This window comes from Stenotrophomonas sp. GD03794, from assembly GCF_029842145.1.
Lineage (GTDB): Bacteria > Pseudomonadota > Gammaproteobacteria > Xanthomonadales > Xanthomonadaceae > Stenotrophomonas > Stenotrophomonas riyadhensis.
On record NZ_JAOCFV010000013.1, the window covers coordinates 1 to 108,389 of the forward strand.

Annotated in this window: 113 protein-coding genes and 8 tRNA genes; 53 read left to right on the forward strand and 68 right to left on the reverse strand. The window is 66.7% G+C overall.

Going from position 1 to position 108,389, the window contains the following annotated elements; translation table 11 throughout:
* The 7 genes from N5D91_RS09205 to N5D91_RS09235 all read right to left on the reverse strand — a co-directional run.
* On the reverse strand, positions 1–881 hold an 881-nt coding region (locus N5D91_RS09205), incomplete at its 3' end, for a hypothetical protein (protein ID WP_180854589.1).
* 162 nt (positions 882–1,043) lie between these two features.
* On the reverse strand, positions 1,044–2,750 hold the full coding sequence (dld, locus tag N5D91_RS09210; RefSeq protein WP_180854590.1) for a D-lactate dehydrogenase: 1,707 nt from the start codon (positions 2,748–2,750) through the stop codon (positions 1,044–1,046).
* Positions 2,747–3,886 carry an FMN-dependent L-lactate dehydrogenase LldD gene (lldD, locus tag N5D91_RS09215; protein WP_180854591.1) on the reverse strand — a complete coding sequence of 380 codons (1,140 nt, stop codon included), beginning with the start codon at positions 3,884–3,886 and terminating at the stop codon, positions 2,747–2,749. The genes dld and lldD overlap by 4 nt, the downstream gene beginning before the upstream one ends.
* A 4-nt stretch (positions 3,887–3,890) precedes the next feature.
* Positions 3,891–4,655 (reverse strand): transcriptional regulator LldR, encoded by a 765-nt coding sequence (gene lldR / locus N5D91_RS09220; RefSeq protein WP_153856113.1) that lies wholly within the window; start codon positions 4,653–4,655, stop codon positions 3,891–3,893.
* A 53-nt stretch (positions 4,656–4,708) separates the two neighbouring features.
* Positions 4,709–6,367 (reverse strand): L-lactate permease, encoded by a 1,659-nt coding sequence (gene lldP, locus N5D91_RS09225; protein ID WP_110712679.1) that lies wholly within the window; start codon positions 6,365–6,367, stop codon positions 4,709–4,711.
* Between the two features lie 582 nt (positions 6,368–6,949).
* A complete protein-coding gene (locus N5D91_RS09230; RefSeq protein ID WP_153856111.1) occupies positions 6,950–7,708 on the reverse strand; it encodes an SDR family NAD(P)-dependent oxidoreductase in 759 nt (252 codons plus the stop codon).
* A 95-nt stretch (positions 7,709–7,803) separates the two neighbouring features.
* Entirely contained in the window at positions 7,804–8,097 is a 294-nt protein-coding gene (locus N5D91_RS09235; RefSeq protein WP_125894599.1) for a hypothetical protein, read from the reverse strand.
* Positions 8,098–8,154: 57 nt separating this feature from the next.
* Here N5D91_RS09235 and N5D91_RS09240 point away from each other — a divergent pair, with 57 nt between their 5' ends.
* Both N5D91_RS09240 and N5D91_RS09245 read left to right on the forward strand, forming a co-directional pair.
* Complete coding sequence (locus N5D91_RS09240; protein ID WP_180854592.1) at positions 8,155–9,108, forward strand: AraC family transcriptional regulator; 954 nt, start codon at positions 8,155–8,157, stop codon at positions 9,106–9,108.
* Between the two features lie 220 nt (positions 9,109–9,328).
* Positions 9,329–9,793: an SMI1/KNR4 family protein gene (locus N5D91_RS09245; RefSeq protein ID WP_180854593.1), complete on the forward strand. Its 465-nt coding sequence runs from the start codon at positions 9,329–9,331 to the stop codon at positions 9,791–9,793.
* A gap of 98 nt (positions 9,794–9,891) precedes the next feature.
* Here the strand turns inward: N5D91_RS09245 and N5D91_RS09250 are convergent, their stop codons facing one another.
* The 3 genes from N5D91_RS09250 to N5D91_RS09260 all read right to left on the reverse strand — a co-directional run bounded on the left by N5D91_RS09250 (position 9,892) and on the right by N5D91_RS09260 (position 13,765).
* Positions 9,892–11,802, reverse strand: a complete 1,911-nt coding sequence (locus N5D91_RS09250; RefSeq protein WP_180854594.1) for a CocE/NonD family hydrolase — start codon at positions 11,800–11,802, stop codon at positions 9,892–9,894.
* 218 nt (positions 11,803–12,020) lie between these two features.
* On the reverse strand, positions 12,021–12,407 hold the full coding sequence (locus N5D91_RS09255; RefSeq protein ID WP_180854595.1) for a DUF4440 domain-containing protein: 387 nt from the start codon (positions 12,405–12,407) through the stop codon (positions 12,021–12,023).
* A complete protein-coding gene (locus N5D91_RS09260; RefSeq protein ID WP_180854596.1) occupies positions 12,404–13,765 on the reverse strand; it encodes an MFS transporter in 1,362 nt (453 codons plus the stop codon). Before N5D91_RS09260 ends, N5D91_RS09255 begins: the two co-directional genes overlap by 4 nt.
* A 105-nt stretch (positions 13,766–13,870) precedes the next feature.
* Between N5D91_RS09260 and N5D91_RS09265 the strand changes: the two genes are divergently transcribed.
* Positions 13,871–14,776 carry a LysR family transcriptional regulator gene (locus N5D91_RS09265; RefSeq protein ID WP_180854597.1) on the forward strand — a complete coding sequence of 302 codons (906 nt, stop codon included), beginning with the start codon at positions 13,871–13,873 and terminating at the stop codon, positions 14,774–14,776.
* A 123-nt stretch (positions 14,777–14,899) separates the two neighbouring features.
* Here the strand turns inward: N5D91_RS09265 and N5D91_RS09270 are convergent, their stop codons facing one another.
* On the reverse strand, positions 14,900–17,695 hold the full coding sequence (locus N5D91_RS09270) for a glycoside hydrolase family 3 C-terminal domain-containing protein (protein ID WP_180854598.1): 2,796 nt from the start codon (positions 17,693–17,695) through the stop codon (positions 14,900–14,902).
* Between the two features lie 337 nt (positions 17,696–18,032).
* On the opposite strand from N5D91_RS09270, the gene N5D91_RS09275 reads away from it, so the two are divergent.
* Positions 18,033–18,467, forward strand: coding sequence for a glyoxalase/bleomycin resistance/dioxygenase family protein (locus N5D91_RS09275; RefSeq protein ID WP_049422820.1), 435 nt, complete (start codon positions 18,033–18,035; stop codon positions 18,465–18,467).
* A 306-nt stretch (positions 18,468–18,773) separates the two neighbouring features.
* A complete protein-coding gene (locus tag N5D91_RS09280) occupies positions 18,774–19,478 on the forward strand; it encodes an AraC family transcriptional regulator (protein ID WP_180854599.1) in 705 nt (234 codons plus the stop codon).
* Positions 19,479–19,487: 9 nt separating this feature from the next.
* On the opposite strand, the gene N5D91_RS09285 is transcribed toward N5D91_RS09280, so the two are convergent.
* Positions 19,488–20,378, reverse strand: a complete 891-nt coding sequence (locus N5D91_RS09285) for a sterol desaturase family protein (protein ID WP_180854600.1) — start codon at positions 20,376–20,378, stop codon at positions 19,488–19,490.
* A 172-nt stretch (positions 20,379–20,550) separates the two neighbouring features.
* On the opposite strand from N5D91_RS09285, the gene N5D91_RS09290 reads away from it, so the two are divergent.
* From N5D91_RS09290 to N5D91_RS09320, 7 genes are all read left to right on the forward strand, one after another.
* Positions 20,551–21,501, forward strand: a complete 951-nt coding sequence (locus N5D91_RS09290) for a LysR family transcriptional regulator (RefSeq protein ID WP_180854601.1) — start codon at positions 20,551–20,553, stop codon at positions 21,499–21,501.
* 92 nt (positions 21,502–21,593) lie between these two features.
* Complete coding sequence (locus N5D91_RS09295) at positions 21,594–22,244, forward strand: DsbA family protein (RefSeq protein ID WP_180854602.1); 651 nt, start codon at positions 21,594–21,596, stop codon at positions 22,242–22,244.
* 32 nt (positions 22,245–22,276) lie between these two features.
* Positions 22,277–23,284 carry a cyclase family protein gene (locus N5D91_RS09300; RefSeq protein ID WP_180854603.1) on the forward strand — a complete coding sequence of 336 codons (1,008 nt, stop codon included), beginning with the start codon at positions 22,277–22,279 and terminating at the stop codon, positions 23,282–23,284.
* 221 nt (positions 23,285–23,505) lie between these two features.
* Positions 23,506–24,120, forward strand: a complete 615-nt coding sequence (gene imuA / locus N5D91_RS09305; protein WP_012511391.1) for a translesion DNA synthesis-associated protein ImuA — start codon at positions 23,506–23,508, stop codon at positions 24,118–24,120.
* A gap of 9 nt (positions 24,121–24,129) precedes the next feature.
* On the forward strand, positions 24,130–25,539 hold the full coding sequence (locus N5D91_RS09310; protein ID WP_110712690.1) for a DNA polymerase Y family protein: 1,410 nt from the start codon (positions 24,130–24,132) through the stop codon (positions 25,537–25,539).
* Positions 25,540–25,545: 6 nt separating this feature from the next.
* Positions 25,546–28,656, forward strand: coding sequence for an error-prone DNA polymerase (locus N5D91_RS09315; RefSeq protein WP_180854604.1), 3,111 nt, complete (start codon positions 25,546–25,548; stop codon positions 28,654–28,656).
* An 81-nt stretch (positions 28,657–28,737) separates the two neighbouring features.
* Positions 28,738–29,244 carry a hypothetical protein gene (locus tag N5D91_RS09320; RefSeq protein WP_180854605.1) on the forward strand — a complete coding sequence of 169 codons (507 nt, stop codon included), beginning with the start codon at positions 28,738–28,740 and terminating at the stop codon, positions 29,242–29,244.
* 134 nt (positions 29,245–29,378) lie between these two features.
* Here N5D91_RS09320 and ptsJ read toward each other — a convergent pair whose 3' ends face one another.
* On the reverse strand, positions 29,379–30,665 hold the full coding sequence (gene ptsJ, locus N5D91_RS09325) for a transcriptional regulator PtsJ (protein WP_110712692.1): 1,287 nt from the start codon (positions 30,663–30,665) through the stop codon (positions 29,379–29,381).
* Between the two features lie 76 nt (positions 30,666–30,741).
* Between ptsJ and N5D91_RS09330 the strand changes: the two genes are divergently transcribed.
* The 10 genes from N5D91_RS09330 to N5D91_RS09375 all read left to right on the forward strand — a co-directional run bounded on the left by N5D91_RS09330 (position 30,742) and on the right by N5D91_RS09375 (position 39,239).
* On the forward strand, positions 30,742–31,515 hold the full coding sequence (locus tag N5D91_RS09330; RefSeq protein WP_180854606.1) for a YggS family pyridoxal phosphate-dependent enzyme: 774 nt from the start codon (positions 30,742–30,744) through the stop codon (positions 31,513–31,515).
* A complete protein-coding gene (locus N5D91_RS09335; protein ID WP_110712694.1) occupies positions 31,512–32,213 on the forward strand; it encodes a glutamine amidotransferase in 702 nt (233 codons plus the stop codon). Before N5D91_RS09330 ends, N5D91_RS09335 begins: the two co-directional genes overlap by 4 nt.
* Positions 32,210–32,434: a hypothetical protein gene (locus N5D91_RS09340; protein ID WP_110712695.1), complete on the forward strand. Its 225-nt coding sequence runs from the start codon at positions 32,210–32,212 to the stop codon at positions 32,432–32,434. The genes N5D91_RS09335 and N5D91_RS09340 overlap by 4 nt, the downstream gene beginning before the upstream one ends.
* Positions 32,435–32,531: 97 nt before the next feature.
* Positions 32,532–33,038 (forward strand): hypothetical protein, encoded by a 507-nt coding sequence (locus N5D91_RS09345; protein ID WP_110712696.1) that lies wholly within the window; start codon positions 32,532–32,534, stop codon positions 33,036–33,038.
* Positions 33,039–33,119: 81 nt separating this feature from the next.
* Positions 33,120–33,659 (forward strand): hypothetical protein, encoded by a 540-nt coding sequence (locus N5D91_RS09350; protein WP_180854607.1) that lies wholly within the window; start codon positions 33,120–33,122, stop codon positions 33,657–33,659.
* Positions 33,660–33,777: 118 nt separating this feature from the next.
* A complete protein-coding gene (locus N5D91_RS09355; protein WP_164080209.1) occupies positions 33,778–34,287 on the forward strand; it encodes a sigma-70 family RNA polymerase sigma factor in 510 nt (169 codons plus the stop codon).
* Complete coding sequence (locus N5D91_RS09360) at positions 34,284–35,210, forward strand: FecR domain-containing protein (protein WP_180854608.1); 927 nt, start codon at positions 34,284–34,286, stop codon at positions 35,208–35,210. Before N5D91_RS09355 ends, N5D91_RS09360 begins: the two co-directional genes overlap by 4 nt.
* 64 nt (positions 35,211–35,274) lie before the next feature.
* A complete protein-coding gene (locus tag N5D91_RS09365; RefSeq protein WP_180854609.1) occupies positions 35,275–37,746 on the forward strand; it encodes a TonB-dependent receptor in 2,472 nt (823 codons plus the stop codon).
* Positions 37,733–38,533 (forward strand): ChaN family lipoprotein, encoded by an 801-nt coding sequence (locus tag N5D91_RS09370; RefSeq protein WP_180854610.1) that lies wholly within the window; start codon positions 37,733–37,735, stop codon positions 38,531–38,533. Before N5D91_RS09365 ends, N5D91_RS09370 begins: the two co-directional genes overlap by 14 nt.
* On the forward strand, positions 38,526–39,239 hold the full coding sequence (locus tag N5D91_RS09375) for an energy transducer TonB (protein ID WP_180854611.1): 714 nt from the start codon (positions 38,526–38,528) through the stop codon (positions 39,237–39,239). The genes N5D91_RS09370 and N5D91_RS09375 overlap by 8 nt, the downstream gene beginning before the upstream one ends.
* 197 nt (positions 39,240–39,436) lie before the next feature.
* Here N5D91_RS09375 and N5D91_RS09380 read toward each other — a convergent pair whose 3' ends face one another.
* The 7 genes from N5D91_RS09380 to N5D91_RS09410 all read right to left on the reverse strand — a co-directional run bounded on the left by N5D91_RS09380 (position 39,437) and on the right by N5D91_RS09410 (position 48,874).
* Positions 39,437–40,339: a cation diffusion facilitator family transporter gene (locus N5D91_RS09380; RefSeq protein WP_180854612.1), complete on the reverse strand. Its 903-nt coding sequence runs from the start codon at positions 40,337–40,339 to the stop codon at positions 39,437–39,439.
* 28 nt (positions 40,340–40,367) lie between these two features.
* The gene (locus tag N5D91_RS09385; RefSeq protein ID WP_180854613.1) at positions 40,368–42,656 is read right to left on the reverse strand and encodes an Orn/Lys/Arg decarboxylase N-terminal domain-containing protein; all 2,289 of its coding nucleotides are present in this window, start codon (positions 42,654–42,656) and stop codon (positions 40,368–40,370) included.
* A gap of 20 nt (positions 42,657–42,676) precedes the next feature.
* On the reverse strand, positions 42,677–44,029 hold the full coding sequence (gene adiC, locus N5D91_RS09390; protein ID WP_006461445.1) for an arginine/agmatine antiporter: 1,353 nt from the start codon (positions 44,027–44,029) through the stop codon (positions 42,677–42,679).
* Positions 44,030–44,105: 76 nt separating this feature from the next.
* Positions 44,106–45,539: a DcaP family trimeric outer membrane transporter gene (locus N5D91_RS09395; protein ID WP_180854614.1), complete on the reverse strand. Its 1,434-nt coding sequence runs from the start codon at positions 45,537–45,539 to the stop codon at positions 44,106–44,108.
* Positions 45,540–46,055: 516 nt separating this feature from the next.
* A complete protein-coding gene (gene dsbG / locus N5D91_RS09400) occupies positions 46,056–46,892 on the reverse strand; it encodes a thiol:disulfide interchange protein DsbG (RefSeq protein WP_110712706.1) in 837 nt (278 codons plus the stop codon).
* Between the two features lie 30 nt (positions 46,893–46,922).
* Positions 46,923–47,726, reverse strand: coding sequence for a TlpA disulfide reductase family protein (locus tag N5D91_RS09405; RefSeq protein WP_164162581.1), 804 nt, complete (start codon positions 47,724–47,726; stop codon positions 46,923–46,925).
* An 80-nt stretch (positions 47,727–47,806) separates the two neighbouring features.
* Positions 47,807–48,874, reverse strand: a complete 1,068-nt coding sequence (locus N5D91_RS09410) for a helix-turn-helix domain-containing protein (protein ID WP_110712708.1) — start codon at positions 48,872–48,874, stop codon at positions 47,807–47,809.
* A 186-nt stretch (positions 48,875–49,060) separates the two neighbouring features.
* Here N5D91_RS09410 and N5D91_RS09415 point away from each other — a divergent pair, with 186 nt between their 5' ends.
* The 7 genes from N5D91_RS09415 to N5D91_RS09445 all read left to right on the forward strand — a co-directional run bounded on the left by N5D91_RS09415 (position 49,061) and on the right by N5D91_RS09445 (position 50,395).
* A complete protein-coding gene (locus N5D91_RS09415) occupies positions 49,061–49,471 on the forward strand; it encodes a heavy metal-responsive transcriptional regulator (RefSeq protein WP_180854615.1) in 411 nt (136 codons plus the stop codon).
* An 89-nt stretch (positions 49,472–49,560) separates the two neighbouring features.
* Positions 49,561–49,636: transfer RNA gene (locus tag N5D91_RS09420), tRNA-Ala, on the forward strand.
* Between the two features lie 54 nt (positions 49,637–49,690).
* Positions 49,691–49,766, forward strand: a tRNA-Glu gene (locus tag N5D91_RS09425).
* A 184-nt stretch (positions 49,767–49,950) separates the two neighbouring features.
* Positions 49,951–50,026: transfer RNA gene (locus tag N5D91_RS09430), tRNA-Ala, on the forward strand.
* A gap of 49 nt (positions 50,027–50,075) precedes the next feature.
* A tRNA-Glu gene (locus tag N5D91_RS09435) sits at positions 50,076–50,151 on the forward strand.
* A gap of 45 nt (positions 50,152–50,196) precedes the next feature.
* Positions 50,197–50,272: transfer RNA gene (locus N5D91_RS09440), tRNA-Ala, on the forward strand.
* 47 nt (positions 50,273–50,319) lie between these two features.
* Positions 50,320–50,395: transfer RNA gene (locus N5D91_RS09445), tRNA-Glu, on the forward strand.
* Positions 50,396–50,502: 107 nt separating this feature from the next.
* Here N5D91_RS09445 and N5D91_RS09450 read toward each other — a convergent pair.
* Complete coding sequence (locus N5D91_RS09450) at positions 50,503–50,919, reverse strand: GNAT family N-acetyltransferase (protein WP_153856087.1); 417 nt, start codon at positions 50,917–50,919, stop codon at positions 50,503–50,505.
* Positions 50,920–50,996: 77 nt separating this feature from the next.
* Here N5D91_RS09450 and N5D91_RS09455 point away from each other — a divergent pair, with 77 nt between their 5' ends.
* The gene (locus N5D91_RS09455; RefSeq protein ID WP_110712711.1) at positions 50,997–51,953 is read left to right on the forward strand and encodes an SOS response-associated peptidase family protein; all 957 of its coding nucleotides are present in this window, start codon (positions 50,997–50,999) and stop codon (positions 51,951–51,953) included.
* A 45-nt stretch (positions 51,954–51,998) separates the two neighbouring features.
* Here N5D91_RS09455 and N5D91_RS09460 read toward each other — a convergent pair whose 3' ends face one another.
* Together N5D91_RS09460 and N5D91_RS09465 are read right to left on the reverse strand one after the other, a co-directional pair.
* Positions 51,999–52,196: a hypothetical protein gene (locus N5D91_RS09460; RefSeq protein WP_010484956.1), complete on the reverse strand. Its 198-nt coding sequence runs from the start codon at positions 52,194–52,196 to the stop codon at positions 51,999–52,001.
* Between the two features lie 69 nt (positions 52,197–52,265).
* The gene (locus tag N5D91_RS09465; protein ID WP_110712712.1) at positions 52,266–52,646 is read right to left on the reverse strand and encodes a response regulator; all 381 of its coding nucleotides are present in this window, start codon (positions 52,644–52,646) and stop codon (positions 52,266–52,268) included.
* A 132-nt stretch (positions 52,647–52,778) separates the two neighbouring features.
* Here N5D91_RS09465 and N5D91_RS09470 point away from each other — a divergent pair.
* A tRNA-Leu gene (locus tag N5D91_RS09470) sits at positions 52,779–52,864 on the forward strand.
* A 94-nt stretch (positions 52,865–52,958) separates the two neighbouring features.
* Here N5D91_RS09470 and N5D91_RS09475 read toward each other — a convergent pair.
* Positions 52,959–53,471 (reverse strand): hypothetical protein, encoded by a 513-nt coding sequence (locus tag N5D91_RS09475; RefSeq protein WP_279908396.1) that lies wholly within the window; start codon positions 53,469–53,471, stop codon positions 52,959–52,961.
* 110 nt (positions 53,472–53,581) lie between these two features.
* Here N5D91_RS09475 and N5D91_RS09480 point away from each other — a divergent pair, with 110 nt between their 5' ends.
* On the forward strand, positions 53,582–54,247 hold the full coding sequence (locus N5D91_RS09480; RefSeq protein ID WP_279908348.1) for an SOS response-associated peptidase: 666 nt from the start codon (positions 53,582–53,584) through the stop codon (positions 54,245–54,247).
* Between the two features lie 40 nt (positions 54,248–54,287).
* Here the strand turns inward: N5D91_RS09480 and N5D91_RS09485 are convergent, their stop codons facing one another.
* The 36 genes from N5D91_RS09485 to N5D91_RS09660 form a co-directional block, all read right to left on the reverse strand.
* Positions 54,288–54,863 (reverse strand): hypothetical protein, encoded by a 576-nt coding sequence (locus tag N5D91_RS09485; RefSeq protein ID WP_279908350.1) that lies wholly within the window; start codon positions 54,861–54,863, stop codon positions 54,288–54,290.
* Positions 54,853–55,791: a hypothetical protein gene (locus N5D91_RS09490; protein ID WP_279908352.1), complete on the reverse strand. Its 939-nt coding sequence runs from the start codon at positions 55,789–55,791 to the stop codon at positions 54,853–54,855. The genes N5D91_RS09485 and N5D91_RS09490 overlap by 11 nt, the downstream gene beginning before the upstream one ends.
* Complete coding sequence (locus N5D91_RS09495) at positions 55,788–56,969, reverse strand: hypothetical protein (protein ID WP_279908353.1); 1,182 nt, start codon at positions 56,967–56,969, stop codon at positions 55,788–55,790. Before N5D91_RS09495 ends, N5D91_RS09490 begins: the two co-directional genes overlap by 4 nt.
* A gap of 1 nt (position 56,970) precedes the next feature.
* Entirely contained in the window at positions 56,971–58,497 is a 1,527-nt protein-coding gene (locus N5D91_RS09500) for a hypothetical protein (RefSeq protein WP_279908355.1), read from the reverse strand.
* A 57-nt stretch (positions 58,498–58,554) separates the two neighbouring features.
* Positions 58,555–64,548 carry a hypothetical protein gene (locus tag N5D91_RS09505; RefSeq protein WP_279908357.1) on the reverse strand — a complete coding sequence of 1,998 codons (5,994 nt, stop codon included), beginning with the start codon at positions 64,546–64,548 and terminating at the stop codon, positions 58,555–58,557.
* Positions 64,545–66,785, reverse strand: coding sequence for a hypothetical protein (locus tag N5D91_RS09510; RefSeq protein WP_279908359.1), 2,241 nt, complete (start codon positions 66,783–66,785; stop codon positions 64,545–64,547). Before N5D91_RS09510 ends, N5D91_RS09505 begins: the two co-directional genes overlap by 4 nt.
* Before the next feature lies 1 nt (position 66,786).
* On the reverse strand, positions 66,787–67,356 hold the full coding sequence (locus N5D91_RS09515) for a hypothetical protein (protein WP_279908360.1): 570 nt from the start codon (positions 67,354–67,356) through the stop codon (positions 66,787–66,789).
* Between the two features lies 1 nt (position 67,357).
* Complete coding sequence (locus tag N5D91_RS09520; protein WP_279908362.1) at positions 67,358–67,831, reverse strand: hypothetical protein; 474 nt, start codon at positions 67,829–67,831, stop codon at positions 67,358–67,360.
* Positions 67,828–69,474, reverse strand: coding sequence for a hypothetical protein (locus N5D91_RS09525; protein ID WP_279908364.1), 1,647 nt, complete (start codon positions 69,472–69,474; stop codon positions 67,828–67,830). The genes N5D91_RS09520 and N5D91_RS09525 overlap by 4 nt, the downstream gene beginning before the upstream one ends.
* Positions 69,474–70,646, reverse strand: coding sequence for a hypothetical protein (locus tag N5D91_RS09530; RefSeq protein ID WP_279908366.1), 1,173 nt, complete (start codon positions 70,644–70,646; stop codon positions 69,474–69,476). The genes N5D91_RS09525 and N5D91_RS09530 overlap by 1 nt, the downstream gene beginning before the upstream one ends.
* A 2-nt stretch (positions 70,647–70,648) precedes the next feature.
* Positions 70,649–71,290, reverse strand: coding sequence for a hypothetical protein (locus N5D91_RS09535; RefSeq protein ID WP_279908368.1), 642 nt, complete (start codon positions 71,288–71,290; stop codon positions 70,649–70,651).
* Positions 71,291–71,293: 3 nt separating this feature from the next.
* Positions 71,294–71,617, reverse strand: coding sequence for a capsid staple protein (gp10, locus tag N5D91_RS09540; RefSeq protein ID WP_279908369.1), 324 nt, complete (start codon positions 71,615–71,617; stop codon positions 71,294–71,296).
* Positions 71,618–71,641: 24 nt separating this feature from the next.
* The gene (locus tag N5D91_RS09545) at positions 71,642–71,917 is read right to left on the reverse strand and encodes a hypothetical protein (RefSeq protein ID WP_279908372.1); all 276 of its coding nucleotides are present in this window, start codon (positions 71,915–71,917) and stop codon (positions 71,642–71,644) included.
* Positions 71,918–71,998: 81 nt separating this feature from the next.
* Positions 71,999–72,439, reverse strand: a complete 441-nt coding sequence (locus N5D91_RS09550) for a Bbp16 family capsid cement protein (protein WP_279908374.1) — start codon at positions 72,437–72,439, stop codon at positions 71,999–72,001.
* A 42-nt stretch (positions 72,440–72,481) separates the two neighbouring features.
* Positions 72,482–73,486 (reverse strand): major capsid protein, encoded by a 1,005-nt coding sequence (locus N5D91_RS09555; RefSeq protein WP_279908376.1) that lies wholly within the window; start codon positions 73,484–73,486, stop codon positions 72,482–72,484.
* Positions 73,487–73,554: 68 nt separating this feature from the next.
* Positions 73,555–74,253 carry a hypothetical protein gene (locus tag N5D91_RS09560; protein WP_279908378.1) on the reverse strand — a complete coding sequence of 233 codons (699 nt, stop codon included), beginning with the start codon at positions 74,251–74,253 and terminating at the stop codon, positions 73,555–73,557.
* On the reverse strand, positions 74,243–74,602 hold the full coding sequence (locus N5D91_RS09565; protein WP_279908380.1) for a hypothetical protein: 360 nt from the start codon (positions 74,600–74,602) through the stop codon (positions 74,243–74,245). Before N5D91_RS09565 ends, N5D91_RS09560 begins: the two co-directional genes overlap by 11 nt.
* Positions 74,599–76,311 (reverse strand): portal protein, encoded by a 1,713-nt coding sequence (locus N5D91_RS09570; RefSeq protein WP_279922673.1) that lies wholly within the window; start codon positions 76,309–76,311, stop codon positions 74,599–74,601. The genes N5D91_RS09565 and N5D91_RS09570 overlap by 4 nt, the downstream gene beginning before the upstream one ends.
* Positions 76,311–76,574 carry a hypothetical protein gene (locus N5D91_RS09575; RefSeq protein ID WP_049446574.1) on the reverse strand — a complete coding sequence of 88 codons (264 nt, stop codon included), beginning with the start codon at positions 76,572–76,574 and terminating at the stop codon, positions 76,311–76,313. The genes N5D91_RS09570 and N5D91_RS09575 overlap by 1 nt, the downstream gene beginning before the upstream one ends.
* Positions 76,575–76,578: 4 nt before the next feature.
* Positions 76,579–76,782, reverse strand: coding sequence for a hypothetical protein (locus N5D91_RS09580; RefSeq protein WP_049438775.1), 204 nt, complete (start codon positions 76,780–76,782; stop codon positions 76,579–76,581).
* A 9-nt stretch (positions 76,783–76,791) separates the two neighbouring features.
* Positions 76,792–78,258 (reverse strand): hypothetical protein, encoded by a 1,467-nt coding sequence (locus N5D91_RS09585; RefSeq protein WP_279908386.1) that lies wholly within the window; start codon positions 78,256–78,258, stop codon positions 76,792–76,794.
* Positions 78,255–78,722 (reverse strand): terminase small subunit protein, encoded by a 468-nt coding sequence (locus N5D91_RS09590; protein ID WP_279908388.1) that lies wholly within the window; start codon positions 78,720–78,722, stop codon positions 78,255–78,257. The genes N5D91_RS09585 and N5D91_RS09590 overlap by 4 nt, the downstream gene beginning before the upstream one ends.
* Entirely contained in the window at positions 78,722–79,189 is a 468-nt protein-coding gene (locus N5D91_RS09595; RefSeq protein ID WP_279908390.1) for a lysis system i-spanin subunit Rz, read from the reverse strand. Before N5D91_RS09595 ends, N5D91_RS09590 begins: the two co-directional genes overlap by 1 nt.
* Positions 79,186–79,650: a lysozyme gene (locus tag N5D91_RS09600; protein WP_279908392.1), complete on the reverse strand. Its 465-nt coding sequence runs from the start codon at positions 79,648–79,650 to the stop codon at positions 79,186–79,188. The genes N5D91_RS09595 and N5D91_RS09600 overlap by 4 nt, the downstream gene beginning before the upstream one ends.
* Positions 79,647–79,886: a hypothetical protein gene (locus N5D91_RS09605; protein ID WP_225792042.1), complete on the reverse strand. Its 240-nt coding sequence runs from the start codon at positions 79,884–79,886 to the stop codon at positions 79,647–79,649. The genes N5D91_RS09600 and N5D91_RS09605 overlap by 4 nt, the downstream gene beginning before the upstream one ends.
* Positions 79,887–79,974: 88 nt before the next feature.
* Positions 79,975–80,053, reverse strand: a tRNA-Met gene (locus N5D91_RS09610).
* Between the two features lie 565 nt (positions 80,054–80,618).
* On the reverse strand, positions 80,619–81,152 hold the full coding sequence (locus N5D91_RS09615) for a hypothetical protein (protein WP_279908394.1): 534 nt from the start codon (positions 81,150–81,152) through the stop codon (positions 80,619–80,621).
* Positions 81,139–81,354 carry a hypothetical protein gene (locus N5D91_RS09620; protein WP_279922675.1) on the reverse strand — a complete coding sequence of 72 codons (216 nt, stop codon included), beginning with the start codon at positions 81,352–81,354 and terminating at the stop codon, positions 81,139–81,141. The genes N5D91_RS09615 and N5D91_RS09620 overlap by 14 nt, the downstream gene beginning before the upstream one ends.
* On the reverse strand, positions 81,351–81,881 hold the full coding sequence (locus N5D91_RS09625; protein WP_279922676.1) for a hypothetical protein: 531 nt from the start codon (positions 81,879–81,881) through the stop codon (positions 81,351–81,353). Before N5D91_RS09625 ends, N5D91_RS09620 begins: the two co-directional genes overlap by 4 nt.
* On the reverse strand, positions 81,866–82,261 hold the full coding sequence (locus N5D91_RS09630; protein WP_225792041.1) for a Ref family recombination enhancement nuclease: 396 nt from the start codon (positions 82,259–82,261) through the stop codon (positions 81,866–81,868). The genes N5D91_RS09625 and N5D91_RS09630 overlap by 16 nt, the downstream gene beginning before the upstream one ends.
* A gap of 223 nt (positions 82,262–82,484) precedes the next feature.
* Entirely contained in the window at positions 82,485–82,667 is a 183-nt protein-coding gene (locus N5D91_RS09635) for a hypothetical protein (protein WP_151458226.1), read from the reverse strand.
* The gene (locus N5D91_RS09640) at positions 82,664–83,278 is read right to left on the reverse strand and encodes a hypothetical protein (protein WP_279908986.1); all 615 of its coding nucleotides are present in this window, start codon (positions 83,276–83,278) and stop codon (positions 82,664–82,666) included. The genes N5D91_RS09635 and N5D91_RS09640 overlap by 4 nt, the downstream gene beginning before the upstream one ends.
* A gap of 2 nt (positions 83,279–83,280) precedes the next feature.
* Complete coding sequence (gene dnaB, locus N5D91_RS09645; protein ID WP_279908984.1) at positions 83,281–84,753, reverse strand: replicative DNA helicase; 1,473 nt, start codon at positions 84,751–84,753, stop codon at positions 83,281–83,283.
* Positions 84,750–85,634, reverse strand: coding sequence for a hypothetical protein (locus tag N5D91_RS09650; protein WP_279908981.1), 885 nt, complete (start codon positions 85,632–85,634; stop codon positions 84,750–84,752). The genes dnaB and N5D91_RS09650 overlap by 4 nt, the downstream gene beginning before the upstream one ends.
* Before the next feature lie 79 nt (positions 85,635–85,713).
* Positions 85,714–86,079: a hypothetical protein gene (locus N5D91_RS09655; RefSeq protein WP_279908979.1), complete on the reverse strand. Its 366-nt coding sequence runs from the start codon at positions 86,077–86,079 to the stop codon at positions 85,714–85,716.
* 296 nt (positions 86,080–86,375) lie between these two features.
* Positions 86,376–86,579: a helix-turn-helix transcriptional regulator gene (locus N5D91_RS09660; protein WP_111097068.1), complete on the reverse strand. Its 204-nt coding sequence runs from the start codon at positions 86,577–86,579 to the stop codon at positions 86,376–86,378.
* 80 nt (positions 86,580–86,659) lie between these two features.
* Here N5D91_RS09660 and N5D91_RS09665 point away from each other — a divergent pair, with 80 nt between their 5' ends.
* From N5D91_RS09665 to N5D91_RS09745, 17 genes are all read left to right on the forward strand, one after another.
* Positions 86,660–87,346, forward strand: a complete 687-nt coding sequence (locus tag N5D91_RS09665) for a helix-turn-helix transcriptional regulator (protein ID WP_279908975.1) — start codon at positions 86,660–86,662, stop codon at positions 87,344–87,346.
* 26 nt (positions 87,347–87,372) lie between these two features.
* A complete protein-coding gene (locus N5D91_RS09670) occupies positions 87,373–87,720 on the forward strand; it encodes a hypothetical protein (protein WP_279908973.1) in 348 nt (115 codons plus the stop codon).
* A gap of 107 nt (positions 87,721–87,827) precedes the next feature.
* Entirely contained in the window at positions 87,828–88,178 is a 351-nt protein-coding gene (locus N5D91_RS09675; RefSeq protein ID WP_279908971.1) for a hypothetical protein, read from the forward strand.
* 307 nt (positions 88,179–88,485) lie between these two features.
* On the forward strand, positions 88,486–88,782 hold the full coding sequence (locus N5D91_RS09680; RefSeq protein WP_279908970.1) for a hypothetical protein: 297 nt from the start codon (positions 88,486–88,488) through the stop codon (positions 88,780–88,782).
* Positions 88,772–89,062, forward strand: coding sequence for a hypothetical protein (locus N5D91_RS09685; protein WP_279908968.1), 291 nt, complete (start codon positions 88,772–88,774; stop codon positions 89,060–89,062). Before N5D91_RS09680 ends, N5D91_RS09685 begins: the two co-directional genes overlap by 11 nt.
* A gap of 41 nt (positions 89,063–89,103) precedes the next feature.
* On the forward strand, positions 89,104–89,619 hold the full coding sequence (locus N5D91_RS09690) for a hypothetical protein (RefSeq protein WP_279908966.1): 516 nt from the start codon (positions 89,104–89,106) through the stop codon (positions 89,617–89,619).
* Between the two features lie 81 nt (positions 89,620–89,700).
* A complete protein-coding gene (locus tag N5D91_RS09695) occupies positions 89,701–90,693 on the forward strand; it encodes a recombinase RecT (protein ID WP_279908964.1) in 993 nt (330 codons plus the stop codon).
* Positions 90,684–91,466: a YqaJ viral recombinase family protein gene (locus N5D91_RS09700; RefSeq protein WP_279908963.1), complete on the forward strand. Its 783-nt coding sequence runs from the start codon at positions 90,684–90,686 to the stop codon at positions 91,464–91,466. The genes N5D91_RS09695 and N5D91_RS09700 overlap by 10 nt, the downstream gene beginning before the upstream one ends.
* Before the next feature lie 29 nt (positions 91,467–91,495).
* A complete protein-coding gene (locus N5D91_RS09705) occupies positions 91,496–91,780 on the forward strand; it encodes a hypothetical protein (RefSeq protein ID WP_279908961.1) in 285 nt (94 codons plus the stop codon).
* Positions 91,777–91,998 carry a hypothetical protein gene (locus tag N5D91_RS09710; RefSeq protein ID WP_279908958.1) on the forward strand — a complete coding sequence of 74 codons (222 nt, stop codon included), beginning with the start codon at positions 91,777–91,779 and terminating at the stop codon, positions 91,996–91,998. Before N5D91_RS09705 ends, N5D91_RS09710 begins: the two co-directional genes overlap by 4 nt.
* Positions 91,995–92,351 carry a hypothetical protein gene (locus N5D91_RS09715; protein ID WP_279908955.1) on the forward strand — a complete coding sequence of 119 codons (357 nt, stop codon included), beginning with the start codon at positions 91,995–91,997 and terminating at the stop codon, positions 92,349–92,351. The genes N5D91_RS09710 and N5D91_RS09715 overlap by 4 nt, the downstream gene beginning before the upstream one ends.
* On the forward strand, positions 92,348–92,638 hold the full coding sequence (locus tag N5D91_RS09720; RefSeq protein WP_279908953.1) for a hypothetical protein: 291 nt from the start codon (positions 92,348–92,350) through the stop codon (positions 92,636–92,638). The genes N5D91_RS09715 and N5D91_RS09720 overlap by 4 nt, the downstream gene beginning before the upstream one ends.
* Positions 92,635–92,934, forward strand: a complete 300-nt coding sequence (locus tag N5D91_RS09725; protein ID WP_279908950.1) for a hypothetical protein — start codon at positions 92,635–92,637, stop codon at positions 92,932–92,934. The genes N5D91_RS09720 and N5D91_RS09725 overlap by 4 nt, the downstream gene beginning before the upstream one ends.
* The gene (locus N5D91_RS09730; RefSeq protein ID WP_279908948.1) at positions 92,931–93,608 is read left to right on the forward strand and encodes a hypothetical protein; all 678 of its coding nucleotides are present in this window, start codon (positions 92,931–92,933) and stop codon (positions 93,606–93,608) included. Before N5D91_RS09725 ends, N5D91_RS09730 begins: the two co-directional genes overlap by 4 nt.
* Positions 93,605–93,805, forward strand: coding sequence for a hypothetical protein (locus tag N5D91_RS09735; RefSeq protein WP_279908946.1), 201 nt, complete (start codon positions 93,605–93,607; stop codon positions 93,803–93,805). The genes N5D91_RS09730 and N5D91_RS09735 overlap by 4 nt, the downstream gene beginning before the upstream one ends.
* Complete coding sequence (locus N5D91_RS09740; protein WP_181451821.1) at positions 93,798–93,950, forward strand: hypothetical protein; 153 nt, start codon at positions 93,798–93,800, stop codon at positions 93,948–93,950. Before N5D91_RS09735 ends, N5D91_RS09740 begins: the two co-directional genes overlap by 8 nt.
* On the forward strand, positions 93,943–94,134 hold the full coding sequence (locus N5D91_RS09745) for a hypothetical protein (protein ID WP_279908943.1): 192 nt from the start codon (positions 93,943–93,945) through the stop codon (positions 94,132–94,134). Before N5D91_RS09740 ends, N5D91_RS09745 begins: the two co-directional genes overlap by 8 nt.
* A gap of 113 nt (positions 94,135–94,247) precedes the next feature.
* Here N5D91_RS09745 and N5D91_RS09750 read toward each other — a convergent pair whose 3' ends face one another.
* Complete coding sequence (locus N5D91_RS09750; protein WP_279908940.1) at positions 94,248–94,595, reverse strand: hypothetical protein; 348 nt, start codon at positions 94,593–94,595, stop codon at positions 94,248–94,250.
* 471 nt (positions 94,596–95,066) lie between these two features.
* On the opposite strand from N5D91_RS09750, the gene N5D91_RS09755 reads away from it, so the two are divergent.
* Complete coding sequence (locus N5D91_RS09755; RefSeq protein WP_279908938.1) at positions 95,067–95,261, forward strand: hypothetical protein; 195 nt, start codon at positions 95,067–95,069, stop codon at positions 95,259–95,261.
* Between the two features lie 195 nt (positions 95,262–95,456).
* On the opposite strand, the gene N5D91_RS09760 is transcribed toward N5D91_RS09755, so the two are convergent.
* On the reverse strand, positions 95,457–96,308 hold the full coding sequence (locus N5D91_RS09760; RefSeq protein ID WP_279908935.1) for a site-specific integrase: 852 nt from the start codon (positions 96,306–96,308) through the stop codon (positions 95,457–95,459).
* A 356-nt stretch (positions 96,309–96,664) separates the two neighbouring features.
* Between N5D91_RS09760 and N5D91_RS09765 the strand changes: the two genes are divergently transcribed.
* The gene (locus N5D91_RS09765; RefSeq protein WP_180854616.1) at positions 96,665–97,210 is read left to right on the forward strand and encodes a GNAT family protein; all 546 of its coding nucleotides are present in this window, start codon (positions 96,665–96,667) and stop codon (positions 97,208–97,210) included.
* 114 nt (positions 97,211–97,324) lie between these two features.
* Positions 97,325–98,761, forward strand: a complete 1,437-nt coding sequence (locus N5D91_RS09770) for a GGDEF domain-containing protein (protein WP_180854617.1) — start codon at positions 97,325–97,327, stop codon at positions 98,759–98,761.
* On the opposite strand, the gene N5D91_RS09775 is transcribed toward N5D91_RS09770, so the two are convergent.
* The gene (locus tag N5D91_RS09775; RefSeq protein WP_180854618.1) at positions 98,758–100,584 is read right to left on the reverse strand and encodes a methyl-accepting chemotaxis protein; all 1,827 of its coding nucleotides are present in this window, start codon (positions 100,582–100,584) and stop codon (positions 98,758–98,760) included. The two genes, N5D91_RS09770 and N5D91_RS09775, sit on opposite strands and share 4 nt — an antisense overlap.
* Positions 100,585–100,838: 254 nt before the next feature.
* Positions 100,839–101,423 (reverse strand): GNAT family N-acetyltransferase, encoded by a 585-nt coding sequence (locus N5D91_RS09780; protein WP_258011554.1) that lies wholly within the window; start codon positions 101,421–101,423, stop codon positions 100,839–100,841.
* 111 nt (positions 101,424–101,534) lie between these two features.
* Between N5D91_RS09780 and N5D91_RS09785 the strand changes: the two genes are divergently transcribed.
* The gene (locus N5D91_RS09785; RefSeq protein ID WP_164162578.1) at positions 101,535–102,623 is read left to right on the forward strand and encodes a DUF5694 domain-containing protein; all 1,089 of its coding nucleotides are present in this window, start codon (positions 101,535–101,537) and stop codon (positions 102,621–102,623) included.
* Positions 102,624–102,668: 45 nt separating this feature from the next.
* Here N5D91_RS09785 and N5D91_RS09790 read toward each other — a convergent pair whose 3' ends face one another.
* The 4 genes from N5D91_RS09790 to N5D91_RS09805 form a co-directional block, all read right to left on the reverse strand.
* Positions 102,669–102,899 carry a hypothetical protein gene (locus tag N5D91_RS09790; protein WP_180854619.1) on the reverse strand — a complete coding sequence of 77 codons (231 nt, stop codon included), beginning with the start codon at positions 102,897–102,899 and terminating at the stop codon, positions 102,669–102,671.
* Between the two features lie 62 nt (positions 102,900–102,961).
* Positions 102,962–105,151, reverse strand: coding sequence for a PAS domain-containing protein (locus tag N5D91_RS09795; protein ID WP_180854620.1), 2,190 nt, complete (start codon positions 105,149–105,151; stop codon positions 102,962–102,964).
* Positions 105,152–105,358: 207 nt separating this feature from the next.
* A complete protein-coding gene (locus N5D91_RS09800; protein WP_180854621.1) occupies positions 105,359–107,746 on the reverse strand; it encodes a Tex family protein in 2,388 nt (795 codons plus the stop codon).
* Between the two features lie 207 nt (positions 107,747–107,953).
* Positions 107,954–108,169: a hypothetical protein gene (locus N5D91_RS09805; RefSeq protein WP_006452005.1), complete on the reverse strand. Its 216-nt coding sequence runs from the start codon at positions 108,167–108,169 to the stop codon at positions 107,954–107,956.
* Positions 108,170–108,389: the final 220 nt, after the last annotated feature.

Consider the following 108,389-nt stretch of genomic DNA (forward strand, 5'->3'; position numbering starts at 1 on the left):
GGTTCGGTATACCCCGCACAATCCGGCAGCGCCTGGTCGGGGTGGAATACCCCATCGCTAAAGCGGAACAGCCGCGTGTAGCTGCACGCTGGGTCCTGCTCGGTGCGCAGGTCCTTCTTCTTCAGCGGCCCTTTGGCCAGCGAATCCTCGAAGCGCGAGACACCGGCCGGAAACCGCGTGGCCACGGTCTGGTAGCGCAGTACCGGCATGCCCTCGGCCGCCGTCTCCAGCCCCAGCCTTGCCGAGAACCCATACTCATCGTGGCAGGCACCGGCACGCTGCTTGATGTCCTGCTCGCTGAAGCAGGCGCGGATCATCGCACTGCCCAGCCACGGCACGGTCAGCACGTCGTCGTCCACCTGGATGTCGTCCTGCAGGTGGCGCACGCGTGCCAGCTGCAGCGTGGACGCATCGGCACCGCCGCCGGAATACATGCTGCTGAACGAGACGATGCCTCCCACCAGTACATTCTGGCGGGCCCGCTGCTGCGGGTCGGTCACAGGCTCGTCGCTGCCAACACCTGGGGCCAGCCGCACGATCCACGGCCACAGCTTCAGATCGCTTTCCTGCGGCACGTCGATGCTGACGTGATAGGTGTGTGGCGTGCGCTGGCCCGGCACCTTCTCAAGTACTTCCAGCACGGTCGGCCGATCACCATCTTCGGTGACCGGCTGCACGCGCACGCACCAGGCACGATCGAGGGTGCAGTCATAGAGCCCCGCTGGTCCCGTCTCATCGGCGACCAGCACCTGCCCCAGCGGCTCCATCACATTGCCGGCAGCGTCACGCTGCTGCGGCAGGATCGAGCCCTGCGCCAACACCAGCGCCGGGGTGGCCAGCAATGCAGCACACACGGTCGTGCGGGCAACGATGGGGGGCATGGGCGGCTCCTGCGGTTGGGATTCCGATGGTAACCGTTGCCCGGGCAGAGTCGAGCCATGCCCGACTTCGCCTTTGCAGAGTCGAGCCATGCTCGACTGCTGTCTGTCGGGAAGAGCAGCCGAGCATAGGCTCGGCTCTACAGTAAGGACACGTTGTATCCGTCAATGCCCATTGCAGTCGCAGCCACCCCACCCTCTCGCCTTCGACGTCTGGCCGATACCGGGATTGAACGTATTGCTCGGGTCCAGCTGCTTGTAGAACCCGGCCAGTGCCGGCTTGGCCGGGTACAGGTGGCCGACGTTGTGCTCGGCCGGGTACTCGGCGCCGCGCTGGTCCAGCAGTGCCCACATCGCGTGCTCGATCGCCATCGGGTCTTCGCCCTTGCGCGCGATGTAGTCCTGGTGGAACACGTGGCACAGGAAGTGCCCGTAATACAGCTTGTGCAGCAGGCGGCCATCGATATCGGCCGGCAACTGCTCGAACCAGTCGGCGTCATCGCGACGCAGGGCGATGTCCAGCGCCACGATGTCCTGCACCTGGTTGCGATGCACTTCGCGGTAACGCACCGCCGCGCCGGCCACGGCGAAGCGATGCAGGAAGGCCTTGCGACCCTCATCGGCCGTGCAGTGGAAGTAACCGCCCTCATGGTCGGCAAAGAAGCCGCGCAGCCACGCCTCGGTGTCCGCTGCGTCCTGCGCGGAGACCTTCAGCAACAGATGATGCTCGTAGCGCTGGCGGAACTCGCCCATGCGCTTGGGCAGGTGCGAGGGCAGCAGACCGGTCAGCACCTGCATCACCCGGTCGGTCACCCCGCGCAGGCCCAACCGCTCGAACCAGCCATCGACGCGGCTCTTCAGTGCGAAGGCGGCCGGCACGCGGGCGGTGCCAAGGCGGTCGATCAACAGGAAGCTGTCCTTGCCGTAGCGTTCGCCGATGTCATAGGCATCGCGGTGGATATACTCGCCGGCAATCGGCAGGCGTTCGAAGCCGGTCAGCAGTTGGCGCCGGATCGCGGTCAGGCTGTCGGTATGGTTGCTGCCGATGTAGAAGACTTCGGCCGCCTCCTTCTCGAAGGTGTCCAGGCGCACCGCGAACACTGCCAGCTTGCCGGCAGATCCCGCTGCCTCGAAGTGGCGGCTGGGGTCGGCATTGAAGCGTGCCGGCGTATCGGCATCGACCCGGCGCACTTCCTCGGCGTAGCGTGGATCGGAGGCGGCGCGGCCATCGCCGTCCCCAACGTCGGCAGCACGGTAGTCACCCGCCTGCAGGCGCTGCAGGATCTGCTCGGGCGTATGGCCCAGCGCGATGCCCAGATGGTTGACCAGCTGCAGCTGGCCCTGTGCATCGACCTGCGCATACAGTGCCAGCTCGGTGTAGGCCGGGCCACGACGCACCAGCGCGCCACCGGAGTTGTTGCAGATGCCGCCCAGTACCGAGGCGCCGATGCAGGACGAGCCGATCACCGAATGCGGTTCGCGGCCCAGTGGCGCCAGCGTCTGCTCCAGCCGGTCCAGCGTCGCGCCGGGCAGGCACAGCACCTGGCGGCCCTCGTTCAACAGCTGGATGCCGGTCAGGCGCAGCGTGCTGATCAGCACGATCGGACGCCCATAGTCGTTGCCATCCGGGGTCGAGCCACCGGTCAGGCCGGTGTTGGCCGCCTGCAGGATGATCGCTGCCCCGCCCTGCACCGCCGCCTGCAGAACACGCCACAGCTCCAGCAGCGTACCCGGGCGCACCACCGCCAGCACCGGGCCGTCGCCGAAACGGTAGCCACGGCGGAAACGGCGGGTGGCCTTGTCGCCGGTCAGTACATGGCGGTTGCCGACCGCATCGCGCAACTGCGTCAGCACGGCATCGTGGCCACTCACGGCAGGTTGACCAGCGAATCGCGGCCGATGTCAGCGATGCGGCGCGCACCGGTCAGTGTCATCGCCACGCGCATCTCCTTGGCGATCAGGTCCAGCAGGTTGACCACGCCAGCCTCGCCCTGCGCTGCAAGCGCATAGACGAAGGCACGGCCCAGCAGCACGGTGTCGGCCCCCAGCGCCAGCATGCGCACCACGTCCAGGCCGGTGCGGATGCCGGAATCGGCGAGGATCTTCAGGTCGCCCTGCACCGCATCGGCAATCGCCGGCAATGCACGCGCGGTAGACAGCACGCCGTCGAGCTGGCGGCCACCGTGGTTGGAGACCACGATGCCATCGGCGCCGAACTTGACCGCATCACGTGCGTCATCCGGGTCGAGGATGCCCTTGATCACCATCGGGCCCTTCCAGAACTCGCGGATCCACTCCAGGTCCTTCCACGAAATGGACGGATCGAAGTTGCTGCCGAGCCAGCCGATATAGTCCTCCAGCCCGGTCGGATTGCCGCGGTAGGTGGAGATATTGCCAAGGTCGTGCGGGCGGCCGAACAGGCCCACGTCCCACGCCCAGTGCGGATGGGTGATGGCCTGGCCGATGCGGCGCAGCGAGGCATTCGGTCCACTCATGCCGGAGTGGGCATCGCGGTAGCGCGCACCCGGCACCGGCATGTCCACGGTGAACACCAGTGTGGTCACCCCCGCGGCCTGCGCCCGCTCCAGCGCGTTGCGCATGAAGCCACGGTCGCGCAGCACGTACAGCTGGAACCACATCGGCCGCTGGATGGCCGGTGCCACTTCCTCGATCGGGCACACCGATACGGTGGACAGGGTGAACGGGATACCGCGGCTGTCGGCCGCGCGCGCCGCCTGTACCTCACCGCGTCGGGCATACATGCCGGTCAGGCCGACCGGCGCCAGTGCCACCGGCATCGCCAGCGTTTCGCCGAACAGTTCGGTTTCCAGGCTCAGGTCGGACATGTTGCGCAGGATGCGCTGGCGCAGCGCGATGTCGGACAGGTCGGAAACGTTGCGCTTCAGCGTGTGCTCGGCATACGCGCCGCCATCGATGTAGTGGAACAGGAACGGCGGCAGCCGGCGTTGCGCTGCGGCACGGTAATCGGTGGAGGCGGAGATGATCATGGGGTCAACCGTGTGGGGAAGGTAGACGCGAGGCCCGCGCACGCCGGGCTTCGTTGTCATCGAGGGTGCGCAGCGTGGTGTGCACGAACTCGAGGTGGGCATGCGCGGCGGCGCGCGCGCGTTCGGGGTCGCCGGCCAGCACCGCGTCCATCATCTCGCGGTGCTGGTCGGACAACGGCGAGAAGGTCCTCGCCGAGGTGTAGAGCTTTTCGCGGCTCTGCGAGATGTTGGTCTGCAGCAGCTCGAACAGGCCGCGCATCACCTGCAGCAGCACCAGGTTGTGCGAGGCCTCGGCGATGGACAGGTGGAAGGCTGCGTCGGCCTCCGCCTCGCCGGTGGGGTCGTCCTTGCCGTGCGCGTCCATCATGGTCTGGAAGGCCTGGGCGATGCGTGTGCGATCCTCGTCGGTGGCACGCAGCGCCGCATGCCAGGCGGTGGCACCTTCCAGCGCGTGGCGGATCTCCAGCACGTCGAAGCGGTATTCCGGATCGCCCTGGAACAACGGCAGGTACGGCGCCAGCGGTTCATCCAGCGCCTGCCGCGCGCGCGCCGCGGGTTCGGCCACGTAGGTGCCGCCACCGACCCGTGCGGTCAGCAAGCCCTGGCTGGCCAACTGCGCGATGGCCTCGCGCAACGACGTTCGCGAGACCCCCAGCTGCACCGCCAGGGTGCGTTCGGCCGGCAGACGGTCACCCGGCTGCAGCCGCTGTTCCTGCACCAGGCCGCGCAGCTGCGCGGCCACCTTGTCCGAAATACGTTGCGTGCTCATGGCACCATTGTGGCCCGAAGCGCGCAGCGGGTGGTCGGCCTGCCGTGCATGGCTCAGGGAATCATCCAGGTCAGCCAGTAGGCCTGGGCCAGGGTGATCAGGCCGACCATCGTGGTGAAGATCAGGCTGTGCTTGACCGTGAAACGGAACAGGTCCGATTCCTTGCCGGCCAGGCCGACCGCCGCGCAGGCAATGGCGATCGACTGCGGCGAGATCATCTTGCCGGTCACGCCGCCAGTGGTGTTGGCCGCCACCAGCAGCACGTCGGACACGCCGATCTGCTGCGCCGTGGTGGCCTGCAGCGCCGAGAACAGCGCGTTGGACGAAGTATCCGAGCCGGTCAGGAACACGCCCAGCCAGCCCAGGAACGGCGAGAAGAACGGGAATGCGTCGCCGGTATGCGCCAATGCCAGTGCCAGCGTTGCCGACAGACCCGAATAGTTGGCGATGAAGGCGAAGGCCAGCACCATGCCGATCGAGTAGATCGGCATGCGCAGCTCACGCACGGTCTCACCGAAGGTCTGCAGCGCCGAACGGGCCGGCATGCGCAGCGCGATGATCGCGATCACCGCGGCCAGGATGATCGAGGTGCCGGTGGCCGAGAACCAGTCAAACTTGTAGATCGCCTCGTAGCTGAGCGGTGCATCCACGATCGGCGGCATCTTCTGCACCATCTGGTCGAGGCCCGGCACCGGGATTTTCAGCACCCAACTTTCCAGCGGGCCGCCCGCCGCGAACAGCGACTTGAACGGTTTGATGCTCCACAGCGTGACCATCGCGGTGAGGATCAGGAACGGCGACCATGCCTTGGCGACCTGGCCGACGCTGTAGCGTGGCGCTTCCAGTGCCTGTGCAGCGGCCTCGGCGCTGGTTTCGGTATCGAAGCGGAAGATCCGCACCGGCTTCCAGCGGCGCAGGAACAGGGTCAGGCAGACCAGCGATGCCAGTGAGGCGGTGATGTCCGGCAGTTCCGGGCCAATGAAGTTGGAGGTCAGGTACTGCGCGATGGCGAACGAGCCACCGGCCACCAGCACCGCCGGCCAGGTTTCCTTGATGCCACGCCAGCCATCCATGATCGCCATGATCCAGAACAGCACGATGAGGGTCAGGAACGGCAGCTGGCGGCCGGCCATCTGGCCGATCTCGAACGCGTCCAGGCCGGTAACCTGCCCGGCCACGATGATCGGAATGCCCATTGCACCGAACGCCACCGGCGCGGTGTTGACGATCAGGCACAGGCCGGCGGCATACAGCGGCTTGAAGCCCAGCCCGACCAGCAGTGCCGCGGTGATCGCCACCGGCGCACCGAAGCCGGCCGCGCCTTCCAGGAAGGCACCGAAGGCGAAGCCGACCATCAGCATCTGCAGGCGCTGGTCCTCGGTGACCGACAGGATCGAGGCACGGATGATGTCGAACTGCCCGGTCTTGACCGAAACCTTGTAGAGAAACACCGCGCCGATGATGATCCAGGCGATCGGCCACAGGCCGTAGACGAAGCCGAAACCGGCCGCGCCCAGCGCCTGGGTCAGCGGCATGCGATAGAACAGCAGGGCCACGCCGAGTGCGATGGCCACGGTGATCGTGCCGGCCAGCCAGCCCTTCATCCGCAGCACGGCCAGAGCGATGAAGAAGAACGCGATCGGCAGCAGCGCGATCAGGCTCGACAACCACAGGTTGCCGGCGGGGTCGTACAGGTGTTGCCAGGGCTGCATGAAGGCTCTCGACTGGGGGCGGGATGTGCTCCACCGCACGCGGTGGGTCGCCGCGGCCGCCGATTATTGGTAGTACCAATAATGATATCGATCAGACCACGTGCAGCGGATTTAACCGCCACTCCGGCGAAGCGCCTATTAGACCATAGGGCTAGACGTCATATTGGTCCTACCATTTCGCGAGGTAAGGGTCAGAGCCCCTGCGGGGATCTGACCCTGCCTGGGCCCTTGGGGTCGGATCCCCGCAGGGGCTCCGACCCCACTCCGCGTCAGATCTTCTTCTCCAGCCGCCGCATCACCGCCAGCACCAGCACGCACAGCACGCTCACCCGGATGGCAACCACGTACCTGCCGATGCCCACGGCGATGCCGATTGCTCATCTCGCGCTCGACGCCGAGCAGCATTGCTGCGGCCACGCGCAGCAGGATCGAGACATCCTGGGTGAGTTACATGGGCAGGCTCCGGGAGTTTCCCGGAGCGTCGCGTGGCACCCGTGGCACAGAGCTGAGGGCCACACCACAGCCCGTTCACCCGACAGCGCCGGGCCGTGTCCAACGCCTGCGCCATCTGTGATCAACGCATCACTGCGCCAGGTAGCCACCATCAATGGCGTAATAGGTACCGGTCGCGAACGAGGCGTCGTCGCTGGCCAACCAGGCCACCAGTGCCGCTACTTCCTCGGCCGTGCCCAGCCGCTTCAGCGCATGCCGCGCTTCCAGTGTCGCGCGCACCTTCGGATCCATCTTCTCCAGCAGCGGCGTGTTGATGAAACCCGGGCCGACCGCATTGACACGGATGCCATCTGCGGCATGTTCCCAGGCTGCGGTCTGGGTCAGGCCGACCACGCCGTGCTTGGCCGCTACATACGCGGTGGAACCGGCATACCCCACCTGGCCCAGGATCGACGCCATGTTGATGATGCTGCCACCGGAACCCGCCGCACGCATCGCCTGGATCTGCGCACGCTGGCACAGGAATACGCTGGTCAGGTTGACGTCGATCACCCGCTGCCATCCGTCCACCGGATAATCACCACTGCTGGCCGCCGGCCCACTGATGCCGGCGTTGTTGACTGCGACATGCACGCCGCCCAGTTCCTTCACCGTGCGCTGCACCGCCGCTTCGACGGCGGCATCATCGGTCACGTCCAGCGCGACGCCGATGGCCTGCACGCCGCTGTCCTGCAGCTGTGCCACCGTGGCATCCACCGCGCCCTGCTTCAGGTCCCAGACCGAAATACGCGCACCGGATGCGGCGAGGGTCTGCGCGACCGCCAGGCCGATGCCGGATACGCCGCCGGTCACGATCGCGGTCTTGCCGGTGAGCTGGTAGTCAATCATCTGCGTTCTCCATCAGTGGGGGTATCGATGTGACCTGCAATGGCCAACCGCCCCACCCTACGCGCCCGCTCGTGATGGCCCGGCCGACATCGCGTCTACGGGTGATCGTTCCAGCCATGAAACCTCAACTCAAGTTGATGTATGGAATTGCGTACGGATATGCATGCAAAACGCTGGCGTATGTTCGGCGGCATTTTCACTTTGGCCGTAATCGTCAATCGTTTTGACCATATTGAAATCAAAAGCGCGCGAATCAAGGCGACAATGGGAAACGTTTCCAGTTTCTTCGACACATTCCATTCAACCTGGTGTTCCCCCACCATCCAGCGTGCCCACGCCCCTGCTTCCCAGCATGTCTGCACGGGTAACGACGGGATCTGCATCTGCATTGCAGAGCGCGTGGGCGAGGTAATGCCAGCGTCCACCTCCAAAGCACGTGCCGAGCGATGTCCCGATATTTCACTTTTGCTGATTACCGCCGCTTCGGCCACCGCCATGGCTTCGATTACCGCGCCGCCCCGGAACACCTGCGTGACGACCAGTGGGCCGGCCATGGCGAGGTCAACGAGCAGTTCCTGCGCGGCGGCATGAGCCTGATTGCCTCCGACGTCCATAATCGCTTCCCTTATGTCGCCACCGCCCAGCAGAGTCCCGGCCTGGCCATCCGCGTGATGCTGCAGGGCCAGGTCGATGTGCGCATTCCGCGACGTGGTGGTTTCACCCTGCGTGCTGGTACGGCGATGACCGCGCACCACCGCGAACAGGTTGAGATGACCGGTACGCATCCTGGCGAAACGCGCATGCGCGGCGTCAGCGTGATGGTGCCCGGCCAGATCGATCCGGACCTGTTCCAGCTGCCACAGTTGGAGACCGCGCTCAACACCCACCTGGAATGCCGCCACTGGGCCATTCCGCATACCCTGCTGCCGGTGCTGGGCCAGCTGTTCGAAAGCCCATGGGAGGACGGCATCGACGCGTTGTGGCGCGAAGGCGTCGCACTGCAGCTGCTGGCCGTTGGGCTGAAGGCCGAGGATCTGCAGACCGACCATGTACGAACGCTGCGGGCTGGCCAGCGCGAGCGCCTGGAGCGCGTGCGTGCCTACCTGCATGACGATCCCAGCCACGCCCATAGTCTGATCGAACTGGCCCAGCTGGCCTGCATGAGCCCAAGCTCGCTTCGCCGTCATTTCGCCCAGCAGTACGGCTGCTCGGTGTTCGACTACCTGCACGAACAACGCATGCGCCACGCCGAGCAGGGCCTGCGCGAAGACGGCTGGACTGTCGAGCAGGCTGCGGCCGCCAGTGGCTACCGTCACCCCAGCAACTTCGCGGCTGCGTTCCGCAAGCGTTTCGGCCTGGTACCCAGCCGCTGGCGCACCGGGCCCTCAAAGGTCGGATAGCAGCTTCTGCTTCACGCCATCGCGGATGCCGGCCAGCGGCCGGCACAACCGCAACCGCCTGAATCGACCTGCCATGGCTCCGCTCTGGTAGGTGTCGACCTTGGTCGACACGCGCTGGAAGCGATCATATTCCCGACACATCTCTGCGCATGTCGCATATGCCCATTGCCGCCAAAGATGGGCCGCGCCATCGTAGTAAGGCTGACTACAGGGACTTCTCGTGGACAATCGAGATCAACCAAGCACGCCTTACTTCATCCGATGCATCCAAAGTCCATGGCTACCCGAGACAGGCGGGCATGAGGACGATCTACGCAGCTTACAGGCACATTGGAGCGAGGCAGCGATTCCAGAGGAATTCATGCTGCTCCTGCGTTGGTCAAACGGTGGGCGCTGCGTGTTCCCTCATGCTTATGTCGACCTATGGTCCATCGCCACCATCATTCAGCTCAACCGCAGCTACCAGATCCGTCGTTATCTTGGCGACTACCTGATGGGCATTGGAACGGACGGTGGATCGACGCTCATCGCGCTCGATCTCTGCCCGCTCAGTCGCGGACAGATCATCTCATTCGATCTGGGCGATCTCGACATCAGCCGGGGAAAGCCCATCGCCGAATCAATTGCCGAACTCTTTCGGAAGTTCGACAGTGGGCTGCTGACGAGCGACAACCTTTATCCTTGAGCATAGAAACGCCGGCCAGCGGCCGGCACTACCAAAACCGTCGTGCATCGCGCGGGCCCAGGTAGCGCCGGGCCATGCCCGGCGTCACCCTGTGGGCCTCAATACACCGGCAGATCGATGTAACTGGCCTGCGCCGCGCTGTGCCAGACCCGCTGCGTGGCCTTCTGGTAATCGCCGGGCTTGGCCAGGTAGACGTTCGGCACGTAGGTCTGCGGGTTGCGGTCATACAGCGGGAACAGACTGGACTGCACCTGCACCATCACCCGGTGACCCTTCTGGAAGGTGTGGTTGGCGTTGGGCAGGTCGAAGCGGTACGGCAGCACCTGGTTCGCCGCCAGCGGCTTCGGATCGCTGAAGCTTTCGCGATAGCGGCCACGGAAGATCGCCAGCGACACCGGCAGCTCGTAGCCGCCCATCTCCGGCGTCGACGCTTCCTGGTCCGGATACACGTCGATCAGCTTCACCACCCAGTCGCTGTCGGTGCCGCTGGTCGAGGCCTGCAGGTGCACCACCGGCGCGCCGCCGATGCGCAGCGGCGCGGTCAGCGGTTCGGTGATGAAGGTCAGCACGTCCGGGCGGCCATCAACGAAGCGCTGATCCTTGACCAGCCAGGTGGTCCACATGTCGCGGTCACCGAAACGCACCGGACGCGGCACGAACGGCACCGGCTTGGCCGGGTCGGACACGTATTCCTCGAAGTCGCCCTCGCCCGCCGCCGGTGCCTGGAACGCCAGCTTGCCGCCGGCACGCAGGTACAGCGGCTTGCTGCTGGCAGCACAGCCCTTGTCGCAGCTGCGTGGCCAGCCCTTCAGGCGATCCCAGTGGTTCTCGCCGGTGTTGTAGATCAGCACCGGCGGCGTATCCGCCTTCGGCGCACCGTCCACCAGATACTGGTCGAAGAACGGCTTGAGCACGTCACGGCGGAACTGCAGCGCGGTATCGCCATCGAACTTCAGCGCGCCCAGCTCGCTACCGCTGTAGTTCACCTGGCTGTGCCGCCACGGTCCCATCACCAGGTAGTTGCGGTTGTTGCCGCTGTCGCGCCCTTCCATTGCCTGGTAGGCGTGGTTGGCACCCCACATGTCCTCCTGGTCCCACAGGCCCTGCAGCCACATGGTCGGCACCTTCAATGGCGTCTTCGCCATCACCGCGTCCAGCGCCTGGCCCTGCCAGAAGCCGTCATAGGCCGGGTGCTCCACCAGTTTCTTCCACCAGGTCAGCTGGTCCACGCCGGTGAAACGCGCGTAGTCGCCGGCCGAACCGATGCGCAGGAAGGTGCTGTAGTCATCGTAGCCGAGGCTGGGCAGCGGCGTGCCCTTGCCGCGCTTCTCGGTCTGCATCGCGAAGTAGTTGAAATTGACCTGGCGGAACGCGCCGTAGTTGAGCCAGTCGTCGCCCATCCAGCCATCCACCATCGGGCTCTGCGGCGCAGCCACCTTCAGCGCCGGGTGCGGGTCGGTCAGCGCCATCACCACGGTGAAGCCCTCGTACGACGAGCCGAGCATGCCGACCTTGCCATTGCTCTCCGGCACGTTCTTCACCAGCCAGTCGATGGTGTCCCAGGCGTCGGTGGAGTGGTCCACCTTGGTGTTGTTCAACGGCCCGCGCAGCGGCCGGGTCATCACGTAATCGCCTTCGGAGCCGTACTTGCCGCGGATGTCCTGGAATACGCGGATGTAACCGCCATCGACAAACACCTCGTCGCCCTGCGGCAGCAGGTCGCGCATGCGCGGCGAATCACTGCGGCTGGCGCGGCCGGCTGCGTCGTAAGGCGTACGGGTCAGCAGGATCGGCGCATTGCGCGCGCCCTTGGGCACCACGATCACCGTATACAGCCTGGTGCCATCACGCATCGGCACCATCACCACGCGCTTGTCGTAGTCACGACCGACATCGGGGGCAACGAAGGGCTTGCCGCTGATGTCCGGGGTCATCGGCGGGGTTTCGGCGGCCAGCACGGTGCTGGACAGGCAAAGGGCGATGGCTACAGCAACGGCACGCACACGCATGGAGACCCCTCCCGGCAGGAAAGCCTCAAGCCTACTCCTGCCTTGTACCGTGAAGTGTGGGCGGGCTTTGCATTCTGCGGTGGATGCAGGCAGGACTGATGGCACATGTGCGACCAGCTGCTGCGCCCGACGGCAACCGGTCGTGCCGGCCGCTGGCCGGCAACTTCATCCACCCCGGGCACGGTACGCGGTTGCCGGCCAGCGGCCGGCACTACCGATCAGGCTGCCGGCACTTCGTGCAACGCCAGCCAGCGCCAACGGCCATCTTCCTGCCGCAACACCGCCAGTGCCTCACGCCAGGCCATCACACCCTCAGCAACGGCCTGCCCCTCACGGTAGCGCAGCATCGCCAGCGGAGACGGCACCGGGATGAACTGCAGGGCATCGATTTCGATACGCAAGCCCGGGCGCGCACCATGGCCGCCAGCGAACATGCCGGCCAGAGCTTCACGGTCCAGGCGCTGCCCGGCAATACCGACCATGCTGAAGTCGGTACAGAAATGGTCCATCAACGCATCCAGCGTGCTGGCGGCGGCTTCCGCACGGAACCAGGCCTGCAGCTTGGCGATCAGATCATGGAACTCGTTCTCTGCGGTCATCGTCATTGCGTTGTCTCGGGTTGGGAAAGGAACATCGATTGCGGCCGGCGCAGCAACGCCATCGGCAGCAGGGTCAGTACAGCAGCCAGACCCAGCGCCACGCCGGTGGCATGGGCCGGCAGCCATTGCATGGCCAATGCCAGCAGCAGCGCGATGGCCGCGGTGCCCAGGCAGAAGCTGAGCTGGCGATTGAGGTTCCAGAGTGCGCTGGCATCACCCAGCGCCTCGCCCTCGACCCCATGGAAGGCCAGCGTCTGTGCGGTGCTGCTGCACAGGCTGCCGCCGGCGCCCATCAGCGCGAACAGCAGCCCGGCCAAGGCGACGTGCGGCTGCGGCAGCAGCGCCATCAACAGCAGGCCGCCGGCCTGCAGAAGCATGCCCGTACGCAGTACCGTGGCCGGACCGAAGCGGGCCAGCAGGCGCTTGCTGGCCGTGATCGCCATGGCCGAGGCCAGCGCCCAGGGCAGCATCAGCGCGCCGATGCGCGCGGCACTGTAACCAGCCTGGTGCAGCTGCAGCGTGCTGACCAGCTGGCTGCCGATGAATACACCGGGTACTGCCAGGTAGACCAGCATCGCCAGGCGCAGGCCGCGATGGGATAGCAATGACCAGCGCAGCAGGGGTTGCGCCTGCTGCCGTGCATGCCGCAGGTGGGCCGCCGCCAACAGCAATGCGATCAACAGCAGTACGGCGCCGGCGGCCCGATGGCCGGGTTCACCCAGCCAGGTCAGCGCCAGCAGCAGTGCGCCCAGCGCCAGCATCGCGGTGGACAGCGCATAGGCCTGCAGGCGTGGCGCACTACGCGCGCCATCGGCCGGCATCCACGCCAGCACCAGTCCAATCGCCACCACGGCCAGCGGCAGGCTGGCCCAGAGCACACCGCGCCAGGACAACCACTGCACCAGCAGCCCACCGAGCGCGGGCGCCAGTGCCGGTACCAGCAGCGCCACCAGCAGGATGCGGCGGGTCAGCGCGCCACGCTGGTCGGGCGTGCACTGTCGGTACGCTGCCGCCTGTGCCACCGGAATCAGCAGGCCACCGGCCAGGCCCTGCAGCAGGCGCCAGCCCAGCAGCCAGCCGATACCCGGTGCGGCGCCGGCCAGCGCAGCGGCAACCGCGAACAGCAGCAACGCCACCAGCAGCAGGCGACGCTCACCACAACGCGCGGCCAGCCAGGGCGCCAGCGGAATCACCACGCTCAGGCCCAGCATGTAGGCGGTGCCGACCCAGGCCAGGGTGCTGATATCGGCGTGCATCTCCGCTGCCAATGCCGGATAGGCCACCGTGGCGATGAACATGTTGACCAGATCCAGGGCGAACACCAGCAGGAAGATCGCCTCATGGCGCAGGCGGGGGGACGGCATCGGCGGCGCTCCAGCGGGGAAGCGGCCAGCATGCCGTCCGGACCTTGTTGGAAAAACACGACGGCAGCTGCAACACTGTCAAACCTGTTTTGACAATGGATCATCATGGTCAGCCTCGATCGCTTCGATATCTTCCGCGCCGTGGTCGAGGCCGGCAGCCTGACCGCCGCCGCCGATCGCCTGGGCCTGAGCCGCGCGGTGGTCAGCTTCAACCTGAAGCGGCTGGAACAGGAGCTGGGCGTGACCCTGTTGCTGCGCAGTACCCGCCACCTGGCCCTGACCGATGCCGGCGAGCAGTTCCTGCAGCACTGCGTGCAGGCGCTGGATGCAGCGCAGGCGGCGATCGATGCCGCACGCCGCGACCAGCATCAGCTGCAGGGTGTGCTGCGCCTGACCACCACCCCGGAGTACGCACAGCTACGCCTGATTCCTGCGTTGGAGGCGTTCCGTGCACGGCATCCGGCCCTGCAGTTGCACCTGTCCACGTCGCCCGCACCGGCCGACCTGATTCCCGAACGCTTCGACCTGGCGATCCGCCTCGGCCGTCTGCCCGATTCGGGCCTGCACGCCAGCGAACTGGAACGGCACCCACTGTGCGCGGTGGCGGCTCCGTCCCTGCTGGCACGCCTGCCTTCTGCCGATGCTGCCGATGACCCCGTGCAGCTGGGCACCCTGCCCCGCCTCGGCTACCCGCGCCTGGCCGACGTGCCGGTGATCGCGCCCGACGGCAGCGACGCCTTGTTTGCCACCAACCCGGGCAATGCAGTGGTGCGCGTGGATGGTGCCAGTAGCCTGCGCGCCTTCGCCGTGGCCGGCGCCGGGGTCACCGTGCTGCCACGCTGGCTGATCGAGGACGACCTGGCCCAGGACCGGCTGCGCCCGGTGCTGCGCCAGCACCGGTTCCCGCAGCAGAGCGTGTACGCGGTCTACCCGCACAGCACGCAGCCCTCACCGAAGGTGCGGCAGCTGATCGATTTCCTGCGCGGGTGGTTTGTCAGCCCGCCGGTGTAGAGCCGAGCCCATGCTCGGCTGCTCGTCGGCTCAGCCTTGACTGTTCATCAGCCGAGCGTGGGCTCGGCTCTACAGAAGCAGCACAAACAGACACGGCCCTGTGCCGGGCCGTGTCTTCAGGCATCAGCGCAGCACCTGCTCCACCAGCTGTACATCCACCGTCTGCAGCGGTTCGGCGGCATTGCGCGACAGCTGTACCTGGTAACTGCCGCCGTCGATCTTCCACTGGCGGGCCTGCGCATCGTAGTGGGCCAGGGTCTTCGGCTCGGCTTCGATGCGGATGCGACGCTGTTCGCCCGGCTGCAGGGTCACCTTGTCGTAGCCGATCAGGCGGATCGGCGTGGTGCTGCCGGCCGGCAGCTTCAGGTACAGCTGCGCGACGTCAGCACCGGGGCGCTTGCCGGTGTTGCGGATGTCGACGCTGGCGACCAGGCGCGAGCCTTCCACGCTCACCTTCAGGTTTTCATAGGCGAACGAGGTGTAGGACAGGCCATGGCCGAAGGCGAAGGTCGGGGTCAGGCCCTTGGCCGCCATCCACTTGTAGCCGACGTTGGCGCCTTCGATATCGAAATCGAACACATCACCGAACGGCTTGGCCGGCTTGAAGCCGAGGCCGTCGATGTGCGGGCGCGGCAGCTGCGATTCGTCCGTCACCCAGGTCACCGGCAGGCGGCCGGATGGATTGACCTGGCCGGTCAGCAGCGCGGCAATGCCTTCGCCACCGCGGATGCCCGGGTACCAGGCCTGCAGCATCGCCGGCACCTGCGCCAGCCACGGCGTGCGCACCGGGCCGTTGGTTTCCAGCACCAGCACGGTCTTCGGGTTGGCCTTGGCCACGGCCGAGATCAGGGCGTCCTGATTATCCGGCAGCTGCATGTCCGGCAGGTCCACCGATTCGGCCGCCCACTGGGTGGCGAACACGATGGCCACGTCGGCCTGCGCTGCTGCCTTGGCCGCAGCGGCGGCGTTGGTGCCGTCCACATACTCGATGGTTGCATCCGGACGCGCCGCACGCAGCGATTCCAGCGGCGAGGACGGGTGGAAGATCACCGGGCCCGGCCAGGTGGTCGGCAGCACGCCCGGCACCGCGTTGGTGCCCTTGGCGGTCACGCCCACCATCGACGAACCACCGCCACCGATCACGCCCTTGTCGGCATGGCCGCCGATGATGACGATGCGCTTCACGCTGTCGGCCAGCGGCAGCAGGTTGCCTTCATTGCGCAGCAGCACACTGCCTTCTTCCACTGTGCGCTGGGCAACGGCGAAACCGGCCTCGGCGTCGACCTTCTGGTGCTGCGGCGGGTTGTCGAAGTTGCCGTGCAGGAACATCGTGCGCAGGATGCGCGCCACCATGTCGTTCAGGCGCGCCTGCGGCACCACGCCGCCGTGCACGGCCAGGCGCAGCGGCTCATCGAAGAACACCGCTGCGTCGAACACTTCACCGGCCGACTGCTGGTCCAGGCCGGCCAGCGCCGCCTTCGAGCCACTGTGCACGCCACCCCAGTCGGACATCACGAAACCGGGGAACTTCCATTCCTGCTTCAGCACCTGGTTCATCAGGTAGCCGTTCTCGCAGCCGTAGGTGCCGTTGATCTTGTTGTACGAGCACATCGCCACGCCCGGGCGGCCGGCGTCCAGCGCGATCTCGAAGGCCAGCAGGTCCGACTCGTGCATGGCCTGTTCGCCGATGCGCACGTCGTGGAAGTTGCGGCGGGTCTCCATGTCGTTCAGCGCGAAATGCTTCATCGAGGAGATCACGTGCTGGCTCTGCACGCCCTGGATCAGCGCGCCGACCATCGAACCGGCCAGCAGCGGGTCTTCGCCGGCGTACTCGAAATTGCGGCCGTTGCGCGGGTCGCGCTGCAGGTTGACGCTGCCCGACAGCAGGATGTTGAAGCGCTGTTGCCACGCTTCGCGGCCCATCGTTGCACCACCAGCGAAGGCGACTTCGCGGTTCCAGCTGGAGGCGGTGGACGGGCCCGATGGCATCGCCGTGGCGAAATCGCCCGGGCGGATGCCGCCTGGATTGGTCACGCCGACGCCGGCATCGGCCGACTGCTGCGATGGAATGCCCAGCCGCGCTACGCCCGGCACGAAACCGGCCGACCCGACCGCGCCTTCCGGCAGCGGGCCACCGTCCTTGCCCAGCCCGAAGTAGCTGTGCAGCATCTGGAACTTCTCATCCTCGGTCATCGCCTTCAGCAGCAGCGCAGCGCGTGCATCGGCGTTAAGGGTGGTGTCCATCCACGGCGTGTCGCCATGCTTGTCGGCGGCATAGGCCAGGGTCAGCAGCGTCGCACGCAGGGCGCTGCCTTCCACCTTGAACGGTGCACTGCTGGCGGCCTGGAAGCCGTCGCTGAAATAGCTGGCATCGGCCTCCAGCGCCACACGTGCCGGGTCGAAGCCTGCGGCCTTGGCCGATTCACCGGCCACCGCGCCGAGCAGCACCGCCGGTGCGCCCAGCCGCGAACGCGTGACCAGCGCCGGCAGCTGCGCGGCACCTGCACCAGCATCGGTGTAGACCGCCACGGTGTGGCGGCCATCGTCCAGGCGCAGGTAGTTCAGGCCCGGCTGGTCGGGGCCGGATTCAGCAGCAATCGGCAGCCGGGTCAGCACGGCCTGGCCACGCTGGGTCTGGCCATCGTCCTTGCCCGCAGCAATGAAGCGGTACGCGTAGCCCAGCCCATCGGCCAGCACCTGCAGCGGATCAACCTGGCCGATGCCGCGCTGCACCTGGCGCACGCTCACCGCGTCCACCTGCAGGGTCTTCAGCTGGGCGGCCAGGGCCGGCATCGCCTCGGCGGTCGGGGCCTGTTCCAGGGTCAGCACAGTGAACGCGGCGGGGTCGGCCCAGGCCGGGGCGGCCAGTGCGGCTGACAGGGCCAGGGACAGTGCAAGCGGCTTTGTAAACGTTTTCATCGGCAGGCGTAATTCCGTTGCCAAGGCAATCGGTCCAGGGAAAGTGCCGCCGAAGGGTGCAGCGTTCATGCCGCGCAGGGGTTGCCAGGCAACGCCCCGCAGGCCGAAGGACGGGCCGGTCTGCGCCTGGGACCCTCCTCCCGGCGTGACAACCTGCCTGTCCGGGCCGCGCAGGGCGACCCAATCATGTGAAGATTGTGCGAGGGCGTTCACACCTGTCAACAGGACCTAAGTCACAGGCCGACCCCAGCCACTGGTTATCAGGCCATCACCGGCGGTCATCAGTGCGCCGCGCGAGGCTGCTGATAATGAGGGTCCCTGGCCACGAATCGAGCCCATGACCGTACATCGCGACTTCGACCATCTCTGGCGCGACCGCTGTGATACCTCCAGCCAGCGCGCGCCGCGCGTGCTGATCCGGGTGTTCGTGGCCCCCGGTGAGCTGGAGCGCAGCGTGGCGTTCTACGAGCAGTTGCAGGGCGTGGTGGCCGATGCGGGGTTCCCGTTTCCGGAGGCCGGCCTGCGTCTGGCGATGGTCGGTGCGTTCCTGTTGATCGAGGGCAGCAAGGCGGCGCTGGCGCCGTTCACTTCGACCACGGGGACGCTGCTGGTCGATGACGTTCGGCCCTATCACGACAAGCTGGTGGCGGCTGGCGCTGAAATCATCTTCCCGCTGCAGGTGGTACCGACCGGGGCGGCGTTCAATGCGGTGCATCCCGATGGCACCGTGGTCGAGTACGTGCATCATCGGCCGGATCCGCAGGGGCGGTGAGGGTACGCGCGGCCGGGCTGCGCCCGGCACCCGCGGTAGTGCCGGCCGCTGGCCGGCAACCTCAGAAGCAACAGCCGAAGCAACAGCGGGCTCCTGTGGGGTGGCGGGGTGGGCCCGGTTGCGGGGGACGGCGCAAGTACGTCCATGTAGCCTCGGTCGCGCCATCCATGGCGCTCACGCCCCCGCAACCGGACCCACCCCGCCTTCGACAATTCCCTGCACGGCCTGCTGTAGAGCCGAGCCGATGCTCGGCTGCTCTTCGTTCAACTGTCGGAATATTCGATTTCGATGGAGATTCATCCACGCATGGCGTGGATCTACAATTCCTCCATGTCCTCTCCCGTCCTGCCCTGGAATGGCACGCTGCTGCTGGATGCTCACGTGGCCGTGCTGCAGGGCCACGCTGGTGGCAGCGATACGCACGCGCACTACGCCCATCAACTGTTACTGAGCGACGGCGCGCCCTGGCAGGTCGAGGTCGATGGCGTACGGCAGCAGGGCCAACGGCTGTGGCTGCCGTCATTCCAGCCGCACGCAATCCTGTCGGCGCCGGAAGCGGGCTGCACGGTGTTCCTCGAGCCCGCACATGCCGATCCCGGGCAGATCCAGCAGCACCTGCACGCACTGCCGGGCAACGCGCTGGCGCTGCACGACTGGTTGCCACGGCTGAGCCGCCCGCAACCGCTGGACCGCCGCGTGCAGGCAGCGCTGTCCCGTATCGCCGAGCACCTGCCCGGCCCGGTGCCGGCTGCCGATATCGCCGAGGCGGCACATCTGTCGACCAGCCAGCTGCATCGGCGCTTCCAGTCCGATCTGGCGGTGACCCTGCGCGGCTGGGTGCTGTGGCAACGGCTGCGCCGCGCGCTGATGCATCATCTGCGCGGGCACAGCCTGACCGACAGCGCGCATGCGGCCGGATTCGCCGACCTGGCCCATCTGTCACGCAGCCTGCGCCGCATGTTCGGCATCGGTGCCGCACAGCTGCGGGGCCTGCAGTTGCAGGCGGCCTGACACGGCCGATCATCCGCGCCTGCGCAATCCTTCCGGCAACTCCGGCACCTCGCCATGCGGCAGTTCGCGGAACGGCGCCAGCAGCTGCCCGGGATAATCACGCGGATAGTCCGGTTGGCTGCCGATGCCGAGGTCGCGTTGCTGCAGCCGATAGCCGGGCGCATCGAAGGCGGTCCCCAGCAGATGATCCCAGACCGTCAGGAACAGGCCGAAGTTGACGTCGCCGGCGGTGCCGTAACGCATGTGGTGGAAGCGGTGCAGCGGTGCCCAGGCCATCACCCGGCCCAGCACGCCCGGGCGCATGTCCACGTTGGAATGCTGCAGCAGCAGCTGGATGGCAATGGCGAACGCCAGCACCGCGGCCACCGGCATCGGCAGGCCCAACAGCAGCAGCGGCAGCACGCCGCCGACTGCTTCGGCCGCCTGGTGCAACGGGTGCTTCATCAGGCCATTGAAGCCGTACATGCGGGTGACGCTGTGATGTACCGCGTGCAGCCGCCACAGCCAGCCGATGCGATGGCTGGCGTAGTGCACCAGGGTGATACCGAGATCGGCGCAGATGATGGCCAGCAGCACCTGCAGCGCGAATGGCCACTGCAGCGGCCAGGCCTGCCACGGAATGATGGCTGCCAGCAGCGGCACCGCCGCGATCGACAGCAGATTCAGGCTCTCGTTGACCAGCGCATGCAGGGTGTCACGCAGGCTGTCGCCGTGGTCATGGTTGAACGCAGGGTCATAGGGCCACACGCGTTCGGCGGCGAACGAAATCGCGATGGCGACCGCCAGCAAGGCCAGCAGCCATAGCGGATCACCGTGCAGGTGGCCGACCCAGACGACGGCAGCAGCGACGAAGCCCAGCAGGAACAACGGGGCATACAGGCGGAGCATCCAGTGCTTCATGGGCAATCCGGAAAGTGAGGGGCCTGCATGCTGGCGCGGCGTATGGGGCGCCGGCTTGAACAAACGGCGCAAGCGCGTGCTGCGGGTGGATGCCGAGCTTGGTCGGCACCGTGTTCCTGCATCCACGCATGGCGTGGATCTACCGATTCGCTCCGCCTTCCCACATCCACGCATGGCGTGGATCTACAATGGCGCCCTCATCGCGCCCGGGACCGGCATGGATTCCTTCAACCTGATGCGCGCCTTCCGCCGCATCGTCGAACGCGGCGGGCTGGCCCGCGCCGCCGAAGACCTGGGCATGTCGCCGGCCGGGCTGAGCAAGCAGCTGCGCACCCTGGAAACGCACCTGGGCGTGGTGCTGCTGCAGCGGACCACGCGGCGCATGAGCCTGACCGAGACCGGCCACGCCTATTACCACGAATGCTGCCGCCTGCTCGACGAGCTGGACGCATTGGAACGTGGCATCGCCGAACAGCGCGGCGACGTGGCCGGACGCCTGCGCGTGAACGCGCCGCAATCATTCGCGCTGAGCACGCTGTCGCCGCTGCTGCCACGCTTCCTGCAGCAGCATCCGCAGCTGTCACTGGACCTGGTGATGGAAGACCGCCTGCTCGATGCGGTCGGCGAAGGTTTCGATGTGTCGCTGCGGCTGCGTGCCGAGCTGGATGACTCGCGGCTGGTGGCGCGCCGGCTGGCCTCGCTGCAGCAGGTGCTGTGCGCGGCCCCGTCCTACCTGCGGCAACATCCGGCACCGCAGGCGGTGGACGATCTGCAGGCGCACAGCGTGCTGGCCTACAGCCTGTCCGACTCGCCCGGCAGCTGGCCGCTGCTCGGCCCCGACGGCCAGGTGACGATCACCCTGCCGGCGCGCGTCACCGTCAACAACAGCCTGCTGCTGCGCGACCTACTGGTGGCCGGCATGGGCATCGGCGCCCTGCCCTCGTTCCTGGCGGCACCGGCGCTGGCCCGTGGCGAACTGCAGCAGGTGCTGCCCGACCACCGCTATCCACCACGCTTCGTGCATGCGGTCTACCCCACCTCGCGCCACCTGCAGCCCAAGGTGCGTGCCTTCATCGATTTCCTGCACGCCGAACTGCCAAGCTGCGCCGGCCTGGATTCGTAACCGCCAGCGAAAACTGAGCTGCCCGCGGCGTGCTGTTTCAGCCACGCCGCGCTGCCTAATCTGCCGCCTCCCCTCTCACCGATGGCAGGCAGATGTCTTCCGTTCCTTCCCCCGCCACCGCCGCACCGGTGGTCGATTTCTTCCACGACGTGGTCTGCGGCTGGTGCTTCGTGCTGGCCCCGCGCCTGCAGCAGGTCTCCGCCGAACTCGGCATCCAGGTGCGTCACCGCAGCTTCGTGCTGCAGGACTCGCGCGCGCAGATGGTCGAGGTGTTCGGCTCGATGGAGCGCGCCAAGGCGATCATCCTGCGCCACTGGACCGACTGCGCCGCGCATGAAGACACCGCGCGCATCGATATCGAAGGCATGCGCGCACAGGACTTCGAGTATCCGTCCGGCTGGCTCGGCGCACTGGCCTGCCAGGCCGCCGGCATGCTCGGTGGCAACGACGCCCATGGCGCGATGTTCGATGCCATGCAGTGGGCGCACCTGCACCAGCACCGCAACATCGGCGACGCCGAAGTACTGCTGGATATCGCCGAAGCACTGGGCCACCCGCGTGGCGCCTTCGCTGACCACATGCACGGCGACGCAGCAGCCCGGCGCGTGCAGGCCGACCGTGCCGAAGCCGCTGCCCTCGGCATCCGTTCCATTCCCACCGTGATCGGCGGCAACGGCCTGCGCCTGCAGACCCTGCCGCTGCCGCAACTGCGCCAGGCCCTGGCGCACCTGGTCGCGGCCTGAGCCGCACCATCCCCACCCCAAGGAGATTCCCCATGACCCCACGTACCCTGGCCACCGCGCTGGCCCTGCTGCTGGCCGGCACCGCCGCTTCCACCACCGTGTCCGCGCACGAACGCGTTCCCTCCGGCCAGCGGGTCGGCACCAGCCCCTGGGGGCCGAAGGACGAGATCGGCCGCCTCAACCTGATCACCGAGGCCTCGCGTGCGGCGATCCTGTCGCGGGTCAGCGGCGGCAAGGCCTATGACCTGGCCACCGAATACTACGTCGGCATGCCCAGCTGGCAGGATGCCGGCGACCCGCACTACCAGTTCTGGATGACCCACACCCCGCGCGGCACGGTGATGGATGATCCGATGGGCGTGGGTGAAACCATGAACCTCACCCGCAGCTACACCGGCACCGCGTTCTCGATGTACAGCCACACCGGCACCCACATCGATGCGCTGAACCACTTCGGCATCCACGGAAAGATCTGGAACGGCTTCGAGGCCGACAAGCACCTCGGTGACCGTGGCTGGAATGTCACCGGCATCGAGAAATTCCCGCCGCTGATCGCGCGTGGCGTGCTGATCGACGTGGCCGGCGCCAAGGGCGTGGACATGCTGCCTGACAGCTACCGCGTCACCCGCCAGGACCTGAAGGATGCGCTGGCACGCCAGCAGGTGAAGCTGCAGCAGGGCGACGTGGTGCTGATCCGCACCGGCCGCATGCGCCTGTTCGAACAGCCCAAGGCCTACATGGCCAACCCGCCGGGCATGGGCCTGGACGCGGCGCGCTTCCTGGTGGAGGACAGCGGCGCGATGATCGTCGGCGCCGACAACCTCAGCTTCGAGACCTTCCCCTCGGAGGTGTCCGACGACTACGTGCCGCTGCACACCTACCTGCTGGCCCAGCAGGGCGCGCCGATCATCGAGCTGGTGGCGCTGGACGAACTGGCCCGCGACAAGGTCTATGAGTTCGCCTTCATCGGCGGCCCGCTGAAGATCCGCGGCGGCGATGCCGCGCCGCTGCGCCCGGTCGCGCTGCCGGTGCGTCCGTAACCGGGGCCTGCGGGGGTGCCGCCCCTGGTCGGCACTCCTTTACCCCTTCAGCAACCTGAAACCCGACCTTCCGATTTCATTAGTAATTCTACTCACAAGGCGAGTAGCATGTCCGGTCTCAGCCCCTGATACCGGCCCGTCGATACTCGCGCCATGCCCGCCGTTTACGCCCGCTCCTGCCGCTTCCAGCCCGCCCGGCGCCTCCCTTGGAGGACCGGCTGATGGGTGCCGTCGTCGCCCTCGACCGGCTGCTGGACGGGCGCCAGCTGTGGCGCGGCCCGGCTCGCCAGGGGCCGGCCAGCGACCACCTGGCCAGTGGCCATCCGGCACTGGACGCACGCCTGCCCGGCGGTGGCTGGCCGGCCAGCGGGCTGTGCGAGGTGCTGCAGGCCGCGCCCGGCGTGGGCGAGCTGGCCCTGGTCTGGCCGGCGCTGGCGAAGCTGAGCCAGCGCGACCGCCCGATCGTGCTGGTCGCCCCGCCCTACCGCCCGCATGCCCCGGCCTGGGCTGCAGCCGGGCTGGACCTGGCCCAGCTGCAGATCATCCACGCCGCGCCGAAGCAGGCGTTGTGGGCTGCCGAACAGTGCCTGCGCTCGGCCGCCTGCGCGGCGGTACTGTGCTGGCCACACCAGGCCGACGACCGCTCACTGCGCCGCCTGCAGGTGGCTGCCGACAGCGGCCAGTGCCTGGGCTTCGTGTTCCGCGAGGCGCAGGCAGCGCGCAACCCCTCCCCGGCCAGCCTGCGCCTGCAGCTCGACCACGGCCAGGTACGGGTGCTGAAGTGCCGTGGCGGCCTGCCACCCGCACAGCCGTTGCCACTGGCCATCGCCCACTGAGGCTGCGCCATGCATTGGGCCTGCCTGTTGTTGCCGCAGCTGGCGCTGGACAGCGTACTGCGCCTGCAGCCGGACCCGCAGCGGCCACTGGTGCTGCTGCAGGGGCCGGTACAGCGCCGCGTGCTGCGTGCGGTCAGCCCGTCGGCACGCGCAGCGGGGCTGCGCCCGGGCATGCTGCTGTCGGCTGCGCAGGTGCTGGTGCAGGACATGCACCTGCACGACTACGACCCGAACGCCGAACAGCACACCCGGCAACTGCTGGCCAGCTGGGCCTACGCCTACAGCTCGCAGGTCAGCCTCGATTTTCCGCACGCGCTGGTCATGGAGATCGGAGCCAGTCGCGCCCTGTTCGGTGACTGGCTGACGATCGAAAAGCGCCTGCGCGGCGAACTGCATGAGCTTGGTTTCCGCCATCGCCTGGTGGCCGCACCCACCGCGCATGCCGCGCGCGTGCTGGCCAACGTCCACGACGGCCTCGGCATCGATGCGCAGCAGCTGCCAGCAGCACTGGCGCAGCTGCCGTTGCCGCGTTGCGGCCTGCCCAGCGACGCGGTGACCGTGCTCGGTCGTTCCGGGCTGCGCACGCTGGGTGCGGTGCTCGAACTGCCGCGCGACAGCCTGGCCCGGCGCTTCTCACCCGAGGTACTGCAGCAACTGGATGCGCTGCGCGGCCTGCCCACCGCGCCACTGCGTTACTACCAGCCACCGGACCGTTTCGATGCGCGCATCGAATTCGAATACGAGATCGAATCCAGCCAGGCCCTGCTGTTCCCGCTGCGTCGCCTGCTGCTGGACCTGGCCGCGTTCCTGTGTTCGCGCGATGGCGGCGTACAGCGCTTCGACCTGCACTTCGAGCATGACCTGCTGCCGGCCAGCGTGCTGACCATCGGCCTGCTGGCACCCGAGCGCGATCCCGCGCTGCTGTTCGAGATCGCACGCAACCGCATGGAAGCCTTCGCCCTGCCCGCCGGCAGCCGTGCACTGCGCCTGCAGGCCGAGCAACTGCCACCGTTCGTGCCCGCCGCGCGTGACCTGTTCGACACCCGGCCGGCACAGGCGATGCCCTGGAACCAGCTGCGCGAGCGCCTGCGGGCGCGGCTGGGCGATGACGCCGTGCAACCGCTGGCTGTGCAGGCCGACCATCGCCCCGAACGCGCCAATGGCACCCAGCCCGCGGCCAAGCCTCCATCGTACTGGCCGCTGCGCCCCGGTTGGCTGCTGGACACGCCGCAACCGCTGCGTGATCCGCGCCTGCGTATCATCGCCGGGCCGGAGCGGATCGAATCGGGCTGGTGGGACCAGGCCGATGCGCGCCGCGACTACTACGTGGTGGAAACCGCACACGGCCAGCGCGGCTGGGCGTTCCGCACACGCAATGATCCGCATGCGCCGTGGATGCTGCACGGCTGGTTCGGCTGAGCCGTCATGCACAACGAACTGCCCGGCTACGCTGAACTGCACTGCCTGTCGGCCTTCAGTTTCCAGCGTGGCGCCTCGATTGCCGAAGAACTGTTCGCGCGCGCTGCCGGCCAGGGCTACCGCGCGTTGGCGATCACCGACGAATGCTCGCTGGCCGGCATCGTGCGTGCCTGGCAGGCGGCGAAGACGCATGGCGTGGCGCTGATCGTCGGCGCCGAATTCCAGGTCGAGGACGGGCCGAAGCTGGCCCTGCTGTGCACCGACCAGGCCGCCTATGCCGGCTTGTGCCAGTTGATCACCACCTGCCGGCGGCGCGCGACCAAGGGCGAATACCGCTGCCTGCGCGAGGACCTGCTCGGCCTGCCCGACGGCCTGCTGTGCCTGTGGCTGGACCGGCAACCAGCGGCCACCGAACTGGAACTGTTGCGTGCCGGCTTCGATGATCGGCTGTGGTTGGCGGTGGAACTGCACCACGAACACGACGACGCACGCCGCCTGCAGCAGCTGCAGGCCTTCGGCGAACGCCACCGCCTGCCGCTGGTGGCCAGTGGTGATGTGCACATGCACGTGCGCCGCCGCCGCGCCCTGCAGGACACGCTGACTGCGATCCGCCATCGCTGCAGCGTGGCCGAGGCCGGCTGGCGCCTGTTCCCCAACGGCGAGCGCCACCTGCGCCCGCGTACCGCGCTGGCCCAGCTGTATCCACCCGAATTGCTGGCCGAGACCCTGCGCATCGCCGAGCGCTGCCACTTCACTCTGGAGCAGCTGCAGTACACCTATCCGCGCGAACTGGTACCCGAGGGCCACGATCCGGACAGCTGGCTGCGCGTGCTGGTCGAGCGCGGCATCCCCTGGCGCTGGAAAGGCGGCATCGAACCGGCACAGCGCAAACAGATCGAGCACGAACTGGCATTGATCCGGGAGAAGAACTACGCCTCGTACTTCCTCACCGTGCAGGACATCGTGCGCTTCGCGCGCAGCCAGGACATCCTCTGCCAGGGTCGTGGCTCGGCGGCCAACTCCGCGGTGTGCTTCGTGCTGGGCGTGACCGAGATCGACCCGGCACGCAGCAACCTGCTTTTCGAGCGCTTCATCTCCGCCGAGCGCGACGAGCCACCGGATATCGATATCGACTTCGAGCACGAGCGCCGCGAGGAAGTGCTGCAGTATGTATTCAAGCGCTATGGCCGCGAGCGCGCCGCCCTGACTGCGGTGGCGATCAGCTACCGTGGCCGCAGCGCGATCCGCGACGTGGCCCGCGCGCTCGGCCTGCCGATGGACCAGGTCAACGAATTGGGGGCGGCGATGGACCACTGGGGCGGCCACGTACCGTTGCCGGAGACCCTGCGCGAGCGCGGCTTCGATCCGGACACGCCGTTGATGCAGCGTCTGCTGGCACTGACCACCGAACTGATCGACTTCCCCCGCCACCTGTCGCAGCACCCGGGTGGTTTCGTGATCTCCGAGCACCCGCTGTCGACGCTGGTCCCGGTGGAGAACGCAGCGATGGCCGACCGCACCGTCATCCAGTGGGACAAGGACGACCTCGATGCCACCGGCCTGATGAAGGTCGACTGCCTGGCGTTGGGCATGCTCACCGCCATCCGCAAGTGCCTGGCCATGCTGCAGCAGCATGGCCTGCACGAAGGACGCATGGATGCGATTCCCGATGAAGACGGCCCGACCTACGACATGATCTGCGCCGCCGACACCATCGGCGTGTTCCAGATCGAGTCGCGCGCGCAGATGGCGATGCTGCCGCGCCTGCAGCCACGCGAGTTCTATGACCTGGTGATCGAGGTGGCGATCGTGCGCCCTGGCCCGATCCAGGGTGACATGGTGCACCCCTACCTGGAACGGCGAAGGATCCTGCGCGAGCAGGGTCCTGACGCGTTGAACGATCCAGACAATCCACTCTATCCAGCGCGGCTGGAACGCGTGTTCGCGCGCACCCTCGGCGTGCCGCTGTTCCAGGAACAGGTGATGCAGCTGGCGGTGGATGCGGCCGGCTACACCCCGGGCGAGGCCGATGCCCTGCGCCGCTCGATGGCGGCGTGGAAACGCCGTGGCGGCCTGGAACCGCATCGCGAGAAGCTGCTGGCCGGCATGCTGAAGAACGGCTTCAGCCGCGAATACGGCGAGCACCTGTTCGAGCAGATCAAGGGATTCGGCGATTACGGCTTCCCGGAAAGCCACGCCGCCAGTTTCGCCCTGCTGACCTATGCCAGTTGCTGGCTGAAGTGCCATCACCCGGCCGCGTTCACCGCCAGCCTGATCAACAGCCAGCCGCTGGGCTTCTACAGCCCCGACCAGCTGCTGCAGGACGCGCGCCGGCATGGCATCCGCGTGCTGCCGGTGGACGTGCGCCACAGCGACTGGGACTGCACGCTGGATTTCGGCAAGGGGCCGGCGGCGATCCGGCTCGGCCTGCGCCTGGTCGATGGCTGCAACGAACCCGCCGTGCAGGCCATCATGCGCGAACGTGCGCGGCGCCCGTTCGACGATGTGGGTGACCTGTGCCAGCGCACCGCCATGGACCGCCGCCAGCAGGGCCTGCTGGCCGATGCCGGGGCGCTGCGTGGGCTCAGCGGCCATCGCCATCGTGCGCGCTGGGATATCTCCGGTGTGGAAAACCGGTTGCCGCTGTTCGACCAGGCCCGCGCCACCACCGAAGCCCGCGTGCCACTGCCCCTGCCCAGCGCCTGGGAAGACATGCAGGCCGATTACCGCAGCACCGGCACCACGCTGGGCCGCCACCCGATCTCGTTCCTGCGTGCGCAACTGCGCAACCGCGGTTGCCTGGATGCCGCACAGCTGGCAGACCACGGCCATGGCCGGCGCGTACGCATCGCCGGCCTGGTACGCATGCGCCAGCGCCCGCAGACCGCCAGCGGCGTCACCTTCCTCACGCTCGAGGACGAGACCGGCATGGTCAACGCCGTGGTCTGGCGGCACCTGGCCGACCGCCAGCACCGCGTACTGGTCGACACCCAGCTGATGCAGATCGACGGCCGCCTGGAACGCGTTGATGGCGTGCAGCATGTCATCGTGCAGCGCATGCACTGCCTGGATGAACTGCTGCAGGGACTGCGCAGCCACAGCCGCGATTTCCATTGACGATACACAACGTCACACAACGAACTGGCCATTGCCGGTCCGCATCCGCTATCGTCGGCACATCCAAGGAAGGACGACGCCATGCCCCGCGCACTGCTGCTGACCACGCTGGTGGTCTCGACCCTCGCCCTGCTTGTTTCCGGCTGGACCGCCTGGAGCCTGCATCGCAGCCAATCACCACAGCGCATCATCGAAGCACGCGGGCTGGTCATCCACGATGCAAGCGGCCAGCCGCGGGTGATCCTCGGCGCACCGGTTCCCGATCCGCTCAGCCAGGGCCGTACCCAGGGGCCGCGCGCCACCGCCTTGTCCGGCCTGATCCTGCTCGGCCCCGACGGCTCCGAACGCGGCGGCTACGGCACCAGCGACCGCGGCGGCGAAGCCCTGCTCACCCTGGACGATGCCACCGGCACCACCGAAGTGTTCAAGGTCGTCGCCGACCCGGACCGTGGCGCCAGCCTGATGGTCAAGCACCAGAACAACACCGGCGCCATGCTCACCTCCTGGCAAGGCAAGCCGGAGCTGATGTTCGTCGATGACAGCGGCCAGTCCTACTACGTGCGCCCCGGCGCCAACGCCGCGCCCTGATCGGCTTCTGTAGCGTCGAGCCATGCTCGACTGCCGGTCATGTAGAGTCGAGCCATGCTCGACTGCTTCTACACAACAGCAGCCGAGCATGGCTCGGCTCTACAAAAGCGAAGCAAAGTCGAGCAAGCTCGACGCTACAGACCGCACACCGCTGCCAGATCATCGGCCAGCTGCCGCAGCTGCGCCGATCCCAGCGCCGCACACGTAATGCGCAGCCCATGTCCCGGCGCTGCCACCGCGAACACTTCGCCTGCGCGCACATGCCATCCGCGCGAAGCCAGTGCCAGCACCTGCGGATGGCTGTCGGTTGGCAACGGCAGCCACAGGTTCAATCCTTCCATCGGTTGCGGTGTCGGCACGCCCCGCGCACGCAGCAGTTCCTGCAGCGACTGCAGGCGCTGCTGGTAACGCTCACCTGCCGAGGCGATCTTCGCCCGCTGCGTCGCCGACGCCAGCACCGAAGTCGCCGCATCCTGCAGCAGATGGCTGACCCAGCCGGTGCCGGACGCCAACCGCAACCGCAACCGCGATGCGGTCTCCTCATCGCAGGCCAGCCAGGCCAGCCGCAGGTCCGGACCCAGTGGCTTGGACAACGAACGCAGCACGGCCCAGCGACGACCATCCAGCGGCAGCACCGAGTGATAGGCCTGCTGCGAAAGCAGCGCGTAGTGATCGTCGATCAGCATCGCCACCTGCGGGTAGGCCGCCAACAGCTGCCGCAACGCCCGCGCCCGCTTCGCATCCAGGCTGGCCCCGGTCGGGTTGTGCGCGCGCGGGGTCAGCAGCACCGCGCGTGCGCCAGCCTCCAGTGCCGCACGCAGCGAATCGACCTGCATGCCATGCGCGTCCACCGCCACCGGCAACGGCGCATGGCCCACCGCATTGAGCACGTTGAGGCTGCCGAGGAAGCACGGATCCTCCACCGCGATGCGATCCCCCGGCAGCAGCCACGCCGCCAGCAGGCGTTCGATGCCGTCGACCGCGCCATGGGTCAGCTCCAGCGCATAGCCCTCCGGGCAGTCCGCATCCAGCGAGGCGCGTGCCAGCGCCTGCAACCTCGGGTCGACCGTGCCTACGCCGTACAAACGCGGCGCTGCCGGCGCCAGGCGCAGGTTCGGCAGCAGGCGCGGGTCCGGGTTGCCACCGGCGAGGTCCTGCAGGGCCAGCCCTGGCGTGCTGCCCTCGCGCGCCAGCGTAGGCGGTAATCCGCGCACCACCGTGCCACGACGGCCCGCCGTGCTGGCCAGGCCCGCCGCATCCAATCGCTTGTAGGCAGCGGCCACCGTATTGCGGTTCACCCCCAGCTGCTCGGCCAGTTCACGCACCGGCGGCAGCACGCTGCCGGCCGGCAAGCGGCCCTTGCCGATGCCGTCGCGGATGCTGTCGAAGATCGACTCGGCGCTATGCCCGGTGATTTTCATTTTGTCCTATGCCAAAATATCTCTTGTCCTGTGCCAGTGTATCCCACCCTGGCCGCCCTGCATTGGAGGTGCCCGCATGCCCCTTGCCGCTGCCGACTGGCCCGTCGCCCAGTCCGTTGAACAGATCGCCGCCAACCTGGTCACGGTGCGCCAACGCATCGCCGATGCCTGCGCACGTGTCGGCCGTGACCCAGCCAGCGTGCGCCTGCTGCCGGTCAGCAAGACCGTCGATGACGCCCGCATCCGCATGGCGGTGGCCGCAGGCTGTCACGAACTGGGCGAGAACAAGGTGCAGGAGGCGCAGCGCAAGGCCGAAACAATGGCCGACCTGGGCGTGCACTGGTCGGTGATCGGCCATCTGCAGACCAACAAGGCGCGCTACGTGGCACGCTTCGCCAGCGAGTTCCAGGCGCTGGACAGCCTGCGCGTGGCCGAGGCCCTGCAGCAGCGCCTGCAACTGGAAGACCGCACGCTGGATGTGTTCGTGCAGGTCAACACCTCGGCCGAACCGAGCAAGTACGGACTGGAACCCGACGCAGTCGAGGCCTTCGTGCAGCAGCTGCCGGCCTTCGATCGCCTGCGCGTGCGCGGCCTGATGACCCTGGCCATCTTCACCCCCGAGGTCGAGCGCGTGCGCGCCTGCTTCGTGCGCCTGCGTGACCTGCGCGACCAGCTGCAGCGCGTCGTCCCGCCCGGCCTTGACCTGTCGCAGCTGTCGATGGGCATGTCCGGTGATTTCGAAGTGGCCATCGAGGAAGGTGCCACCGTGGTCCGCGTCGGCCAGGCCATTTTCGGCGCCCGCGCCACCCCGGACAGCTTCTACTGGCCGAACAGCGGAGCCCCGGCATGAAGCACGCGGTTGTGCTGCAACACGTTGCCTTTGAAGACCTCGGCACCCTGCAACCGTTGCTGCTGGCCCAAGGCTGGCAGCTGCAGGTGCTGCAGGCCGGTATCGACGCGCTGGACTCCGCCGCAACAGCCGACCTGCTGGTGGTGCTAGGCGGCCCGATCAGCGTCAATGACACAGCGACCTATCCCTTCGTCACCGACAGCATCGCCCTGCTGCAGCGCCGGCTGCAACAACAGCGGCCGACCCTGGGCATCTGCCTGGGTGCACAGCTGATGGCCCGTGCACTCGGTGCCAGTGTCGCTCCCAGTGGCGGCAAGGAGATCGGCTTTGCGCCACTGCTGCTGACCGATGAAGGCCAGCGCTCGCCGCTGCAGGCCCTGCAGGGCATTCCCGTGCTGCATTGGCATGGTGAGGCCTTCGAACTTCCGGCCGGCGCACGCCGCCTGGCCAGCACGCCGGCCTGCCGCCACCAGGCCTTCGCCATCGGCCACCACGCGCTGGCCCTGCAATGCCATCCGGAACTGGACGCGCGCCAGTTCGAGCGTTGGCTGATCGGTCACACGCTGGAGCTGGCCCAGGCTGGCATCGATCCCAACGACCTGCGCGCGCAGGCGCGTCGCTATGGCGCACCACTGGCCGCGGCCGCCACCGCAATGTTCGACCATTGGCTGCAGGACCTGCCGGAGACACCACGATGAACTACCGATTGCAGATCCACCGCGATGGTGCCCACTGGGGCCACTTCGACTGCAGCGGCCCCGATGCCCTGCAGCGCATGGACAGCATCGCCGCGCAGCTGCCTGCAGACCAGGGCTTCCAGTTGAAGCGGCAGAAGGGCGTCGGTGAAGAGCGCATCCTGTCCAGCAATGCCGATGGCCTGCGTGTGCTGGCCGCGCAGATCCAGTACCGCGATATCTGACCCGACGATGGTAGTGCCGGCCGCTGGCCGGCACTGGAATCTGCCGGCCAGCGGCCGGCACTACCCCGGCTGTTAGCCCGCGTGCGAAGCTTCACCGATGTTGACCCTGCAACGCGGCAACCATCGCGGGCTGCTTGTCGCCCCGCGCTGGCCCTCCACCCATATCCAGATCGAAGCAGAGGTGCTGCAACGCCTGCTCGATGCGCAGGCACTCCTGCCCACCGAACTGCGCCTGCTGCTCACGCGCGGCTTCGAATCACGCCACAGTCGCCTCGGTGGGTTCCGCCGCGCGGTGCGGCGGCTCGGCATTGCGGTGTTCCGCACCTGCTACCCGCAGCGCCGCGATGAAGTCGATGCCATCTTCGGTGCCAACGGTCACGACATCGATGGCCGTCACGTCGATATCTCCATGGTGTTGCACGGCCAGCGACTGCGGCTGCTGCCACTGGGCGTGTTCACGCCACCCAACTGGCAGGCGCGCCGCGTCAGCCGCCATGCCTGGGCGGTCGCGCAGGTGAAGCACAGCCTGCAGCACTGCGGCTTCCAACTGCACCCCAACCCGACCGAAGCACTGCAGATCCATTGCGACTACCTGCCCCGGTAGTGCCGGCCGCTGGCCGGCAGCGGTGCGCTGCGCCACCCGCCATAGGCTGACGTACGCCCTCATGCAGGCGATACTCCCACCATGTTCGACGTACCTGCCCACCTGCATGGCGTCGCCTGCGATCTTCAGCAACGGCTCGATCGCATCCAGGCGCAGGCCAGCAACAACGACTACCGGCTGCTGATCGATGGAGAAGCACTGCGCTTCCCCGATCGCATCTACGCCGACGGTACGCGCCTGGAACGCCTGGCATCTTCCCTGCTGGGTGATCACCGCCTGCTGTGCCTGTGCCTGGCCACCCGGCATCCCGATGGCTTCCTGCGACAACGGGCTGTTGAGGCATTGGGGCAGGCATCGGTGCCGTGGGTTCTGGCATTCCACCTGGCGCTGCTCAGCGAGTATGTCGAAGAGATCGCGCTGACGATCGACCACCATGCCCGGAAGATTGGCCTGGCCGCTTACGCACCCCTGGTCCGCGAGAACGCCGCCTTCTTCGAACGGTGTATGCAGCGTGCCGCAAGCTATTGGAATGCCTACCACCGGCAGCGGCATCCAGCGCTGCGCACGTTTCCCGCCCACCGCTTGCTGCTGGAGATACGCAGCGCCAGCCGTGCGGGCTGATCGGCCATCCAATGCACCGGCCTCGCGCTACAGATGCAAATGATTCTCTTTTGCTGTAAGGTGCAGCCGCTGCCCTTGCCGCCGCGGGCTGTTCCCTTTCCCAGTTGTCGCCCGCCCCGTGTCCACGCCTGTCGAACCGACGGATGTCGCGCAGCTGTGTGCGGCCCATTACCGGCCGCTGCACGCCCATGTCCGCCGCAAACTCCCGCAACGCAGCGACGCCGATGACGTCGTCCAGGAAACCTGGCTGCGTGTCGTCAAGGTCGCCGCCAGTGGCCTGTTGAGCAATGGCCGCGCGTACCTGTACCGTGTTGCCCACAACCTGATTGCCGACCATTACCGGCAACGCCAGCGCCGTCGCGAAGAAGCGCTGGATGACACACAGCTGCATGCCATCGCCGATCCTGCGCCGCTGCCTGAACAGCGCCTGCTCGACGCCGAACAGCTGCGCCATCTCGATGCAATCGTCGCCGCGCTGCCGCCGCGCTCGCGCCAGGTCTTCCTGCTGGCGCGTGTGGAACAGATGGCTCTGGCCGAGATCGGCCGCCAGCTGGGCATCAGCCGGCAGACCGCGCACGGCCATCTGCTCCGCGCCCTGGTCGCCCTGCAGCAGGTGCCGGGTGCATGAGCCAGGACGCGATCACACGCGAAGCCGCCCGCTGGTGGCTGGATGGACACGATGGCACCCGCGACGAGAACGCGTTCGACCAGTGGTGCCGGGCCGATCCGCGCCATGTTGCGCAGTACCAGCATCTGCAGCAGCTGTGGCAGGCCGGTGCCACGTTGCCCAGCCTGCAACGGCAGCAGCAGCGCAGGCAACGCCGCCGCCTGCGCGAGGCCGGCATTGCCGTGCTGTTGCTGTGCGCGCTCGGGCTGTACAGCCGCCACGCCTCGCCGCCGGCCGCGCAGGTACTGCGCACCGCCGCTGGCGAGATCCGTGATGAAGCCCTGCCGGACGGTTCGCATGTGCTGCTGTCGCCGGGAAGCGAAGTCCATGTGCGCGTCGATGCACAACGCCGCCAGCTCCAGCTGCAGCGCGGCCAGGCCTGGTTCCAGGTCGCTGCCGATGCCGATCGGCCATTCCAGGTGCATACCCCGCAAGGCACTGTCACCGCACTGGGGACCGCATTCGATCTTGCCGTGCAGGGCGACAGCAGCGTGGTCACAGTCACCGAGCACAGGGTCCGCGTAGAGAGCGGCACCGCCAGTGCACAGGCCAGCGAGGGTCAGCAGATACGCTTCAACGGACACGCGCCTTCTGCTGCACATCCTGCAGACGGTGGCGTCCTGGCCTGGCGCGAGCGGCGCCTGCACTGGGTTTCGGCCCCTCTGGCCGACGTCACCCAGGGCCTGGACCGCTGGCATGGCGGGCATACCTGGATCATCGGTGCACGGCTTCGCCAACAGCCAGTCACCCTGCTGGGCAATGCCGAGGGTGCCGCCAGCAATCGCGACCAACTGGCCATGCAGCTGCATGTGCGGGTACTGCGCCTCGGCGCGGGTGTGCAGGTGTGGCTGCCGCCACGCAGGGAGCAGCGCGGTGCACCCTGACATCCGGCCCAGCACTGCGTCTACCCAGGATGACGACGCCCTGCGTCAGCCCCTGGAGCCCCCGATGCTGTGCCCCCGCCCCCTTGTCCTCGCCCTGTCGCTGGCCTGCGCCAGCACCGTCCCACTGCTGCCCAACAACGCCCACGCGCAGGCCGCCACGCGTTCCTACGATCTGCCCGCGCAACCGCTGGCCGCCGCACTGGACGCCTACAGCCGGCTGACCGGCGTCGATCTGGTGATCGGCTCGGCGCTGCCTGCAGGCCATGCCGCGCCTGCCCTGCGCGGAGACTTCGACGATGCACAGGCGCTGTCGCGCCTGTTGGCAGGCAGCGGCCTCCGCCCACGCTTCATCGATGCGCGTCGCGCCACGCTGGAACCGGCACCTGCCGAACGCAGCGATGGCAGCCGTCGTACCGGTCCGCTGCGCGTGCAGGGCACGACCGCGCACGCCCATGCGCCTGGCACTGGTGCCAGCCAGTATGTACCGGCCACCCGTGATGGCTTCGCTCCCACGGTCGGCAGCGAACGTTTGGCAATGGCCGAACGCCAGGAAGGCAACAGCCTGCTGCGTTCGATGCCGGGCACCCACAGCTTCCATTCGCGCAGCCAGCCCGGCCTGCAGGTCAACATCCGCGGCATGACCGGTGCCGGCCGGGTCAACACCATGATCGACGGTGTCACCCAGACCTTCCGCAACAACGCCGGGCATGGCTCGGGCGGCCCATTCGCCTATGTTGACCCGTTCCTGCTGGCCGGCGTGGACGTGCAGCGCGGTGCGGTCGCCGGTGGTGATGGCGCCGGCACGCTGGCCGGCAGTGCCAACTTCCGCACACTGGACATCGACGATCTGCTCGGCGAAGGCCGCGACTGGGGCCTGCGTGCGGGCTATCGCCATGGCAACAACGGCTATGGCAGCGGCCGCACCTTCGCCGGTGCGTGGCGCCACAGCGAGGACGGCGGTGACCGCCAGTTCGGCCTGCTCGCCGCCGCCAGCAGCAGTCGCAGCAGCGAGTACGCCACGGCGCGCGGGCAGAAAAACAATGCCGACCCCGGCAGCCAGCAACCCAGCAGCTGGCTGTTGAAAGCGCGCCTGCAGCCCAGTGACCAGCATCGGCTCGACCTGAGCCACATGCGTTACGAAAACGACTTCTACCACAACTATCCGTGGCAGATTTCCGCGCGCAACCAGCGCGCCAGCTACCACTACACGCCCTATTCGCCGTGGATCGACCTGCGTGCGACGTTTGCCAGCAACAAGACCCGGCTGTTCTACCCGCCGGTGGAGGACTCCAGCTACATCGGCCGCCGCACCCACAGCGGCCTGAGCAGCTGGACCGTGGACAACACCAGCCGCTTCGACATCGGTGCACTGCAGGCACGCTGGAACACCGGTATCAAGCACCAGTCGGACATCTACGTGGCCGACACCCCTGTCCTGCGTGGCGCCAACCCGCAGGGCCGCAGCCAGCTGGACAGTGTGTTCAGCACGCTGGAGTTGCAATACGACATCTATGCCCTGACCGCAGGACTGCGCCAGGACCGCTTCGGCATCCGTGGACACATCCCGGTGTGCTCGGATGTGCCCGGCCAGTGCGCGGAGATCAATGGCGGCGACATCGACGTGCGTCGCACCGAGCGCGCACTCAGCCCGAGCCTGGCGGTTTCACTGCAGGCCACCGACTGGCTGCAGCTGTTCGCCGAGGTCTCGCGCACGTCGCGGCCGCCGCGCGTGCAGGAAATGTTCTTCGAGAAGATCCCGCTGGAGGACGCCAGCGTCGCCGACGGCATCGGCGCCAACCCGTTCCTGCGCCGCGAACGCTCGCGCAACCTGCAGTTCGGCGCCAACCTCAGCACCGACTCGCTGCTGGTCGACGGTGACCTGGCGCAGCTGCGGGTCACCCGCTTCGACAACCGCATCCGCGACTACATCAAGCCGCAGTACCTGCTGATCGTGCATCCGCCGGAAGTGGAACCGTTCGTGGTGCCGATCGACAGCGATCCGCAGCTCACTGCCTGGACCGATGTGCTGGACGCCGACGACTTCAGCGCCACCACGCGCTGGATGAACCACCCCGGCGTGGTGCGCATGCGCGGTATCGAGCTGGAGGCGCACTACGCCAGCGAGCACTACCACGCCACGCTGAGCTGGACCCGCTCGCACACCAGTGCGCCGGCCATCGAGTTCGTCAACCTGGAAGACATCACCGCCCTGCCCGACCGCTACTGGACGCTGGACGTGGGCGGCCGCTGGTGGCAGCAGCGCGTGCAGGCCGGCCTGCGCGCCGAGTACTCCGGCCCGACCGAGGAAGGCTACGACTTCTTCCAGACCCGCAAGACCGGCGGCACCGGCGTGCTGCTGGACTTCTACGCCAGCTTCAAGCCCCAGCCGAACACCACGCTGTGGCTGAACATCGAAAACCTGCAGAACAAGGCCTATGACAACAATGCCTCGATCGACAGCATCTTCAGCCCGATCCTGGACCGCGGCAACGGCCGTGGCCGCACCATCTCGATGGGCGTCAATGTCGCGTTCTAGCCGCCACTGGCTGCCGCTGTGCCTGCTCGCGCTGGCGTCGATGGCCAGCGCGCAGCCGCTGCCCGGCAAGGTGGTCGACCTCGCCAATGGCCGGATCCTGGACGAATCCACGTTCGTACAACGCACTGCCGCCGCCCAGCGGTTGCTGCTGGGTGAACGGCATGACCTCGACAGTGATCATGCCGCCCAGCGCTGGCTGCTGCAGGCGTTGCAGCAGCAGCGCCCGCAGGGTGCCCTGGTGCTGGAAATGATTGCCAGCGAGCGCCAGCCGCGCCTGCAGCGGGTGCAGCGCTGGCTGGCCAAGGGCAACCATGCCGACGGCACGAGGCTGCAGGAGCTGCTGGACTGGGATGCGCGCTGGCCGTGGGCTGCCTATGGCGGGCTGGTGCAGGACGCCACCGCTGCCGGCATCCCGTTGTTCGGTGGCAATCTCGCGCGCGCCGAGGTCAACGCGCTGTTGGCTTCGACCAGGGCGGTACAGTTCCCCGTAGCCACTGCGCGGCAGCGCCTTGCGGAGGTGGTGCTTGCCCAGCACGCAGAGGCCGCACCGATGCTGGATGGCATGTTGGCCGTGCAGCAGGCCCGCGACACACGGATGGCACGGGTGCTGCTCGATGCACCCGCACCGGCGCTGCTGGTTGCCGGGCGCTGGCATGTACTGCGCGGCACCGGAGTACCAGGCTACCTGGCTCTGGACGTACCAGCACTGGTGATTGCGCTCGCCTCAGCTGGCGAAGCCATCGATGCGTCTGACGCCGACCTGCTATGGGTGCTGGACGATGAGTGAGCGCGGCCAACACTGGCAGGCGATCGCGATCAGCATCGGCCTGCACCTGCTGCCCTTGCTGCTGCTGGTGCACTGGGTGGCCACGCCCCCCTTGCTGCCCCCGCCGGAACAGGACGTGCGCATCAGCCTGCGCCTGCTGGCACCGGCCACACCTCCGCAACCGGTCGAGGAACGCCAGGCCGATACCCCCAGCCAGGCGCAACAGGCGCGTGCATCGCAGCCGACCAAGTCGCCCCCTCCGCCGAAACCCACCGCCGCGCGCGAGGGCGAGTTGGCCGCCAGCGAAACGGGCGGGACGGGTCGAAAGCCGCTGCCGATCGCCCCGCCTGCGGCCGCGACCGATGCAAGTCCCGCACCGGCATCGATCACGGCCGCGCCGCCCGCTCCAGACGCGCCGCCGGCGGACTTCCAGGCCGGCGCCGCCAGCGACCAGTGGGAAGCCCGCCTGATGGCGCGGCTGGAACGCTACCGCTACTACCCCGCCGCCGCACGCTCGCGCCGGCAGCAGGGGACGGCCTGGGTCAGGGCCAGCATCGACCGCGAAGGTCGCCTGCTGGCCCTGCGGCTGGAGCAGTCCAGTGGCCAGCCGATGCTCGATGACGGCGCGCTGCAGACCTTCCGTCGCGCGCAGCCGCTGCCGCCCATTCCCGTGGAAATGAAGGCACCCCAGGAACTGGTGGTACCGGTGGAGTACTACCTGCGCTAGGCGCTGAGGGCCTCCGCCTTGATGTCGGGAATTGCGAGGCAGTCTGCGACCTCAACTCCGGTTGAGGTCAAATGGAACTGGCGCAACAGAGTAGTCCGCCATGTGCAACGATCGCGCCCACGTGCAGGGCCGAGCCCATGCTCGGCTGCTCAGCGCGAATGGCAGCCGAGCATGGGCTCGGCTCTACCGTTCCCCGCTTACGTCCATGCTGGGTCTGCCGTGAAATCGATGGTCAGCCAGAACGTACTGCCACGGGCGTCCAGCCGCACCGCGATCTCGTCACGCATCGCATCGACCTCGCCCACTGAGCCCAGCGGCGTGGCCGGGTCGGCCAGCACGTGGATCTCGATGAAGCGCATCCGCCCCATCTTCGCCACATGGCTGGTGAAGCCGGCATAGCCGTGCTCGGCGACGAACGCCTGCATCACCCGCTGCACGCGCCGGTCCAGATCATCCGGTGCCACCTGCAGCACTTCGCGCATGGCCTTCCACGCGCTGCGCGCCGGCACCGGCAACACCGCCAGGCTGATCAACGCCAGCACGATCGAATCCAGGTACGGCACCCAGTGGTGCCACTCACCACCGTGCAGGACCAGCGCCAACACGAAGGCCAGCACCACCGCCAGGCTCATCAACCCACCCAGCAGCCAGCCCCGTACATCCAGCCACAACAGCGCGGAGCGCAGATGCCGCGCCCGCTGCGCGACGAACGCCGCCATCGCCAGGTTGCTGGCACTCAGCAATGCCGCCCACCACAGCGCGGGCCCGAACTTCACTTCGTGCCCGCCCGTGGTCAAACCGATCACGGCGTTGGCCAGCGCATACACGCAGGCCAGCGACAGGATCACACCGCCCAGTGCCTCGACCATCGGCTCAAGGTGCCAGTAGCCATACTGGAAGCGCGGGCTCTGCTCCCGCGCCACCAGCCGCAGCACCGACAACGACACCAGGGTCAGGGCGACGTCGACCAGGCTGTACACGCCGTCGAACAGGATGGCCTGCGATCCCACCAGCAGGCCACCGCCGAAGCCGACCGCGCTCACCGCCAGGGTGGCCCCGATCGAGAACTTCAGGATGCGTTGCTCGCGCGCGGTATCCATCGTTCGCCGAAGGGCCGACCGTCGCCGGTCAGGCCTTCAGCACCTCCACCTTGTACGAGGTCACATCGCCGTCCTGCTCGATGATCAGCCCGTGCACGTCCGACTCGAAGCCCGGGAAGCGGGCATTCTGCTCGCGGGCGATGCGCAGCGACTGGATGATCGGCTCGTCGCTGTCACCGAAACGCTCGCCCGGCATGATGGTCGGGATGCCCGGCGGGTACGGCACCAGCATGGTCGCCGCAATGCGGCCACTGATCTGCTCGATGTCGACCCGCTCGATCTCGCCCTTGACCAGGTGGTTGTAGGCATCGGCCGGGGTCATCACCGGCGTCGGCAGGTCCACGTACATCTCACGCATCACCTTGGCCACGGCGAATTCCTGGTTGAACGCATGCAGCGCATCGCACAGGTCACGCAGGCCCCAACCGGCGTAGGCATTCGGATAGTCGGCAGCCAGGGTCGGCAGTGCCTGGCTCAGCGGCGCATTGCGGTCGTACAGCTCCTTGAACGCCATCAGCTCGGTCACCAGGGTGCTCCACTTGCCCTTGGTGATGCCCATCGAGAACAGGAACAGCACCGAGTACAGGTTGGTCTTCTCCACGGTGATGCCGCGGCCCCACAGGAACTTGCTCAGCACCGCCGCCGGGATGCCCAGCTTGCCCATGCTGCCGTCCATCGCCAGGCCCGGAGTCAGCAGGGTCACCTTGATCGGGTCGATCAGCACATAGTCGTCAACCAGGTTCTCGAAGCCGTGCCAGTGCGCATCCGGCTGCAGGTACCACTCCTCGCGCTTGGCCACCAGCGGTGCGGGCGTATCGCCCTTGTCCAGGCTGCGCTCGACCTGGGTCGGCTGCCACACGCTGAACCACCAGTCATCGCGGCCCAGGTCATCGCGGACGTGCAGCATTGCGCGGCGGAAAGCGATGGCCTCGTCGTGCATTTCCTGCACCAGCGAACGGCCGGCATCGCCTTCCATCATCTTCGAGGCCACGTCACAGGCTGCGATCACCCCGTAGTGCGGGCTGGTCGAGGTGTGCATCATGAACGACTCGTTAAAGCGCTCGGCATCCAGGTTGCGCTGCGCCGAATTGCGCACGTGGATCATCGACGCCTGCGAGAACGCCGCCAGCAGCTTGTGGGTGGAATGCGTGGTGAAGATGATCGCATCCTGCTCACGCGGCTTGCCCTTGGCCATGCCGTAGTGGTTCTCGTAGAACGGGTGGAACGCGGCGTAGGCGTACCAGGCTTCGTCGAAATGCAGGAAATCGACCGCGCTGCCGATCTCGTCGGCGATCTTCTCGGCGTTGTAGCACAGGCCGTCGTAGGTCGAGTTGGTGACCACCGCGATGCGCGGCTTGGAGCCAGCCTTGTAGGCCTGGCTGGCCAGCGGGTTGGCAGCGATGCGCTGCTGCAGCGACTCCGGCGTGAACTGATCCAGGCTGATCGGACCGATGATGCCGTGCGCGTTGCGGCTGGGGGTGAAGTACACCGGCACTGCACCGGTCATGATCAGCGCGTGCAGCAGCGACTTGTGGCAGTTGCGATCGACGAACACTACGTCACCGCGCGCCACCGTGCCATGCCAGACGATCTTGTTGGCGGTGGAGGTGCCGTTGGTGACAAAGAACGTATGGTCGGCACCGAAGTTGCGTGCCGCCTCGTTCTCGGCGTCCTTGATCGGGCCGGTGTGATCGAGCAGCGAACCCAGCTCCGGCACCGAGATCGACAGATCGCTGCGCAGGGTGTTCTCGCCGTAGAACTGATGGAATGCACGGCCGACCGGCGACTTGGTGAACGCCACGCCGCCGGCATGGCCCGGGGTGTGCCAGGAGTAGTTCGACTCGGCTGCATGGTGGATCAACGCCTTGAAGAACGGCGGCAGCAGGTTCTTCATGTAGTCTTCGGCCGCGCGCATCACCTGCCGCGAGATGAAGCTCTTGGTATCTTCGAACAGGAAGATGAAACCGTGGATGTACTTGAGCAGCTTGCTCGGCACCTTCTCGATGGTGCGGCGCTCGCCGTACAGGAACACCGGCAGGTTGGCGCGGCGTGCGCTCTGCTCGCGCAGGAAGGCGGTCAGGCGCTGGAACTCGCCATCCACCTCTTCACTGCCGTCGATCGAGATCAGCACCGCCGAGGCCGCCACGTAGGTGCGGGCACCGGCGCGGGCATCATCCAGGTTGAGGCCGCACAGCACGCGCTGGTCGTTGCTGCGCAGCTCCTCCACCAGGGCGCGGATCAGGATGCCGCCGATGCGCGGCGACTCGTAGTCGTTGTCGATGACAATGACCGGATAGTCCAGGGACTTGAAGTACACGTTGATTCTCCTTGTCTAACTCAGGAACGCTGGGCGCCGGCGCTGATCGCCGAGGCCTCGCGGGCGCGCTGCCGCTGCTGGCGGCGCTCCTCGCTGAAGAAGGGATAGAACACGGTGATGAACAGCACGAACAGGAAGGCGTACTGCACGATGGTTCCCGACGAGCCGTAGATCGCCCACAGGCAGTACACGACGGTCAGGCTGGTCAGGGTCCAGAACGCACCGGTGTGGACCAGGGTGTGCGAACGCTCGACCACGAAGTAGCAGGCCACGCACGAGTAGATGTAGGGCAGCAGGGTCAGCACCACCGCCGCCGAGGTGATCACGTCGAACTGTGCAGACGCGGTCTCCGAGGTGGAGGTGACCAGCACCGCCAGCGTCATCAGCACCGCCACGATCAGCACGCCCTTGACCGGCACGTCATCCTTGTTGGTCTTGCTGAAGATGCTCGGGAACAGGCCGTCATCGGAGGCTGCCTTGGCGCTCTGTGCGGTCAGCAGGATCCAGCCGCCCAGCGAACCGGCAGCGCCGATGAAGGCACAGAGGCTGACCAGCGCACCGCCCCAGCCACCGACGGCCTTGGCGGCAGCCAGTGCGAACGGCGCATCGGAAGTCTGCAGTTCGCCATTGGGCACCATGCCCATGATCACCGAGGAACTGGCGATGTAGGCGATGGCGGCCAGGAACACACCCGCCAGGGTGGCGCGGGCCACGTTCTTTTCCGGATTCTCCACCACGCCGGCAGTGACCGAAGCCGATTCGACGCCGATGAAGGCCCACAGGGTCAGTGCCGCGGCACTGGAGATCGCGCCGAAGTTGGATTCACCGGACACGTTGTAGGCGCCCTTGAAGATGTCGGCATCGAAGAAGAACCAGCCGAAGATGGCGATACCCAGGATTGGCACCAGCGCGAAGCTGGTGGTGACCGTCTGCACGCGGCTGACGAAGGCCGGGCCGATCATGTTGGCGAAGCTCAGCGCCCACACCAGCACCAACACCGCGATGCAGCGCACCAGCGGCTCGGACAGGATCGGGAAGAAGTAGCTGAAGTAGCCCACCGCCGCGATCGGGATGGCAACGTTGCCGATCCAGTTGGCGAACCAGTAGATGGTATTGGTCTGGAAGCCCATGTAGGGCCCGAACCAGTCGCGCGCATAGGCATAGGGACCGCCGGCCTTCGGTGCCAGCTTGCCCAGCTTGGCGAATACGAAGGCCAGCAGCAGCGCACCGGCGGTGGTGATCAGCCAGCCCCAGATCGAGGCGGTACCGATCTTGGCCAGACTGGACGGCAACAGGAACACGCCTGAGCCCATCATGTTGCCGGCAACGAGGAAGGTGGCTCCGACCACCCCGATTTTCTTTGCTTCTGCCATGACAATCTCCTGTACTGGCATGAGCCCGGTACAACCGGGCGTGGGGACGGTTACGCTGGCGTACGACCGCTGGCGCTTATTTGATGAAGTTGTATTGCAGGCTGCCCTGCACCCGGACCGTGTCGCCGCGCGCGCCCCCCTGCTGTTCCAGGCGGCCGTACAGCAGCTCCATGCCCATCGTCCACGACGGCGCCGGGCTCCAGATCAGGTTGAACACGCCGTAGCGGCTCTGACGGAATGCGTCGGCCGCCAGTGCGGCATTCCGCTCCAGGGTCAGCTGGCCGATGATCAGGTTCGAACGCCACAGCCCGGACCAGTAATGCGTGTAGCCAATGAACCCACCGTGCAGGTCCAGCGCATCGAGGCGGCCATCGGCACCAACCACTGCGTCCAGTCCGGAACCGGTCAGGTCGGCGGTATAACGGCTGAGGCCGCGCCCGCCGAGCGCGCCGAACAGCAGCAGGTCGCGCTCGCCCACCGAGGCCGAACCGCTGAGTTGCAGGCCACCGGCCATGCGCCGGTCGCGCTCGCCAACGCCGTCATAGGCCAGGCTGCGTGCCACTGCGCCAAGCTGCAGGTGGCCCCAGTCGCGCTCCATGCGCGCAGTCACCGTCACATCCGGCAGCCGGTTCACGGCGGCGCGCTCATCGCTGGCACCGGCCAGTTCGGTCTTCGGATCTTCGGCGGCGACGGTCAGGGTGTTGCCCTTGCCCATCGCGAAACTGTGGTGGATGCCTGCCACCAGCAGGTAGCCGGCACCGCCGGGACCTGCGAAATCCAATGTATCGGGCAGGCTGTCCGGATCCATGAAGCTGGAGTAGCCGTAACCGGCGTAGGTATTGCCGAGCTGGCCATAGGCATGGCGCAGCCGGAATTCGTAGCCGTCACTACTGCCGAAGAAGTCGTTCTCCAGGTAGAAGCGCAGGTTGCCGTGCGTGGTCGGACGTCGCGCCTCGAAGCTGAAGCGGGTCTGCTTGGCATGGATGTTGAAGTTCGAGACATCACGATGACTGCCACCGACCGGCATCGACGAGGGAATGAACTGATCCTCATCCCCCGCTGCACGCGAATCGGCGATGGCATCCAGCTTGGCGTAGCCGCCGATACGGATCACCGTGTCAGTACCCGGAATGGCGAAGAAGCCCTTCAGATCCGGATCGGTCGGGCCGGCCGCACTGTCCGGTCGCGACGCGGCGGTGGACGGATCGGCCACCGACTCACGCTGCGGCAGCACCGGCTGTGCCACGCCCGGTACCTGCGTGGGGTGCAGCAGGTTGGCAGTGCTGGCAGGCGCGACCACGGCGGCGGGTGCCTGCGCGGTGGCAGGCGCAACGGTTGCATCGTGCTGCTCAAGGCGGTCCAACCGCTGCTGCATGCCCTCCAGCGCCTGCCGCATGGCCGCAATCTCGCGACGCAGCGCCTGTGCGTCCTCCTTGTCATCCGCCTGCGCATACGCCGGCGTGATCGCCAGTGCGGTCACGCAGGCCAGGCTCAGTACCGCCACGCGCATTGCATCCTCCCTGGACGACCCCTGTTCGCAGCACGCAGACGGGGCGCACGCATGCGCCGCTCCGGCCTCGCGCTGCCGTTGCTGGAAATGCGGATACTGCGTCGACGACACCGGCCAGCCTGCGCATGGCAGGCAACAGGACGATGACACTGCCCTGCCCGCACCGATGTCGACGCCATCAAGGCCGCGCTGCCAGAGAGGTGGCGACCGTAGCGGTCTGGGTAACAAGCGCAGGGTGAGAGTGTCGTGAATGGCTGAGCCGACCGGCCCCGATCAGGGCCTGGCGAGCGCGGCATCCATTGCGCGTTGACGCTGTATTCCATGCGTCACAGGCTAATTCGCCTGTCGTTTTTGGCCTTGATTGGAATCAAGGCGCGAGGCTTGATGTCAGTCACTATTCAGACGTGACGACGAACAGATGATGCGCAGGCCGAAGCATCGATCCTGATCACGGAAAGCAACAGGCCCGCATGCTGCCATGCGGGCCTGTGGGTCATTCACGATGGGCGGCGCGACTCAGCGCGGGCCCAGCACCGTCTGCAGGTCTGTACCCTGCGGCAGGCCGGCGCGACGCTGCACCTGGCCCTGTGCGTCCTGGAACAGGATGCCCGGCGTGCCCTGGAAGCCCATCTCGATCATCAGCACCTGATTGGCGTCGAGCTTGCCAGCGATCTCGCGGCTGATGTTCGGCAGCGCCTTGATGCCACCGCGATCAAAATCGTGCTCGTTCTGCAGCAGTGCTGCACTCGGGTCACGCGCGGCGAGGATCGCCGCGGCCTTGGCCGGGCTGTCCTCGCGGATCACGCCAACCATGATGTGACGCAGCTGCACCTTGCCGGCATCAACCCACGGCCGTGCCGCTTCCCAGAACTTGTGGCAGTACGGGCAGTTGGCATCGCTGAAGGTATAGACCACGCGCGGCGCGTCGGCCTTGCCATCACGTACCCACGCACTGGCTTCCAGCTTGGTCCACATCTTGGCCGACATCGGCGCGGCGACCAGCTTCTCGACGGCCTCGGCGGCCACGTCGTTGCCCTCGGCATCGAACAGGCTGCCTACCAGTACGTGCTTGCCGTCGGCGGTGACGTAGGCCGCGGCCGGTTGCTGGCCGCCCACCACACCCGCAAAGCCGCGCAGGCCACCCGGTGCATCGAACTCGGCAACAACCTCGAAACCGTGCTTCTCGATGCCCTTCAGCACGGCCGGACGGTCGCCCTTGGTGGCAGCGGCCGGAGCAGTTGCTGCCGGGGCCGTCTTGCCCGGCGGGGTCTGGGCCTGGCTGCAGGCGGCCAATGCCAGCATGACCGGCAGCAACAGCACCGCCGGAGCGATGCGCATGGAAGTCGACAACATGGGAACTCCGTAGTGAGATGCCCGCGCAGGCTACCGCAGCCGGCGCAGTTTGTGTTCAAGGCCGGCCGCAGTCAGTTCGCCCAGGTGCAGTTCACGCAGGCGCCCATCGGCACCGAAAAAGAGCGTGGAAGGATACGCCTGCACGCCGAGCACGGTTGAAGCGACAGCGTCATCATCCAGCAACACGTTGCCCAGCATCAGTCGTTCGCTGGCAAGGAAACCCTGGACCTCCTCCAGGGTTTCGCCCTGGTTGAGGAATACGAACTGCACGTCATCATGTGCCTGTTGTGCCGCCGCCAGCACCGGCATCTCACGGCGGCAGGGCCCGCACCATGTGGCCCACAGATTCAGCACCAGCGGCTTGCCGCGGAACTGCTGCAGATCGATACGATCGCCTTGAAGGTCCGCCACCTGCAGCGCCGGCAACGGCATCTGCCGCTCCTGCCAGGCCGACAGCAGCAGGCCACCACCCGCCCAGAGCAGCACGCCAATCAGAGCGCTGGCCAGCACCGGCGCACGCAGCGCAGGCCACCGCCGCAAGCGCCACAACCCCCAGGCCAGACCTGCCACCAGCACCACCGCCAGGTGATAGCCGCCGTCGGCGATCTGCAGAATGCCCCAGGGCGCCTCGCGGTAGAGCGCGAAGTTCAGGGCGACAAAACTGATGCGGCCACACAACAGGCCGATCAACAGCATGTCCAACACCATGCTTGCTGCCGATGGCAGCGGCGCTTCGCCTTTCCTGCGTGGCCACAGACGGGCAACAGCCATGGCCAGCAACATGCAAACGAGGATCAACACTACCGGCATGGGAACCGGTCCAACACTCGACATCAGCCCACCTGCTCAATCGTCCACTGCCTGCATGGTCGAAGCGTCGCGCCCAGGTTGCAAGCGCTGCCCGACATCAGGCATCAGGCGGCACTTCGGCCCAACTGCACACCCGACGGTGCCTGCAACCCCCGCAGGCTGCCTGCGACCGAGGGCATCAGGGGCCGCTCACGCCGCTTGCTGTTGACGTGGCGGCGATAGTTGGCCGGTGTCATTCCCACGATACGAAGGAACAGGCGACGGAAAGCGCTCTGATCGGCATAGCCCACGCCCCAGGCGACTTCGTCGATGCCGCCCCCCTGCTGCAGCAGGGTCTGGGCCTTGGCAATGCGCAGCCGCTGGCAGTATTCGATCGGGCGCAGACCGGTAGCCCGAAGAAACCGTCGCTGCAGCGTGCGCGGCTCCAACCCGGAAACCTCGCAGATCGCAGCCAGGGTGGCACCTCGTGCCGCAGTGGTATGCAGCCACCGCTGCGCCTTCAGCACGTCGCGATCACCATGAGCGAAATTGGCACTGAAGCGCTCCAGGTCCTGCTGGATCGGCGCCGGCACGGTGATGCCCAGCTGCTGTGCGACAGCGCTGGCCACGCCCTGCCCATGCAGCCGGTACAGCAGGCGCAGGCCGAGGAAGCGCCACGCCTGTGATCCTCCCACCGTCAGCAGATCGCCATCATCCACCAGCGCCCGCTCACTGGGCACCCAGCTCGCGGCCTGCGCCTGCAGGCCCGGATGACGGCCCAGATCAGGCCCGCTTACCGTGCGCCCCGCCAGCAACCCGGCGCGCGCCAGCACGCTGACCCCGTCGCTGGCGGCGGCCAGCAGACTGCCACCGTCGTAGTGCGCGCGCAGCCAGTCAAGCAGCACTTCCTCGGCACGCAGGCAGGCACCTGCGCTGATCTGGCCGGGAACAGCGATCACCGCCGGAATGGCTGCATCGAGCATTTCCGCACCGGCGATGCGATGTACGCCAGTCTGGCTGGCCGGCACGATCCAGCGTGTGACCACCACGCGCTTGAACGGCCGACGCTGCTGCTGGGCCAGGCGATTGGCGACGTGCGCCATCTCCGCCAGCACCGAAGCGGCGGACGGATCGCCTCCGGGATACTCGACCACCGCGACCTCGACGAATCCCTCGTTCCTGATTCCATCCACTGACCACCTCCTCGGTTCGTTGCAGGCCATCGAATGGCCGGTTCAGGCGAAGGGTAGGAACTGGTCCAGCGGCAGGGCTATGAAGAAAGTTGCAAAGTGCGCTGAATACGCACATCGCTGCAAAGCCTTGACTCTCGACCAGACTCAAGGCTTCACAATGGCCGGCAGCCCCCGCAGGAATCCGCCATGAACATTGGACAACTGGCCCGCCAGGCAGGCGTGCCGATCGATACGGTCCGCTACTACGAACGCCAGCAGCTGCTGCCGACGGCGGCCCGCTCGGCCGGGGGTTACCGCATCTTCGGCGAGCCGGATCTGCGCCGGCTGCGCTTCATCCGCCGCGCCAAGGCACTGGGCTTCAGCCTGGAGGAGATCGGAGAACTGCTCGCGCTCAGTGATCGCCACCAGCAGGACATGGGCAGCGTGCGCGACACCGCGCAGGCCCGCCTGCAGGACATCGCACAACGGATGGCCGAACTGCAGCGCATGCACATCGCGCTGTCGCAGCTGGTCGACGCCTGCCCCGGCCATGGCGCGCTGGACCAGTGCCCGATCCTGGCCGCTCTGGCCGACGACACCACGGCCGCAGGCGACTGACATCGGCGTCGCAACACGCGTGAAGAAAAGTGCAACAAATGCTTGCCAACCCCCTGGGGCAAGGCTATTATTTCGCTCCTCAGCGACGTGGGGCCATAGCTCAGCTGGGAGAGCGCCTGCATGGCATGCAGGAGGTCAGCGGTTCGATCCCGCTTGGCTCCACCAATCTTTCGGCATTAGGCCGTCGAAAGGTCGCTAAAGAACATTGATGAGAATTGCGTCCCCATCGTCTAGAGGCCTAGGACATCACCCTTTCACGGTGGCGACCGGGGTTCGAATCCCCGTGGGGACGCCACTCATCACGAACAACGAGGACCCGGCCGATAACCGGGTCTTTTTTGTTCACCGCCTACCGGCATTCAGCTTGTGGCGTTGCGGTTCCCCTGCCCTCGTGGCTGCGGTTGAACCGGAACGAAAAAAGTTCAAAAAAGACTTCCACAAACGTGAACACGCAGGTATGATAGGCGGCTCGGTAACACGGGGCCATAGCTCAGCTGGGAGAGCGCCTGCATGGCATGCAGGAGGTCAGCGGTTCGATCCCGCTTGGCTCCACCACTTTCGACATTAGGCCGTCGAAGGTTCTACAACTTGAAGTTTTTCGTGCGTCCCCATCGTCTAGAGGCCTAGGACATCACCCTTTCACGGTGGCGACCGGGGTTCGAATCCCCGTGGGGACGCCAGTTTCAAAACGGACTCTGCTCCCGGCAGATCATCCGGAGTTTCATGGGGCCATAGCTCAGCTGGGAGAGCGCCTGCATGGCATGCAGGAGGTCAGCGGTTCGATCCCGCTTGGCTCCACCACTTCGACATTAGGCCGTCGAAGGATCTACAACTTGAAGTTTTCGTGCGTCCCCATCGTCTAGAGGCCTAGGACATCACCCTTTCACGGTGGCGACCGGGGTTCGAATCCCCGTGGGGACGCCAATTCTTTAAAACCCCGGCTTCGGCCGGGGTTTTTCTTTGCCTGTGATCTGCCATCCAGCCCGCCCCCATCCACGCAGGGCGTGGATGGCTTCATCCTCGACCACACCTCAGAACCGGCGATACATCCCGATCGATGCCGGCGCGGTGGGCGCGAAGCCAAACTGCGCATACAACCGGTGCGCTTCACCATCGGCAAGCAGGCTGACGTACGCCGATGGCGGCAGGTTCGCCTGCATCCAGCCATCCAGGCGACGCATCACTTCCTTGCCCAGGCCCTGCCCCTGCAGCCGCGGCAACACGGCGATATCGCAGACCTGCAGGTGGCAGCCACCATCACCGACGATGCGCCCCATCGCTACCAGCTCACTGCCCTGGTACGCACAGACACCAAACAGCGTATTGGGCAGTGCGCGCGCTGCGGCCTCCTGGCTCTTGGCACTGAGGCCCGCCAGCACGCGCAGCTGGCAGTAGTCCTCGACCGTGGGCACGGCCTCGCGGAACTGGCAGGCGACGGAATCGTTCATGCGGTATCTCCCTGTAGGTCGGGCTATCCTGCCGCATCCACGTCGCAGCTGCTGCGACCCATGCCGGCAGAACATCCATGTGCTATTCCGCCCTGATCCGCGCCGACTACGCCAAGCTGGTCCGCGAGTTCGGCGCCATCCTGTCGCTGGAAGATTTCGCGGAGCTGTACGCGCATGATCCCGGCAAGAAGCGCCCGAAGACGCCCAAGGCCATGGACGACGGCTTTGCCGCTGCGCGCACCGAGCAGGGCCGCGACATCGTGGCAAAGATCCAGCAATGGCACGCGCAGGAACGTCACGATCTCGAGGCGGAGCTGGCGCGCCAGCGCGAACGACGCGATATCGCCAACGCCACGCTGGCGACCCGCCCCACCCAGAAGGCACGCAACGACCTGCGCGTGGCCGGCAACCGCATCGATCGTGCGCAGGCTCGGCTGGAAGACCTGCACCGGGTACAGCTGCTGCCGCGTGACAACCGCATTTTCCCCGGCACCTACGCACCGGTGATGGTCAGCGAGGGCGGCAAACGCGTGATCAAGCCGATGCGCTACCAGTGCCGGCTGCCGGACAAGCCCGCGCGCAACGACGTGCTCTATCCGGGCACCTACAACGCGCGGCGCGACAGCCTGGAAGGCTATTGGCGCGGCGCGTTCGGCCTGCGTCATGGCGTGGTGGTGGTGCAGGCGTTCTACGAGCACGTCCCCCGACATGCCATCGCCGGGCGCACGCTCGACGCCGGCGAGAAGGAAGATGACGTGGTGCTGGAGTTCCGCCCCGATCCACAGCGTGACCTGCTGTTGGCCTGCCTCTGGGCCGAATGGGAGGGCCCGGAAGGTCGCCTGCTGTCATTCGCCACGATCACCGACGCGCCTTCGCACGACGTCGCCGCTGCAGGCCATGATCGCGGCGTGGTGCCGATCCGCAGGGAGCACCTGGACGCCTGGCTCAATCCCGATCCGGATGACCTGGCCCGGCAATACCGGATTCTCGACGACCGTGAGGACGTCCGCTATGTGTACGAGGAAGTGGGCTGAACACTGCGCGCAGATGAAAAACCCCGCCTGGGCGGGGTTCCTGGATCATGGATTGCCGCCGCACATCGCCTCTTCGCAGAAGGCCTGTTCCTGCAGGCATTGTTCGACCTCACCGCCCCGTGCGATACAGCTCTTGTAGAGCTGGAAACAGGGCTGGCCGCACCACGCGGCAGAGGCCGTACCACCGAAGACCGCCATTGAAAGGACACCCGCAGCAACCATGCGCTTGATCCACTTCTTCATGCCACTCTCCTTGTAGGCCTGAGCATTCAGGCCAGAGCAGCATACGCTCGTGGTCTCCGCCAGAGCCAGTCAGGCCTTGACCCGGGAGCGACCCACCGCGCGCACCAGCGCCTGGCACAGATCCGCCGACAGGTACGGCTTGACCAGCAGCACGCCGGTCAGCATCGACGCGGGCAGCTGCTCAGCCAGCATCCCGGTCGCCAGCACGAACGGCACGCCACGTGCCGACAACGCTGCGGCCACCGGTTCGCTGGTCTCGTTCCGCGCCAAGCGGTAATCGAGCAGCGCCACGTCTGGAGAGCTTTCCTGCAGGAGCCGCAGCGCCTCGTCCACACTCGCTGCAAGCCCGACCACGGTCGCACCGGCGTGCACCAGCTGCATCTGCAGCAGTGCGGCGCTCATCTCGTCGTTCTCTACCACCAGCACCCTCAGGTCCTGCAACACTGTCATCGGCTACTGCTCCTGGAGGCATTCAAGCCGCCGCAGTATAGCCACCACAGAGCCGAAGCCGACAGGAAGCGCCCTGTTTGGCCTTGCCTCTATGAAAGGCCTGCCAACCTCGGTTACACTCGCACGCTGCCTGCCGGTGTGGCGGAATGGTATACGCAGCTGACTCAAAATCAGCCGGGGGTAACCCCATGAAGGTTCGAGTCCTTTCACCGGCACCAAAGACCCTTGCGACATAAGGGTTTCCAAGAAAATGGCGTAATGGAGTCGTGAATCTTCCGGCTCCGCCTTTTTTCTTCTCTCTTTTCTCCCTCGCTACACCCCTCGTCGCATCTGCTGCAGCCCTGCCCTGAGCCACGCCTTGCTGCGGACGTCCCTCGCTCGGGGCTTCGTATCTGCCGGCGGCTTACGCGGTTCGAGTGCTGCCTTGATCCGCTCGATCTCCTTCGCTCCGGCCTCGGCCAGGCGCTGGGCCTGTTGCTGCTGCTCGCGGGTCGGCGGCAGGCCAGGTGGTGGCGGGGGCAACTGGATCGGCGTGCTGTCGGTCAGCCGGGCGACGGCCTCACGCAGCGGAAGCTCGGGATACAGCCTGGCGGCGCACCAGCGCTCGGCGTAGCGCTTCGCCTGTCGGACGTTGGCGGCGCGCGCTTCCTTGGTGTGCCACATCTTCTGGCCCTCCATCCACAGCCGGACGCCAGGACCGCCATCGAGCGTGACGTTCGCCGTTTCCCGGCCGTTGTACCAGAGCGCCCAGCGCTCACCGCTCTGGACCCAGCCAGAGGGGATCGGGGCGGTGCGGAAACCTTGGTAGCCGTGCGAGGGAAGCATGGCCGAAAGGATACGACCGGCCGTCGCAAAGGCTGCGACAAGGGATCGTTCACCGGCTGAACCGTTCGGGATCACGCCCCCGGAACGGCCGGCCGCGCTACGCTCCAGCCATGTGCGGTCGATTCGTCCAGCTCCCCGTTGTCGACTTCGGCCAGCCGGGGCTGGCTGACCTTGCCCCCGGCCTGGCCGAGATCCAGCCCAGCTACAACCTGGCGCCGACACAGCGCGCCTCGGTGATCCTGGACCGCGGCGAAGGCCGGCAGGTCACCCGCCTGGCCTGGGGTCTGCTTCCGTTCTGGGCCAAGGCAAAAGGCCTGCAGGGCTCGACCATCAACGCGCGGATCGAGACAGTGGCCACCAAGCCCGCCTTCCGGTCGGCGTTCAAGAAGCGCCGCTGCGTGATCCCGATGACTGGCTACTACGAGTGGTCGGTCAGCCCCGAGGACGGGAAGAAGGATCCGTGGTTTATCCACGCCAATGGGCCGCTGCTGGCCGCCGGCCTGTGGGAGGACACCAGCCCGCTGCTGCCCGAGGGGAACCTGGGCACCTTCACCATCATCACCGGCGACAGCAGCGGCGTCTCGGCCGACATCCACGACCGCATGCCTGTTTGGCTGCAGACCGAACAGATAGATGACTGGATGGCAGCGAGCCCCGACGATGCCATGGCGATGCTGCTGGCAAGCTCGCCCCCGTCCATGGAGGCGTACAGGGTCAGCCGCGCGGTGAACACGCCTCGGAACAACCGGGAGGATCTGCTGATCCAGGTTGCCTGAACTGGGAGGGCCGAGCTTGGCTCGACCCTCCCCGCTCCGGTCAGGCGACCGGAAAGCACTCCCACTGCAGCCGGTTGCCGGCGTTCTTAGCCACTGACACCAGCTGCAGGCCAGGCGCTGCGGTCAGCACACGCTCGACCGTGAACCGCTCCCGCTGGATCCGGCAGCACAGGTTTCCCCCGCTCATGTACGACAGGACCACGTCGGACACCGACAGCTCGGAGCCCCGCTTCTCGTCCGTGGCCAGACGGGGGTTGCTCATGCCCGGGAAGCTGGTGAACACCATCTGATTCACCTGAGAGTCGTACCACCACAGCCAGGCCATGCCGACCTGCACGAAGGCGACGTGCGCTCGCATGTTCTGATCGAATGCCAGAGCGATCTCGGTCATGCCGGGCCGGCTGAACAGGACAACCGGCGCCACCCCCTCGGCACTCAGGACCGCGTCATCGCCCTTGACCTCAATGGTCCACAGTCGCACCTGCAGGCCGCTGCTGGCATCGCCAAGGGCAACCCCTGCCAGCTCGTAATCTATCAGGGGCGCCCGGCGGGCGTTCACCTTCTCCACGAAGTCGCCCTGAAGCGGAACGCTCGACAACGTCATGTCAGGGAACATGTCGGCTCCAGGTGGTGCGGACGCTCAGCGTCAGCTTCTTGGTCGCATCCTTCGGGATCTTGGGGCTGAACGACACCTGATACTTGGCCAGCGTGTTGTCGATCCGCAGGCTCCCGATCCCCGTGGTGAAGTTTGCAATGTTCAGATCGGCGGTGATCGTGCAGTCACTGTAGAAATTTCCTGCAACATATGGAGCGTTGCTGAGGGACAAAGTGCTGCCCGATCCAGCTGGCTGCCCTGTGATAGCGCCGAGAACATCCGTTTCGAAAGCTCGTGGTGCAATTGCCCCATTGAATGAGTTCACCGAGATTACGTTTCCATACTGAATTCCGTAGGTCGAATCATTCACGATAGCCGGGCGCAGAACGCACGCGTAGGTGACACCGCTGATCGTGACATTGAAGGAGCTATCGGCCTCCGAGAAGTACACGCGAAACTCATAGGTGACATCCAGAATTTCATCGGGAAGCACGGTGATGGTCGTTGGGTTGCCGCTGCCATCGAGGATCAGCGCACGGCTGGTAATGTTGGTGCTATCCCAACCTACGCCGACCTCCGAGAGATTGCCCGCAGCAGCACCAGCCGCGAAACGAAACGTGATGCGCCTCCAGCCGTAGCGCGGAGAAGCATTACTCCCGTTCACATTGCTGGTCTTCGTGGACGTGCTACCAACTCTGCTTTGCAGAGTGGTATTGGATGGCAGCGGAGCAGCGTTGCCTGAACCAACCATCGCGAAGTCGAGGCAACCGTCGAATCCCCCCATGCGATTCAATCCGGCGTCCACCACCAGGTTGTCGAACCAGTCGGCTGCAAGGCGGCGAGATCCAGCAATCTCCTGTCCGCTTTCGTCCAGCCTGGCGGCTTCGATTTTGAATCGCCCGGCCACGCCGAGCTCCAGTACTGCGTTGGCATTGATCCCGTTGTTCATGCGAGTGTTCCCGAGTTGATGGTGAAAGCGGCATCGATACCGTCAGCCGGCATCGTGGTGGTGATCAGGATCTGCCGCAGCGTCCCTGACTGAAGCAGCAGCCCAGCGTCGAGGGCTTCGGGCTGTGCCGTGTACTTGATGAGGGTGTCCCGCAGCTCGCCACCTCCCACGGAGAACGTGGCGAATAGCGCATCCGGCGGCATCGAGAAGTTGACCAGCGGCTGTCGCAGCTCGCCGCCCAGCAGGCTGAAATCGGCGTCGAGCGCTTCGGCTATGGACGGTGGAACCGACATTGCGCCGCTGCGCACCCCGAACTGCGCCTCGGCCGACTCGACGACCTGGAACGCATACGGTTTCGAGGTGAAGAAGATCGGGTGATCACCGATGAAACCGCGCCAGATGGCCGACCGGCCGGCCGAGTCACTGACCATCAGCGTGAGTCGATACTCGGCTTCATGATCCAGCCCGACGGCTGCCACCGTGTGGTCCCATTCGAAGTCGTCGACAAACAGGATCTTGTTTTCGCGGTAGCGGATGCCGTTGCCGGCGATATTGATCGTGGCCGCGCCTGCGGGTGCGATGCCGACCACGTTGGAGTCGTACACCCGATTCTTGCTGGCCGACATGACGCGGTTGCCTTCGACCCTGCCGACAACCTGGCCCTCCTGGTCCCGGTACTCGAGTAGGACCGAGGCGCCGGCGTTGCCCTCGGCAGATGCGCCCTGGCGCACCTTGCACTTTGCCGTGGTGCGCTGCCCGGGATAGACCTCATACCGCGACGTGCTGGAAATGATCGACTCGCCGCGGTTGTTGTTGTAACCGGCTGCCCACTGTCCGGTGGGCGGATTCTCCTTTGCGATCACCCAGCCCGCGCCAGTGTCCCAGCCGGTCGGCCCGCTTTCGAAACCAGGGTTGGCAATCGGCGCTGCACCGGCCTGGTACGCCGGCCAGGTCAGCACCACCTGCTTTGTGGCCTGGTCGACATACAGCTGGTGGCCGGGCGGCAGCAGGTCGCCGTCGATCTGGCGCACCGTGCAGCCGCCCACGGCGTTGTAGATCTGCAGGCGCCCCTCATAGGCGACGAATGGGACCGCCCTCGGCAGGTCGCCGACCACCAGCAGCGGCAGCAGCCGACTGCGTTGATCGAGGTCCGGCCGGTCGTAGATACGCGCCGACATGTCAGCTGGACCTCTGGCCGACCAGGTAGACCTGCAGGCCCTTTGCGCCGGCAGTGCCTACCTGCTGCACATCGAAAGTGATTTCGTCCCCAGCAGCCAGCAGGTCGCCGCCGGGGACGAACGTCGGAGGCAATGAGGCAGTCAGCGTGGAACGCTCGCCGTTGTCGAACATCAGTTTCACGTTGAGGATGCTCGTGCCGTTCCGCTTCACGTCGACCGTCAGCGGCGTGCCTGTAGCCTGCGCCTCGGAAAGGCTGGCGTAGATACCGCGCTGCGCCACCGGAGAAAGCGCCACACCATAGGGCAGCACCAGCGAGCCCTTACCCGTTCCCGCCGTGATGTTCGTCCCGATAAGGGCAGATCGGTCGGGTAGCACGAACGACTGCAGGTCAGGATTCGCCGCGCTCCGAAGCAGATCACCAGCCGCTGACCACGCATCGGCATCCGGCGCCGTGCAGGTCGCGCTGAAGATGCACCCCTTGGCACGCGACTTCGGCTCGAAGAGATCGGGCACGTTCAGTTGCCCCCCGCCTTCAATAGCAAGCGTCACCTGCCCGACACCCACCTGCTGCACCGAGAAGAACTGGCCCTCCTTCCAATCGATCGAACTGCCCGTGTTGGCGCGGATCGTGATGGTGATCGGGTTTGGCGAGTTGGCCAGGATCAGCGTGTTGTGCATATCACCGGCCAGCGTCGTGTTGCCAGTGACGCTCACGATGCGGGGCGCGACCGTATAGATCGGTGTTTCGCCGATCCAGGGCCGGGCATAGCCCCGCAGGGTGGTAAAGCCTCGCTGCCCATCGGCCGGCGCCGTCGTGAAGCGAATGGCCGGAGCCACCCCGTCGCCACCGGGCAGAATCTGGAAGTCGCCAGGCTTCGATACCAGGTAGTCCCCAGCGCCGGCCGTCTTCTCCAGCGCCGTGTCGTAGAACAGTGGATCCAGCACGTCGGCGCCGGCCAGCGGAAAATCAGTCACCTCCCCGTCGCCTTCGAACGACCAGAACTTTGGCGCGATGCCTACCGACCCGCCACCATTCTGGATCTGCTCGATCAGCACCAGCACGGTACGGAAGTTCACGGCATCGGCATCGCCCTTGGCATCCCCCACCCTGATGATGCGGCTGCCCTTGGCATCCCAGACAAACTCGCCGCTTTCCGGGTCTTGGACGAGCTGCATGCCATTGTCGAGCAGCTGCTGAAGCTGCATCACTCGGTAGTCGAATGCGTCCTCATGGATTTCGGGAAGGAACGCACCCTGGTTGGTGATGTCGGCTGGCTGATCGAGTGGCACCGTACGCAGGATCAAGATGTCCAGGTTCAAAGCAGGCGCAGCGTTGAAGGTGATCGTGCTGGCGTTCGCCCGCAGTCCTGTCACGGTGTACTGAGCCGGCGGCACCAGTTGGTAGACCGGGTGCGTGCCGGTGAACACCTGGATGTGGCTCGACAGGAACGCCCTCGGCCCGTTGAACGCGGTGGCGACGCCGTTCCCCACGTAGGTCTTGCGGCGGTCATTGGCGGAGATAGTCATGGGTGCATCGGCTCCAGAAAGAAGAAGCCCCGCATCTGCGGGGCTGGGCGTGGTCGATTACTGCTCGTCCTTGGGGCGGCGGTACATGAGGTATGCGGCCGCCTCCGCCGGGTTGTCCGGGGTGTACTGGCCGGTACCGACGTCGTAGAGGTATTCGCCGGTGGTCAGCATCTGATTGCTGGGGATTCCGGTCAGAGGGCCGGCAGCGCGCACGCCGGTCTTGATCAGCTTCTCCGCATCGGGCTCGTCATCGTCGGCGATCCAGTCCCGGCCCTCCTTCCACGCAGCTTGGCCGAACTTCGCCAGCGCCACACCGGCGTCCACGATCGGGTTGGGTCGCCCCATGCTGGGCTTGCCTTCAATCGCAGCATCGATGCCGCCAGCGACATCGCGCAGCAGGGGGATCGTCTGGAACGGGAACAGCAGAGTCTTGCGTGCAAGCCAAGCGCTCCAGTCGTCCCAGCCCTTTTCGTCGTCGTCGCCACCATCCGGGCCGCGCATCATCAGCAGCTCGAACACCGCGTTGGATAGCACACCAGCCGACAGCCAGGTGCCCAACGCCCGGGCCGGGGACTGCACGCGCCCCAGGTACAGCCCACGCAGGCCCGATTCCTGCAGGCGGTTGTTCATGATGATCATCGGGCCGATGAACATGCGCACCCACTTGTAGCGCGGGTCACGCTCGGCAGCGCTGAGATCCTTCGGCGCACCGGCCTGCTGGGTGGTGCGGATCGACTTGTCGGCCAAGCGCACCGCCTCGTCTATGCTGACGCCCTGCGCCTGGGCCTGCTGGTACCGGCCCAGCCAGATGGCGCGCTCGGCCAGTGGCACCGTCCAGCGGTGCACCTCCATGGCCATCTTCATCGCAGCAGCCCGGATGCCACGCTTTCCCGACAGTTTGCCCAGCACCACCTGATAGGAGGAATCCAGCGAGTTGGCGCGTTCCTCCATGAAGGGCGACAACGAGTGGATCATTTCCGTCATCTTGCCCGGGCTGCGGTAGTACGCCGCATAGCCGGTGGCCAGGTACTTGGGATCGACGCGCGCCGCCGCCTGGATGGGTGCCACCACGGTGTTGGCGAATACCAGCGGCAGCCTGAAGCCTAGCGCCGCCACTGCGGTGTTGGTCAGCACGGCATCGCCGATTTTCTCGGCCATGCTGGATCCGGGCTCCGACACCGACGCGCCGCGCACCGCATTCTTCACGCTGCCGTAGAGCGAGTGGTAGGCCCCCTCCGACAGCCGCTGCTGGATCAGGTTCTTCAGCTCTTGGTCTTCCAGCACCCGCAGCGCCTGCTTCACGTAGCCGCGGTGCGAAACGTCGGTGATCACGTCATTGAGGTGGCGCGACAGCACGCGGTGGTAGTCCAGCAGCATCGGCGCTGCGTACTCGGTGCGCTCCTTCGTGTGGCCCTTGCTGGTCATGGCGCGGCTGAAGGTGCCGCCCATGATCTGTTCCTCCGCCGCGCGCGCCTGCTTGACGCCGCCGGCACCCGCCCGGGGGTCGTACACCGCCGGGTAGTAGCCGCCACGCAGGCTGACCATCGAGCCGTCGGCCGCGGTGAAGATCAGCGGCATCGGCTCGACCTGCTCGGGCGCAACGCCCGACAACCGGCGCTGCTGCTCCACGATGTCCGGCCACAGGCTGTTCACCGCATCCCAGATGCCCTGCACCATCTGCGCATCGGCCGGCGTGAGGTGTCCCAGCATTTCCGCGATGTTCTGCGGGGTGAACTGGACCACCTCGGCATTCGTGCCGATGAAGCCGCCGCGCATCAGCTTGTCGCGGTTGCCGGCGTTGCCCATGTTCAGCGCAACCGCCACGATCGTGTTCTTCGACAGCGACCGCCCCAGGCTCGGTACGTACACCAGGCGATTGAGGTCCGCCCGCTGCGCCGGCGTCAGGGCCTTCATCGTCTGCTCCAGCATGCCGCCGACGCGGTTGCGCAGCTCAATCCGCTGCTGCTGCGCTGCCTCGGCCTGGTTCCAGAGGAAGTCGTGCCATGGCCCGGTCTCGCCACCGTCCAACCACTCGACCACCGTCTCCGGGCGCAGTACCCAGTCCATCAGGCCGGTGTAGGTCGCGCCCACTTTCTGCATCGCCGTCAGGTCCGCATCGGAGAGCGGCAGCGGCTTACCTTCGGCGATCGCTCCGCGGATTGCGCCGGCCAGCTCGGCCTGCGCACTCTCCCAGTCGCGCCGGTTCTTGTTGCTCAGCAGCTGGTTCTTCAGCTTGGCCAGTCGCGCGATGTTGGTCACTGCGTCGTGCAGCTCGCGGAACTCGGTAATCGGCAGGTCGGCGTAGTTGGTGACGCTCTCGGCCTCGACCCGGGCAAGCAGCGCATCGCTTACAGCGGTCAGGTCGTCCTCAGCCTGGCGAGCTTCCACCCACTGCCGCAGGCTCTGGCGGCGGGCAACGGCCCGGCCGGACACGTCGCGGAACTCGTAGGTGTCGGCGATGGTGTCCATCGCTTCCAGGTAGTCGGCGCCGGCCTTGCCCAGGCGCTCGCGGGCCTGCGGAGTCATCTGCTGGCGGATGTAGCCGACCTTGGACTCGACCTCTTGCTGCACCGCGCGAGCCTCGGCGAACAGAACAGCGTTCAGGGCCTGCTGCCGCTTCGCCTGCAGTGCATCGGCATACTTCCCCTTGGCCGCCGCCTGCGCCGCCGCGCGAGCAGCTTTGCGCTCGGCGACCAGATAGTCGTTCGGACGGATCTGCCGTGCGGTCTTCTCGGCCAGCACTGCCCGCGCCACTGCCTTCAGTTCACGTCGGTTCGGCCGCGGCTCCTTGGCCAGATCGGCCAGCACGCCTAGCTCGCGCTCGAGCAGCTGGATCTTGCGGCTGCTGTGGACCGCATCCAGTGCGCGCTGCGGCAGCGTGCCGTCGGTCATGGGCTCGCCATGCCGGGCCTGCATGCGCGCTTCAGCCTCGGCCTCAACACTATCCAGCGTCTGCCGCACCGTCCAGAGACCTTGGACCAGTTCGTCGGCGGAGCTGAAGCCCAGCAACGTGGCAACCTCTTCCGGGTGGGTGCCGCCCTTGCGGGCGTGCACCCGGCCCATCTTGTCCAGCAAACTGTCGCCGTAGGTCGCCGCCAGCACGGCGCGATCCAGCTTCAGGCCCTGCAGCTGCTCGGGCACCGGCTCGCCGTTGATCTCCTTCTTCCCCGTCAACACACGGTAGGCGCGCACGATGGGCGTGGCCTCGACCTCAGCCTCGACCTCTCTAAGAATGGTGGCCCTTTCGTCCTTCCACCAGCGCTTGCGGGCGCGAGCATCGGCCTCCTGCAGCTGCGCCATGAGGTCTGCCTCGGCCTGCTCCCGCGCCGCAGCGACCTGCGCCTGGTAATCGGCAAACTGGCGCTCGGTCATGCCCAGCGCCTGCGCTTCGGCCAGGTCTCGCGCGATCGGCTCGAACCCCACCCGGGCCTGTGCCGCTTCGATCTCTTCCTGACTGGCCAGCATCCGGTCGAACACACCGCGCACTTCGTCGGTCAGCTCCACATCCAGATTCCGCAGGCTGCGGTAGACGCCCAGGATCCACTGTTTGAACTGGCTGAACACCGATTGCAGCTCCGGCGTCGGCGCCTTGCCCTCGCCCAGATAGGCCTCGAAACCGCGGGCGAACTGTTCGTGCTGGTCGACGCCGATCTGGTCGGCAGACTCGACGCGGAACCACTTCAGCAGGGCATCCAGGTCGGAGCGCAACTGCGGCGCGGCATCCTCGGCCGTGGCCAGGTCGCGGTAGATCTCGAGGAAGAAGTGCCCGGATTCGTGCAGGAACGTGGACAGGTCTGCGCCTTTGAACAGGCTGATCTGCATGGCACGACCGGTGCCGATCTGGATCTGGCCGCGCGGCGCGGCACCGCCTTGGAACAGGATGTCGCCGGCCAGCACCTCGCGCGCAGCAGTGTCAGGCAGCGCCACGCTCCACGTCTGCCGCTGCCCTTCGATCGGATCGTCCTGCACGATCTCGCCGCCGGTGCGCTCTGCTTCCGTGCGCGCCTGGTCCAGGGTCAGGAAGTCGCGGGCCTGGCCCTGATCGTCGGCCAGCAGCCACTGCCCGGCCCGCTGCACGTAGGCGCTGCCATCGCGCTCGATGGTCTGCTGGCCACGGCCATCGGTGGCCACCTGCGGCCGGCCGAAAAGGCTGCGCAGTGCATCCATGCCCCGCTGCATCAGCGTGCGCGGCTGGACGCCTGCGCCCTCGGCCGGCGCCTCCGCTGCATCGATGCCGGCCGCGTAGCGCTCGTACAGCGCCACCGGATCCTGCCCGGTGACCTCACCCAGCCGGCCGAACATGGCTCCCCACAGCTGCGCCTGGCTCTCGGCCTGCGCCGCGGTATAGCGCTCGGTGCCAACCAGCTGGGCCATCACCGACTGCTGCACCTGCGCGCGCGCGTTCGCCGCAGTCTGGTCTGGTGCTGGCGCATCCAGCGGCACGCCCAGCTCGCGGGCCATCGCATCGATGTCGAGCAATTCCAGCTCCGCCGGCGACAGCCCGTCAGCGGTCGTGCGGGCATTGCGCAGGATCTCGTCCCGGTTCGGCAGCCGCGGGACAGCGGCCATCCACTCGGTCATCGGAATCACCACCTGGCCGGTGGCCAGCTGCTCCGCCAGCGCCGACTCGCCGCCGACCATGTCCTGCAGCACCTGTGGTGCGGACTGGAACAGCGTCTGTGCCTGCTCCGCGTCCAGATACACGCGCGCGTCTTCGCCCGCGACCTGCGCGGTGAGCGCCTTCATGTCCTCCGGCGACCGCTCGCCTAGCTTCAGCTCTCCAGCAAGCTCGGTGGCAGCGCGCAGCCGGTCGTTACTCTGGCCCGACTGCATCACCTGGTCCAGGCGCTCATTGATCCACCGCACCTGCCCAGACGCCCGCGCGGCGCGGTAGTTGGCATGTACTTCGACCGCGCCGGTAGGGACCTCGGCCAGGCCCTCCATGATGATGTCGCCCCACTTCAGGCGTTCCTCGGTCAGCAGCTGCGCCGTGGCCTCGCCAGCAGCGCCGCCACCCAGCTGCACGCCCGCCTCGGCGCCGGTGCGCAGGATCGCCGAGGATGCGCTGCGCCGGGCGTTGTTGATGAAGTGCCCGGCCACACCGGCGGTCAACGCGTCGAACACGCCGATGGCCACACCTCGCTTGGCCGCCTTGTCGCGCGCGGCGGCCATCTTCTGCGGATCGCGCAGGAACTGGCCAACCGCGTAAGCGTCCGTTGGGTCGACCTTCGCGTCCTGCATGGCGTCGGCGATGCTGGCACCGAACTCGGTCAGGCCCGAACCGGTACCAGCCGAGACAGCCGTCACCACGCGGCTACCACCACCGGTGGCTGCGGTCAGCGCCAGGCCCGGGGCGCCCATGCCGATGGACTGCCCCAGCGTGACCGCGATGGCGCCCAGGGTATCGGTGCCGCCGCCGGCCAGCTCCCGCACAGCACCGCTGAAGCTGCCCGCCTTGTTCGCCCGGTCGAAGGCCTGGAAACCGCGATCGGTGCTGGCGCTGGTGACATCCGCAGCCTGCGCACGGCGCTCCTGATCTGCGCGCAACGCGGCTTCTTCGGCCGAACGGTCGGTGGTCAGGCGCCCGGTCCCTGGATCCATCACCGCCGGGCCATCGGGCAGCAGCGACAGCGCATTGGCCTTGCCGCGCTGCCAGCCGCTGACGATACCGCCGATGACCTGCTCCAGGATGTTCGGCTCGGCGGTGGCACGGGCCTCACCGGTCACCAGCGAGTTGGCATAGGTGGCCAGCTTCGGGGCTTCATCACTGGCCAGTGCCATGCGCCGCGGATCGCTCAGGAAGTCGCCCACGTGCGGCGATGCCCGGCCGGCGTCGTCGATCTCCTGCCGCCGGGCGTCCTGCTCGTAGTCACCAAGGTTCGCCGCCACCACACCGAAGGGCTGGCCAAGCTGATCCGACAGCTGGTTCGCGCGCGCGGCTTCTTCCGGCTTCTGGCTGGTGCCGGTGTAGGCGCTACGCAGGGTCACCTGCCGATTGCTCTCGATCTCGTCCGACAGTTCGTCGAAGCCTTCCAGCACATTGTCGATCACTTCTTGGCTCCTTGGCTCTTGCGGGCGAGGTACTGCGTAACCCAGGCATCGGTCGGCGGTCGGCCGTACTTGTCGGTGTATGCGCCCCGTACCGCGTCGCGGTCGGCCTGGCTCACCTGCAGGTCGAACTGTGCGGCGCTGCTGTAGAGACCCACCTTCACCTTGGGGTTGTTCTTGAACTTGCCGTCCTTCTCCTGGATCGCGCCGAGTCGGCCGGCCTGCAGGTTCTGGGCGAACTGCTTGGCCGTGGCCGACAGCAGCACGTCCGCCTGCTCAGGGGTCGGCTTCTTTCCGGTGGACTGCACGAACGCTGTCTGCGCGTTCTGGTACGCGATGCGGAATTCTCCTCGCAGCCCTGCCCGCGGCGCGTTCTTTGCCTCAGATCCAGTCCCGCTCGCATCCGTCGCTGCTCCGATTCCCAGCATCTGGAAACCACGTTCGACGCGATCAGCATCACTCAGATAGTCGGCGCGCTTGGCTGGGTCGTTCACCTTCGTCTGGTCTTCGGCGAAGGCCTTCAGCGTCTTGCCGCTGAGTTTGTCGGCGTACTGCCCCAGCGGCAGCTTGGCGAACTCGTTGGGCCGCAGAGCCTGCATGCGCTGCAGTTCGTCTACTGTGGCCGGGTCGTCCTGGACCACCGCTCCCTCCGCGGTGAACTTCCGATAGCGGTTGATCGACTCGGCCAGGCTCGAATCCTGTCCCACCAACGCAAGCTCGGCCGGCGCCAGCACCTGCGACAGCGGCACGCTCGCGCCGGCGGCAGCCACCTTGTCGTAGATCGACATGGCCGCAGCCTTCTTCGCCTGCTCCAGCCTGTCTTTGCGCTGCGCGTAGATGTCGCGCAGATAGCCTTCAGCAGCAGCACGCTGATCCGGCGGCATCGTGCGCGGGATCGCTGCAATGGCATCCGCCAGCGTCGAAGGTGCGGCAGTCGCGCCGGCGGCGACCGGTGCCCCGGATGCAGCACCCTGCCCTGCGGCAGACGCCCAGCGCGCGGAGCGGCCCATGACTTCGCGCACGTACAGCGCCGTCTTCGGGTTCTGCGTTGAGCGGCCTCGATTCACCACCGCGTCAGCGCCACCCTCACCTGCGAAGTGCGCCGCAATGGCGAAGGCCCGGCCGCCCTTGGCCAGCCGCTCCTTGTACTCGCGCGCGGCCCGGCGGGCCGAGGCGGTGGCGTCCTTGCGGTCGATGCCGCCGGCGCTAGTGGCGCGGTACTGGAAAAGGCCGGTGGCCTGGTCGCCGTCGTCCAGAACCTCACGATTCACTGCGTCGGCGCGGAAACCCGATTCCTGCTCGGCAAGCGCGTACAGGTCGGCCCGGCCAGCTGCGTCCAGCCCCTCGGCCTTCGCTGCGTCATCGATCGCCTTGGCCACCGCTGCCGAGGGCACGCCCCGCGCCGCCGGCGCCGGAAGCGGCTCGATCGCACCACGGCCATCGGCCAGCGACTGCGCCAGCTCGTAGGCGGCGCGGTCCTTCACCACCGGGTAGAGCGTGCGCTCGACCTGCGCGCGATCCTCCGGCGTCATCTGGTCCGCATAGCGGTGGTAGTAGTCCTCCGCCGCGAACGGGTCGCGGGTGACCATCGCCGTGGCCGTCTGCTTGCGCACGGAAGAGACGATGCCGCGCTCGCTGGCCTTGATCGCCTCGGCCCCCATGCCCTGCGTCTGGTAGGCGGCACTGGCGATGCCGACTGCCTCCTGCAGGCGCACGTCGGCCAGGCCGAAGTCGCCGGACATGCCGGCGCTGACTGCGTCCTGGCCGATGTTGTCGATCGTGGCCTTGCGCTCGGTGGCCTCGTAGGCGCTGTACTCGCGGTCGGCGTAGCTGTTGAGCCGTCCCTGCACAGAGTCGCGGAACGAGAACGACACCTGGTCGAACCGCTGCTGCTGCTCGGGCGACAGCCGGCTGCGGATGGACGACACACGCTGGTCGAGATCACCCAGCAGCGCGTCGTGCGCCTGAAGGGCGTTCTTGCCCTGGTACTTGGCGATGCCGTCGGCGTTGGCCGGGTTGAAGGTGTTCCCTTCCCAGTCTGACAGTTCGCGTCGTGCTTCCATGACGGCGGTCAGGTCGGCGCGCTGCTTCTGCTGCTGGAACAGATCGGCGGCCACTTGGCCAACCGCGCCAGCGGTTCGGGTGAGCGGTGACAGGTCGACCTGTGCGGTGTTGCGGACCTGTGGGCCAAGTTCGGCCTGCACCTGCGGACCGCTGGTGCGTGGGATCAGGGTCGCCATGTCACAGCCCCCAGCCGCGCGAGATGCGCGCGTTGTTGCGCATGGTGATGCTGTTGGCCTGAGACGACAGGTTCCCACCGCCGCCAGCCACGCCGCCGCGGCTCATGCCGCCAATGCCCATACTCGCGGCGCTGGCGAGCGAGCCCAGGATCGTCCCGGCCGCCTGAGCGTTGCCGCTCCAGCGGGCCAGCTCGCCCTGCGTCCGCTGGTTCTGGGCCTGTGCGTTGAAGCCCCAGGCCTGCCGCGCAGCGTTCATGCGGATGGTCTGCTGATCGACCTCACCGAACATTGCGGTCTCGCCGAGGATCTCCGCCGGCGTGCCGAGCGTCGGGTCGATGTTGTTGGCAGCGATCGCGGCGCGCTGCTGGCCGAGCGCAATGCGCGTGCGCCAGGACTGCTGCTCCATCTCGCGGGTGGCCAAGGCGTTGCTGGCGTCGGCGTCCTGCTGCGCCAGCATCGCGTTGTTCTCGGCGATCTGAGCGTTGGCCCTGCCCTGCTTCTGCTGCTGATCAGCCTGGTATGCACCGGTTACAACGGTGGCCGCCAGAAGGGCGATTGCGGGATTGCACACGTTATGCGCTCCAGTAGAACGGAAGGAAAGGGGCGCTGTCCGGTCCGACCGGCACCGGCGCGAGGAAGTGGAAGCCCAGCCAATGCAGCCAGCGCTGAGCGGCCTCGTTGCGCTGGTCGACGACGTTGAACAGCATCGAAGGGAACGCCTGCTGCATGCGTGCCAACGCCGGGCGGGACAGGCGCAATAGATCCTTCTGGACCGACAGCGGGTTAAGGCCGGTCGAGCCGACCATCCAAGGCGTGCCGATCCCGCCGAGGATCGAGTAAGGCGTCGCCCCGAACATGCACACCGGCACGCCGCTCACCATCGCCGTCCATGCCTCAGCGCTCCCGGCCAGGCCGCGCTGCAGGGCCGCCGCCGGCGTGGTGCGGTCGCATGCCCATAGCTCGACCACATCTGCGGGCCGTGCCGCGGCCGCGATCACTTCGATGTGTCCAGCCTCGGCCGGTACCAGCTCTGCGGTGATCTTCATTCGGACGCCACCACCTGGGGCATCAGGGACAGGATCTCCATCGGCAGCGGGTCGTCGCTGATGATGTGGAAATGGCCGCTGTCCACACCCCAGCGACAGGACATGTTCTTGCGCAGGACGCCGGTGTAAGGGGCCGTGGGCTCGTCGTAGTTCTCGAAATCGCGCTGTGCGATCGGATCCAGCGTATCCAGCGTGGTGCCGACGTAGACGCCACGGGTGTTGCGCACCAGCAGCGCGACCTCGAAGGCGAGCTTCTTCATGGGGCGCAGTGGGTCGCCGCCGTTGGCATTGACCTCCAGCGTCTCAATGTGGGCGGTGTACGGCAGGCCGATGTGTACCACGCCGCCCGGGCGCTGCAGCTGCACCTTGCCGTCGACCACCTGCAGGTCCTTCTGCACGTTGCCATCGACCAGAGCAACCACGCCCTTGCCCTCCAGGTGGCCCATTCCGGCGATCGTCGAGCGCTGGTAGGTCCAGTCCTGCACAGCGACGCCGCGCAGCGACAGCGGCACCGAGCCGATCGATTCCACCGTCGCGACCGTGGGCGACACATAGGCCATGACCCGCGCGCGGACGTGTTCGTTGCCAATTGCCAGCCGCAGGATGTTGCCCACGTCACCTGCCCCGCTGAAGATCGCGGCGCCGGTGGTGGCAGTGATCACGGCACCCTCGTTCCACCCGTCTGTGCTGGTCAACGTCATGGGGGAGGCGTTCGGCCGCCGGCCGTCGTAGGTCAGCAGGCTGTCGGCGTACTTCCAGTCGAGCGCATCGTCGTACCGGGTCGGCGCCATCTGCTCCACGTACTGGACCCATTCGCCGTTGATGAAGCGGCGTACCAGCAGGTAGACCTCGGTCTCGATCTCGCCGGGCAGGCAACAGACGTCCAGCACCTCGCCGTCGGTCTCATGCGGGTGCCAGCCGGTGACCTCCTGCTCGGGCATGTACGTGCAGCCGATCAGCACACCGTCCGTGCGCGGCATCCACAGGATTGGCCAGGGCGCCGTGCTGTATTCGATGCCGCGGAACGTGTAGCCCTGCACCAGGTGGTCGGCCCAGATGCTGATCTCGTTGCCGCGGAAGCCGTCCTTCTCGAACTGGTAGGCCAGATCGCGCACGCGCTGGCCCTGTGCCTGCAGGAACACTGCCGACTCGCCCAGCACCCGGGCCTGCAGGTCGCCGGTGCCATAGGCCGACTGCGGCTTGATCCCGATCGTGCTGGGCGTCACTACGGCGTCCTGGCCGCCGGTGACCTTCCACTCGCCGCCGGTCGTCAGCACCAGCAGGCTGTCCAGCGGCACCAGGTCGCGGATCGCGTTCACCTGGCGCGCATTGATCGTGAACGACACCGCGTCGCTGTCGACTATCGGCGAACTGCGCCCGAAGTTGGGGTAATCGCCGATGTTCGATGCCCACACGGTCTGCGGATCGCCCGGGCTGCCAGCGAACCACAGGCGGTCGCCGAAGAACTCGACCTCACCGGGGTAGCCGTAGCGATAGGACCAGGCACCGACTGCCCAGACGTCGGTGCCACCGACAGCGCCGGCCGCGTACTGGGTCACCACGATGTTGTTGGTACCGGTTGGCGGTGCCTCGTAGAAGTTGATCAGGTCCGCGCCGGGATCGATCGTCCAGCCCTGTGCCATCACTGCACCTCCTGTGCGACGTTCCCGCCGCGGCCGATGCCGCCACCACTGGTGCCGCCAGTGCCGCTGCCACCCGGGTAGTACGGATTGGACTGAACCGGCACGCCGTCGATCTTGACCTGGTAGTCCAAGTAGCTGCTGCTGGTGGCGCCAGGGATGGAAAACTGCTTCGTGGTTCCGTCGCCGCTGAAGGTCCAGGGACCGGCTACCGGCGGCGGCACGTTGCCGACGATGCTGTCGGGGATCCGCTCGATCACCGTGGCGGTGACCTCGAAGGGGCTGGTGAAGGCGGTGATCTTCATAATCCCGAACCCGCCGTGCACGTACTCCCACTCGACCCCGACGGCGTAGTCGTTGACGTTGTCGAACTTCACGTCTTGCGGGCCGTCGAACGCACGGCCGCTGTCGTGCACGGGGCGCACGCTGCCGCAGACGTAGTACGGCGTTCCTTCCAGTCCGGTGACCACGGGGATGCTCACGCAGCGGTAGACCTTCTGGTCGCTCCGGCGGAGGGCACCCAGCGGCACGTTCTTCTCCGCCGCCACCCACGGCTTCACCGAGCGCAGTTCCTTTTCCTCGGCATACAGCAGCGAGCCGACCATCTCCGCGGTGAAGGTCGGGACGTTGGTCGTCACCGTCACCACGCCTTGGGTACCGGACACGGCCAGCAGCGCGGCCTCGTCGTTGTTGAACGGGCGGAACGGTCCGCGTCGGTATTCGAAGTCGCGCAGCTCGAACTGGTCGACGGACAGACGGCGCAGCTCTTTCTGCGGGATCCACGGGTGCACCAGGAACAGCACATCCGCCGACTGCGTGTGCCGCACCTTGTAGATGTCCTCGCCGGTGTAAGGCGTGGCCACCTCGACAATGTCCCCTGCCCCGTTGCGCAGTAGCGCGCCGCCTACCCAGAACCGCATGTAGCCGTCGCCCATCTCGATCGCGTACTTGACGGTCGTCGAGTAGATAAACGGGATGAAGCGGGTGGCGCGTTCGTTGTGCTTGGCGCCGCCGCGGAACAGGTAGCCCGGGCGTTTCTCAGCGCCACCGGTTGGCTTGGTGATGACATTGCGGCAGGTCTTCAGGCTGATGGCGTAGCGCACCATGTCGACGCGACCCTGGAGCCCGGGCGAAAGCTCACCGCCGGACATGCTCGGTTGCAGCAGACGTGCCATGGTCAGGCCCTCGCCATCTGGGCCATCGAAGGCTGGCGCTCGTCCTCGTCGGCCTCGTTGAAGTCATGCGCCGCGGCCTGGCTGAGCGCGAGCTGGTACAGCTGCTTCAGGCCGGATTTGTTGGAGAACCCATTGGCACCGATGATCGCCGGCGCGCCTTCCTCGGCCAGCTTGCAGGCCAGCGCATCCACGAAGTGCGCCGGGTAGCGCTCCGGGTCTTCCACGCGGGCAACGTAGATCAGATAGGCCTCGGCCCGGTCGCACAGCAGCGACGTGCCATCCGCGCCCATCGCCTGCTCGAACTGGATGCCGTGGCAGCGGCGGAACTGCGCCCCACACCAGCGCGACAAGCGGCGGCCGGCGCGCATGCCCTGGTCGTCGGTGATGGCCAGCACGGTGATGCAATCCGCCGGACGGGCGTAGCGGATCTCCCAACCGGGCATCGGCGCCTCAGCGGCGACCGCCAGGCGCTGGGCCTTCATGGCCCACGGCCAAAGCCGGTCGGCCAGCACCAGGTCGCGCATCGGATCCCACAGGCGCGAGAACACGCGCGCCTCTTTGGAACGCTCGGTCAGCGACGTGATCGTGATGTCCTGGGCCAGCTTGCCCAGGGCCAGGTTGCAGATTTGGACCTGGGAAGCCATGGCCTACTCCTTATCCGGGTACATGCGCTGGGCGATCGGCCGGCCCAAGCCTTCGACTCCCAACTCGGTGATCTGAATGTCGAGGGTCCTGCGGGTCTTGCCATCGACCTGTTCCTCACGGAAGCCGATCACCTCGCCCACGCCGCCGATCTGTAGGCGTGCACCTGCTGCCGGCATCGATTCCAGGCCCAGCTTCTGCAGCTGCTCGTCTTCCAGGCAAAGGCGAGTGCCCCATGGATAATCCGGGGTGTGCGCGCTTTCGCAGCACTCCTTGCTGTCGTCGCGGTCGTCCTTATCCGCATCCCGCTTCATCGATACCAGCTTCATCGTGCTGTCCTCTGTGATCGGGCGTTATCGCGCTTTCTTGGCTTCGGCCGCAGCCTTTTCCTTGGCGCGCGCAGCGTCTGCTTCCTTCACCGCGGCCTTGGCCTCGTCGTTCAGAGGCTTCAGCAGCACACCAGGTGTGCCGGCCCAGAACACCTTTTCGCCCGGCTCGTAGTCGCGGCCGTTGATCTTGTGCGCGCGCTTGGTGACCTCGTAGAGGGCACCGCTGGTGCCTTCGGGTGGGAGGCTGCCGCGCACGGCCTTGTTGGAGCGCTGGGCGCTCTTGCTGGTTGCTTCGGACATCGTCGACTCCTGTTCGGTCGTAGAAGAACCGGCGACTACTGCCGCCGGCTCTGTGGTGGCACCGCTGGTGCCTTCGGGGGATCAGCGGCCGACAGCAGCCCAGTACGCGCGGTACAGCTGCGGATCGCGCGTCAGGAACGCCGACACCGCACCGCTGGTCATCGGGCCGGTGGCAACCGTGTAGCGCAGGCCCAGGTAGCGCAGGTAGTCACCGCTGGGCAGGGCCACCACGGCCACAGTGGTGCCGCCCTTCAGCGTGGCCAACGCCAGTGCGCCGGTGCTGAAGTGGACATTGGCCGAGGTCAGGCCAGCAGCCGCGGACGATTCAAGGCTCGCGGCCAGGGTTGCAGCGCCGGCAGCGGCGAAGTCGGTGTCCACCTGGATCACCAGATAGATCGGCTCCGGGCCGCCCAAGTCCTTCACCGGGTTCTTGTCGGTACCGGTGTCGATGACGTTGGTGGAGATGGCCGTGGCGGTCACCGCCTGGCCGTTGGAGAACTCGTTCTGTGCGTCGAGGATCATTACGTTGCTCCGGGTTGGATGGGTTGCGGCACACCTGCCCGATTACGGGAAGGTGATCGCCGATTCGTTGACCGACAGGGCGTCGACCCGGCGCACCGGGATGCCGTCGAACTGGACCGCCTTGCGGCCAGCGACTTCGCCCATCGACAGCCAGACGTTGTCCTTGTTGGTGATCTGACGGCGCAGGAAGCTGCGAACGGTACGCGGCACGTAGAACGCCAGCTTCACGGCCTCCGGCGCGTTGATCTGCTCAACCGCCTGGACCATCAGGTCGATCAGGTCGGCGCCGGCCGAGGCGTCCTTGGTCAGAGCGCTCATGTCCACGTTTGCGACGCGGACGATGTTGCGCCAGTCCTTCACGGCGATGCCGTGGTGCCATTCAAACCAGTCGCGGTAGGCCGGGAACTCGTTGCCGTCGGCGTCCTTGACCAGCTCCTCGCCGTAGTCCTTGTGGACCAGGCCGGCCTTCGAACCCTTCGGGTAGATGCCGTAGGCGCCTTCCTTGCCCCAGCCGATCAGCCAGATCGACGAGTTGTCGGTACCGGTGCCGCCACCGTTGATCAGCTGCACGGCGTTCTCGGCGTCGTCCGGATCAGCCGTGCTGAAACGGGGCGCGAAGCCCAGGAACTGCTCCGGGTTGATGTCCGTGTCGCCGTAGAACAGACGATCCGCGAACGTCTGGTTCATCGCGGTGAAGTGGCCCATGTTCTCGCGCACGCGGAAGTCGGCCGGATTCGGAGACAGGTCGGCCAGCGCCTTGTCGATCTTGCCCAGCGAGGTGAGCATGCCGGTCGACTCGGTGACGTCCGCATAGCGGCTCTTGCTGGCCGGGATACCAGCGTTGAGCTTGCGGTACACCGCCGACGGCAGGCCGGTGCGGACCGCCAGGCGCTCGCCGGTGGTCTGGTTTGACTCGAACCACGGGATGTCGTCGAGGATGGGATTCTGCTCGGTCAGCAGTTCGGCCACCGGCAGCGGGGTGCCATCGCCGGTGTACAGCTTGGATGCCTCCAGCAGGGTCGGCATGGTGTTTCCGATAACAGCCATGGTGCTTGCTCCTTGAAATGAAAAACCGCCTTGCGGCGGTTGAGGTGTGGTGTGGTTGAGGGGTGGGGTTACTTCATGTCCGGGTACATGCGCTGACCCAGACTGCGGTCACCGGTCCCGCTGGTGGTCGAACCACCGAGCCCGTCCATGGGGCTGTCGCGGCCGAGACGGCCGAAAAACGCGAACGCCTTGATCAGGCTCGGATGGTTGCCCCAGCCCAGCTCGTTGAACGCCTTGGTCAGCTCAGGGTCGTTCACGGCCTTCACCGCGGTGGTGGCCAGGCTCACCGTCTCGTCGTACTTCGTGCCGAGCTGTTCCTTGGCCTGTTCGCCCCACTGCTCCAGCTGCTGCAGGCGCTGTGCTTCCACAGCCTGCTGCAGTGCCGCCGCGTCCTCGCCGGCCATACGGGTGTACAGGTCGATCGCCTCCTGGGCCTGCTCCTGCGTCCAACCCTTGGCCTTGAAGAACTCGGTGGCCTGTCCGAGGCGGTCGCCTTCCAGGGTGAACCCGTCCGGCACCTTGAACGCCTCGTACTGCTCCGGTGCGCCTGCGGCGGTGTCACCTTCGGGCTTGCCGGTCTTGCCGTCGTTGCCCTGGGTGTCCTTGCCGGTAGCGCCCTTCGCGTCACCTCCATCCCCCGTACCCTCGGTGCCCGGCTGGCCATTGGCGCCGGTGCCCTGCTGTCCCGTGGTGCTGGTGGTGGTGTTGCTGCCCTCGCCTTCGCCAGAGTTTTGATTGCTGGTGGTATCGGCGGTTTCAGTCGACATGCTCGTTTTCCTCTGGTTGCTGCGACTGCGCCTGCAGCCGCTTCAGTGCACTGTTGGCCTCGGCGCGCATCTGGGATTCGCGTTCCGGGCAGTTGTCGCGGATGGCCAAGAGCCACCATTGGGCGGCCTCCTGCCGGCCGATGGCGCGCGACTGCGCCATGGCGTTGGTGTTGAACGCGCTGGTGTCCACGCCCATGGCCTGCAGGAACGTCCAGACCACACGACGCCCCACAGGCTCCGCCAGTACGGTGCGGACGTCCTCGCGCAGCTGGCGAAGCTCCAGCGCGGCCAGCTGGCGTTCCCGGCGCTCCTGGTCGATGTCCTCCTGGCTGCGCCCCGGCCGGCTCATGCAGCACCCTGCATGGCATCAATGAGCGCTTGGGCCGCAGAGCCTTCCTCGGGCACCGTGTCGCTGGCAGTCTTCAGCGCTTGGGTCGCGTCCTTCAGCGGCTGTGCGGCAGCCGCGAGCTGCTGCTGGCGCTGCTGTTGGGAGCGGTCGGCACGGATGTTTGCCACTGCGTCGTCGCCGCGAATCATCGAGGCAGGCCCACCGACGGCGGCATTGAACTCGTCGACCACCTGGTCGGTATCCAGTTTGTCCATGACCGATGGATCGCCAGTTGCCTTCGCGACGCCTGCAACGAACTGCACCGTGCGCTCGATGGAGCCAACTGCAGCTGCCTTCGCGGCCTGGGCCAGGATGCTGGTGTATTCGATCTTCAGCGGTACGGACGCCAGAATCTGCGGCGGCTCGGGGATGCGGCCAGCGCGCTCCAGCAGGCGAAACACCCGGATGATCACCGGATCAAGCACCTCGTCAGTGATGGATTCAAGCGTCGGCGCCAGCACCGCCGCCTTCTCCTCCTTGCGGGTGGCGATCTCGGTGGCAGTGCGGTCGGTCTTGTCGCCCAGGGCCTCCAGCATCAGGAACAGCTGGTAGAAGAAAGACCGCTGGATGCGCTGCTCGATCGTGGCGATCTCTTCCCGGACCTGCTGCACTCCCCTGGGGTCTGGGGTGTACACCGGGGCTACGTTGGCGTTCACCGAATCCTGCGGCAGGTAGATCATCCCGCCCTTACGCAGCCGCGCACCACCAGTGCGTCGCAGCGATTCGGGGGCACCGAGCGTGGGATCTGACACCATTTCCATCAGGCGCAGCTTCTCGCCTTCCAGATACTGCAGCTGCTTGATGTCGCCGAGGCAGTCGATCGCCGGGGAGGTGGAGTAGACGTCCTCCGCGACCGGGTTCCAGCGAGCCACGACATGCGGCGCCTCGTAGTGGCCACCGATGTCGATCACCCCGCTCTCGCCCTCACCGCAGCCGTCGATCCACACCACCTCGCGATAGGCCCGGTACTGCGGCGCCTGCAGCCCCAACGGGCCGATGCCAGGGCGCTCGTCCGGATTCGGCTCGATCAGCGATTCGACCCAGAACGTGCGGTCGCCATTCTGCGGCAGTGCCTCACGCACACGCGCCGGCAGCTTCTCCTGCCCGTAGCGCTGCTCCAGCTGGCGCGCGGTCTTGGTGTAACGGCGCCACAGCGAGTCGACGCGCTGCTGATCGTCCAGGCCGACAGCGTAGGTGCCGGCCGTCAGCGAGTAGAAGCGCACGACCTCGTTGGGGTCTTCCAGGATCAGCATCGGAGCAGTGCCGAACAGACCATCCTCGGTGTAGACCACCGGCATGGCCTTGTAGAAGTTGCTGCTAGCCAGGGCGTCCCGGATCCGCGCCGCCACATCGTCCAGCCAGACACGGACGCCGAACTGCTCGGCCATCGCTGGGTCCGGTGTGGTCACGCGGAACCAAGGCTGCGCCTTGGGCGTCATGTGCGACATCATGCCGGCCGCCATCACCCGCAGCACTTCGGTCGCGGTGCTGTTGATCACCTTGGCGCGGTTGCGCTTGCGCGGCTTGTTGTCGTTCTCGCCGTAGAAGCGGCCGCGCGTTGGGTCGACGTACTCGGCCACCTGGCGCCAGTCCGGCACCCAGTCCGTCTGAGCGTCCTGCATGGCCTTCTTGCGGCGCCGGCAGTGCGCACGCAGCTCCATCATGTCCATCAGCCTCCCCCCAGCACGGTGTTGCGCGGAGCTGTTCCACCCAGCGCGGTTGTCGTCGGTGCCAGCGATCGATAGGCCACAGAGGACGCGCCGCTGCTGGCGTAGGTGCGGCGCTCGTCTTCGGCTTCCTTGCGAGCGCGCCGCACGCGGCCAGTGGGATCACCCACGGCGGTCTTGGTGATGCCGAGCGGGTCGGCGTACTTGCCGGTCTTGTCTCCGAACAGCAGGCCACCCGGATCGATGATCTGGCGCGAGGTGCACATGGCGTCAGGCACCCAGCGCCGTCTTGACCGACGCGGTCGGCATTGCCGAGCTGGTGTCGCCGGCCAGGATGGTCGACCTGGCGCCGAAGCGCAGGCGCTGCCGCTGGCGTTCGCGGTCACGCTCGTTCACGGCGGCATCGTCGATGGACTCGGGCGCCACTTCGGGCGCTGCGGCCACCGGCTTCACCTTGGGGGCGGAGTTGCACATGGGGATACCTCAGGCCAACGGGTTGTAGGGTTCACCGGCCTGCTGGCTAGCGTGGTGGCGCGCCTCGATGGGTGCGCCGTCGGGGTCACGCGGCCGGCGAATAACCGGGTACGCAAAGGTCAGCGCCAGCGCATCAGCCTTGTCGGGCGAGCGGCCGAGCTGCTTTTTGATCATGTCCTTGGGGATGACCCGGAACTTGTCGTTCTGGTACGTGAAGCGCAGAGCCAGCAGTTCCTCCCGCAGGTCCGGATCCACCGGAATCGCTCCCACCGACCGGATCCACTCGCAGGCCAGGAACAGCATTTCGCTGCGCTTGTCGAAGTAGCGCGCGTCGATTGGGCTGCCGCCGAACTTCACGCCCACCGGCTGGTACTGCCGCCGACGCAGGTCATCCACTACGCCGGCGCCATAACCGCCCGTCTCGTCGACGAACAGCCCATCAGCCTCATGCTTGTCGTACTCGGTGGACGTGCGGGCGGCTACCAGCGTGGTGTCAGGGATGCGCATGCTGTCCAACGGGTACAGCACCTGGCCCTGTCGGCGGGCGATGACGCTCTTGTCGTCGCCCTCGCGGGCCACGTCGACCCCCAAGATCACCGGGGCAGCACGGTAATGCTCGGGCCTGTAGTGCCGTGCCTGCGCCTTCTCCAGGTCATCGATGCCGATCATTGAGTTGAAGCCGCTGGGCGGGAACAGACCCAGGATGGTCGCCATCACCCACGGGTTCTCACGCCCGTGTTCGTCGATCATCTCCTGCGCGTGTTCCTTGCTCACTCGCGGGGTTCGCTTCGGATCCTCCGGGTCGGCGGTGATGGTGATCACCGGCCAGCTACCGCTGCCGCAGGACTCGTACAGCAGGCCAGCGGTGCTGGTGGGGTTGCCCGCCTGTGCCACCAGCGCATCGGTCGGCGATCCGGTGAAAATCTGCTGCGCCGCCTTACCGACCGCCGCCGGCATCTCGCCCGTCTCGTCCAAGAGGATGAAAGGGAACTGGCTGTGCAGGCCCGACAGCGCCCGGCCGATGGCGTCCGCGTCCGCATCCTTGGCGAACGACCGAGCCGACAGGAACCACGTCTCGGGGTGATCCTTGGCGTAGATGCGCTCCTTCGTCCACTCGAACGCATCCACCAGGAACGGCGAGCGGCTGCGCCACTTGGCCAGCTCTGCCCACAGGTTGTCTTTCAGGTTGTCCGCCGTGATCGACAGCGCCGCACCCTTGGGGTGTTCGCCCTTCGCCGCAAAGCAGGCCAGGCGGTGCCAGCCAATCCACGCCAGAGAGGCCGACTTACCGGGACCGGTGCACGCCTTCATGCACAGCTTACGGTTCGGCTTGGCTGGCCCGCCCAGCAGTTGCAGTGCCTCCAGTTGCCACGCGTCCGGCTCGACCCCGAAGCAATCCACCACGAACCGAACCGGCTCCGCGCGCCACAGGCGGATGCGCCGCTGGGCCTGGAGGACTGCCTCGTTTCCGCTCATTCCTGTTCCGACCCGTCCTCGTGCCCGGCAACCAAGCTCTCCAGGGAGACGCGCCCGCGATGCTCAACCGTCTGGTTGTTGCCGTACTTCTTCGGGGCCAGCTTCCCGGCGTACCACTTCCGGGCATCCACCCGCAGACGATTGCGGGCCACGGCAGTGGGGTCGAAGACAACCTCCGTATTCCCCTCGCCGTCATCGTCAGCCGTCCCGTGCTTGCTCGCCCGGACCATCGTGCACTCCTCGTCGGAGATATCGACGGTGTCCTCGGCATACGCGTCGGCCTGCGCCTCGCGTGCGTGCGCGTATTGGTCCCGGAATGCCTGGTTCTCCGTCAGCCACCGGAAGACTGTCGAGCGCTTGGGCATCCCGTTGCCGCTACAGATGGTGCGCAGGCTCTCGCCATCAGCCAGCCGTTCGCAAATCTGCTCGGCGAGCTTCTGGCTGTACTTGCTTGGGCGTGCCATTACTGCTCCCTGTCCGCCCGGATCACGGCTTGGCTGGCGCGGACGTGGTTGTCGGCGTCGCGGCCGATTTGAACAGCAGCTCCCGCAACCTCTGCTCGTAGTTCGGCGTGCGCATCACGTTCGACGGCGCCGGCGACGGCTTGGGACAGGAGGCTTGTGCTGCAGGTGGCGAGGTCGTCGCGCAGCTGGAGGCGCCCAGCGCGCAAGTCAGCCACAACAGCAGCAGGGACGGTCGCGGCCGCAGTGCGGTCTTCTTCATGCTTCGCTCCGATGGTGGCCAGCGTTTCGGCCTGGGCGTGCTCGGTGGCACGGGTCTGGTTCACCTGGTCCGCGACTGCCTCGGCGCCGGCGGCGCGCTGGTCGGCTTCCCTGCCCTCTGCCCGGTCGCCGCGCCAGGCCCAGCCGGCACCGAACATGGCTGCGGACCACAGGGCGAAGGCGGCGACTGCGATGGCGATGCGGTTCACGACCGGCCCTCGCACAGCCGGCGCTCAGCGGCCCGACGGTTCACCAGGCCCTGCACGCGCTTGCCGCCGGCGTAGACCCAGCGGTCCAGTTCCGGGCACCAGCTCGCGGCGGGCTGACCGGCGTTGATGCGGCCCACCAGCGTCGAGCGGCAGGCTGCACCCACACCCACGTTGTAGGTCCAGCTCAGCACCGCGGCCCACTCGCGCTCGCGCAGCGGCACCTTGATGCACTGGCTGATGCCGGTCAGGTAGCTGCCCAGGCGGCTATTGAGCTTCTCGGCGCACTCCTGCTCGGTGTAGACCGCCTTCTCCGGACGGCTGGTGTCGCCGTAGCAGTAGGTGGCCACACCGACCATGTCGATGTACGGCGTCGGCGAGTAGCCCTCCCACGGCTTCACCAGCGCGGCCGCGGCCAAGGCGATGACGGCTGCGGCGCTGCCGCCGATCACCTTGCCCTTCATCCGATCACCCCACCGCGGCGCGCCTGGCGCCATTCGCGGATCCACTTCCACACCAGGTAGCCGATCTGGCCCACCAGGTAGATGGCCGTCAGCACCAGCACCGCTTTGTCCAGGGTGAACCCCGATGCGACGGCCGTGGCCACCGTTACCGGCGGCGTGACCTTCAGGGCAGCGGTCCCCACCGCGTCAATGATTTCTCCCCGCATGTCGGTTCCATGGTTGATCCGGTTCGGCATGACGCCCTCCCCGATTGGTCGATAGGTGCCCGTCACCGCAGCCCGGCAGGCTCGGCGAATTGGTCCGGTGAGGGTGGACGGGCGTGGATGGTTGCGGGGGCCGGATTCGAACCGGCGAATCTCCGGGTTATGAGCCCGGCAGCCTTGACCTCTGGCCTACGCCCGCAGAAAGCGCAGTCCCGGAAACGCAGAAGCCCCGACGCAGGGCCGGGGCTTCAGGGACAATTCTTGACAGTTGCAGAATGAAAGCATCCGGTGACGTCACTGTCAACCACTGCAATCGGCATGGACTTCCGCCCTGAATGGCGTAGCATCGCGGTCAACCAAGGCGTGATGCCTTGGCCAGAACCCCCAGCCAGGTGTTCGAGGGTGGCGTGGCCGCTGCTCAATGGGACCAAAGAAATCCAGTCTCCTCGGGATCAAAACGGTCGAAGCGTTGCACGTGACGACGACGGCGAACCGAGAAAGACCAAGGAGTTCGGCGGTCTCGAATTCGCTGAGGTGAATGCATGCACCGAATCGACGTCGTAGCAACGCGACGATAAAGAAGGCCGAGATCGATAACACGGTCCCGGCGGCGCCGCTGGGATCGACGTGCCGGAAACCCCGACATGATAGATATCCAGCTCCGGGTCAAGGCGGACCTGAAGGCGATCACGAAGCTCCTGCTTCCGATCGTCCTCTTCCTGATCCGTTGAGATGTACCCGGCGCGGCTTCAGGCCGCGCCGGCCTTACGCAGCCTGCCTGCCTCGAAACCAATCAATCCCTTTCGATAGCTCGTAGCGATACTGTCGCAGCGACAGTGCACCGCCGTACTTCTCCGCCACCATGCGTGCCTTCACCGCTTGGCTGGCCGACACCGTGTACTCGGTATGCAGCACCAAGGCGCGCAGCGGGTGCTGCCGCATCATCGACGCCAGCGCCTGCTCGACCCACCGGAGTTCGTCGGGGATACCGACATCGACGGCGATCTCTGGGTTGTCGTGCGGCTTGTCGGCATCGTTCGTCGACCGCACCGGGTCCACCGCCCAGGTCGGAAGCATGCCCATGCCCTCCACGCCGCTGCGGTCGGCCATGAAGCGCCGGCGGCAGGAGCCATCTCGGCCCACCAGATCGCGCAGGGCCCGTTCCCGGGTCCCAGGCGCCATGTCGCGGGCCTTCTCCAGCACGTGGGTGCTGCGATCGGCGTAGGTCAGCGCGAACCGGTTTGCCTGGGCGAAGCCCCAGGCACGCAGCTGCGCTGTCAGGTAATCATCGGTCGCCATCGCGCATCCCCTCCAACACGTTCTCGTCGAATCGGAACACCGGCAGCAGGCCATCGGTGTCGCAGCCGCCCTGCCGGTCCGGACGGCGCTGGCAATGCGCCGGGCTGCTGCCGCGCTCGCGCATGGTGCAAACCGCGCACACGCCATGCCGGCGCAGGTAGGCGTTGTATCGCTTCCGCGTGCGGGCCTCCGCTGTGGTCATGCGCCGCCCCTGATCAGGCTGTCGCCGTACAGGCCAATCAGCAGCGCATCAGCGCGGCCGTTGTCCTTCTTCCTCGTCAGCTGGTCTGCGGCGGATGGGAACCGCTGGATCGCCAGCAGACGAGCCGCGTCCTTTCCCTGGTTGGTCAGTCCGAACCAGCGCTTCCAGCTCGCTGGCTCGGCTCGCAGGTACGGGACGCCCAGCAACTCGAACACCGCCTTGGCTTTGCCGTAGTGGTCGCCGAAGTTGAACGACGACTGCGGTCCCGCCTTCCGCTCTTCCTTGCCGTCAGGACCGCGCTTCGGGGGCATGGCACGAACCCGCTCGATGACGCCAGACACGGCCGCACCTGGGTTCATATCGCGCGAGGCACGGATAAACAGCGCAATCGCCCGGGCGTCCACTTCCTGGCTCTCGCCCACGGTCTGCAACGGCATATCGATCACCGGGCCAGGCGCACCGTCCACCAGCGCCGCGATGGCGCCGGTCAGGCCTGGGTCGATGCTGATAATCAAGCGGCTCGCCATTGGCGGCTCTCCTTCATGTGCTTCTCGATCAGGGTGTTCTGCAGATCCAGCAGGTAGTCGTCGCTGCCGATCTCCTGGCGGAACTTGCGCGGCTGCCGGGCGTAGGATGGTCCGAACAGTTCCTCGCATCGGGCAGCGGACATCCCGCCGAACGGCTCGCCGCGATGCGACCATGGGTTCAGGCCGATGGTGAAGTCGTGGCCACGGCGCTTGGCACCATGCTTGCCGCCGACCGTCAGGTGATGCACCTCGGCGGGGATGGGCCTGTCGCCCAGGTCGATGCCCAGGCTATGGGCCACGATGCAGCCGATGTCGGTGATAGCGTCCATCCGCTGCTGCTGGGACACGGTCGGCTTGCCGGTAGAGCGGCCGCGCTTCATCGGGCACCCCCACGGACGTCCTGCACCATCTGGTCAATCACAGCCGCAATGCGCGATGACTGGCCCACTGCCTTCCGTTGCGCCTGCGCGGCCATGATCAGCAGCTGTTCCGTACTCAGACCGTGCAACGTGGACGGGTTGCATTTCTGCAGGCAGCGCCCCTGTATGAAGCACTCACCGCTGGCGACCATGCACTGCCGGTGAGGGATGAAGCCCGCCCCACTCACGACTTCACCCGTCCGGCAGCGCCAGCGCATTCATCCACCACTTCGAACGCATACGCGAGCCAGTGGCGCGCGCATTCGCATGCCCAAAGAGTGGCCGTCCAGCGCCACCAGTGGCGGGAGATGAGGCGGCGGTCACCGTCGAGCAGGAACACCGAATAGACCGAATATCGCTTTTTCACGCCACTCTCCTGTTCGAGCCGGCCATGTTCCAGAACTCGGCGCGCACGTCATCGAGCATGACGTGGGCGTAGTGGTTGCCGATGTATTCGGTCAGACCGTCGAACAGTTCCTGGAACCGGGCCTGTTCCATCTCGTCGAATGACAGGCTTTCGGCGCGCTTGACCGGGATGGTGCGGATCTCCGGCAGCACACCGGCCAGCACCTTGCGGGCGCCCGCACCCAGCAGCGCCTCGCAGGCGTCCAGCACCGCAGCAATGACCGGCGTGGCGTCCATTTCTACCGTCTCGCAGCACACGTCGGCGTCCAGCTGCAGGCGCTTCACCGCGTCGTGCGCGTCCAGCTGCTCCCAGCCCTCGACGTTGTCGACCATGAGGTGCCCGATCTTGTGGATCAGCCGGTGCTGCCATTCCTCGCGCGGCTGCTTCAGCTCGCCGCGGATCTCCCGGCCTACGCGGAACTTGCGATCGCGCAGCAGGCGTTGGTCGACGGCATTGGCCGGCACCAGGGCGCCAACCAGCTCGCCGGTGTTCGGGTCGATCAGCTTGGCCACCACCAGGTAGATCGGCCGACGCGCGCGCTTGGCGCGGATCTTCTTCGCTGCAGCGGTCATGGTCATTCTCGATCACCCATCGGCAACGCGGCGGCGAGCCCTCGGCGAGCCCTCGGCGCGGTCCCAGCAGGCGGTGCCGAGGCGCTGGTCTGCTTCGGCTCCCACCATTCGGGCAGGTTGGAGAACCTGAAGTAGCTCGGCTCGTAGGACACGCGGGCCATGCCCGGGGCGCCATCGCGCTGGATCGCGACGATCAGCTCGGCCGTGCCAGCCCAACGGCTGTCGGGGTGATAGATCTCGTCGCGGTAGATGAAGATCACCGCGTCGGCGTCCTGCTCAATCGACCCAGAGTCGCGGAGGTCGGCCACGATCGGGCGCTTGTCGCCGGGGCGCTTCTCCAAGTCGCGGTTGAGCTGGCTCAGCAGCAGCACCGCGATGTCCAGCTCGCTGGCCAGCAGCTTCAGCGCACGGGTGATGTCGCCGATACCGGCGGCACGGTTGTCCCCCGAGACGTGCATCAGCTGCAGGTAGTCGATCACCACCAGGACCAGGTTGTCGTCCTGCGCCTTCATGCGGCGCACCTGGGCGCAGACGTGCTGCACCTTGGCGATGCGCGGCCGGCTGATGCGCATTGCCGCCTCGCCGATCCTGCGGGTCCAGAGGGTGACGTTCTGCCAGTCGGCGTTGTCGAGCTTGCCCGACCTCAGCTTGCCGCCGCTGACCCCGGCCAGGTTGGCCAGCATGCGCTTACCCAGTTCCTCCGGCTTCATTTCGAAGCTGAAGAACGCCACCGACTTGCCGGCGCGCAGGGCCACCTGCTCGGCGATGTTCTGCGCCAGGGTCGTCTTGCCCATCTTTGGCCGAGCCGCCAGCACGTACAGCCTGCCGCCCAGCAGACCGTCGAGGATCTGGTCCAGATCTTCCAGGCTGGAAGACAACCCGGTGATGCCGTCGACGGTTTCGGCAGCGTGGGACAGCTGGTCGAACACGCGAGCCATCACCGGTGCCACCGGCTCCAGGTCGCACGGCTCGCTGCCCAACAGTCCACCGATGCGAGACTGCGCATGCCCGATCAGGTCGAGCGCACTGCGGCCCTCGGGGCTGTACGCAGCGTCGATCAGGTCGTGCCCAGCATCGATCAGCGCACGCAGCTTCGCCTTCTCCGCCACGATCTCGGCATAGGCCCGCACGTTGGCCGCCGACGGCGTGTTGTTGGCCAGTTCGATGATGTAGGCACCGTCGCCGACCAGCTCCAACTGCCCGGCAGCCTCGAACCATTCACCGATAGTCACCGCGTCGAACGGCTGGCGCTTCTCGGCCAACTGCAGGATGCAGCGCCATAGCAGCTGGTGGTCCCGGCGGTAGAAGTCACCTTCCACCAGGACGTCCTGCACCTCGACCAGCGCCCGGTTTACCAGCATCAGCCCGCCCAGCACTGACTGCTCGGCATCGATGCTGTGCGGCGGAAGGCGCAGGGCCTGCTGGTCGCCGTACAGGCCCGACAGGCGGCTCACTTCGTCACGAGCCGCGTTCATTGGGCCACCTCGGACAACGCCCGGTCGGCCAGCTTGGCGATGGTCTTCTCGCGCAGCAGGACTTCGAAGTCGGGAACGTAGTTCTCATGACCTGGGCCGCCCTTCACCCGGCCCGAGTAGAAATCATCATCGGCCGCGGATTCGAAGTAGAGCTTCCAGAACTGGGGCGTCACCCGCTCGCTGCCGAACAGCTGCTGGCAGAGCTGGCGCACGGTCGGCAGAGCGTTCTCGACCGCCTTCAGCCGCGGCTTGTTCAGCACGGTGCACTTGGACAGCAGGCCGTGCGGCTTGGCCATGGTCGCGTTGAACGCAGCCTGCGCATCGGCAGCGATCTCGCGGATGCGGTCGGCCTTGCGGGCCTTCAGGTCAGCCTTGGCGTCCTGCCCCTGCCCCTTGCCCTGGCCTGCGGCGTCGCCGAGCAGGTCCACGCCAGCGGCGTTGGACGAATCCGAGCGTAGCGAGGATAGATCTTCTCCCTTCCCTTCCTCTCCACTCCCCTCCACTCCATTCCCTTCCGGGGGTGAGGACTCGTCGAGCCCTCGTCGAGCATCACCCGAGAATGGCGGATGTTTGAACGTCGGGCGGTCGATTTTCTGGTGCTTGCGCCAGCCAGTGACGTGCAGATATTCCTTGTCACCATTGGTATAGAAGGCGATCAGCGAATTCGACGACAACTCGTCGAGCATTCGCTGCACATCCGACGAGCCAATGTCGTCGCCGGGGAAGATTTCGGCCTTCACCGTCTTGGCGCTGGCCACATGGTTGCCGGCGTCATCGCAGAAATTCCACAGGCCGATGAAGAGCAGCCGAGCCATCGGCGAGCATTCCATCACCTGCTCGCTGGACCAGAACTCGGGCTTGATAGAGCGGATCCTGGCCATCAGGCACCCCGCAGCAGCGGCAGGCAGCCAGCGATGAACCAAAGCGAGCGCACGGCCAGCATGGCCTTCTCGGTAGCGTTCATGGCCACTTCGCTCCCAGGCTCTTGGCCAGCGGCTCCATCAGCGCGGCCAGCTTCGAGAACTGGGCCAGCGCCTCGGCGTGCTGCGCTTCGGGGGAGATCAGGTAGCGCTCGATCAGGTAGTGGATCGGCGTGACATCCTTCGTCTCAGCGATGTAGCGCTCCAGGTCGTCGATCGACAGACCACGCGGCTTGCCACCGCTGTCGCAGCCGGCCAGCTTCTCGCTCAGCTTCGAAGGGGCCATGTCGAGCCGACCGGCGATCGCAGTCACACCCGCGCCGGCGTACACCTGGGCCGCGATGTGCTCACGCAACGACCTGTTGCGCGCGATGCTGTCATCGTAGGTAATTGTTAGGCTTTTCATGCAGTTATCCCGTGGATGGGAATGCTGGGGTCAACGTGTTCCCCTGCGTTCCCCTGACTGGTTCTGAAAATGGCCGCATCCCCAAATCGGAGTGCAGCCCTGTGGCGAAAACGAATCAGCTGGCCGGAGCCAACGTCCTGACGCTCATGCGAATGGGTGGGAAGTGGTTCGTGTTGAAGCGGGTCGGCGAGCGGGTCGACGTGCGGCCAGTCGGCCAGGTGGTGCGGCCGCGGCGGCGCCGGAAGGTGCCCGGGGTGGTGATCCCCTTCCCTGTCGCGGCGCGGTGAGCGGCCATGTCAGGCCGCAGCCCCAGCCGGCTTCGCTCCGGTCGCGTACAGGTGGTGCAGTTGAACGGCAGCCATGCCCCCCGGCTCCTTCGTCCGTCCCTGCTTCAGGTCGCTGACGGTCTGCGGCGACTTGCCGATGGCACGGCCGATGTCAGTCAGGGTCCAGCCGCGCTCTTCCAGCGCTTTGATTCGGTCTGCCCAGGTGATGTCCATGTGCCGTTTCCAGTGAGGTCGGCCCAGACTATGGGATGCCATAGATGGCTGTCAACGGCATCCCATAATGGTTTTCCGTAATGCTCACCTCCATGAACACCGTAGGTGACCGGATCAAGGAAGCACGGAAGGCTCGGGGTATGTCTCGCCCTCAGCTGGCCGAGGCTGCTCGCGTGAAGTACCCCACTCTCGCCGGCATCGAGAACAACGACCAGGCAGGGACGACGCAGCTACCGCAGATCGCGGAGGCGCTTGGGGTATCCCCGAAGTGGTTGCAAACCGGCCGGGGGCCCATGGAAGGAACTGCAGCGAGCAACGATGACAGCGACTGGGCAGATATCAGCGGGTACGCTCAGGCCATTGGCCTTGGCGGCGGTCCCGAGGCCCAGGAGTACGCCGAAACCCATAAACTGAAATTCAGGGCGGAGTCTCTGGCGCGCAAACGCCTGCGCCCAAATGCCCTGGCGGTCATGTATGGCAAGGGCGACAGCATGGAGCCGCGCATCCATAGCGGTGACGCCATTCTGTTCGACACGAGCGACACAACCCCCCGAGACGGCCAGATGTACGTGATCATGGTCGATGGCGGAGGCGCCGCGAAGGAATACCACGTAAAGCGCTGCGAAGTGATCGACGACTTGGTGTTCTTCAAAGCGGACAATCCCAGGGGCGACCACAACTGGCGTAAGCCGAAGCGGTTGGACAGTCCACGTCACCCGATCCAGATTATTGGCCGAGTGCGTTGGATCGGTAGCTGGGAGGGCTGATGGCGAGCAACCGGGCAGGAATGGCCTTGGATCTGAACAGCCTCCCCTACAGCGAGGTGGTGGCGCTGGTGCGCCAAGGAGCGGCCTACATAAAGGTCAACCAGTCAGCGCTGTCCTTCGAGCTGCACCGTATCCCCCCAAGCCCAATGCGGAAGGCAGCGGGTTGGATTTGGATTCCCGCTGCGGTTGGCTTTGCCGTTCTCTTCGGGCGCCACTCCTACGTATGGGCAATTGCCTGCGTTGTAGTAGCCGGTTACTCCATGCTCGCCGCTCGGAAATCAGACGCTCGTCGCGCTGCTTATGCCGTTTTGGAGGATGAAACGCTCTATCAGGACCTCCTCCGGGCAAAAGCTATTCGGGTACTGCCGAGGTAGCCCCAAAAAAATTTCCGCCAAATCTATGGGATCCCATTGACAAGGGATTATGGAATGCCATAGCTTAGAACCCGTCGGCCCACCCGGGCCATATGACGGGGTTCACCATGGCACTGCAGCCATACAGCGACCGGGCACGTAGCGCCCAGCGCAACAGGGACAACCAGGAAGATCCGCGTTTCGGTCAGGAACACCGCGCCGAGCAGGCCGCGGACCTGGCCAAGACCTACCGCACCGACCCGGCGAAGCTCCGGGCGGCCGAGGAACTGACGGCCGGCACCTTCAGCGGTACCCACTACACCGAGGTGTCGCTGGCGCTGTACCGGCTGCACCACACCGACCCGGCCGACCTGATGGGCTCAGGCGCGCTGCAGGACCTGTACCGGCTGGCCCGGGACGAGGCCGCAGCGATCGACGCGCAGCTGCTGGAAATGGCGCTGCAGCAGGTGGCGGCATGAGCGCCCCTGTCGATGTGCTGTGGACTGTGCGAGTGAACGCGGCAGGGCGCGGGCAGTGGGCATTCGTAGCAGGCCCCCGCAGTGGCACCGGATACGCCACGAAGAAGGCCGCGCAGGAAGCTGGGGAACGCGCGCTTACCAAGGCTCTCGCCCGCGTCAAAGGCGGTGCCGCATGACCGCCGCCGAACGCGAGCAGCGCCACCACGTGGTCGCCACTGTCGTCACGAATTCCCTGTCGTTCTGCCTGGGCGTGCTGGCCGCTGTGCTGGCGCAGGCGGTGCTGTCGTGACCGCCGCGCACCCTCACCATGCTGGGCCTGCTGGTCTGCGAGGCCACGGACGTCGAGAACAGCGCGAGCGTCCGCCGGGAGCGCGTGGGCAAGGCGCACCTCGACCTGTTCAACGAACTGCAAGCCGAGGACCGCCGTGTGGCCGAAGTTTTCGCCGCCGCGCACGCCTCCCTCGCAGCCCGCGACCTGGCAGACCAGATCGCCGCCGACGACCGCCTGCGCGCCGCTCTCGCCGCGTGCGCACCCACCGACACCGATCACAACCGCGAGGCCGTGGACGGCCTGTGCGTGGAGGAAAACGACGATGCGCGCTGACCGCTATGGCGTCTTCTCCGTCTGCCCTGTTACCCGCACCGAGCAGCTGGTGACCGTCCACCGCTGGGCGTGGCTCGCCTCGCTGTGGGCTGTGCAGCTCAACCACGTGGGGGTGCTGTTCGTGCACCTGGTGCGGCCGGTGCGCGTCCCCGTCCGCCGGCGTCGCCTGCTCGCGCGCATTGGCTGCCGCAACTCCGCCGACTTCCTCGCCTTCCTGGGCTGCGTCGCCATCGTCCTCGGCCTTGGCTGGGCGATGTGCTGGCCGCTGGCTTGGTCCTGACTTCCCGCCGGCGCGGCCGGCCTTCCTGAGAGGCACCACCGATGTTCCAACTTGAAAAGCACGATGCGGAGTTCTCGCATCTGAGCCTGCGGAAAGAGAACCACGGCGAGAACAGGGTCCCCGCCGCCACCATCACGTTCACTGCGGCGTCCAGCTCGCTGATCCTGGACATCATCGACAAGAAGCTGCGCCCGTCGTTCTACGAAGAGCCGTCCAGCGGCTCGCAGCAGAACCTGCCGATCGACGGCAACTACCTCACCGCTCTGAAGTTCCCGTACCTGAAGGAACAGAAGATCGGCATGAAGATCAAGGGCTACGAGTTGGAGATTCACAGTCTCCTGGAACACATCGAGCCGCTGTTCTTCGCCGATGCAGAGCTGGTGATCGAGAAAGTCTCGTTCATCGAAGGCGGCAGCGTCGAGCTGACCCTGAAGGTCAACACCACCATCGAGTCCGATGACTTCGCGCCGCTTCTCGAAGCCTGGGATCGCGGGTCAGTGAGCATCAGCCTCACGCCGCCGAGCGCTGCCGCGCAGCAGGAAGACCTGGCCGCGTAACGCATTCCCCGCCCTCACGGGCCCCGCGCCGGCCGGGATTCCACGACGCCGGCATCCATTCCACCTACCAGCAGAGCAGCCATGAACCAGATCGTCACCATCGAGGATTCGGTCTACGGCACCAAGGACTCTTTCGCCTCGGTGCTGACTGATCGGTCCATCAACTTCGACCGCGAGGCGGAGTTCGCCCTGCAGACGCTGTACGGCAACGACTACGCGATGAAGATCGCGATGCAGAACCGGACGTCGGTTATCGCGGCGGTCGTCAACATCGCTGCCATCGGCATCAGCCTCAACCCGGCGAAGAAGCAGGCCTACCTGGTGCCGCGCGATGGCAAGATCTGCCTCGACATCAGCTACATGGGCCTGATGGATCTGGCCATCGACTCCGGGTCGATCCGCTGGGGCCAGGCCGAGCTGGTCTACGAGAACGACCTGTTCGAGCTGGTCGGGGTAGACAAAGAGCCAATCCACAAGCGGGCACCGTTCAGCCGAAACCGCGGCGAGATTGTCGGCGCCTACGTGGTGGTGAAAACCCCCGAAGGTGATTACCTGACCACCGCAATGTCTGTGGATGAAATCAACGACATCCGCGACCGCTCGTCGGCATGGAAGGCTTGGGTATCGAAGAAGAAATCCTGCCCGTGGGTCACCGACTGGGGCGAGATGGCGAAGAAAACCGTGGTGAAGCGCGCCTACAAGTATTGGCCGAAGACCGAGCGCCTGGAAACCGCGATCCACCATCTGAATACCGATGGCGGCGAAGGGCTGGCGGTGATCGAGCAGCAGGCGCAGAGCCGCACCGCCCTGCCGCCCCCGGAGGACACCGAGGAACGCATCGAGCTGTACGCCAGCCTGCAGGACATTGCGTCCGCCGGCGTCGACGCACTCGGCGAGGCGTGGGGAAAGCTGACCAAGGAGCAGCGCGCCATGATCGGCCAGGGCGGGCTGGCTGCATTGAAGGCAGAGGCAGAGAAGGCCGACGCGGAGCTGGTGGAACCCGAAGGCGCCCCCAGCATCATCGACCGTATCGACAGCGATATCGAGCGCAGGGAGGCCGCAGGATGCGCCTGATTCGCTGCGACCAAGGAAGCGACGCTTGGCACAACGCCAGGGCCGGGGTCATCACCGCCAGCATGTTCGCCACTGCGCGCTCGCGCGTGGGTGAGCTGACCGACCAGCAGCAGCTCTACGTGGACTCGGTGCTGGCCGGTATGGCACCGAAGGCTGCTGCAGAGGCGGCCAGCTACAAGGCCGTGCCGAAGTCGGCGGTGATCGAGAAGGCGCTGGCCGGCGAGCCCATCGGCGACTTCAGCGAGGCCTCGAAGAACTACGCGTTCCGGCTGGCGATCGAGCGCATCAGCGGTCAACCGCTGGATGAAGGTTTCGAAACCTACGCCATGCGCCGCGGCCATGACCTGGAACCCTTCGCGCGCGCCGAGCATGAGGTGCAGTCCGGCCTGCTGGTGAAGCGTGCCGGGTTCGTGTTGAGCGACTGCGGCAACTACGGCTGTTCGGCGGATGGCTTCATCAACGACGACGGCGGCAGTGAGTACAAGGCCTTCATTAACCCGGAGAAGCTGCGCGCCTTCCACATCGACGGCGATGCCAGCGAGGTGTTCGAGCAGGCGCAGGGCTGCATGTGGCTGACCGACCGGAAGTGGTGGCACATCGGCCTGTACTGCCCAGCGCTGACCGCCGTCGGTAAGCAGCTGTGGTGGCGCCGCTTCGACCGCGACGAGGCGTTCATCGCGAAACTGCGCGCCGACCTGGAACCGTTTCGGCAGATGGTGGTCGGGTTCGAGCAGAGCCTGCGCGCTGGTGATCACCAGCAGGTGGCAGCGTGAGCGGCCGCACGCCAGGGCTGAAGGCTTCCATGCGGAAGCCGATCCCGCCGAACGCTACCGCCCGCGACCTGGTGCGTCGCTACGTGCACGAAGACGGCAAGAGCCTGGGCGAGCTGTCCACCGCATGGGGCTGCAAGCCCTTCAGTGTGTGGCGCGTGTTCCAGCGCACCGACCGGCCGCTGCAGCCGCACCACGTCGAGGGCGCCATCACCGCGCTGCAGCTGGACGAGTTCGACGCCAACGAGCTGCGGCTGCGTGCGGCGCGCGAAGCCGGCTGGAAGATCGACCCGTTCTACCTGGGCACCGACGCATGAAGACCTGCACGAAGTGCGCGGCCCGGCTGCCGCTGCGGTTCTTCCCCCTGATCAACGGCAAGGCCACCGCCGCGTGCGCGCCCTGCCGGAACACCGAGCGCCGCCTGCACGACCCGCTGCGCCCCCTGCGCCGCGATCCGCTGCAGGTGCACCTCAACAACCTCACCAACCTGTGGCACTACCCGGTCGGGCCGGTGCTGCTTCGGAGCCACGCATGAGCAAGGAATCTATCCAGAAGCGGGCGCGCAAGCTGCTCAGTGACCTGTGCCTGCTGCCAATCCGCAAGGGCCAGGACGCAGAGATTGCCCTGATCGTTGCCGCCCTTTCGCCGCAGTGGCAGCCGATTGAGTCGGCGCCGAAGGGGCAGGAGGTGCTGGTGTGGCGTCCAGATCAGGGCGTCTTCATCGCAATGATTGCAACGCCCGACATGGTCATGTCCGAGAGCGACATTGAAGAATGTTGCCTGCCCGAGGACTTCGAAGAGTGGTACTGCGAGGCATGGGGCTGGTTGGAGGACGATCTGCGGCCGACCCAATGGATGCCGAAGCCTGCCGAACCGGAGGCCGTATGACCCACCACCGCTACGACCGCCGGCTGCCGAAGCGCACCGAGGGCTTCGCCTGGGGCCGGTCCATCGACAAGGTGCTGGGCGGCCACGTCCTCACCTACCGCCTGTTCCGCCGCGACCTGGCCAGGAAGCTGCACATCGAGACGCGGACGTTCCAGCTGCACGACCACCGCCGGCACATCGCGCTGCAGCTGCTGATCGCACGCCGCCAGCTGCGCGAGCGCGTCGACCGCATCGGCTATGCCCTGATCGAGGCCGAACAGGCCTCCCAACTGCAGGAGGTTGCATGAAGACCAACGACAAGACCCTTTCAGGCGGTGCGCTGGACACACTCATCGCCCTTGTGGAGAACGGGCCTCTCTGGGATGGCGACCTGCCGAGCAAATCCGGCCGCTACGAACTGCTGGAGTTGGGCATGGCAGTGCGAATCGTGGTCAAGGGTGAGGACGGCTATCAGGCCGCGACCATCGAAGGAGCACGCGCCTATTGCCTCCATTTCGGCGAAGAGCGCATCAGCGACGCCAAGGCGGCCCGTATCGCTAGGCGCTCTGTCATCAACGCCATTCATAGGAGCAAGAATTCATGAGCATTGACAAGACCCTGGCGGACGCGCAGCCCGGTGGGAGGGTGAGGCTGGGGGATGCCCTGCCGCCGCTGCCGAAGGCTGGCTACGTCACCGGTGGGGACTTCGGTCACGAGGCGCACAACGCCTTTACCCCCGAGCAGATGCGGGACTACGCGCTCGCCGCCCTCTCCGCCCAGCCCTCCCCGGGTGGTCAGGACCATCGGATGCTCGAACTCGCACGTCGCAACATCCGGGCGTACATCCAAATAGCATCTTTCCCGACTGAGGCGGATCGGTCCGCTGCAGGGCTATGTGTGGACGTTCTTGAAGAAGCCCTCGCCGCCCGCCAGCCGGTGGGGGAGCCGGTGTCAGAGGCTTTCGAACAACTGGCCGACGACGTTGAAAGCTGCGTTTCCGATGCATGTGGATACCTGGCTTCCGACAGCGGCTGGGACGATTACGGGATCTATCGAGACGATGCTGCGGCGCGCTACCGAGCATTGCCGGATCGGATTCGCGCACTCGCCGCCCCGCCCGCGCAGGCCGTGGACCTGGGCGGGCTCCGCGAGATGCTGCATGCCTGGAAGAACAGCGACTACCCGTTCTCCTACGAGGGGCAGTGCGCACAGCGAGCGCTGGACGCGTGCGTCGCGGACCTGCAGGGCTGGCTCGACAGCCAGGCGGCGGGCAAATGAGCGGCGACACCGAGAAGGATCCTCCCCGATATGTGGTCCTGAAGACATCGGGCAGTCGGTACGCCTACGTCCAGGACACCCATGAACGGCGCACCGTGACCCGATGGGACATTTTCCGCAAAAACGGATGGTCGAAAGCTGAGCTGCAGTGCAAGCGGCTCAACGAGGAGTATGAGCGAGGCCAGACCAATGGCTGACCAGCTGCTCACCGCTGCAATGGTTCACGTGTTCGCCCTGGCCGGGTTTGCGGCCGGCATCGCCACCCTGTGGGCGATCAGCCGCGCATGCCGCGCCGCGCGCAATGGGCTGCGCTGGTGCTGGCGGAGGTGCGCTCATGGCTGAGGCAATCGACCACCGTCAGGTCGGCCGGCAGCTGGCCAGCATGTCGGGCGTGGACCTGTCCAAGGCTCGACCGGCAACCGTGCGCGCATGGGAGGCCCGTCGGCTGGCCCTGCAGGCACTGGCGCGCGGCGACATGGCCGAGGCGCAGAGGGTGATGGCGCATGTCAGGGGCGGTGCCCGATGAACTACTACAGCGAATGGGATCCCTACGCCGCTCAGTGGATCCGCAACCTCATCGATGCCGGGCTGATCCCGCCTGGCCACGTCGACACCAGGAGCATCACCGATGTTCAACCCTCAGACCTCGCCGGATACCGGCAATGCCACTTCTTCGCCGGCATCGCCGGCTGGTCCCTTGCAGCTCGACTTGCTGGGTGGCCCGACGACCGCGAGCTCTGGACCGGCAGCGCCCCGTGCCAGCCGTTCTCCGTCGCGGGTAAAGGAAAAGCCCAGGATGACGATCGGCACCTGTGGCCCCACTTCCTTCGCCTCATCCGTGCCCGACGGCCCGCTGTCGTCATGGGAGAACAGGTTGCGGCGGCGGTTGGCAAGAACTGGCTCGACGGAGTGTCTGCTGACCTGGAAGCAGAGGACTACGCCTGCCGGGCGGTCGTTGTCCCAGCTTGTGCCGTCGACGCGCCCCATCGCCGGGATCGACTCTGGTTTGTGGCCCACGCCAATGGCGCACGAAGCGCGGCTGGGCTACCAGCGTCGGCGCGGGGACACGAAGGGCTCGCAGGAATCGCTCACCACGGTCGTGGTGAATGTGTTGGCACCGCTGGACTATCCCCGCATCGCGGGCCTGTGGCCGACGCCGACCGCCTCGCTCGCCGACAAGGGCGTGCGATCGACGGAGGGTGCGATCAGGGAAGCAGCGCGGAACCACGGGCCGGATCTCGCTGCGGTGGCGGTGGCAGCGATGTGGCCGACCGCAACTGCGACGGACGCGAACCGCGGGGTTCTTCCACCGCGTCCGCACGACACTGGAGTTCCGCTCAACCAGGCGGTGGCGCTGGCGCTTGGGATAACGCCGAATGGATCACAGGACACGATGGGAAAGCCCGCCGGGTCCCTCAATCCGGAATTCGTCTCTTGGCTCATGGGGTTCTCGGACGCATGGCTATTGTGCGCCCCGGATTCGAAGGCCGAACCGAGGACCCGGAAGCGATCCACTGGTACAGCCGCGCGGGTGCGCTCAAAGCGTTCGGCAACGCCATCGTCCCCGAAGTCGCGGCCGAAGTGATCGGCGCCTACATGGATTGCTACCCGGATCCAGACGAGCAGCTGCGCGCTGCGCTGGCCACGAACTGAAGGAGGACAACATGAGTGCTGCCGAGAACATCCCCTTTGAGCTGCGCGCCATCGGCGCCGAGGAAGTCGGCTCCCTGCTTGGCCTGGCCGCGCGCACGGTGCTGGAGACTGTCGCCTGCCGGCCTGACTTCCCAATCCGCATCACCATGCGTCCGGCAACTTGGATCGCGGGCGAGGTGCTGGAGTGGCGCCAAGCTAACCGAGCCGGTCAGCCAGCTCGTCGGCGTCGGTCTGGTAGTAAATCAGCAGGCTCTTCAGGTCGCGATGGCCAATGACGCGGGCCAACTCCATCACGTCCAGCTTCTTCGACAGCCGCCAGATCGCCTCTGCGCGGCTGTCGTGGAAGTGCAGGTTCTCGATCTGAGCAGCATCGCGTGCGCGGCGGAACAGCGTGTCGCGCGTTCCCGGATCCAGATTGAACACGCTGTCCGCATCCTGCGGCAGCAGGCCGACGATCTCCCGCGCTCGGGCTGACATCGGCACCCGGCGCACGTCGCCGTTCTTGGTCTTGGGCAGAGTCACGGATTTTGCGGACACGTCCGACCACTTCATCCCCAGGATCTCGCCCGCGCGCATGGCGGTCTCCAGCGCGAACAGGAAGCACAGGGCCACCCGGTGCTGCGCCGTCTCAGGTACGCCGCCGTCATACCCCAGCGCCAGTGTCAGCCTGTCGATCTCTTCCTGTGGTACGCGGCGCTTGCGGCTCGCCGGCGCCTGGGGCCTGTCCACGTCTTTGATCGGATCGCTGTTCAGCCAGCCCCAATCCTTGCGGCACGACTTGAACACCGACTGCAGCAGGTTCATCTCGCGACGGACCGAGGCGCCGGATACTTGGGACAGACGTCGTTCCCTCCACTCGGCCAGGTGGATGGGCCGAAGGGCCGGCAGCCGGACCAGCGAAAGCTGATCGCGCTCCAGCAGGCCCAGCCTGGCCAGCTCCCACTTCGCTCCCTTGTGCTTGGGTGCCACCTCGTTGGCATAGCGCCGCAGGGCGTCCTTCACTGTGTTCTCTGGCAGTCGAGCCCCGGTCAGCTCGGCCTCGCGCATCAGCGCCCACTGGACCGCTTGGGCCTTTGTCGGGAGGGTGTTCGACTCGCGTCGACCGTCCTTGTAGATCTCTGCACGCCAGGAGGTGCCGCGTCGTTGGATAGATGCCATAGGGCCAATGTTCGGCGTAATTCTGGCGTAACGCTATCGGGCAGGCACGGGGAATCGCGGGATTACGGCCATCCTTCGGATGTACGCAAGCTGTTGATACTGCTTGAAATAGTCACAGATAGGGATTCCACGGGATTGGCCGGAAAATGGCCGGAAGTGCCTTTCACCGGCACCACAGCATCAAAGGCCAGGTCCTCGACCTGGCCTTTTGCTTTTCCAGGTCCGGGGCGGCCACACTGCCCGGCATGCCCGCCTCGCGCCAGCCGTCACTTCCAGACACCCTGCCCGCACGCCTGCGCGCCCTGCGGGTGGATGATGCGGTTGCGTGGTCCCGCTACCTCTCTCTACCAGGCGTGATCGAACACACCAGCTGGGGCGACATCTCCGAAGCTGCATTGCGCCAGCAGGTCGCCAGCTACCGACCTGCGTCCCCCGACCCGCGCTGGGCGCTGGTGGATGCCCACGATCGCTTGATCGGCACCTTCGGCCTGAACGGAATCGATCTCCAGCATGGCCGCGGCGAGCTGGCCTATGACCTGGACCCGCACTGGCAGGGACAGGGGCTGGCCACGCAGGCGGCGCGCGCGGTGCTCGACTGGGGCCATGCGGTACGGTCGCTGACGCGCATCCAGGCGACCGTCCTGGACAGCAACGCCCGCTCGATCGCCGTGCTGGAACGCCTCGGCATGCAGCGCGAAGGGCTGCTGTGCGCCTATCGCAAGGTGCGGGGCCATCCCCGGAACTTCTGGATGTACGCCCACCTTGAAGGCACCGTCGCGTCACCCCTTTGAAATACAACTGCGACTTCTGACAAGGTTGTCACTAGACGCAGCGCACACTTTTCTTGCCAGCCTCACGTACATCTGCCTATCGTGATCCTGCCGGATCCGGGGGCGGGGGAATGCATGACGTTGCGTGCTGCACTGTTTTTTCTGGTCACGCACGCGCTCGTCATTGCCTTGATCGGCCCCCAGGACCCAGTGGGCTCCTATCTTCTGCTGATCACCGCTCCTCTGTTGGCCGCACTGGCCTGCCTGAGACGCGCACGGGACAGCCAGGCCGCCTGCAAGTGGCGGATGCTGGGCGCCGCCGTCGCCCTGTTCTCGCTTGCATTGCTGGCCCTGCTGTACCGCAACGTGGCTGGCCTCGACCCTGCGCAGATGACCGCGTCATCCTTGATCCTGTACGTGTTCTACCGGATTCCATTGACCTACGTGGCCGCCAGCCCGGGCGGCGGGAATCGCTACATCCGTGCCGTGGACCTCGGGATCATCGCGCTGCTATGGCTGCTGTACTACGGGCATACGCGGGCGATGGCGCCACTGAACACCGCCTTGTGGACGCAGTGCCTGAACACCATGAGCAGCGTGCAGAACAGCCTGGTGTTCTGCTTTGCACTGATCCGTTTCCTGGCCGAGGACAATCCGGACCGCCGCGATTTTTTCCGGACGCTGACGATCTACGCGCTGGGCTACTTCCTGCTGGCCTTCTACATCAATACCTATCAGCCGCAGGTGCCCGACGGCAACTGGGGCGACCTGCTGATCAGTGGACTGTTCGTACTGCTGGCGGTCATGGCCGGCAACAACCGCCGCCCAGCGGTGCCGGTATCGCGCAGCCTGCGGCGCATCGTCGATGCCGGCGTGCCGCTGATGCTGCCGTTGCTGCTGATGATGGTAGCGCTGCTGGTCGCACGCCTGCAGCCGACCCTGGCCACGGTCGGCTTCATCGGCGCCCTGCTCGGCTATGCGCTGCGCAGCGTGCTGAGCCAGATCGAAATCCAGCGCCAGCGCGATGAGCTGGAAACGCTGGCCCGGCGCGATCCGCTGACCGGGCTGGGCAACCGGCGCAGCTTCGATGAATCGCTTGGCGCGGCCCACCGCCGTGCCCGCCGCCAGGGCCTTGGCCTGGCCGTGCTGATGATCGACATCGATCACTTCAAGCGGCTCAATGACACCTACGGTCACCCTGAAGGTGACCGCCGCCTGCGCGCTGTTGCGGCGATTCTCGACGGCTGCCTGCAGCGCGGCGATGACCTGCTGGCCCGCTACGGTGGCGAGGAGTTCATTGCCGCCCTGCCCTCATCCGATACCTCGCACGCGCTGGATCTGGGCGAACGGCTGCGCGCTGCTGTCGAACATGCGGCACTGCCTGCCCCGCACGGCCGTGTGACCATCAGCGTCGGCGTGGCCTGGCAGGCTGCCGGCGACGAGCGCGAGCCGGATGACCTGGTCGACCGCGCCGACCAGGCCCTGTACCGGGCCAAGCACGCCGGCCGCAACTGCGTGCAGCTCGCCCCGGACGCGACGACCGGGGAGGAGGCTGACGGACGCCGTGCCTAGACCGCGTGCAACGCGGCCACCCCGTGCGGATGGCCACCCCCGCCCTGCACACGGAAGCTCGCTACGGTCTGCAGCAGCTGCGCCGATTGTTCCTCCATGCTGCGTGCCGCCGCCGAGGCCTCCTCGACCAGGGCCGCGTTCTGCTGGGTGCCCTGGTCGATCAGATCGACCGCATGGTTCATCTGCTGGATGTCATCGCTCTGCTGCTGCGAGGCGGTGCTGATCTCGATCATCAGGTCGCTCACCCGGCGGACGTTGGTCACGATCTCATCCATGGTGCGGCCCGCACTCTCGACCTGGGCAGTGCCGGCTCCCACATTGGCAACCGACTCGTCGATCAGGTGCTTGATCTCCTTGGCCGCGCTGGCCGAGCGCTGTGACAGCTCGCGGATCTCGGTGGCGACCACGGCGAAGCCACGGCCATGTTCGCCCGCACGTGCCGCTTCCACCGCTGCGTTCAGCGCCAGGATGTTGGTCTGGAAGGCGATGCCATCGATCACCCCGATGATGTCGACGATGCGTCGCGAGGACGCGTTGATCACCGCCATCGTTTCGACCACCTCGTGCACCACGCTGCCGCCACGCGCAGCGACATCGGCCGCGCCACCGGCCAGCTGGCTGGCCTGGCGTGCGTTGGTGGCGGTGCGCTGCACGGTCTCGGCCAGGCCCTTCATCGACACCGCGGTCTCCTCCAGCGAGGCGGCCTGCTGCTCGGTGCGCTGCGACAGGTCACTGTTGCCCTGCGCGATTTCGGTCGCGCCCACCGCAATGGTGTCGGCGGCGAACTTGATCTGGCCGATGATGGCGGCCATCGCCTCGACCAGCGCGTTCACGCCCTCGCACAGCTCCGCGATCGAACCCTGCTTGTCCGTCATCGCAACGCGTCGGGTCAGATCGCCCTGCTTGGCAGCGGCCACCACTTCCCGGGTCTGCGCCACGGCGCGCTGCATGGCCTGGTTCTCATGCACCTGCGCGGTGATGTCGGTTGCGTACTTGACGACCTTGAACGGCTTGCCGTTGAGGTCGAGGATGGGGTTGTAGGAGGCCTGGATCCAGACCTCGCGCCCGCCCTTGCCCAAGCGGCGATACTGGCCGGCATCGTATTCGCCGCGTCCGAGCTTCTCCCAGAACCGGCGATACTCATCGCTGCTGCGATGGCCCGGCTCGACGAACAGCGAGTGGTGCTGCCCACGCACCTCATCCAGGCTGTAGCCGGTGACGGCGAGGAAGTTCTCATTGGCCGAGAGGATGCGCCCGTCCATGCCGAATTCGATCACTGCCTGCGATTTGCCGATCGCCGCCAGCTGCCCGGCCGAATCGGCCGCCTGCAGTTTCTGCGCGGTGATGTCGGTGGCGAACTTGACCACCTTGTACGGCCGTCCCTGACGATCCAGGACCGGGTTGTACGACGCCTGGATCCAGATCTCGCGCTGGCCCTTGCCGAAGCGCCGATACTGTCCGGCGTCATATTCGCCGCGCCCCAACCGCGCCCAGAAGTCGCGGTATTCGGCGCTGCGCGCCTGCTCGGCATCGACGAACAGTGAATGGTGCTTGCCCTGGATCTCCTCCAGCCGGTAGCCCATCGCCTGCAGGAAATTGTCGTTGGCCTGCAGGATGGTGCCATCGAGCGCGAACTCGATGACGGCCTGCACGCGATGCAGCGCCGCGACCTGCGCTTCCAGTTCGGCGCGGTCGGTTGCCGCCGGCTCGGTGCGGGTGCGCTGATGCGGAGCAAGGACGCCCAGCAGCGCGCGCCACGGCGACCAACGGGTATGCAGCTCGGCCGGCGCCTGCGCGCCCGCCGTGAAGCCTGGAATGAGCATTGTCTGATCCTCGGTGTCCGGTAAGCGGTTGCGACCCGACGGGCGGGATGCCCGGCGGCAACTTCAGTTGCTTGGGACTACAGGTACCGGCAGGCACCCCTCGAGCGGCTGGCAAGAACGTCTGGTGCGGGTGCGATCGGCATAGGCAACGGCGGAACACACAGCGCGGACCGCCCATCGGGGGCAGCCTGGGGTCCTGCAGCGGGTGACTGGAGCGGGATCCAGAGGGGATATCGGCGATGGGGTTCGGGGCTTTAGCGGGATTCCGCGACGTCCGTCGCAACTCCAGGCATGCGCGCAGGAATGCGATAGACGATCGCCGTGTACTTCACTTCCTGCTCACGCGCGACGGGCACGCCCCCCAGGGATTCGGCCAGACGCCGGCTCGGCGCGTTCTGCTCGGCCACCGGATAGCGGAATGCCGCGCATCGCAGGCGCCCGGAAGCCCACGACCACACCGCCGCCACGGCTTCCTGGCCGTAGCCCTGGCCATGCATCGCTTCATCGATCCAGATGCCGAGTTCGGGTTCGGCGTCCATGGTTCGATGCAGGCCGGCCAGACCAAGGAAGGCGCCATCGTCACGTCGGCGGATGACAAAGGTGATGTCCGTCCCCTCGGCGATGGTGGGCAACCACGCCCGCCAGACCGCAGTGAAGGCCTCCTCCGACGGCGGCGGCTCGAAGGCCATGTAGCGTGTCAGCCCCGGCGTGATCGCTGCGAACACCTCATCGGCATCCTCCGCCGTGAAAGGCCGCAGGCACAACCTCGCACTTTCGATCACCCGGTTGCCTGAGGTCATGTCCTGCACCACGATTTCATTGCATCCAGCCTCGCTCATGAGGCGCGTGCAACGCAAGCCGAAAGGGCCATGACCAACGGGGGATTCCCGGACGCCGGGAAACGGCCAGCATGCAGTGACCTGAAGGATGTTCACGGACACGGAGATCACATGCTTGCACGCTTGGCCAGCTACCTCTTCCTGGGACTGTGCAGTACCGGTGCCCTGGCTGCCGATGCCGCCTATCGGCCGTCCTTCCATCCCGACCAGCTGAAGGGTCCGCCTGCCGGTCGCCCAAACGAGGTCCTGGTGCTGGGCAGCCCGCACCTGTCCAGCCTGCCGAAGACCTTCAAGCCAGCAATGCTGGAGCCCCTGCTGCAGCGACTGCAGGCCTGGCAGCCAACGGTGATCGCGGTGGAGAACCTGTCCGGCCTGCAGTGCGACTTCATGCGCCGCAATCCAGGCCGCTACGCCGGAAGTGTCGAGGACTACTGCGTCGATCCAGCACCGGCGCAGGCCGCGACCGGCCTGGACGTTCCCAGCGCCAATGCCGAGATGGAACGCCTGCTTGCGGACTGGCCGAGCGAACCCAGCGCCGCCCAGCGGCGCCGATTGGCCGCGGTTTTCCTCGCTGCGGGCGAGAACGGTTCGGCCGTCGTGCAGTGGCTGCGGTTGCCCAGTGAAGAGCGTCGTGCCGGTGACAGCCTGACCCCTGAACTGGTGCGCTACCTCGACACCCGCATGGCCAAGCCGAACGAAGTGGGCATGGTCGCAGGCGTACTGGCCGCACGGCTGGGCCTGGAACGGCTGTGGTCGGTCGACGACCACACCGCGGATTCGCCCACGCCGGCATCCCGGAAGAAGGCCTACGCTGCCGCCATCAGGGCCGCCTGGGACAATCCCTTCGTCGAGACGCGAATGGCCGCTGACGAGCAACTCGAAGCCAATCTCGACAAACCCGAGGGGCTGCTCGAGATGTATCGCGCGTACAACAGCGCGGACGCCGCGATGATGGCCTACAACAGCGACTTCGGTGCGACCCTGGTCGAGCCGTCGCCGGAGGGCTTCGGCCGCAACTACGTGGGCTACTGGGAAACCCGCAACCTGCGCATGGTCGCCAACATGCGCGACGTACTCGGGCAACAGCCGGGTGCGCGCATGCTGACCATCGTCGGCGCCTCGCACAAGGGCTACTACGAGGCGTACCTCAACCTGATGCACGACGTGCAGCTGGTCAGTTCGGATGAAGTGCTGCGTTGAAGCCAGGCGCGGATCGCAGGGATGATGGCGGTGCCCTCAGCGCCATCATCCTGCGCCCTTCCTGCCTGCCCGCCACAACACGAGACTGGCGCCACCGATACAGGACAGCGTGAACACCAGCAGGGCGATGGCGCCGCCCTGCAGGACCGGCAGCAACGCCTGCGCGTGCAGATCGTCGCGCACTTCTTCCAGGCGCAGGCTGGCGGCCAGCGCCAGGCACCAGCCGACCATTGCCGGGGCATACGCCCGCACCGCAACCGGGCTCCAGACTTTCATGGGATCACCTGCTCGAGTGGGGATGCGCGCAGTATTCGCGCGCGTCCTCTCACAGCCTGAGATCAGCCTTCGGCGGTTTCGGAATCATCGCCGGGCAGCTCGCTGGCCTCGCCCTGCACCTGCACGTTGTTGCGACCCAGCGCCTTGGCCCGGTAGCACTGGGCATCGGCAGCGGCCACGGCCTGATCGACGCTCATCCCACCGGCCAGCGGCGCGATACCGATGCTGGCGCCGACCCGCAGCCGGTCCTGGTCCCACGGAATGGAAAGAGATGCCAGCGTGTGCAGCAGCTCAGCGCCGATGCGGGCAGCGCGTCGCGGCGTGCACCCGGACAGGATCACCGCGAATTCGTCGCCCCCCAGCCGCGCCACCACGTCCGAATCGCGCACGCCGTGGCGCAGCACGCTGGCCACTGCCCACAGCACGGCATCGCCGGCCAGATGGCCCCAGGTGTCGTTGACCGGCTTGAAGCGATCCAGATCGATGTACATCAACGAGGCCGCCTGGCCGGTGCGCTCGACGCGGGTGATGGCCTGCTGCAGGTGCACCTCGAAACCGCGGCGGTTGCTCAGCTCGGTCAGCGGATCGATCTCGGCCAGGTGGCGGGCTTCGCGCTGGCGTGCACGCTGCTGGGTGTCGTCGCGCAGCACCCAGACCGCGCCGCGCACGTGGCCTTCGTCATCACGCAACCAGGCGCGGGTCAGGTCCACCGGTACGGTGGCGGTGCCGAGGCGAAGCAACAGATCGGCATGCAGGTCCACCGCATTGCTTTCCGGGTCCAGCAGTACCGACACGTCCAGTACCGAGCCGGGCGCGTACTCGGTGGTCAGCGCCAGTACGTCCTGTACCTTGTGTCCGGCCAGCGACAGCGCACCATCGCCCGCCAGCGTGCGCACCGCTGCGGCATTGGCATAGTCGATGCGGCCATCGAGGCTGACGCTGAGCACCAGGTCGGCCACTGCATCCAGCGTGATGCGGCTGCGTTGTTCACTCTCGAACAGACGCTGCTCACTGCTGCGCTGGGCGGTGATGTCCTGGATCTGCGACACGAAATGCAGCGGCTCGCCGTGCTCGTTGCGCACCAGCGATACCGACAGCCGCGCCCAGATGATGCGTCCGTCGCGGTCGAGATAGCGCTTTTCCAGGTGATAGTGGCTGCGTCGTCCGGCCAGCAGGTCCTGCACCAGGGCCAGGTCGGTCTGCAGGTCGTCGGGATGGGTCAGCCGCTGGAAATCGACCTGCAGCAGTTCTTCGCGCGGATAGCCCAGGATCCGGCACAGCGCGTCGTTGACGTCCAGCCAGCGCCCTTCCAGCGACACCAGTGCCATGCCCAGTGCGGCGGAGGTGAACGCGCCCGCGAACTTCTCCGCCGACAGCCGTGCTTCGGCGCGCGCCTGCAGGATCTCGGTAATGTCGATGGCCATGCCGACGTAGCCGATGCGTGCTCCATCGGCGCTCTCCATGCGGCTGATCGACAGGCGCACCTGGCGTGACTGGCCATCCTTGCGCAGCAGCGTCCACTGCCGCGAGTAGGTCTGCCCGTCGGCACGCGCGCTCAGCGCCTCGAACACGCCAGGAAGATTGCCATCAGCATCGGCCAGCGGTTGCAACCAGGCTTTCAGTTCGGCCGGATCGTGGAAGGCATCGAGGCGGCGCTGGCCGACCACCTCCGGCGCGGTGTAACCGAGCAGGCGCTGCGCGCCGGTATTGAACAGGGTGATGGTGCCGTCGGTATCGGTGGCGATCACCGCCACCTCATCGGACGCATCGACCACCGCCTGCAGGCGCTGGCGGGTCTCGGCGGCGTCCTGCCGGGCCTGCTGCAGCTCGGTGACGTCGGCATGGGCGCCGGCCATCCACAGCGGCCTGCCCTGCCCGTCCCATTCGAAGACGCGGCCGCGGTCCTGGATCCAGATCCACTGGCCATTCTTGTGGCGCATGCGCAGCAGGCAGGCGTAGTTGTCGCTGCGCCCTTCGAAATGGTCGTCCAGCGCCGCGTCGGACAGCGCGATGTCATCGGGATGGACCAGCTTCAGGAACGTCCTCTGGCAGATCGGTTCCAGTTCTTCCAGGCGGTAGCCGACGATCTCGGCCCAGCGTGCGTTGACCCGCATCTCGCCGGTCTGCACGTTCCATTCCCAGGTACCCGCAGAGGTGCCATCGATGATCATCGCCAGCCGGCGGCGTTCTTCGGCCAGCTCCTGCAGGCGCCGCTCGAGCAGCCCGTTGCCGTTGTTTCCCTGGCCCGCCATCAATCCGGTCCCCTGCCGGCGCGGGCAGGCGCCGACCGCAGCGAAGCGCTGCAGCCTGCGACGAAGACGGCGGGTCGTGCTGGCGTCATGGCCCTCCCCAGCGACAGCGGGGAGGCCGAACGCCCCCCTCAGGCGCAAGTGTGCGCAATCACGGGGAAAACCGACAAGTCCCCCGCCCCGGATCAACCGTGACGGGGGGCACGATCTTCAGCTGCGCTTGGCGCGGGCGAAGGCCTCGGCCAGGGCATTGTTGGCCGGTGGGGCCGACGGGCCGGGGCGGCCGCCATTGCCCTGGCCGCGGTTCGGCCCACGGTTCTGCCCGCCGGCGTCGCGGCGCGGCCCCTGGCCCTGGCTGCGCTCATCGCGCTGGCCCGGGCGGCTGGTGGCCTGGCCCGGGGTGTCGTCCAGGCGCCGGGTCAGGGCGATGCGCTTGCGCGGCACGTCCACCTCCAGCACCTTGACCTTGACGATGTCGCCGGCCTTGACCACGTCACGCGGGTCCTTCACGAAGGTATCGGACAGCGCCGAAATGTGGATCAGGCCGTCCTGGTGCACGCCGATATCGACAAACGCCCCGAAGGCGGCGACGTTGCTCACCACCCCTTCCAGCACCATGCCTTCGCGCAGGTCCTTGATGTCCTCGACGCCTTCGGCGAAGCGCGCGGCCTTGAACTCCGGACGCGGATCGCGGCCCGGCTTCTCCAGTTCCTTGAGGATGTCGCGCACGGTCGGCACGCCGAAGGTGGCATCGGTGAACTGCTCGGCCTTCAGGCCACGCAGGAAGCTGCCGTCACCGATCAGCGCCTTGATCGGGCGCGCGGTGCTGGCCACGATGCGCTCGACCACCGGATAGGCTTCGGGGTGTACCGCCGAGGCGTCCAGCGGCTGGTCGCCATCGGCGATACGCAGGAAGCCAGCGCACTGCTCGAAGGTCTTCTCGCCCAGGCGCGCGACCTTCAGCAGGTCCTTGCGACGCTTGAACGGGCCGTTGTCGTCACGATGGCGCACGATGTTCTCGGCCACCGTGGCCGACAGGCCGGACACGCGCGACAGCAGCGCGGCCGAGGCGGTGTTGACGTAGACGCCGACCGCGTTCACGCAGTCCTCCACGCGCGCGTCCAGCGCCCGCGCCAGGCGGTACTGGTCCACGTCGTGCTGGTACTGGCCGACGCCGATCGCCTTGGGTTCGATCTTGACCAGTTCGGCCAGCGGATCCTGCAGGCGGCGCGCGATCGACACCGCGCCACGCAGCGACACGTCCAGGCCCGGGAACTCCTTGGCCGCGAACTCGGACGCCGAGTACACCGACGCACCGGCCTCGCTGACCACCACCTTCTGCAGCTTCGGGTTGGCGGTCGCCTTGATCGCTTCGCCGGCCAGCTTGTCGGTTTCGCGGCTGGCGGTGCCGTTGCCGATCGCGATCAGTTCCACGTTGTGCCTGGCGCACAGCTGCTTGATCGTCTGCAGCGACTGCTCCCACTGGCGGCGCGGCTCGTGCGGGTAGATGGTGTCGGTGGCGACCAGCTTGCCGGTGGCATCGACCACGGCGATCTTGCAGCCGGTACGGATGCCCGGGTCCAGGCCGAGTACGGTCTTCGGGCCGGCCGGTGCGGCCAGCAGCAGGTCCTTCAGGTTGTCGCCGAACACCGCGATGGCTTCGGCTTCGGCCTTTTCGCGGGCCTGGTTGAACAGGTCCAGCAGCAGATGGGTGTGCAGCTTGGCACGCCAGGTCAGGCGGCAGGCATCCAGCAGCCAGCGGTCAGCGGCTCGGCCCTGGTCGGCGATGCCGGCCTTGCGCGCCACGCGCCCTTCGGCGTACTGGTGGCCGGCCTCGGCCTCGCTGCCCGGGTCCAGTTCCAGGAACAGGATTTCCTCGCGGCGCGCACGGAACAGCGCCAGCAACCGGTGCGAGGGAATCTTCGCCAGCGACTCGGCGTGTTCAAAATAATCGCGGTACTTGGCGCCTTCGGTTTCCTTGCCCTCGGCCACGCGCGCGCGGATCACGCCGGTCTCGCCCAGCCAGGTCCGCAGCTCACCGACCAGCGCGGCATCTTCGCCCCAGCGCTCCATCAGGATCGCGCGGGCGCCTTCCAGCGCGGCCTTGGTGTCGGCCACGCCCTTGTCGGTGTCGACGAAACCGGCGGCAAAGACCTGCGGGTCCTGCGTCGGGTCGGCCAGCAAGCCATCGGCCAGCGGCTCCAGACCGGCCTCGCGGGCGATCTGGGCACGGGTACGGCGCTTGGGCTTGTACGGCAGGTACAGGTCTTCCAGCCGGCTCTTGGTGTCGGCGGCCAGGATGTCATTGCGCAGGTCGTCGCTGAGCTTGCCCTGCTCGCCGATGCTGGCCAGCACCGCCGCGCGACGGTCTTCCAGTTCGCGCAGGTAGGTCAGGCGCACTTCCAGGTTGCGCAGCTGGGTGTCGTCCAGGCCCCCGGTCACTTCCTTGCGGTAGCGCGCGATGAACGGAACGCTGGCGCCTTCGTCGAGCAGGCCGACGGCGGCACGTACCTGGGCGGACTGGGCACCGATCTCGTCGGCGATGGTCTGGGCGATCTGCTGGGCGAGCGCGCTCTGGGCGTTCTTGGCGTCGTGCATTGCTTCAGGTCTATGCCGCGTTTCGGGAAGACCCCATTCTGGCAATCCACGACGGAGCCGGACAAGGCATTGACAGGGGGCGAGGTTCAGCGGCGAGGCCGGAGTGGACGCCGGCATCCTGGCGAAGAGAGGGCTCGGACTGGCCCTGGGCTGGGATGCCGGCGCGGGCGCGCGATGGTGGGCGCGCCCTGCCGCGTGTTACGAAGGTCAGCGGTAGTGGCGGGCGGCGCGCTGCATGACGATGTCGTCACGCATGCTTTCCAGGGCCATCAGGCGGACCTTGCCGACACCCTGCAGTTCCATGAACCGCTCCGTGTAGAACTCCGGCCCCAGCGCGGTGTCGGCGCGGGATTTGCTGAAGCCGTAGGGCACCACGCCCTTCTCGCCATCCTTGCTACCACCGACATAAAGAACGATTGCCATGTGATGTATTCCTCCAAATTGCTACTGCGTACTGCACTCGATGAGCGATGCTGCGAGCTCATCGAGGAAGAGCTTACCGCGTCGAACCTGACTGGAACGTCACGAAGGCTAATGACGATCGGTTGCATGCAGATGACTGCGGGATCGCAGCAGAATGCTTACGGATCTTTAACTTCCGGCTAACGAATCCGCGGGGGATTCCCGCCAACGGCGCAGCCCC

What these genes read in the sequence shown, in the direction of transcription:
- dsbG (WP_110712706.1), bottom strand. Translation starts at nt 46,892, where the DNA reads ATGTTGTCGACTTCCATGCGCATCGCTCCGGCGGTGCTGTTGCTGCCG.
- N5D91_RS09775 (WP_180854618.1), bottom strand. Translation starts at nt 100,584, where the DNA reads ATGCTCATTCCAGGCTTCACGGCGGGCGCGCAGGCGCCGGCCGAGCTG.
- N5D91_RS09655 (WP_279908979.1), bottom strand. Translation starts at nt 86,079, where the DNA reads ATGAAAAGCCTAACAATTACCTACGATGACAGCATCGCGCGCAACAGG.
- N5D91_RS09730 (WP_279908948.1), top strand. Translation starts at nt 92,931, where the DNA reads ATGAGCATTGACAAGACCCTGGCGGACGCGCAGCCCGGTGGGAGGGTG.
- N5D91_RS09640 (WP_279908986.1), bottom strand. Translation starts at nt 83,278, where the DNA reads ATGACCGCTGCAGCGAAGAAGATCCGCGCCAAGCGCGCGCGTCGGCCG.
- N5D91_RS09275 (WP_049422820.1), top strand. Translation starts at nt 18,033, where the DNA reads ATGACCGTACATCGCGACTTCGACCATCTCTGGCGCGACCGCTGTGAT.
- N5D91_RS09465 (WP_110712712.1), bottom strand. Translation starts at nt 52,646, where the DNA reads ATGACAGTGTTGCAGGACCTGAGGGTGCTGGTGGTAGAGAACGACGAG.
- N5D91_RS09480 (WP_279908348.1), top strand. Translation starts at nt 53,582, where the DNA reads ATGTGCGGTCGATTCGTCCAGCTCCCCGTTGTCGACTTCGGCCAGCCG.
- N5D91_RS09585 (WP_279908386.1), bottom strand. Translation starts at nt 78,258, where the DNA reads ATGAGCGGAAACGAGGCAGTCCTCCAGGCCCAGCGGCGCATCCGCCTG.
- N5D91_RS09745 (WP_279908943.1), top strand. Translation starts at nt 93,943, where the DNA reads ATGGCTGAGGCAATCGACCACCGTCAGGTCGGCCGGCAGCTGGCCAGC.
- N5D91_RS09765 (WP_180854616.1), top strand. Translation starts at nt 96,665, where the DNA reads ATGCCCGCCTCGCGCCAGCCGTCACTTCCAGACACCCTGCCCGCACGC.
- N5D91_RS09800 (WP_180854621.1), bottom strand. Translation starts at nt 107,746, where the DNA reads ATGCACGACGCCAAGAACGCCCAGAGCGCGCTCGCCCAGCAGATCGCC.
- N5D91_RS09750 (WP_279908940.1), bottom strand. Translation starts at nt 94,595, where the DNA reads ATGGGGCGCGTCGACGGCACAAGCTGGGACAACGACCGCCCGGCAGGC.
- N5D91_RS09395 (WP_180854614.1), bottom strand. Translation starts at nt 45,539, where the DNA reads ATGCGCGTGGCGGTACTGAGCCTGGCCTGCGTGACCGCACTGGCGATC.
- N5D91_RS09375 (WP_180854611.1), top strand. Translation starts at nt 38,526, where the DNA reads ATGAGTGAGCGCGGCCAACACTGGCAGGCGATCGCGATCAGCATCGGC.
- N5D91_RS09485 (WP_279908350.1), bottom strand. Translation starts at nt 54,863, where the DNA reads ATGTTCCCTGACATGACGTTGTCGAGCGTTCCGCTTCAGGGCGACTTC.
- N5D91_RS09510 (WP_279908359.1), bottom strand. Translation starts at nt 66,785, where the DNA reads ATGGCGACCCTGATCCCACGCACCAGCGGTCCGCAGGTGCAGGCCGAA.
- N5D91_RS09405 (WP_164162581.1), bottom strand. Translation starts at nt 47,726, where the DNA reads ATGTCGAGTGTTGGACCGGTTCCCATGCCGGTAGTGTTGATCCTCGTT.
- N5D91_RS09685 (WP_279908968.1), top strand. Translation starts at nt 88,772, where the DNA reads ATGCGCGCTGACCGCTATGGCGTCTTCTCCGTCTGCCCTGTTACCCGC.
- N5D91_RS09740 (WP_181451821.1), top strand. Translation starts at nt 93,798, where the DNA reads ATGGCTGACCAGCTGCTCACCGCTGCAATGGTTCACGTGTTCGCCCTG.
- N5D91_RS09665 (WP_279908975.1), top strand. Translation starts at nt 86,660, where the DNA reads ATGCTCACCTCCATGAACACCGTAGGTGACCGGATCAAGGAAGCACGG.
- N5D91_RS09570 (WP_279922673.1), bottom strand. Translation starts at nt 76,311, where the DNA reads ATGGACATGATGGAGCTGCGTGCGCACTGCCGGCGCCGCAAGAAGGCC.
- N5D91_RS09735 (WP_279908946.1), top strand. Translation starts at nt 93,605, where the DNA reads ATGAGCGGCGACACCGAGAAGGATCCTCCCCGATATGTGGTCCTGAAG.
- lldP (WP_110712679.1), bottom strand. Translation starts at nt 6,367, where the DNA reads ATGCAGCCCTGGCAACACCTGTACGACCCCGCCGGCAACCTGTGGTTG.
- N5D91_RS09620 (WP_279922675.1), bottom strand. Translation starts at nt 81,354, where the DNA reads ATGACCACAGCGGAGGCCCGCACGCGGAAGCGATACAACGCCTACCTG.
- N5D91_RS09660 (WP_111097068.1), bottom strand. Translation starts at nt 86,579, where the DNA reads ATGGACATCACCTGGGCAGACCGAATCAAAGCGCTGGAAGAGCGCGGC.
- N5D91_RS09805 (WP_006452005.1), bottom strand. Translation starts at nt 108,169, where the DNA reads ATGGCAATCGTTCTTTATGTCGGTGGTAGCAAGGATGGCGAGAAGGGC.
- N5D91_RS09710 (WP_279908958.1), top strand. Translation starts at nt 91,777, where the DNA reads ATGAAGACCTGCACGAAGTGCGCGGCCCGGCTGCCGCTGCGGTTCTTC.
- N5D91_RS09555 (WP_279908376.1), bottom strand. Translation starts at nt 73,486, where the DNA reads ATGGCTGTTATCGGAAACACCATGCCGACCCTGCTGGAGGCATCCAAG.
- adiC (WP_006461445.1), bottom strand. Translation starts at nt 44,029, where the DNA reads ATGGCAGAAGCAAAGAAAATCGGGGTGGTCGGAGCCACCTTCCTCGTT.
- N5D91_RS09700 (WP_279908963.1), top strand. Translation starts at nt 90,684, where the DNA reads ATGCGCCTGATTCGCTGCGACCAAGGAAGCGACGCTTGGCACAACGCC.
- N5D91_RS09565 (WP_279908380.1), bottom strand. Translation starts at nt 74,602, where the DNA reads ATGAGCCGGCCGGGGCGCAGCCAGGAGGACATCGACCAGGAGCGCCGG.
- dnaB (WP_279908984.1), bottom strand. Translation starts at nt 84,753, where the DNA reads ATGAACGCGGCTCGTGACGAAGTGAGCCGCCTGTCGGGCCTGTACGGC.
- imuA (WP_012511391.1), top strand. Translation starts at nt 23,506, where the DNA reads ATGGGTGCCGTCGTCGCCCTCGACCGGCTGCTGGACGGGCGCCAGCTG.
- N5D91_RS09455 (WP_110712711.1), top strand. Translation starts at nt 50,997, where the DNA reads ATGTGCTATTCCGCCCTGATCCGCGCCGACTACGCCAAGCTGGTCCGC.
- N5D91_RS09235 (WP_125894599.1), bottom strand. Translation starts at nt 8,097, where the DNA reads ATGCAGATGCAGATCCCGTCGTTACCCGTGCAGACATGCTGGGAAGCA.
- N5D91_RS09580 (WP_049438775.1), bottom strand. Translation starts at nt 76,782, where the DNA reads ATGTGCAACTCCGCCCCCAAGGTGAAGCCGGTGGCCGCAGCGCCCGAA.
- N5D91_RS09450 (WP_153856087.1), bottom strand. Translation starts at nt 50,919, where the DNA reads ATGAACGATTCCGTCGCCTGCCAGTTCCGCGAGGCCGTGCCCACGGTC.
- N5D91_RS09340 (WP_110712695.1), top strand. Translation starts at nt 32,210, where the DNA reads ATGAACTACCGATTGCAGATCCACCGCGATGGTGCCCACTGGGGCCAC.
- N5D91_RS09365 (WP_180854609.1), top strand. Translation starts at nt 35,275, where the DNA reads ATGCTGTGCCCCCGCCCCCTTGTCCTCGCCCTGTCGCTGGCCTGCGCC.
- N5D91_RS09460 (WP_010484956.1), bottom strand. Translation starts at nt 52,196, where the DNA reads ATGAAGAAGTGGATCAAGCGCATGGTTGCTGCGGGTGTCCTTTCAATG.
- N5D91_RS09650 (WP_279908981.1), bottom strand. Translation starts at nt 85,634, where the DNA reads ATGGCCAGGATCCGCTCTATCAAGCCCGAGTTCTGGTCCAGCGAGCAG.
- ptsJ (WP_110712692.1), bottom strand. Translation starts at nt 30,665, where the DNA reads ATGAAAATCACCGGGCATAGCGCCGAGTCGATCTTCGACAGCATCCGC.
- N5D91_RS09290 (WP_180854601.1), top strand. Translation starts at nt 20,551, where the DNA reads ATGGCGTGGATCTACAATGGCGCCCTCATCGCGCCCGGGACCGGCATG.
- N5D91_RS09520 (WP_279908362.1), bottom strand. Translation starts at nt 67,831, where the DNA reads ATGAAGATCACCGCAGAGCTGGTACCGGCCGAGGCTGGACACATCGAA.
- N5D91_RS09675 (WP_279908971.1), top strand. Translation starts at nt 87,828, where the DNA reads ATGGCACTGCAGCCATACAGCGACCGGGCACGTAGCGCCCAGCGCAAC.
- N5D91_RS09535 (WP_279908368.1), bottom strand. Translation starts at nt 71,290, where the DNA reads ATGGCTTCCCAGGTCCAAATCTGCAACCTGGCCCTGGGCAAGCTGGCC.
- lldD (WP_180854591.1), bottom strand. Translation starts at nt 3,886, where the DNA reads ATGATCATCTCCGCCTCCACCGATTACCGTGCCGCAGCGCAACGCCGG.
- N5D91_RS09550 (WP_279908374.1), bottom strand. Translation starts at nt 72,439, where the DNA reads ATGATCCTCGACGCACAGAACGAGTTCTCCAACGGCCAGGCGGTGACC.
- N5D91_RS09605 (WP_225792042.1), bottom strand. Translation starts at nt 79,886, where the DNA reads ATGCCGAACCGGATCAACCATGGAACCGACATGCGGGGAGAAATCATT.
- N5D91_RS09755 (WP_279908938.1), top strand. Translation starts at nt 95,067, where the DNA reads ATGGCTATTGTGCGCCCCGGATTCGAAGGCCGAACCGAGGACCCGGAA.
- N5D91_RS09350 (WP_180854607.1), top strand. Translation starts at nt 33,120, where the DNA reads ATGTTCGACGTACCTGCCCACCTGCATGGCGTCGCCTGCGATCTTCAG.
- N5D91_RS09720 (WP_279908953.1), top strand. Translation starts at nt 92,348, where the DNA reads ATGACCCACCACCGCTACGACCGCCGGCTGCCGAAGCGCACCGAGGGC.
- N5D91_RS09615 (WP_279908394.1), bottom strand. Translation starts at nt 81,152, where the DNA reads ATGGCGACCGATGATTACCTGACAGCGCAGCTGCGTGCCTGGGGCTTC.
- N5D91_RS09630 (WP_225792041.1), bottom strand. Translation starts at nt 82,261, where the DNA reads ATGAAGCGCGGCCGCTCTACCGGCAAGCCGACCGTGTCCCAGCAGCAG.
- N5D91_RS09250 (WP_180854594.1), bottom strand. Translation starts at nt 11,802, where the DNA reads ATGCGTGTGCGTGCCGTTGCTGTAGCCATCGCCCTTTGCCTGTCCAGC.
- N5D91_RS09360 (WP_180854608.1), top strand. Translation starts at nt 34,284, where the DNA reads ATGAGCCAGGACGCGATCACACGCGAAGCCGCCCGCTGGTGGCTGGAT.
- N5D91_RS09490 (WP_279908352.1), bottom strand. Translation starts at nt 55,791, where the DNA reads ATGAACAACGGGATCAATGCCAACGCAGTACTGGAGCTCGGCGTGGCC.
- N5D91_RS09690 (WP_279908966.1), top strand. Translation starts at nt 89,104, where the DNA reads ATGTTCCAACTTGAAAAGCACGATGCGGAGTTCTCGCATCTGAGCCTG.
- N5D91_RS09785 (WP_164162578.1), top strand. Translation starts at nt 101,535, where the DNA reads ATGCTTGCACGCTTGGCCAGCTACCTCTTCCTGGGACTGTGCAGTACC.
- N5D91_RS09600 (WP_279908392.1), bottom strand. Translation starts at nt 79,650, where the DNA reads ATGAAGGGCAAGGTGATCGGCGGCAGCGCCGCAGCCGTCATCGCCTTG.
- N5D91_RS09255 (WP_180854595.1), bottom strand. Translation starts at nt 12,407, where the DNA reads ATGACGATGACCGCAGAGAACGAGTTCCATGATCTGATCGCCAAGCTG.
- N5D91_RS09530 (WP_279908366.1), bottom strand. Translation starts at nt 70,646, where the DNA reads ATGGCACGTCTGCTGCAACCGAGCATGTCCGGCGGTGAGCTTTCGCCC.
- N5D91_RS09500 (WP_279908355.1), bottom strand. Translation starts at nt 58,497, where the DNA reads ATGACTATCTCCGCCAATGACCGCCGCAAGACCTACGTGGGGAACGGC.
- N5D91_RS09495 (WP_279908353.1), bottom strand. Translation starts at nt 56,969, where the DNA reads ATGTCGGCGCGTATCTACGACCGGCCGGACCTCGATCAACGCAGTCGG.
- N5D91_RS09370 (WP_180854610.1), top strand. Translation starts at nt 37,733, where the DNA reads ATGTCGCGTTCTAGCCGCCACTGGCTGCCGCTGTGCCTGCTCGCGCTG.
- N5D91_RS09270 (WP_180854598.1), bottom strand. Translation starts at nt 17,695, where the DNA reads ATGAAAACGTTTACAAAGCCGCTTGCACTGTCCCTGGCCCTGTCAGCC.
- N5D91_RS09590 (WP_279908388.1), bottom strand. Translation starts at nt 78,722, where the DNA reads ATGGCACGCCCAAGCAAGTACAGCCAGAAGCTCGCCGAGCAGATTTGC.
- N5D91_RS09715 (WP_279908955.1), top strand. Translation starts at nt 91,995, where the DNA reads ATGAGCAAGGAATCTATCCAGAAGCGGGCGCGCAAGCTGCTCAGTGAC.
- N5D91_RS09560 (WP_279908378.1), bottom strand. Translation starts at nt 74,253, where the DNA reads ATGTCGACTGAAACCGCCGATACCACCAGCAATCAAAACTCTGGCGAA.
- N5D91_RS09770 (WP_180854617.1), top strand. Translation starts at nt 97,325, where the DNA reads ATGACGTTGCGTGCTGCACTGTTTTTTCTGGTCACGCACGCGCTCGTC.
- N5D91_RS09525 (WP_279908364.1), bottom strand. Translation starts at nt 69,474, where the DNA reads ATGGCACAGGGCTGGACGATCGATCCCGGCGCGGACCTGATCAACTTC.
- N5D91_RS09760 (WP_279908935.1), bottom strand. Translation starts at nt 96,308, where the DNA reads ATGCGCGAGGCCGAGCTGACCGGGGCTCGACTGCCAGAGAACACAGTG.
- N5D91_RS09475 (WP_279908396.1), bottom strand. Translation starts at nt 53,471, where the DNA reads ATGCTTCCCTCGCACGGCTACCAAGGTTTCCGCACCGCCCCGATCCCC.
- N5D91_RS09295 (WP_180854602.1), top strand. Translation starts at nt 21,594, where the DNA reads ATGTCTTCCGTTCCTTCCCCCGCCACCGCCGCACCGGTGGTCGATTTC.
- gp10 (WP_279908369.1), bottom strand. Translation starts at nt 71,617, where the DNA reads ATGAAGCTGGTATCGATGAAGCGGGATGCGGATAAGGACGACCGCGAC.
- N5D91_RS09545 (WP_279908372.1), bottom strand. Translation starts at nt 71,917, where the DNA reads ATGTCCGAAGCAACCAGCAAGAGCGCCCAGCGCTCCAACAAGGCCGTG.
- N5D91_RS09380 (WP_180854612.1), bottom strand. Translation starts at nt 40,339, where the DNA reads ATGGATACCGCGCGCGAGCAACGCATCCTGAAGTTCTCGATCGGGGCC.
- N5D91_RS09625 (WP_279922676.1), bottom strand. Translation starts at nt 81,881, where the DNA reads ATGGCGAGCCGCTTGATTATCAGCATCGACCCAGGCCTGACCGGCGCC.
- N5D91_RS09680 (WP_279908970.1), top strand. Translation starts at nt 88,486, where the DNA reads ATGCTGGGCCTGCTGGTCTGCGAGGCCACGGACGTCGAGAACAGCGCG.
- N5D91_RS09705 (WP_279908961.1), top strand. Translation starts at nt 91,496, where the DNA reads ATGCGGAAGCCGATCCCGCCGAACGCTACCGCCCGCGACCTGGTGCGT.
- N5D91_RS09310 (WP_110712690.1), top strand. Translation starts at nt 24,130, where the DNA reads ATGCATTGGGCCTGCCTGTTGTTGCCGCAGCTGGCGCTGGACAGCGTA.
- N5D91_RS09320 (WP_180854605.1), top strand. Translation starts at nt 28,738, where the DNA reads ATGCCCCGCGCACTGCTGCTGACCACGCTGGTGGTCTCGACCCTCGCC.
- lldR (WP_153856113.1), bottom strand. Translation starts at nt 4,655, where the DNA reads ATGAGCACGCAACGTATTTCGGACAAGGTGGCCGCGCAGCTGCGCGGC.
- N5D91_RS09260 (WP_180854596.1), bottom strand. Translation starts at nt 13,765, where the DNA reads ATGCCGTCCCCCCGCCTGCGCCATGAGGCGATCTTCCTGCTGGTGTTC.
- N5D91_RS09415 (WP_180854615.1), top strand. Translation starts at nt 49,061, where the DNA reads ATGAACATTGGACAACTGGCCCGCCAGGCAGGCGTGCCGATCGATACG.
- N5D91_RS09790 (WP_180854619.1), bottom strand. Translation starts at nt 102,899, where the DNA reads ATGAAAGTCTGGAGCCCGGTTGCGGTGCGGGCGTATGCCCCGGCAATG.
- N5D91_RS09315 (WP_180854604.1), top strand. Translation starts at nt 25,546, where the DNA reads ATGCACAACGAACTGCCCGGCTACGCTGAACTGCACTGCCTGTCGGCC.
- N5D91_RS09795 (WP_180854620.1), bottom strand. Translation starts at nt 105,151, where the DNA reads ATGGCGGGCCAGGGAAACAACGGCAACGGGCTGCTCGAGCGGCGCCTG.
- N5D91_RS09230 (WP_153856111.1), bottom strand. Translation starts at nt 7,708, where the DNA reads ATGATTGACTACCAGCTCACCGGCAAGACCGCGATCGTGACCGGCGGC.
- N5D91_RS09575 (WP_049446574.1), bottom strand. Translation starts at nt 76,574, where the DNA reads ATGTGCACCTCGCGCCAGATCATCGATCCGGGTGGCCTGCTGTTCGGA.
- N5D91_RS09285 (WP_180854600.1), bottom strand. Translation starts at nt 20,378, where the DNA reads ATGAAGCACTGGATGCTCCGCCTGTATGCCCCGTTGTTCCTGCTGGGC.
- N5D91_RS09345 (WP_110712696.1), top strand. Translation starts at nt 32,532, where the DNA reads ATGTTGACCCTGCAACGCGGCAACCATCGCGGGCTGCTTGTCGCCCCG.
- N5D91_RS09280 (WP_180854599.1), top strand. Translation starts at nt 18,774, where the DNA reads ATGGCGTGGATCTACAATTCCTCCATGTCCTCTCCCGTCCTGCCCTGG.
- N5D91_RS09695 (WP_279908964.1), top strand. Translation starts at nt 89,701, where the DNA reads ATGAACCAGATCGTCACCATCGAGGATTCGGTCTACGGCACCAAGGAC.
- N5D91_RS09300 (WP_180854603.1), top strand. Translation starts at nt 22,277, where the DNA reads ATGACCCCACGTACCCTGGCCACCGCGCTGGCCCTGCTGCTGGCCGGC.
- N5D91_RS09330 (WP_180854606.1), top strand. Translation starts at nt 30,742, where the DNA reads ATGCCCCTTGCCGCTGCCGACTGGCCCGTCGCCCAGTCCGTTGAACAG.
- N5D91_RS09265 (WP_180854597.1), top strand. Translation starts at nt 13,871, where the DNA reads ATGGTCAGCCTCGATCGCTTCGATATCTTCCGCGCCGTGGTCGAGGCC.
- N5D91_RS09240 (WP_180854592.1), top strand. Translation starts at nt 8,155, where the DNA reads ATGTCCCGATATTTCACTTTTGCTGATTACCGCCGCTTCGGCCACCGC.
- N5D91_RS09780 (WP_258011554.1), bottom strand. Translation starts at nt 101,423, where the DNA reads ATGAGCGAGGCTGGATGCAATGAAATCGTGGTGCAGGACATGACCTCA.
- N5D91_RS09335 (WP_110712694.1), top strand. Translation starts at nt 31,512, where the DNA reads ATGAAGCACGCGGTTGTGCTGCAACACGTTGCCTTTGAAGACCTCGGC.
- N5D91_RS09725 (WP_279908950.1), top strand. Translation starts at nt 92,635, where the DNA reads ATGAAGACCAACGACAAGACCCTTTCAGGCGGTGCGCTGGACACACTC.